This window comes from Streptomyces sp. NPDC002588, assembly GCF_040295925.1.
In the GTDB taxonomy this organism is placed as follows: domain Bacteria; phylum Actinomycetota; class Actinomycetes; order Streptomycetales; family Streptomycetaceae; genus Streptomyces.
Genome location: NZ_JBEOWF010000003.1, coordinates 57,672 through 171,711, shown reverse-complemented (window position 1 = coordinate 171,711; position 114,040 = coordinate 57,672). Strand labels below are relative to the sequence as shown.

General features: G+C 72.0%; 95 protein-coding genes and 1 pseudogene (2 of these 96 only partly in view). 42 read left to right on the top strand and 54 right to left on the bottom strand.

What is annotated here, in order from left to right:
• The 3 genes in view from ABT057_RS05350 to ABT057_RS05340 are tightly spaced (at most 52 nt apart) and all read right to left on the bottom strand, a layout consistent with a single transcriptional unit that may run on beyond the window.
• On the bottom strand, window positions 1-701 hold the 5' end (the start) of the coding sequence (locus tag ABT057_RS05350; RefSeq protein WP_352341112.1) for a PEP-utilizing enzyme. 1,036 nt of this gene lie to the left of the window's left edge; 701 of the gene's 1,737 nt are visible here — the first part of the coding sequence; the start codon lies at window positions 699-701; its stop codon lies off the left edge, out of view.
• Window positions 702-753: 52 nt separating this feature from the next.
• Window positions 754-1,578 carry an SDR family NAD(P)-dependent oxidoreductase gene (locus ABT057_RS05345; protein ID WP_352341111.1) on the bottom strand — a complete coding sequence of 275 codons (825 nt, stop codon included), beginning with the start codon at window positions 1,576-1,578 and terminating at the stop codon, window positions 754-756.
• A complete protein-coding gene (locus ABT057_RS05340; RefSeq protein WP_352341110.1) occupies window positions 1,575-2,873 on the bottom strand; it encodes an aromatic ring-hydroxylating oxygenase subunit alpha in 1,299 nt (432 codons plus the stop codon). Before ABT057_RS05340 ends, ABT057_RS05345 begins: the two co-directional genes overlap by 4 nt.
• 154 nt (window positions 2,874-3,027) lie before the next feature.
• Between ABT057_RS05340 and ABT057_RS05335 the strand changes: the two genes are divergently transcribed.
• The 4 genes from ABT057_RS05335 to ABT057_RS05320 all read left to right on the top strand — a co-directional run bounded on the left by ABT057_RS05335 (window position 3,028) and on the right by ABT057_RS05320 (window position 6,972).
• Window positions 3,028-3,483: a VOC family protein gene (locus ABT057_RS05335; RefSeq protein ID WP_352341109.1), complete on the top strand. Its 456-nt coding sequence runs from the start codon at window positions 3,028-3,030 to the stop codon at window positions 3,481-3,483.
• Between the two features lie 96 nt (window positions 3,484-3,579).
• Window positions 3,580-4,584, top strand: coding sequence for a thiamine pyrophosphate-dependent dehydrogenase E1 component subunit alpha (locus ABT057_RS05330; protein WP_352341108.1), 1,005 nt, complete (start codon window positions 3,580-3,582; stop codon window positions 4,582-4,584).
• Between the two features lie 4 nt (window positions 4,585-4,588).
• Entirely contained in the window at window positions 4,589-5,614 is a 1,026-nt protein-coding gene (locus ABT057_RS05325) for an alpha-ketoacid dehydrogenase subunit beta (RefSeq protein WP_352341107.1), read from the top strand.
• Between the two features lie 5 nt (window positions 5,615-5,619).
• Window positions 5,620-6,972 carry a dihydrolipoamide acetyltransferase family protein gene (locus tag ABT057_RS05320; RefSeq protein WP_352341106.1) on the top strand — a complete coding sequence of 451 codons (1,353 nt, stop codon included), beginning with the start codon at window positions 5,620-5,622 and terminating at the stop codon, window positions 6,970-6,972.
• A 5-nt stretch (window positions 6,973-6,977) separates the two neighbouring features.
• Here ABT057_RS05320 and ABT057_RS05315 read toward each other — a convergent pair whose 3' ends face one another.
• Window positions 6,978-7,583, bottom strand: coding sequence for a TetR/AcrR family transcriptional regulator (locus ABT057_RS05315; protein ID WP_352341105.1), 606 nt, complete (start codon window positions 7,581-7,583; stop codon window positions 6,978-6,980).
• A gap of 141 nt (window positions 7,584-7,724) precedes the next feature.
• Between ABT057_RS05315 and ABT057_RS05310 the strand changes: the two genes are divergently transcribed.
• Entirely contained in the window at window positions 7,725-8,372 is a 648-nt protein-coding gene (locus ABT057_RS05310; protein WP_352341104.1) for a TetR/AcrR family transcriptional regulator, read from the top strand.
• Window positions 8,373-8,378: 6 nt separating this feature from the next.
• Here the strand turns inward: ABT057_RS05310 and ABT057_RS05305 are convergent, their stop codons facing one another.
• The 7 genes from ABT057_RS05305 to ABT057_RS05275 all read right to left on the bottom strand — a co-directional run bounded on the left by ABT057_RS05305 (window position 8,379) and on the right by ABT057_RS05275 (window position 15,967).
• Window positions 8,379-9,083, bottom strand: coding sequence for an SDR family NAD(P)-dependent oxidoreductase (locus tag ABT057_RS05305; RefSeq protein ID WP_352341103.1), 705 nt, complete (start codon window positions 9,081-9,083; stop codon window positions 8,379-8,381).
• Between the two features lie 16 nt (window positions 9,084-9,099).
• Complete coding sequence (locus tag ABT057_RS05300) at window positions 9,100-10,254, bottom strand: thiolase family protein (protein ID WP_352341102.1); 1,155 nt, start codon at window positions 10,252-10,254, stop codon at window positions 9,100-9,102.
• Complete coding sequence (locus ABT057_RS05295; RefSeq protein ID WP_352341101.1) at window positions 10,251-10,685, bottom strand: Zn-ribbon domain-containing OB-fold protein; 435 nt, start codon at window positions 10,683-10,685, stop codon at window positions 10,251-10,253. The genes ABT057_RS05300 and ABT057_RS05295 overlap by 4 nt, the downstream gene beginning before the upstream one ends.
• 21 nt (window positions 10,686-10,706) lie before the next feature.
• A complete protein-coding gene (locus ABT057_RS05290) occupies window positions 10,707-11,825 on the bottom strand; it encodes an acyl-CoA dehydrogenase family protein (protein WP_352341100.1) in 1,119 nt (372 codons plus the stop codon).
• Window positions 11,825-14,407 (bottom strand): putative PEP-binding protein, encoded by a 2,583-nt coding sequence (locus tag ABT057_RS05285; RefSeq protein WP_352341099.1) that lies wholly within the window; start codon window positions 14,405-14,407, stop codon window positions 11,825-11,827. The genes ABT057_RS05290 and ABT057_RS05285 overlap by 1 nt, the downstream gene beginning before the upstream one ends.
• The gene (locus ABT057_RS05280; RefSeq protein ID WP_352341098.1) at window positions 14,404-15,036 is read right to left on the bottom strand and encodes a hypothetical protein; all 633 of its coding nucleotides are present in this window, start codon (window positions 15,034-15,036) and stop codon (window positions 14,404-14,406) included. The genes ABT057_RS05285 and ABT057_RS05280 overlap by 4 nt, the downstream gene beginning before the upstream one ends.
• Before the next feature lie 94 nt (window positions 15,037-15,130).
• Window positions 15,131-15,967, bottom strand: a complete 837-nt coding sequence (locus tag ABT057_RS05275) for an enoyl-CoA hydratase/isomerase family protein (protein WP_352341097.1) — start codon at window positions 15,965-15,967, stop codon at window positions 15,131-15,133.
• Window positions 15,968-16,084: 117 nt separating this feature from the next.
• Between ABT057_RS05275 and ABT057_RS05270 the strand changes: the two genes are divergently transcribed.
• On the top strand, window positions 16,085-17,302 hold the full coding sequence (locus tag ABT057_RS05270) for an acyl-CoA dehydrogenase family protein (protein ID WP_352341096.1): 1,218 nt from the start codon (window positions 16,085-16,087) through the stop codon (window positions 17,300-17,302).
• Here ABT057_RS05270 and ABT057_RS05265 read toward each other — a convergent pair.
• From ABT057_RS05265 to ABT057_RS05240, 6 genes are read right to left on the bottom strand one after another with little or no spacing between them, the layout of a single operon-like run.
• Window positions 17,266-18,315 carry an ABC transporter ATP-binding protein gene (locus tag ABT057_RS05265; protein WP_352341095.1) on the bottom strand — a complete coding sequence of 350 codons (1,050 nt, stop codon included), beginning with the start codon at window positions 18,313-18,315 and terminating at the stop codon, window positions 17,266-17,268. The genes ABT057_RS05270 and ABT057_RS05265 overlap by 37 nt on opposite strands.
• Window positions 18,312-19,355: an ABC transporter ATP-binding protein gene (locus tag ABT057_RS05260; protein ID WP_352341094.1), complete on the bottom strand. Its 1,044-nt coding sequence runs from the start codon at window positions 19,353-19,355 to the stop codon at window positions 18,312-18,314. The genes ABT057_RS05265 and ABT057_RS05260 overlap by 4 nt, the downstream gene beginning before the upstream one ends.
• The gene (locus ABT057_RS05255; protein ID WP_502973785.1) at window positions 19,348-20,325 is read right to left on the bottom strand and encodes an ABC transporter permease; all 978 of its coding nucleotides are present in this window, start codon (window positions 20,323-20,325) and stop codon (window positions 19,348-19,350) included. The genes ABT057_RS05260 and ABT057_RS05255 overlap by 8 nt, the downstream gene beginning before the upstream one ends.
• Window positions 20,322-21,344: an ABC transporter permease gene (locus ABT057_RS05250; protein WP_352341093.1), complete on the bottom strand. Its 1,023-nt coding sequence runs from the start codon at window positions 21,342-21,344 to the stop codon at window positions 20,322-20,324. Before ABT057_RS05250 ends, ABT057_RS05255 begins: the two co-directional genes overlap by 4 nt.
• Window positions 21,341-23,065: an ABC transporter substrate-binding protein gene (locus ABT057_RS05245; RefSeq protein ID WP_352341092.1), complete on the bottom strand. Its 1,725-nt coding sequence runs from the start codon at window positions 23,063-23,065 to the stop codon at window positions 21,341-21,343. The genes ABT057_RS05250 and ABT057_RS05245 overlap by 4 nt, the downstream gene beginning before the upstream one ends.
• Window positions 23,066-23,088: 23 nt before the next feature.
• Entirely contained in the window at window positions 23,089-23,985 is an 897-nt protein-coding gene (locus tag ABT057_RS05240; protein ID WP_352341091.1) for a proline iminopeptidase-family hydrolase, read from the bottom strand.
• A 241-nt stretch (window positions 23,986-24,226) separates the two neighbouring features.
• On the opposite strand from ABT057_RS05240, the gene ABT057_RS05235 reads away from it, so the two are divergent.
• On the top strand, window positions 24,227-24,994 hold the full coding sequence (locus ABT057_RS05235) for a FadR/GntR family transcriptional regulator (RefSeq protein ID WP_352341090.1): 768 nt from the start codon (window positions 24,227-24,229) through the stop codon (window positions 24,992-24,994).
• A gap of 155 nt (window positions 24,995-25,149) precedes the next feature.
• Here the strand turns inward: ABT057_RS05235 and ABT057_RS05230 are convergent, their stop codons facing one another.
• Window positions 25,150-27,483, bottom strand: a complete 2,334-nt coding sequence (locus ABT057_RS05230) for a M4 family metallopeptidase (protein WP_352341089.1) — start codon at window positions 27,481-27,483, stop codon at window positions 25,150-25,152.
• A 365-nt stretch (window positions 27,484-27,848) separates the two neighbouring features.
• Between ABT057_RS05230 and ABT057_RS05225 the strand changes: the two genes are divergently transcribed.
• Window positions 27,849-28,553, top strand: a complete 705-nt coding sequence (locus ABT057_RS05225) for a hypothetical protein (protein ID WP_352341088.1) — start codon at window positions 27,849-27,851, stop codon at window positions 28,551-28,553.
• 53 nt (window positions 28,554-28,606) lie between these two features.
• On the top strand, window positions 28,607-29,215 hold the full coding sequence (locus ABT057_RS05220) for a response regulator transcription factor (RefSeq protein ID WP_352341087.1): 609 nt from the start codon (window positions 28,607-28,609) through the stop codon (window positions 29,213-29,215).
• 197 nt (window positions 29,216-29,412) lie between these two features.
• Here the strand turns inward: ABT057_RS05220 and ABT057_RS05215 are convergent, their stop codons facing one another.
• The 5 genes and pseudogenes from ABT057_RS05215 to ABT057_RS05195 form a co-directional block, all read right to left on the bottom strand.
• A complete protein-coding gene (locus tag ABT057_RS05215) occupies window positions 29,413-29,547 on the bottom strand; it encodes a SapB/AmfS family lanthipeptide (RefSeq protein ID WP_352341086.1) in 135 nt (44 codons plus the stop codon).
• Window positions 29,544-32,216, bottom strand: a complete 2,673-nt coding sequence (gene lanKC, locus ABT057_RS05210; RefSeq protein ID WP_352341085.1) for a class III lanthionine synthetase LanKC — start codon at window positions 32,214-32,216, stop codon at window positions 29,544-29,546. The genes ABT057_RS05215 and lanKC overlap by 4 nt, the downstream gene beginning before the upstream one ends.
• A 148-nt stretch (window positions 32,217-32,364) precedes the next feature.
• On the bottom strand, window positions 32,365-34,851 hold the full coding sequence (locus tag ABT057_RS05205) for a SpoIIE family protein phosphatase (RefSeq protein ID WP_352341084.1): 2,487 nt from the start codon (window positions 34,849-34,851) through the stop codon (window positions 32,365-32,367).
• Between the two features lie 97 nt (window positions 34,852-34,948).
• The gene (locus ABT057_RS05200) at window positions 34,949-38,950 is read right to left on the bottom strand and encodes a hybrid sensor histidine kinase/response regulator (RefSeq protein ID WP_352341083.1); all 4,002 of its coding nucleotides are present in this window, start codon (window positions 38,948-38,950) and stop codon (window positions 34,949-34,951) included.
• A gap of 336 nt (window positions 38,951-39,286) precedes the next feature.
• Window positions 39,287-39,505 (bottom strand): annotated as a pseudogene (locus ABT057_RS05195) (amidohydrolase family protein); the annotation flags it as partial.
• 195 nt (window positions 39,506-39,700) lie between these two features.
• Here ABT057_RS05195 and ABT057_RS05190 point away from each other — a divergent pair.
• The 3 genes from ABT057_RS05190 to ABT057_RS05180 all read left to right on the top strand — a co-directional run bounded on the left by ABT057_RS05190 (window position 39,701) and on the right by ABT057_RS05180 (window position 43,956).
• Window positions 39,701-41,956 (top strand): MMPL family transporter, encoded by a 2,256-nt coding sequence (locus ABT057_RS05190; protein WP_352341082.1) that lies wholly within the window; start codon window positions 39,701-39,703, stop codon window positions 41,954-41,956.
• A 117-nt stretch (window positions 41,957-42,073) separates the two neighbouring features.
• On the top strand, window positions 42,074-43,279 hold the full coding sequence (locus ABT057_RS05185; protein ID WP_352341081.1) for a sensor histidine kinase: 1,206 nt from the start codon (window positions 42,074-42,076) through the stop codon (window positions 43,277-43,279).
• Complete coding sequence (locus tag ABT057_RS05180) at window positions 43,276-43,956, top strand: response regulator transcription factor (protein WP_352341080.1); 681 nt, start codon at window positions 43,276-43,278, stop codon at window positions 43,954-43,956. The genes ABT057_RS05185 and ABT057_RS05180 overlap by 4 nt, the downstream gene beginning before the upstream one ends.
• 158 nt (window positions 43,957-44,114) lie before the next feature.
• Here the strand turns inward: ABT057_RS05180 and ABT057_RS05175 are convergent, their stop codons facing one another.
• Both ABT057_RS05175 and ABT057_RS05170 read right to left on the bottom strand, forming a co-directional pair.
• On the bottom strand, window positions 44,115-44,807 hold the full coding sequence (locus tag ABT057_RS05175; protein ID WP_352341079.1) for an SMI1/KNR4 family protein: 693 nt from the start codon (window positions 44,805-44,807) through the stop codon (window positions 44,115-44,117).
• 75 nt (window positions 44,808-44,882) lie between these two features.
• On the bottom strand, window positions 44,883-46,484 hold the full coding sequence (locus ABT057_RS05170) for an IPT/TIG domain-containing protein (protein ID WP_352341078.1): 1,602 nt from the start codon (window positions 46,482-46,484) through the stop codon (window positions 44,883-44,885).
• A gap of 542 nt (window positions 46,485-47,026) precedes the next feature.
• Between ABT057_RS05170 and ABT057_RS05165 the strand changes: the two genes are divergently transcribed.
• The 3 genes from ABT057_RS05165 to ABT057_RS05155 all read left to right on the top strand — a co-directional run bounded on the left by ABT057_RS05165 (window position 47,027) and on the right by ABT057_RS05155 (window position 50,833).
• A complete protein-coding gene (locus ABT057_RS05165) occupies window positions 47,027-47,953 on the top strand; it encodes a LacI family DNA-binding transcriptional regulator (protein ID WP_352341077.1) in 927 nt (308 codons plus the stop codon).
• Window positions 47,954-48,472: 519 nt separating this feature from the next.
• Window positions 48,473-49,828 (top strand): aminomethyl transferase family protein, encoded by a 1,356-nt coding sequence (locus ABT057_RS05160; protein WP_352341076.1) that lies wholly within the window; start codon window positions 48,473-48,475, stop codon window positions 49,826-49,828.
• 147 nt (window positions 49,829-49,975) lie between these two features.
• Entirely contained in the window at window positions 49,976-50,833 is an 858-nt protein-coding gene (locus tag ABT057_RS05155) for a PaaX family transcriptional regulator (protein ID WP_352341226.1), read from the top strand.
• A 32-nt stretch (window positions 50,834-50,865) separates the two neighbouring features.
• Here ABT057_RS05155 and ABT057_RS05150 read toward each other — a convergent pair whose 3' ends face one another.
• Complete coding sequence (locus ABT057_RS05150; protein WP_352341075.1) at window positions 50,866-51,429, bottom strand: hypothetical protein; 564 nt, start codon at window positions 51,427-51,429, stop codon at window positions 50,866-50,868.
• A gap of 364 nt (window positions 51,430-51,793) precedes the next feature.
• Here ABT057_RS05150 and ABT057_RS05145 point away from each other — a divergent pair, with 364 nt between their 5' ends.
• Complete coding sequence (locus ABT057_RS05145; protein WP_352341074.1) at window positions 51,794-52,810, top strand: L,D-transpeptidase family protein; 1,017 nt, start codon at window positions 51,794-51,796, stop codon at window positions 52,808-52,810.
• Between the two features lie 73 nt (window positions 52,811-52,883).
• Here ABT057_RS05145 and ABT057_RS05140 read toward each other — a convergent pair whose 3' ends face one another.
• Genes ABT057_RS05140 through ABT057_RS05120 form a run of 5 tightly spaced genes read right to left on the bottom strand, consistent with a single transcriptional unit; the run spans window position 52,884 to window position 58,090 of the window.
• Entirely contained in the window at window positions 52,884-53,912 is a 1,029-nt protein-coding gene (locus tag ABT057_RS05140; RefSeq protein WP_352341073.1) for a Gfo/Idh/MocA family protein, read from the bottom strand.
• Window positions 53,909-54,928, bottom strand: coding sequence for a Gfo/Idh/MocA family protein (locus ABT057_RS05135; RefSeq protein ID WP_352341072.1), 1,020 nt, complete (start codon window positions 54,926-54,928; stop codon window positions 53,909-53,911). Before ABT057_RS05135 ends, ABT057_RS05140 begins: the two co-directional genes overlap by 4 nt.
• A gap of 26 nt (window positions 54,929-54,954) precedes the next feature.
• Entirely contained in the window at window positions 54,955-55,770 is an 816-nt protein-coding gene (locus ABT057_RS05130) for a carbohydrate ABC transporter permease (RefSeq protein ID WP_352341071.1), read from the bottom strand.
• Window positions 55,767-56,726, bottom strand: a complete 960-nt coding sequence (locus ABT057_RS05125; protein ID WP_352341070.1) for a carbohydrate ABC transporter permease — start codon at window positions 56,724-56,726, stop codon at window positions 55,767-55,769. Before ABT057_RS05125 ends, ABT057_RS05130 begins: the two co-directional genes overlap by 4 nt.
• The gene (locus ABT057_RS05120; RefSeq protein ID WP_352341069.1) at window positions 56,723-58,090 is read right to left on the bottom strand and encodes an ABC transporter substrate-binding protein; all 1,368 of its coding nucleotides are present in this window, start codon (window positions 58,088-58,090) and stop codon (window positions 56,723-56,725) included. The genes ABT057_RS05125 and ABT057_RS05120 overlap by 4 nt, the downstream gene beginning before the upstream one ends.
• Before the next feature lie 184 nt (window positions 58,091-58,274).
• On the opposite strand from ABT057_RS05120, the gene ABT057_RS05115 reads away from it, so the two are divergent.
• Entirely contained in the window at window positions 58,275-59,522 is a 1,248-nt protein-coding gene (locus ABT057_RS05115; RefSeq protein ID WP_352341068.1) for an ROK family transcriptional regulator, read from the top strand.
• A gap of 42 nt (window positions 59,523-59,564) precedes the next feature.
• Here ABT057_RS05115 and ABT057_RS05110 read toward each other — a convergent pair whose 3' ends face one another.
• The gene (locus ABT057_RS05110) at window positions 59,565-61,457 is read right to left on the bottom strand and encodes a glycoside hydrolase family 97 protein (RefSeq protein ID WP_352341067.1); all 1,893 of its coding nucleotides are present in this window, start codon (window positions 61,455-61,457) and stop codon (window positions 59,565-59,567) included.
• Window positions 61,458-61,510: 53 nt separating this feature from the next.
• Window positions 61,511-63,838, bottom strand: coding sequence for a glycosyl hydrolase family 95 catalytic domain-containing protein (locus ABT057_RS05105; protein WP_352341066.1), 2,328 nt, complete (start codon window positions 63,836-63,838; stop codon window positions 61,511-61,513).
• A 174-nt stretch (window positions 63,839-64,012) separates the two neighbouring features.
• On the opposite strand from ABT057_RS05105, the gene ABT057_RS05100 reads away from it, so the two are divergent.
• From ABT057_RS05100 to ABT057_RS05085, 4 genes are all read left to right on the top strand, one after another.
• The gene (locus ABT057_RS05100; RefSeq protein ID WP_352341065.1) at window positions 64,013-64,687 is read left to right on the top strand and encodes a polysaccharide lyase family 7 protein; all 675 of its coding nucleotides are present in this window, start codon (window positions 64,013-64,015) and stop codon (window positions 64,685-64,687) included.
• A gap of 82 nt (window positions 64,688-64,769) precedes the next feature.
• Entirely contained in the window at window positions 64,770-65,411 is a 642-nt protein-coding gene (locus ABT057_RS05095; RefSeq protein ID WP_502973791.1) for an HAD domain-containing protein, read from the top strand.
• Window positions 65,412-65,497: 86 nt separating this feature from the next.
• The gene (locus ABT057_RS05090) at window positions 65,498-66,676 is read left to right on the top strand and encodes a serine hydrolase domain-containing protein (RefSeq protein WP_352341064.1); all 1,179 of its coding nucleotides are present in this window, start codon (window positions 65,498-65,500) and stop codon (window positions 66,674-66,676) included.
• Window positions 66,677-66,890: 214 nt separating this feature from the next.
• Entirely contained in the window at window positions 66,891-67,403 is a 513-nt protein-coding gene (locus ABT057_RS05085) for an RICIN domain-containing protein (RefSeq protein ID WP_352341063.1), read from the top strand.
• A gap of 95 nt (window positions 67,404-67,498) precedes the next feature.
• On the opposite strand, the gene sigJ is transcribed toward ABT057_RS05085, so the two are convergent.
• A complete protein-coding gene (gene sigJ / locus ABT057_RS05080) occupies window positions 67,499-68,488 on the bottom strand; it encodes an RNA polymerase sigma factor SigJ (protein ID WP_352341062.1) in 990 nt (329 codons plus the stop codon).
• A gap of 150 nt (window positions 68,489-68,638) precedes the next feature.
• On the opposite strand from sigJ, the gene ABT057_RS05075 reads away from it, so the two are divergent.
• Window positions 68,639-69,157, top strand: a complete 519-nt coding sequence (locus ABT057_RS05075; RefSeq protein ID WP_352341061.1) for a carboxymuconolactone decarboxylase family protein — start codon at window positions 68,639-68,641, stop codon at window positions 69,155-69,157.
• Window positions 69,158-69,229: 72 nt separating this feature from the next.
• On the opposite strand, the gene ABT057_RS05070 is transcribed toward ABT057_RS05075, so the two are convergent.
• Window positions 69,230-71,056: a glycoside hydrolase family 35 protein gene (locus tag ABT057_RS05070; RefSeq protein WP_352341060.1), complete on the bottom strand. Its 1,827-nt coding sequence runs from the start codon at window positions 71,054-71,056 to the stop codon at window positions 69,230-69,232.
• Between the two features lie 96 nt (window positions 71,057-71,152).
• On the opposite strand from ABT057_RS05070, the gene ABT057_RS05065 reads away from it, so the two are divergent.
• The 8 genes from ABT057_RS05065 to ABT057_RS05030 all read left to right on the top strand — a co-directional run bounded on the left by ABT057_RS05065 (window position 71,153) and on the right by ABT057_RS05030 (window position 80,960).
• Window positions 71,153-72,172: a LacI family DNA-binding transcriptional regulator gene (locus tag ABT057_RS05065; RefSeq protein ID WP_352341059.1), complete on the top strand. Its 1,020-nt coding sequence runs from the start codon at window positions 71,153-71,155 to the stop codon at window positions 72,170-72,172.
• A gap of 451 nt (window positions 72,173-72,623) precedes the next feature.
• On the top strand, window positions 72,624-73,946 hold the full coding sequence (locus tag ABT057_RS05060) for a carbohydrate ABC transporter substrate-binding protein (RefSeq protein WP_352341058.1): 1,323 nt from the start codon (window positions 72,624-72,626) through the stop codon (window positions 73,944-73,946).
• 16 nt (window positions 73,947-73,962) lie between these two features.
• The gene (locus ABT057_RS05055) at window positions 73,963-74,931 is read left to right on the top strand and encodes a carbohydrate ABC transporter permease (protein ID WP_352341057.1); all 969 of its coding nucleotides are present in this window, start codon (window positions 73,963-73,965) and stop codon (window positions 74,929-74,931) included.
• Between the two features lie 20 nt (window positions 74,932-74,951).
• Entirely contained in the window at window positions 74,952-75,830 is an 879-nt protein-coding gene (locus ABT057_RS05050; RefSeq protein WP_352341056.1) for a carbohydrate ABC transporter permease, read from the top strand.
• Between the two features lie 111 nt (window positions 75,831-75,941).
• Window positions 75,942-76,121 (top strand): DUF6903 family protein, encoded by a 180-nt coding sequence (locus ABT057_RS05045; RefSeq protein ID WP_352341055.1) that lies wholly within the window; start codon window positions 75,942-75,944, stop codon window positions 76,119-76,121.
• 101 nt (window positions 76,122-76,222) lie between these two features.
• Window positions 76,223-77,545 carry an alpha-L-fucosidase gene (locus tag ABT057_RS05040; RefSeq protein ID WP_352341054.1) on the top strand — a complete coding sequence of 441 codons (1,323 nt, stop codon included), beginning with the start codon at window positions 76,223-76,225 and terminating at the stop codon, window positions 77,543-77,545.
• A complete protein-coding gene (locus ABT057_RS05035) occupies window positions 77,542-78,642 on the top strand; it encodes a peptidyl-prolyl cis-trans isomerase (RefSeq protein WP_352341053.1) in 1,101 nt (366 codons plus the stop codon). The genes ABT057_RS05040 and ABT057_RS05035 overlap by 4 nt, the downstream gene beginning before the upstream one ends.
• Window positions 78,639-80,960, top strand: a complete 2,322-nt coding sequence (locus tag ABT057_RS05030; RefSeq protein ID WP_352341052.1) for a discoidin domain-containing protein — start codon at window positions 78,639-78,641, stop codon at window positions 80,958-80,960. Before ABT057_RS05035 ends, ABT057_RS05030 begins: the two co-directional genes overlap by 4 nt.
• A gap of 50 nt (window positions 80,961-81,010) precedes the next feature.
• Here the strand turns inward: ABT057_RS05030 and ABT057_RS05025 are convergent, their stop codons facing one another.
• Entirely contained in the window at window positions 81,011-81,334 is a 324-nt protein-coding gene (locus tag ABT057_RS05025; protein WP_352341051.1) for an antibiotic biosynthesis monooxygenase family protein, read from the bottom strand.
• Between the two features lie 52 nt (window positions 81,335-81,386).
• On the opposite strand from ABT057_RS05025, the gene bla reads away from it, so the two are divergent.
• Together bla and ABT057_RS05015 are read left to right on the top strand one after the other, a co-directional pair.
• Window positions 81,387-82,280, top strand: a complete 894-nt coding sequence (gene bla, locus ABT057_RS05020) for a class A beta-lactamase (protein ID WP_352341050.1) — start codon at window positions 81,387-81,389, stop codon at window positions 82,278-82,280.
• Between the two features lie 106 nt (window positions 82,281-82,386).
• The gene (locus ABT057_RS05015) at window positions 82,387-83,388 is read left to right on the top strand and encodes a LacI family DNA-binding transcriptional regulator (protein WP_352341225.1); all 1,002 of its coding nucleotides are present in this window, start codon (window positions 82,387-82,389) and stop codon (window positions 83,386-83,388) included.
• A 125-nt stretch (window positions 83,389-83,513) separates the two neighbouring features.
• On the opposite strand, the gene ABT057_RS05010 is transcribed toward ABT057_RS05015, so the two are convergent.
• From ABT057_RS05010 to ABT057_RS04970, 9 genes are read right to left on the bottom strand one after another with little or no spacing between them, the layout of a single operon-like run.
• Window positions 83,514-84,167, bottom strand: a complete 654-nt coding sequence (locus ABT057_RS05010; protein ID WP_352341049.1) for a CoA transferase subunit B — start codon at window positions 84,165-84,167, stop codon at window positions 83,514-83,516.
• Window positions 84,164-84,919 carry a CoA transferase subunit A gene (locus ABT057_RS05005; protein ID WP_352341048.1) on the bottom strand — a complete coding sequence of 252 codons (756 nt, stop codon included), beginning with the start codon at window positions 84,917-84,919 and terminating at the stop codon, window positions 84,164-84,166. Before ABT057_RS05005 ends, ABT057_RS05010 begins: the two co-directional genes overlap by 4 nt.
• Window positions 84,920-84,952: 33 nt before the next feature.
• Window positions 84,953-85,678, bottom strand: coding sequence for an SDR family NAD(P)-dependent oxidoreductase (locus ABT057_RS05000; RefSeq protein ID WP_352341047.1), 726 nt, complete (start codon window positions 85,676-85,678; stop codon window positions 84,953-84,955).
• Window positions 85,675-86,604: a fumarylacetoacetate hydrolase family protein gene (locus tag ABT057_RS04995; RefSeq protein ID WP_352341046.1), complete on the bottom strand. Its 930-nt coding sequence runs from the start codon at window positions 86,602-86,604 to the stop codon at window positions 85,675-85,677. The genes ABT057_RS05000 and ABT057_RS04995 overlap by 4 nt, the downstream gene beginning before the upstream one ends.
• Before the next feature lie 10 nt (window positions 86,605-86,614).
• Window positions 86,615-87,547: a VOC family protein gene (locus ABT057_RS04990; protein ID WP_352341045.1), complete on the bottom strand. Its 933-nt coding sequence runs from the start codon at window positions 87,545-87,547 to the stop codon at window positions 86,615-86,617.
• 4 nt (window positions 87,548-87,551) lie between these two features.
• Window positions 87,552-88,550 carry an amidohydrolase family protein gene (locus ABT057_RS04985; RefSeq protein ID WP_352341044.1) on the bottom strand — a complete coding sequence of 333 codons (999 nt, stop codon included), beginning with the start codon at window positions 88,548-88,550 and terminating at the stop codon, window positions 87,552-87,554.
• Window positions 88,547-89,677, bottom strand: coding sequence for an FAD-dependent oxidoreductase (locus ABT057_RS04980; protein ID WP_352341043.1), 1,131 nt, complete (start codon window positions 89,675-89,677; stop codon window positions 88,547-88,549). Before ABT057_RS04980 ends, ABT057_RS04985 begins: the two co-directional genes overlap by 4 nt.
• 32 nt (window positions 89,678-89,709) lie before the next feature.
• Window positions 89,710-90,666 (bottom strand): cyclase family protein, encoded by a 957-nt coding sequence (locus tag ABT057_RS04975; RefSeq protein WP_352341042.1) that lies wholly within the window; start codon window positions 90,664-90,666, stop codon window positions 89,710-89,712.
• Window positions 90,663-91,655, bottom strand: a complete 993-nt coding sequence (locus ABT057_RS04970; RefSeq protein WP_352341041.1) for a fumarylacetoacetate hydrolase family protein — start codon at window positions 91,653-91,655, stop codon at window positions 90,663-90,665. Before ABT057_RS04970 ends, ABT057_RS04975 begins: the two co-directional genes overlap by 4 nt.
• A 132-nt stretch (window positions 91,656-91,787) precedes the next feature.
• On the opposite strand from ABT057_RS04970, the gene ABT057_RS04965 reads away from it, so the two are divergent.
• The 3 genes from ABT057_RS04965 (at window position 91,788) to ABT057_RS04955 (ending at window position 94,706) form a co-directional block, all read left to right on the top strand.
• A complete protein-coding gene (locus ABT057_RS04965; protein ID WP_352341040.1) occupies window positions 91,788-92,795 on the top strand; it encodes a LysR family transcriptional regulator in 1,008 nt (335 codons plus the stop codon).
• A gap of 157 nt (window positions 92,796-92,952) precedes the next feature.
• A complete protein-coding gene (locus ABT057_RS04960; protein WP_352341039.1) occupies window positions 92,953-94,164 on the top strand; it encodes an MFS transporter in 1,212 nt (403 codons plus the stop codon).
• 119 nt (window positions 94,165-94,283) lie between these two features.
• Entirely contained in the window at window positions 94,284-94,706 is a 423-nt protein-coding gene (locus ABT057_RS04955) for a DUF6069 family protein (protein WP_352341038.1), read from the top strand.
• 22 nt (window positions 94,707-94,728) lie between these two features.
• On the opposite strand, the gene ABT057_RS04950 is transcribed toward ABT057_RS04955, so the two are convergent.
• Window positions 94,729-95,670: a LysR family transcriptional regulator gene (locus ABT057_RS04950; protein WP_352341037.1), complete on the bottom strand. Its 942-nt coding sequence runs from the start codon at window positions 95,668-95,670 to the stop codon at window positions 94,729-94,731.
• 134 nt (window positions 95,671-95,804) lie between these two features.
• On the opposite strand from ABT057_RS04950, the gene ABT057_RS04945 reads away from it, so the two are divergent.
• On the top strand, window positions 95,805-97,004 hold the full coding sequence (locus ABT057_RS04945) for a CaiB/BaiF CoA transferase family protein (protein ID WP_352341036.1): 1,200 nt from the start codon (window positions 95,805-95,807) through the stop codon (window positions 97,002-97,004).
• A 63-nt stretch (window positions 97,005-97,067) separates the two neighbouring features.
• Window positions 97,068-98,234: an acyl-CoA dehydrogenase family protein gene (locus ABT057_RS04940; RefSeq protein ID WP_352341035.1), complete on the top strand. Its 1,167-nt coding sequence runs from the start codon at window positions 97,068-97,070 to the stop codon at window positions 98,232-98,234.
• 18 nt (window positions 98,235-98,252) lie between these two features.
• Here the strand turns inward: ABT057_RS04940 and ABT057_RS04935 are convergent, their stop codons facing one another.
• Both ABT057_RS04935 and ABT057_RS04930 read right to left on the bottom strand, forming a co-directional pair.
• On the bottom strand, window positions 98,253-98,822 hold the full coding sequence (locus tag ABT057_RS04935) for a hypothetical protein (protein WP_352341034.1): 570 nt from the start codon (window positions 98,820-98,822) through the stop codon (window positions 98,253-98,255).
• Window positions 98,823-98,869: 47 nt separating this feature from the next.
• Complete coding sequence (locus tag ABT057_RS04930) at window positions 98,870-99,511, bottom strand: DUF6629 family protein (RefSeq protein ID WP_352341224.1); 642 nt, start codon at window positions 99,509-99,511, stop codon at window positions 98,870-98,872.
• Window positions 99,512-99,714: 203 nt separating this feature from the next.
• Between ABT057_RS04930 and ABT057_RS04925 the strand changes: the two genes are divergently transcribed.
• Both ABT057_RS04925 and ABT057_RS04920 read left to right on the top strand, forming a co-directional pair.
• Window positions 99,715-101,001, top strand: coding sequence for a sensor histidine kinase (locus tag ABT057_RS04925; RefSeq protein WP_352341033.1), 1,287 nt, complete (start codon window positions 99,715-99,717; stop codon window positions 100,999-101,001).
• Window positions 100,953-101,603, top strand: coding sequence for a LuxR C-terminal-related transcriptional regulator (locus ABT057_RS04920; protein ID WP_352341032.1), 651 nt, complete (start codon window positions 100,953-100,955; stop codon window positions 101,601-101,603). Before ABT057_RS04925 ends, ABT057_RS04920 begins: the two co-directional genes overlap by 49 nt.
• A gap of 34 nt (window positions 101,604-101,637) precedes the next feature.
• On the opposite strand, the gene ABT057_RS04915 is transcribed toward ABT057_RS04920, so the two are convergent.
• Together ABT057_RS04915 and ABT057_RS04910 are read right to left on the bottom strand one after the other, a co-directional pair.
• Window positions 101,638-102,540, bottom strand: coding sequence for a squalene/phytoene synthase family protein (locus ABT057_RS04915; protein WP_352341031.1), 903 nt, complete (start codon window positions 102,538-102,540; stop codon window positions 101,638-101,640).
• Between the two features lie 83 nt (window positions 102,541-102,623).
• Window positions 102,624-103,610 (bottom strand): phosphotransferase family protein, encoded by a 987-nt coding sequence (locus ABT057_RS04910; protein ID WP_352341030.1) that lies wholly within the window; start codon window positions 103,608-103,610, stop codon window positions 102,624-102,626.
• A 267-nt stretch (window positions 103,611-103,877) separates the two neighbouring features.
• Here ABT057_RS04910 and ABT057_RS04905 point away from each other — a divergent pair, with 267 nt between their 5' ends.
• Complete coding sequence (locus ABT057_RS04905; RefSeq protein WP_352341029.1) at window positions 103,878-104,099, top strand: CbtB domain-containing protein; 222 nt, start codon at window positions 103,878-103,880, stop codon at window positions 104,097-104,099.
• A 19-nt stretch (window positions 104,100-104,118) separates the two neighbouring features.
• The gene (locus tag ABT057_RS04900) at window positions 104,119-104,877 is read left to right on the top strand and encodes a CbtA family protein (protein WP_352341028.1); all 759 of its coding nucleotides are present in this window, start codon (window positions 104,119-104,121) and stop codon (window positions 104,875-104,877) included.
• 71 nt (window positions 104,878-104,948) lie between these two features.
• On the opposite strand, the gene meaB is transcribed toward ABT057_RS04900, so the two are convergent.
• From meaB to ABT057_RS04885, 3 genes are read right to left on the bottom strand one after another with little or no spacing between them, the layout of a single operon-like run.
• Entirely contained in the window at window positions 104,949-105,980 is a 1,032-nt protein-coding gene (meaB, locus tag ABT057_RS04895) for a methylmalonyl Co-A mutase-associated GTPase MeaB (RefSeq protein ID WP_352341027.1), read from the bottom strand.
• Window positions 105,977-108,151 (bottom strand): methylmalonyl-CoA mutase, encoded by a 2,175-nt coding sequence (gene scpA / locus ABT057_RS04890; RefSeq protein ID WP_352341026.1) that lies wholly within the window; start codon window positions 108,149-108,151, stop codon window positions 105,977-105,979. The genes meaB and scpA overlap by 4 nt, the downstream gene beginning before the upstream one ends.
• Window positions 108,151-109,962 (bottom strand): methylmalonyl-CoA mutase family protein, encoded by a 1,812-nt coding sequence (locus ABT057_RS04885; protein WP_352341025.1) that lies wholly within the window; start codon window positions 109,960-109,962, stop codon window positions 108,151-108,153. Before ABT057_RS04885 ends, scpA begins: the two co-directional genes overlap by 1 nt.
• Window positions 109,963-110,220: 258 nt before the next feature.
• Here ABT057_RS04885 and ABT057_RS04880 point away from each other — a divergent pair, with 258 nt between their 5' ends.
• The gene (locus ABT057_RS04880) at window positions 110,221-111,174 is read left to right on the top strand and encodes a lysylphosphatidylglycerol synthase domain-containing protein (RefSeq protein ID WP_502973790.1); all 954 of its coding nucleotides are present in this window, start codon (window positions 110,221-110,223) and stop codon (window positions 111,172-111,174) included.
• Between the two features lie 7 nt (window positions 111,175-111,181).
• On the opposite strand, the gene ABT057_RS04875 is transcribed toward ABT057_RS04880, so the two are convergent.
• Window positions 111,182-114,040, bottom strand: partial view of an AfsR/SARP family transcriptional regulator gene (locus tag ABT057_RS04875; RefSeq protein ID WP_352341023.1) — the 3' portion only. Its footprint extends 300 nt past the window's final position; only the last 2,859 of its 3,159 coding nucleotides appear in the window; the start codon falls outside the window, past its right edge; its stop codon occupies window positions 111,182-111,184.

Below are 114,040 nucleotides of genomic sequence, written 5' to 3'. Positions count from 1 at the left end.
AGCGTCCACAGCCCGGTCGAGGGGGAGGCGGAGTCGACGTCGCCCAGACCGCCGATCAGGTCGAGCATGGCGCCGGGGCGGTCCACGCTCGCGCACAGCGGGCCGAGGATCGCCGGTCCCACGGAGGCGGGCAGCGACGACTCGACGTGCCGCTGGAAGGTCGTCTCCACCTCGTCCAGCAACGACCGTGCGTGTGCCACCAGTTCGGCGTCGGACATCCGGGCGAGATCGGGTCGTGAGCGGCGCAGGGCGCGCAGCCGTTCCCGGTCGGCGTCGGCCTCCGGGAAGCCGGCCTGGCCGAGCATCCGCTGCAGCGTCCCGCCCGCCTTGGCGGTCAGCTCCTCGTCCTGGTCGTCGGGGTGCGCCACGTACAACGGTGTGTCGGAGCGCTGACCGACGAAGGCCGCGTCGATCTGGTCCGCCGTCTGGCCCATGCGGATGCCGAACAGCCGCATGTGGGACAGATTCAGGTAGAAGTGGCCGCCGAACATGCCGACGAACGGCGGCCGGGGGCCGGCCACCTCCTCCTCGCGGTAGATGCCGAACCCGACGAAGCCCTTGCGCCAGCCCTTGAGGCCCCGTCCCCAGACCAGGGTCCAGCCCAGCGGGCTGGCGGGGTCCGGCAGGGTCTCGCCCGCGTTGGCCCGGGTGTAGTGCGGCAGCCGCTCACTGCGCTGCCAGTCCGTGATCCAGCTCTTCATGACCGAGGTCTCCCGCTTTCCGTACCCGTGCCTGCCCCTGGCCGTCCGCCGCCTACCACTGGGCTGTTCCGCCGTCGACGCTGATCAGCGCGCCGGTGATACCCGCCCCGGCATCGCTCGCCAGCAGCGAGGCGACGGCCGCGATCTGCTCCACCGTGGTGATCTTCTTGGTGGCGGCGTGCTCGGCGAAGCGGCCCAGCCAGTCCTCGTACGAGATCCCCTCGGCCTCCGCAGCGGCGGGACCCGCGGCCCGCATGAGGTCGGTGTCGACGGCGCCGGGGCAGATGGCGTTGCAGGTGATGCCCTGGGTGCCGTACTCGAAGGCGGTCGCCTTGGTCAGGCCGTGGATGGCGTGTTTGTTGGTGATGTAGTGGCTGATCGCGGGCTTGTTGGCCTGCTTGCCCTCCACCGACGAGATGTTGATGATGCGGCCCCAGCCGCCTTCCAGCATCTTCGGCAGCGCCCGGCGCGTGCCGTAGAAGTAGCCGTTGACGTTCAGGTTGAGCGCGTCGTGCCACGCCTCGTCGCTGAGCAGGTGGATCGGGGCGAAGCCGGAGCTGCCGCCCACGTTGTTGACCCAGATGTCGAGCCTGCCGAAGCGCTCGGCGGCGAAGTCGGCGAGGCCCTCGATGTCCTCCTGGCTGTTGGCGTCGCAGGGGTGGAAGACGGCCCGCTCCCCGGCGCCCATCTCCTCCAGGGCCTGCTTGCCCTTGATCTCGGAACGGCCGCTGACGACGACCGTGGCGCCGTCGGCCAGGAAGGCCTCGGCGATGGCGCGGCCGATGCTGCGCGTGCTGCCCGTGATCACCGCGACACGTCCGTCGAGGCTGCCCGTAGCCACCATGGTGTTCTCCCGCGAGTGTTGTTGGTTGCTCACCTGGCGGCTCTGGGGGCTGCTGTGGCGCCTCTGTCCAGGTGCTGGTGAATGGTGCGGTGGAAGTGCTGGAGTCCGGGCTCGTTGCGTCCGAAGACGAAATCGGTCCCGTCGAGGGCCTCGAGACCCTGCTGGACTCCGTAGGTGGTCGCGTAGTCCTCGTCGCGGACCACCTCGTGGAACCACTCGCCGAACCGGTCGGCGGTCCGGCGCTCCTCCTCCGTGACCGCCGGCTCACGCAGCAGGATGATCTGCTGGGTCACCGACTCGGTCGCCGTGCGGGGGAGCACCAGGGAGACCGCGATCTTCTGGCGCCAGCCGCCGGCGATCGCGAGGCCCGGGAAGAGCCAGTAGATGGGCCCGACGCAGTCCCCGGGGTCACGCCGGTCCGGCGGCAGTTCGACCGCCTGCGCGATGGGGCGCAGGGCCGGTGCGATGCGCTGGTGGGGGCCCCAGGTGTCGTGGGCCATCATGTTCGAGAGGTTCGTCTCGAACACCGTCTTGGGGTGCAGTGAGGCGAAGTGGTACGTCTCCAGATACCCGTCGAGGGTGACCTTCCAGTTGGGACTGGTCAGCTCGCTGGTGGCGTAGTGGTGGCACTCCGCCAGCCGGAGGCCTTCCAACAGCGGCTGCAGATCGCCCAGCCATGCGTCCAGGTCGGGCTCGGCCGCCGGGTCCAGCGAGACGAAGACGATCCCCGCGCGCTCCCCGGCCGGGAGCCCGACCAGGCTGCGGCCCTCGCGCGGCACCTCGCCGAAGGTCTTCTCGGCGTACACGCCCCGCAGCTCCCCGGCCAGGTCGTACGACCAGGAGTGGTACGGGCAGGTGATCCGCTTCGAGACCCCGCAGCCGGGTTCGAGGAGCTTGGCCCCCCGGTGCCGGCAGGCGTTGATCATCGCGTGCACGGCGCCCTGCCGGTCGCGGGTGATCAGCACGGGGATGCCCAGCACGTCGATCGCCTTGTAGGTGTTCGGCCCGGGCAGCTCGCAGGACATGGCGAGCGGCAGCGGGACGCTCCGGTGGACGGCGTCCGTCTCGCGCCGCCAGCGGTCGGCGTCGAGGTAGTTGGCCACGGGTTCCGTCCACTGGCCGTCCGCCTCGTGCGTCGTGTTGTCGCGGTAGTGCGTCATCACCCGCTCGACGAGTTCGGCGGCTTCCCGCCGCATCGTCAGGGACGCGGCGTCGGTGGACCGGTCCTGGCTGATCCATGAGGAGTATTCGGGAGCCGAGGGGGCCGGGGTCGGCGCCCCGCGAGCGGCGGCCGGCTCCCGAATCTCCGTCGAACTGGTCTGGACCACGATGTCCTCACAATCCTCCCGGCCGTGAGCCGGTGACGGCTTCGGAGTGCGACGGCCGGGTTGTGTCCGAAACGACAACAGGACTTAGTGTGGTCTGTCAATAGAAAGTGGCGAAGTTGCCGCTCGGTGTCCTGTGGGGGTGGGTGCGATGGTCATGACCCTGCCGTTCGAGGTGGGCGTGGTGGTGCGGGACCTGGGGCTGATGGAGCGCTTCTACCGCGACGTGATCGGCTGTCGCGCCGAGCGCCGCTCGCGCGTGCCCGAGTCCGTCGGGGGTCCCGCCGGGCTCGGCGGAGAGCTGGCGGTCGTGTGGCTGCGGGTGCCCTCCGGAGGATGCGTCAAGCTGATCCTTCCCCGGTCGGCGCCGGTGTCGGGGTACGTGGAGCCCCTGCCGGCCGGGCGTCCGGGACTGTCGTATCTCACCTTCCATCTCGACGACGTGGACCCGGTGGTGGCGGCCCTGCCGGCCGCGGGCGCCCGGCCCCTGTCGGACCCGGTCGTGGTCCGGGCGCGTGGCCGGCGGATCAGCTTCTGGGCGGATCCGGAGGGCAATGTCGTCGAGTTGGTGGACGCGCGGGGCGGCAACCCGGGTCCGGGGCATAGTAATTAGAGACGCTGTTCAGTAAGGTGCCCCAAGCTGGTTACTGTAGACCGGTACAAGTAAGTCCGATTGCTTGGCAACCTCCCTCGGGCGAAGGGGCGGACGATGGCTCAACGAGCATCGACGGCGTCGAAGAAATCCACGCAGGTCAGCGCGCAGGTCATCAGGGACCTGCATGAGCGCATGGTGCGCATCCGGCTGTTCGAGACCGAAGCGGGAAAGCTCATGGAGGCGGGCAAGCTGCCCGGCTTCCTGCACCTGTATGTCGGCCAGGAAGCGGTGGCCGCCGGCGTGATGGCGGCCCTGCGCGACGACGACCAGATCACCTCCACCCACCGCGGCCACGGGCACGCCGTGGCCAAGGGCGTCGGCTTCCGCGAGATGTACGCCGAGCTGTACGGCCGGGTCACCGGCGCGTGCCTCGGCCGCGGCGGGAGCATGCACATCAACGACCTCACCCGGGGCATGCTCGGCGCCAACGGCATCGTCGGGGCCGGCGTCCCGATCGCCGTGGGCGCCGCCTTCGCCGCCCGGTACAAGGGCGAGGACAGCGTCGCCGTGACCTTCTTCGGTGACGGCGCCACCAACATCGGCGCCTTCCACGAGGGCGCCAACATGGCCGCGATACTCGGCCTGCCCGTGGTCTTCGTCTGCGAGAACAACGGCTACGCGGAGTTCACCCCGCAGTCCGGGCACATGCTGCTCACCGATGTCGCCGACCGGGCCGCCGCCTACGGCATGCCCAGCGTCATCGTCGACGGCATGGACGCGGTCGCCGTCCACCGCGCCGCCACCGAGGCCGTCGAACGGGCCCGGGCCGGCGCGGGCCCGATGATGATCGAGGCCAAGACCTACCGCTTCTTCGACCACCAGGGCGTCAAGGGCCTGCGTCACCCCTACCGCTCGGACGAGGAGGTCGCCGAGTGGAAGACCCGCGACCCCATCGACCTGATCGAGGCCCGGGCGGTCGCCGACGGCACCGCGACCCGCGCGGACCTGGACGACGTGTGGCGGCGCACGCGCGAGGAGATCGCCGAGGCCATCGCGTACGCCGAGGCGAGCCCGCTGCCCGACCCCGCCGATCTGCTGCTCAACGTCTACTCGGGATGACGCCATGACCACCACCACCGAAACACCGGCCGCCACCCCGGTCGCGGCCACGCGCAAACTCACCTACGTCAAGGCCTTCAACGAGGGGCTCGCGCAGGCCATGCGCGAGGACGAGAACGTCTTCGTCGCCGGCGAGGACGTGGCCGGATACGGCGGCGTGTTCCGCATGTTCGACAACCTGCTCGACGAGTTCGGCCCGCGCCGCATGATCGACACCCCGATCTCCGAGGCCGCCCTGGTCGGCCTCGGCGTGGGAGCCGCCGCCCGGGGGCTGCGCCCCGTCGTCGACCTGATGTTCATGGACTTCATCGGCGTCTGCCTCGACCAGATCGTCAACCAGGCGGCGAAGATGAAGTACATGTTCGGCGGCGGGCTGTCCGTGCCGCTCACCATCACCACCGCCTCCGGAGCCGGCCTCGGGGCAGCGGCCCAGCACAGCCAGAGCCTGGAGGCCTGGCTGGCCCATGTGCCCGGCCTCAAGGTGGTGATGCCGTGCGACGCGTACACCGCCAAGGGCCTGACCGTCTCGGCCATCCGGGACGACAACCCGGTCGTCGTCATGCTCAACAAGGTCCTGCTCGGCGCCGCCGGCGAGGTGCCCGAGGAGATCTACGGCATCCCGCTGGGCCGGGCGCACACCGCGCGCCAGGGCTCCGACGTCACCGTGATCGCCCTCGGCCGCATGGTGGGGGAGGCCCTCGCGGCGGCCGACGAACTCGCCGCCGAAGGCGTGGAGATCGAGGTGATCGACCCCCGGACCGTGCAGCCGCTGGACACCGAGACGATGTTCGCCTCCGTCCGCCGCACCAACCGGGTGCTCGTGGTGCACGAGGCCGTCACCTTCGGCGGGCTCGGGGCGGAGATCGCCGCCCAGATCCAGGACGCCGCCTTCGACCACCTGGACGCGCCGGTCCTGCGCATCGGCGCCCCCTTCTCCCCGGTGCCCTTCTCTCCCGTCCTGGAGAAGGCGTACGTGCCCGATCGCGCCCGCATCGCCCAGGGCTGCCGGCGCCTCCTCGAAAGGTCGTGACCGACGTGGCGGTCGAGGTTCTGCTGCCGAAGATCGGCCTGACCATGCAGGAAGGCACGATCGACGAATGGCTGGTGCCCACCGGCGCGGCCGTCGCGGAGGGCGAGGCGCTGCTGCGGCTGGCCACCGACAAGGTCGACGTGGACGTCGAGGCGGAGGCCGGGGGGCTGTTCCACCCGGTGGTCCCGGCCGGGGTCACCCTGCCGGCCGGGGCTCTCATCGGCTGGCTGCTGGCCGAGGGCGAGCAGCCACCTGAGCAGGCGGTCGGGCCGACGCCCGCCGGACCCGGGACCGGTGCGGGTGCGGCTGTCGTGCCCGCTCTCGACGGCGCGGCGCCGTCCGCCCGCGGCACCGGTGGCCGGCTGCTGTCCTCGCCGAACGCCCGGCGGGTCGCCGCGGCCGCCGGCGTCGACCTGACCGGCGTACACGGCACGGGGCCGGGCGGCCGGATCGTCTCCGAGGACGTGGAGGAGTTCCTGGCCGCCCTCCCGGGCGACCTCGCCACGCCGGTCCCGGCCGGCGGCACCCCCGCCTCGCCGCTCGTCCGCAAGCTGGCGAGGGAACGGGGCATCGACCTCTCCGGGGTGAACGGCACAGGACCCGGCGGCCGGATCCGCAGGGCGGACCTGGAGGGAGCCGCTCCGGCACCCGAACCCGCCCCCGACCGGCCCGGTGAGGTCATCCCGCTCACCGGGATGCGCGGCACCATCGCCCGCAGGATGCACGCCAGCCTCCAGGAGATGGCCCAGCTGACGCACGGCTACGAGGTGCGGATGGACGCCGTGGTGTCCCTGCGGGACCGGCTCAAGGAGGAGTGGGCCGACGGCGACCTGCCGGTGCCCAGCCTCAACGACTTCCTGCTGAAGGCCGCCGCCCTGGCCCTGCGCGAGCACCCGCTGCTCAACGCGACGGTGCGGGAGGACGGCATCCATCTGCTCGACGCCGTCCACCTGGGCTTCGCGGTGGCCGTTCCCGGCGGTCTCATGGTCCCCGTGATCGAGGACGCGGTGGCGTTGCCGCTGCCTGAGATCGCCCGCCGCTCGAAGTCCCTGGCCCGGGCCGCGCGCGAGGGGCGGATCTCCCCCGTGCAGCTGGAAGGGGCCACCTTCACCGTCACCTCGCTCGGCGGGTACGGCGTCGACTTCTTCACCCCCGTGATCAACCCCGGGAATGTCGCGATCCTCGGGGTGGGCAGGCTCAGGGACGGCGTCGAGTGGGCGGACGACCGGCCGCTGCGGACGCGGGTGCTCACCCTGAGCCTCACCTTCGACCACCGCGCCGTCGACGGCGCACCCGCCGCCGAATATCTGCGCACGGTCGGTGAGCTGCTGAGCAAGCCCCTCCGCCTGCTGGTGTGACCGGCCTACCGGGCCGGGTCGGCGATCCGCTCCGCGAGATCGCCGACCTCGCGGACGAAGGAGCGGTGCCCCAGCGACCGGTAGACGTCGTCGCCCCTGACCTGCGAGATCGCCGCCGTCTCCAGCAGCGCCAGCATGCCCAGACCGATCACCGCCGCCTCGGCGTCGGAGACGGACGAGCGGGCCTTGCGGATCAGCCGCACCAGCTCGTCCAGCAACTCCGTACGGCTCTCCTGGCGCAGCGCCTCCGCGTCCTGGCTCATGCCGGCCGACGACACGAAGAACACGGTGGCGGCGGACCGGTGTTCGCCCATCCAGGCCAGCAGCGTGGTGACCGCCGCCCCGATGTCCGAGCCCGGTTCGTGGGCCTGCGTGATCGCCTGCAGCTGCTCGCGCAGCGCGCCGGCGAACGCCCGCATGGCCTCCGCCAGGACCTGGTCCTTGGAGGCGAAGTGGTAGTACACCGCTGCCGAGGTCATCTCCGCACGAGCGGCGATATCGGCCACCGTCACCTCGTCCGGCGGCTGCGTGGCGAACAACTCCGTGGCTGCCTCGATCACCCACTGCTTGCGCGAGGGGCGGTGGGCGGCGCGGGTTCCGGATGTCGTCATGCTGTCAAGTATGCCGGGACCTCGGTGCCCCGGAGGCCAGCGCGCAGCAGGAATTATGCGGACAGGCGATCGGAGTTACTGGATACAATGGTCAGTACGGAGGGCCCACGGACGCGGGTTCACGGCAGCGGGGCAGGGAGCATGATGGCCACCACGAAGAACGGCAAGCAGCCCGCCCACCGCCCCTCGCGGCGGCAGCACATCATCACCGCCGCCGTGCGGGTGTTCGGCCGCAGCGGGTTCGCGGAGACCAGCATCCAGGACATCGCGGACGAGGCACAGGTGGTCCCCACGGCCGTCTACTACCACTTCGACGGCAAGGAGGAACTGCTCGAACTCGCCATGCGCCGGGTCTTCGACCAGCTGAACGCCGTCGTGGAGGCGGCCAGGCCGGAGTCCGAGCCGGGTGACGCGGAGGGCCTGGTCCGCGTCATCGACGCCGTGTGGGAGTGGGTGGAGCGGAACCCGGACGAGGCGCGGCTCTACCAGGTCCAGGTGGCCTCCGCCAACGGCAGCGTCAAGGTGCTGCGGGACGAGTTCGAGCAGCGGCACATCCAGCGCGGCTACGACTATCTGCCCGAGGGGACCACGCGCAGCCCCCGCGCGGCGAAGGCCCGGCACGCGTCACAGGCCCTCGCGGTCCGCACCCTGATCAGTACGACCATGCTCGTCACGGCGTTGCGGGCGGAGGGAGGACCGCTGTCGCAACTGCCCTCCCGGTCCGTGCTGGAGGCGGTCAGGGAGCTGGCGCTGCGCATCGTGGCCGCCGAGCAGAAGCAGGCCACCTGAAGTCTTTCACCAGGGCAGTGGCCTGCGGTCGGCGAACAGCCCGCCCGTCGTCCCGTCGCCCTCGGGAAGCGTCGCCAGCCAGACCGGGGTGTCCGCACCCACCTCCGGACCGCGCGGAGCGGCCGGGCCGCCCATGCCGCTGCGGGTCCAGCCGGGGTCGGCGGCGTTGACCAGGACGCCCGTGCCGGCCAGCTCGGCCGCGAGCATCCGGGTCAGGACGTTGAGCGCCGTCTTGGAGATCCGGTAGGAGGGGTGCCGGCCGGAGTCCATCAGCGCCAGGGAACCGTACGAGCTGGTGACGTTCACGACCCGGCCGTAGCCCGCCTCCACCATGCCCGGGACGACGGCCTGCGCCATGCGCCAGGCGCCGGTGAGGTTCGTGTCCAGTGTCGCCCGCAGGACGTCCTCGTCGAGGCACGGAGGCCGCAGCTCCCGGTCCAGGGACACTCCCGCGTTGTTCACCAGGACGTCGATCCGGCCGGTCAGCTCCCGTGCCTCCAGGACCGCTTCGCCGACGCTCTTCGCGGAGGTCACGTCCAGGGCCAGCGGCAGCGCCGCCGGACCGACCGCCCGGCACGCCTCCTCGGCGGCCTCCCGTGCTCGCGCCGCGACCAGGACCCGCAGCCCCCGGTCCGCGAGCTGCCGGCACATCTCCAGGCCGATTCCGCGCGCCCCGCCCGTGACGAGCGCGGTTCTGTCGTCGTGTCGCATGGCGTGTCCGCCCCTTTCACACCGTGAGGACCGAGCAGGCGCTGATCCCGGGCGCCCCGTACACATGGGTGAAGCCCACCCGGGGAGCGCCCGGCACCTGCACACCGGGCGCCCGGCCCTGCAACTGCCGTACGACCTCGTGGAACTGACGCAGCCCGGAGGCGCCGACGGGCTCTCCGCCGGCCAGACAGCCGCCGTCGGTGTTGACCGGTATCCGGCCCGTGGGACCGGTGGCCCCGCCGGCCAGCAGCTCCTCCTGCTCGCCGTGGCCGCACAGCCCGGTCTCCGCCAGGTGGACCAGCTCCGAGCCGCTGTCGGTGTCCTGCAACTGGGCGACCCGCACGTCGGCGGGCCGAACCCCCGCCGTGCGGAAGGCCGCCGCCGCGGCGTCGACGCTGGGACTGCGGTGCGGTCCCGGCGGCAGCCAGGGCGAGAACACCTCGAACGAACCGAACCGCCGGGTCCGGAAGGCCAACGACGCCAGCCTGACCGGCCGTTCGCACAGGTCGAACGCCCGGTCGCCGAGCGCGAGCACCAGGGCGGCCGCGCCCTGGCCCGGCGAACAGAACATGTACTGGGTGAGCGGGGGACTGACCTCGGCGGAGTCGAGGATCTCCTGCTCCGTCAGCGGTTTGCGCCGCCAGGCCAGGGGATGGTGCGAGCCGTTGCGGAAGGCTCGCGCGGCCACCATCGCCAGCGCCCGCTGCGAGATCCCGTGCTCGTACAGGTACCGCTGGGTCTTCAGCGCGAAGAACTGGGTCGTGAGCATCATTCCGGTCTCGGCGTACCAGTCGCCCAGGCCGTACCGGGCCGCGGAGACATGGAACGCGCCCCGCTCGTGCTTGTCGAACCCCACAGCCAGTCCGAGGGAGGCCTCGCCCGCGCGCAGGGCGCTGGCCACCGCGAGCACGGTGGAGGCCCCGGTCGCGCAGCCGTTCTGCACGTTGACGAACGGCACTCCGGTCAGGCCCAGCCGGCCCACCAGGGTGTCGGGCTTGCCGGACACGTCGGACCCGCCGGCCGCGTAGCCGATGTCCGCCCAGCCGACCCCGGCGTCGGCCAGCGCCTCGCGCACCGCCCGCTCGGCCATGTCCATGCCGGTGACGCTCTCGTCGCGGCCGAAGGGATGCATGCCGCATCCGACCACGTACACGTCGTCGGGCCCGCTCATCGCTCCCCGTCCCGCTCCGGGCGGAACGCGAACGTCACCACCTCGGTTCCGTCCTCGTCCCGGTAGGCGGGCACCGTGGTGAGCCGGACGGGCAGACCGATCCGGATCTCCGCGCGCGGCACCACGAGGCGCGCCTCGACCAGCACCTCACCGAGGTCCACATAGCCCACGTGGTACGGCCGGTGGCCGCCGGCCGGCGGCCGGTACGGCGGCTTCGGCGGGAACGCCTGGAGCGTCCACGACCACACCCGCCCGCTCACCGGCAGCACCCGTGCGGACATCACCCCGTCCGGACACCTGGGGCACGAGTCCTGCCGGGGGAAGACGACCGTGCCGCACCCCGAACAGCGGGCGCCCAGGAGCCGCGGCCCGTCCCCGCCGTGGGGCTCCCCGTTCTCGAACAACGACTCGTCGATGAGCCTGGTGGTCATGTTCCGTCCCTCCTTTCCACGTCACCAGCCCAGCAGGTCGGCCAGCCGTTCCCGATGGTGTGCGGCGCCGCCCAGCAGCACCGCGTCGGACTGGGCACGCCGGAAGTACAGGTGTGCGTCGTGTTCCCAGGTGAAGCCCATCCCGCCGTGGAGCTGCACGGCCTCGGCGGCCACGGAGACGAACGCCTCCGAGGACCACGCCTGTGCCACCGCCGCCGCCTCGGCCAGCGCCCCGGGCGAGCCGTCCGCCCGGACCGCGCGCACCACGGCCGACCGCGCGCCCTCGACCTGGAGCAGCATGTCGGCGCAGGCGTGCTTGACCGCCTGGAAGCCGCCGATCGCCCGGCCGAACTGGCTACGGTCGCGCACATGGGCCACCGTCATGTCCAAGGCGGCCTGCGCTCCGCCCAGTTGCTCGGCGGCCAGCGCCACCAGGGCCACGTCCAGGGCGCGCGAGACGAGGTCCGCCCCCTCGCCGCCGGCGGTCAGCACCCGGGCCCGCGCGCCGGAGAACGTGACCACCGCCTGCCCCCGGCTCAGGTCCAGCGTGGGTACCCGGCGCACCGTGACCCCGGGCTCGCGCGGGCCGGCCAGGAAGAGGTCCACCCCGTCGGTCCCGGCCGCGGCCACCACCAGCGTCTCGGCGTCGGCACCGTCGAGCACGAACGGCGCGGTGCCGTGCAGCAGGGGGACACCGCCCTGCCAGGAGACGGCCACCGGCACGGCGTCGGGCCGCCAGGTCCCGTCGGGCGCGGCCACCGCCAGGGCGTGCACGGTGCCCGCGGCCAGCCCGGCCAGCGCCTTGTCGGCCGTACCGCAGCCGGCCAGCACCTGACCGGCCAGCACGGTGGAGGACAGCAGCGGGACCGGTGCCAGTGTCCTGCCCAGTTCCTCGCAGACCACGGCGATCTCGGCGAGACCGCCGATGCCTCCCGCCGGTTCGGGCAGCCCGAGGGCCGCCAGGCCGACCTGCCGTCCGAGGGTGTCCCACAACCCGGCGTCGATGCCCGGTGCCTCCTCGGAGAGACGGCGTACCGCGGCGGTGCCGCCGGCGTCGGCGCACACCGACCGCACGGTCTCGCGCAGGTCCTCCAGTTCGGCGTCCGACAGAGTCGTGCCGTCGGTCACGGTGGTCGTCATCATGCGCTCCCGGAGTTCTCACGCCGCTCGCGCAGGGCGCTGTGCGCGGCCGCCATCCGGGCCACCGGCACGCGGTGCGCGGAGCAGGAGACGTAGTCGAGACCGAGGTCGTCGCAGAACGCGATCGACTCGGGGTCCCCGCCGTGCTCACCGCACACGCCCAGCTTGATGGCGGGCCGTACGCCGCGCGCCCGCTCGGCCGCCAGGCGGACCAGGGCGCCCACCCCGTGCGGGTCGAGGCGGGCGAACGGGCTGGCGGTCAGGAACCCGCGCTCCTGGTACGAGGCGAGCACCTGGCGCTCGACGTCGTCCCGGGAGAACCCGTAGGTGAGCTGGGTGAGGTCGTTGGTGCCGAACGAGAAGAACTCGGCGTGCTCGGCCAGTTCGCCGGCCAGCAGCGCGGCCCGCGGGGTCTCGATCATCGTGCCGAGCCGGTACGGGACCTCCACCCCGGTGCGGGCGGCGACCGTGTCGGCCGCGCCGCGTACGTACGCGGCCGCGGTGGCCAGTTCCTCCGGCAGGCTGACGAGCGGGATCATCACCTCCAGCTCCGGCCGGACCCCGGTCGCGGCGACGTCGGCCCAGGCGGTGAAGAGGGCCTCGGCCTGCGCCGGGTAGAGCCTCTCGTGCAGCAGCGCGAGCCGTACCCCGCGCAGCCCGAGCATCGGGTTCGCCTCGCGCAGCGCGGCGGCCCGCTGTTCCTCGGCCGCGTCCAGGGCCTGCCCGGGGGCGGGCAGGAACTCGTGCAGCGGGGCGTCCAGCAGGCGCACGGTCACCGGGCGGTTCCCGACCGCGGCGAGCAACGCGCGGAAGTCCTCGTGCTGGGCGTGCTCCAGTCCCAGCAGCGCTTCGTCGCGGGCCGTCCGGTCGGCGGCCAGCAGCACCCGGCGGATCAGCGGCAGCCGCTCACCGAGGAACTGGTGTTCCGTACGGCACAGCCCGACACCCTCCGCGCCCAGGGCGAGGGCCGTGTCCACCTCGGCGGCGGTGTCGGCGTTGACCCGCACACCCAGCCGGCGTACGCCGTCCGCCCACTCCAGCAGGGTGGACAGTTCGGGCGGCGGTCCGGCCACGCTCACGCTCAGCGTCCCGGCGTAGACGGCGCCGGTACGGCCGTCCAGCGAGACCGGGTCGCCCTCACGCACCACCCGCTCGCCGAAACGGACCGTCCCGGCGGCGAGGTCGACCCGCAGCCCCTCGGCGCCGCACACCGCGGGCCTGCCGGCGCCCCGTGCCACCACGGCGGCGTGCGAGGCGATTCCGCCGCTGCCGGTGAGCACGGCGGCGGAGGCCAGCATCCCGGGGACGTCCGCCGGGGTCGTCTCGGCGGCCACGAGCACGACCCGCGTTCCGTCCGAGGCCAGTTCGAGGGCACGTTCGCTGGACAGCACGACCGCACCGGTCGCCGCCCCGGGCGACGCGGGCAGTCCTCTCACCAAGAGCTCCTCCCCGCCGGTCAGCCGCAGTTGGGGGTGCAGCAGTTCCTGCACCTGCGCGGGGCTGATCCGCCGTACGGCCTCCTCGCGGCCGAGTGCCCCGTCCCGGGCCAGGTCCGCGGCCAGACACACCGAGGCCCGAAGCGGCGGGCGGAGCTGCGCCGAGGCGGCGAGCAGGGAGATCTCGTCGTCGCGCACCTCGAAGTCGACCGACACCGGCGCGCGCAGATGGCGCTCCAGGGTGAGCAGGGAGTGCTCCAGCAGAGCGGTGCCGCCCGCGAGCCGGTCCAGCGGTTCACCGGTGTGCGGCGGCGGGGCGCTGCGGCGCACCCCCCGGAAGAAGGAGCCATGGAGGGAGAGGCGCCCGGTCTCGGGATCGCGGCTGACCGCCGTGCCGTGGCCCGAGTGGTCCGCCGGGCCGATGCGCAGGGCCTGCACATGCAGGGCGACGGCCAGCTCGGCGGGGAGCCGCTGGGCGCGGCGGGACCTTCGGGCACGCGGTGAGTCCCACCGGCCCAGGAGGGCACGCGCGGCCAGCGCGAGCTGCTGCGCCGGGTCGTCGGGGTAGGGCCGGGAGCCGTGCTCCGCCACCAGGGACAGCAGTACCTCCACCCGTGCCCGCGGTCCGGACGCGTCGAGGAGGGCGTCGTCGAGCAGTGCGCCGGGCACGTCGAGGGCGTACTCGGCGATCATGCGCATGGTGGCGGCCCACACCTCGTACAGCGCGTCCGCGCGCCCGATGACGGCACACAGGTCGTCGGCACGGGCGGGGGCGACGCCGAGACAGGGCAGGTCGGGCGGCAGTCCGGCGATCTCGCTCGGCGCGCTCGCCGACAGGCGCAGCAGCAGCGGCCGGGCCGCGTCGCCGATCCGGCGCCCCGAGAGCTGTTCGACCAGTTCCACCGCGGCTTCGGCGGTGTCGGGTCCGCACAGCGAGGAGGCGGCGCCGGCGGGCACGGTGAGCCCCGGCACGACCGGCAGGCCGAGGGCCACCAGCCGGTCCATCGCCGCGCCGTGCGCGCCCAGCTGAGCGGCGTCGAGACCCCGGCTCCGGCCCTGGCCGTAGGGCACCAGGTTCCGGCCGGGGGTACCGGAGGGCGCCCCGGCCGGGGCGAGCGGGTCCGCCGCGCGGTCGGTGACGCTCAACCCCGGCTCCTCGCGACCAGTTCCTCTTCACGGGCCTCGTCCTCGGCCCGGCTGATTCCCAGCACGAGCAGCAGCTCCTGGTGGAGCCGCATCCACACCGTGTGGTACGAGTCGCACAGCGGCGAGGCCAGCCACTCCGGCGCGCCGTCGTCGAAGCGGTCGAGGGCGTCCTCCAGGGCCGTCAGGTACTGTCCGCTGCCCGCGAGCACCCGGTCCAGCCGGCGCAGCACGGGCTGGATGGCCTCGTGCACGTCCTCAAGCGACTCACGCACCCCGGCGTCGTAGACGTCGTCCGAGTGGTCGTTGGCGGTGCCGTCGGGGCGGCACTGCCATGCGGTGCACACGTCGCGGATCTTCCGGTTGACCGGCAGGAACGCCTCGTACGCCGCGGTGATCCGCTCCTCCTGCTCGGAGCCGGCGGGCACCCGCAGGATCCGCGCGGCGGCGGCCTTGGCACGCTCGGTCGGCAGGACGACCGGCCCCTTCACCATCGCCAGCCCGGCGTCGGCCAGCTCACGGTGCTCGGACTCCGGCCTGCCGCGCCACATGCCACGCAGAACGAGGTCGACGACGGCTTCGGTGAGGGGCTCGTCGGACCCGTTCGGAAGGTCCACGGCAGCAGATTGCATCGCCACACCTTTTCCCCGGTTCTGTGGTGACCGGTTCCTCGGTTCTGTGTTGCCCGGAGGTTACGCCTCGGCGGGCTGGTTAGTGAAGAGGAACTCAAGAAACACTTTCGGGTTCCCTGGCCTCGGCCCGGCTGTCGCCCGCCTTCGGACGGCCCCGCGCGGCGAGGAAGGACGCCATGCGGTCCTGTGCCTCCCGGCCGTCCGCGAGGGCGACGATCGACCGCGCCTCCTCGGCGAGGTGGCGGCGCAGTTCGTCGGCGGCTCCCGCGCGCAGCAGGCTCTTCGCGGCGCGCAGCGCGCCGGTGGCGCCGGCGGCCAGATCGGCCGCGGTCCGGTGTGCCGTGTCGTCCAGGCCGTCGTCGTCCACGCACCGCGACACCAGGCCCCATTGTTCGGCGTCGTCGCCGGTCAGGACCCGGTTGGTCAGGATCAGGTCCGCCGCCCTCCGGGGGCCCGCCAGACGCGGCAGGAACCAGGACGCCCCGCAGTCCGGCGTGAGCCCGATCGCCGTGTACGCCAGCCGGAACCGCGCGGACCGGGCCGCCAGGACGATGTCTCCCACGAGGGCGAGACCGATCCCGCCGCCAGCGGCCGCCCCGCGCACGGCGGTCACCAGCGGCACCGGCAGGTCGTACAGGGCCAGTATCGCGGCGTGCGCGGCGCTCGCCACGGCGTGCACGTAGGCGCCCGTCTCCGCGCCGCGACCGGCGAAGGCGCGCAGGTCGCCGCCCACGCAGAAGCTGCCGCCCGCCGCCCGCAGCAGGACCGCGCCGCCCGGGTCCGCGGCCAGCTCGAAGGCCGCGTCCCGCAGTGCCTCGGCCGTCCTCAGGTCCAGGGCGTTGCCCCGCCCGGGATCGTCCAGTCTCAGTTCGACGACTCCGTCGGGCCGGCGGACGATCCGGACCGGCTCGGTGCTCGCGGTCGGGCTCATGGTGGTTCTCCTGTCGTCTTCCGCAGCCGGGTGCTTCCCGGCAAGATACTGAAGACGCTATACAGTTTCTAGGAGCGACGGGAGCCGATGCCCGTACGCCCGTCCGCGGGAGGTCCCGTGCCCATCCAGTTCGATGTCGACCCGACGGTCGCGCAACTCGCCACGTCGACTGCCGAGTTCGTGCGCGAGGTGGTCATTCCGGCCGAGCGCGAGTGCGGCGGGTCCGTGCACGACGCCCCCGAGGCGGTGCGGGAGACCCTGCAGAAGGCCGCGCGGGACGCGGGTGTGTTCGCTCCGCACGTCCCTGCCCGGTGGGGCGGGCACGGGCTCGACCTGCGCGGCCAGGCGGTGGTGTTCGAAGCGGCGGGCTACTCGCTGCTCGGACCGCTCGCGCTGAACTGCGCCGCCCCCGACGAGGGCAACATGCACCTGCTGGAGAAGATCGCCACGCAGGAGCAGCAGCAGAAGTACCTGCGGCCGCTCGCCGCGGGCGGGACGCGGTCCTGCTTCGCCATGACCGAACCGGCTCCGGGAGCGGGTGCCGATCCCCGCTCCCTGCGGACCACCGCCACCCGGGTTCCCGGCGGCTGGCGCATCGACGGGCACAAGTGGTTCATCACCGGGGCCGACGGAGCCGGCTTCGCCATCGTCATGGCCCGCACCTCCGGCAGCCCCGGCGACCCGGGTGGCGCCACCATGTTCCTGGTCGACGCCGGCACCCCCGGCATGCGCCTCGTCCGGACGATCGAGACCCTCGACGAGTCGCTGTTCGCCGGCCACAGCGAGATCGTCTTCGAGGAGTGCGTGGTGGGGGAGGAGCAGGTGCTCGGCGCCGTGGACCGCGGTTTCGAAGGCGCCCAGGTCCGGCTCGGTCCCGCACGGCTGACCCACTGCATGCGCTGGCTCGGAGCGGCCCGCCGGGCCCAGGACGTCGCGCTGGAGCGGGCGGGCAGCCGGATGGCGTTCGGGTCGGCGCTGGGAGACCTCGGCATGGTCCAGCAGATGCTGGCCGACTCCGAGATCGACATCGAGGCGAGCCGCGCCCTGATCCTGCGGACCGCCTGGGAACTCGACACCGGCTCCGCCGCCGCCGCGCAGCTCACCTCGGTGTCCAAGACCTTCGTGGCGGAGGCGGTGAACCGGGTGGTCGACCGTGCGGTGCAGATCTGCGGCGCCCTCGGCATCTCGGCCGCCGACGCACCCCTGGCCCGTCTGTACCGGGAGGTGCGGCCGTTCCGGATCTACGACGGCCCGTCGGAGACCCACCGTTTCGCCATAGCGCGCCGCGCGGTGCGGCCCTACCGAACGCCGGACGGCCCCCCGGTCAGCGGGTAGTGGCAGGCGGTCCGGCGCCCGGGGGCCGTCGCGACCAGCGGGGGGCGTTCCAGGGCGCAGCGTTCGCGCGCGTACGGGCAGCGGGTGTGGAACGTGCAGCCCGTCGGCTTGTCCGCCGGGCTGGGCACCTCGCCGGTGAGGACCACGCGTTCCCTGACCGCTGCCGGCGCGGTCCCGTCGTCGAGGTCCGGGACCGCGGAGAGCAGCGCCTCCGTGTAGGGGTGGGCGGGGGAGCCGTACAGGTCCTCCGTGTCGGCGAGTTCGACGATCTCGCCCAGGTACATCACGGCGATCCGGTCCGAGACGTGGCGGACCACACCGAGGTCGTGGGCGATGAAGACGTAGGTGAGCGCGAACTCCTCCTGGAGGTCGGCGAACAGGTTCAGCACCTGCGCCTGGATCGACACGTCCAGCGCGGACACCGGCTCGTCGGCGACGATCAGCTTCGGCGCGGTGGCCAGGGCGCGGGCGATACCGATGCGCTGGCGCTGGCCGCCGGAGAACTCGTGCGGATAGCGGTCCAGGTGCGCCGACGCCAGGCCCACCACGTCGAACAGTTCGGCCACCCGGCGCCGGACCGCGGCGGAGTCCCCGTGACGGTGGATGAGCAGCGGCTCCGCCACGATGTCGCCGGCCCGGCGGCGGGGATTGAGGGAGGCCTGCGGGTCCTGGAAGACCAGCTGCATCCCAGGACGGACGGGGCGCAGCCTGCGCGAGGACAGGGTGCTGATGTCCCGGCCGTCGAACTCGACCCGCCCGCCGCTGAGTTCGGTGAGCCGGACCAGACAGCGGCCGAGCGTGGACTTGCCGCAGCCCGACTCGCCCACGACGCCCAGCGTTTCCCCGGCGCGGACCTCCAGCGAGACGCCGTCCACCGCGCGCAGCACCCTGCGGCGCCGGGAGAACCCGTCCGGGCGCAGGACGTAGTGCTTGGTGACGTCCGTGGCGCGCAGCAGGACCTCGCCGTGCGGGCCCGCCGCCTCGTCCACCTCCGTGAGTCCCTGCGTGGTCACGGTGCCACCTCCGCTTCCGTCTCCGAGTCCATGGCCGCCGTCCGCGCCGTCTCCCGCAGCGCCGCCCGGTCGTCCGGCGGCAGCCGGCAGGCGTCGCGGTGTCCGGCGTCACCGGACCCCGCGGAGAGGACCTGCGGTTCCTCGCACCGCTCGTGCCGCAGCCGGCAACGCGGCGCGAACGCGCACCCTCGTGGCAGATCCCCCGGTGAGACGGGCACACCCGCGATGGTCGGCAGCCGCCGCAGCCGGGCGCCGCCCACCCGGGGAACCGAGTCGAGCAGCCCCCAGGTGTACGGATGCCGCGGTGCGTGGAACACCGCCCGGCGCGGTCCCTCCTCGGCGACCCGGCCGCCGTACATGACCAGCACCCGGTCGGCGATCTCGGAGACCACGCCCATGTCGTGCGTGATCAGCACCATGGCCGAGCCGCGTGCGTTGAGATCCCGCATCAGGTCGAGGATCTGCGCCTGCACGGTCACATCGAGGGCGGTGGTCGGCTCGTCGGCGATCAGCAGCGACGGAGAGCAGGAGAGGGCCATCGCGATGACCGCGCGCTGGCGCATGCCGCCGGAGAACTCGTGCGGATAGGCCTTGGCCCGGGAGGCGGCGTCGGGGATGCCGACGTCCGACAGCAGCCGGACGGCCCGGGCGTGCGCCTCCTTGCGCGAGACCACCTCGTGCGCCCGGATCTGCTCGGCGATCTGCCAGCCCACCGTGTGGACGGGGGTCAGCGCGGTCATCGGATCCTGGAAGACCATGGCGATCTCCCGGCCCCGCACGGCGCGCATCTCCCTGTCGGGCAGGGTGAGCAGGTCGCGGCCGCGGAAGCGGACCTCGCCCGAGACGGTGACGTTCGGGCTGGTCAGCAGCCGCAGCACGGCCAGCATGGAGACACTCTTGCCGGAGCCCGACTCCCCGACGACGCCCAGGACTTCGCCCGGGGCCACCGAGAGGGAGAGGCCGTCGACGGCGGTGACGGATCCGCCGCGGGTACGGAACGACACCCGCAGCTCCCGTACGTCCAACAGAGGCTCAGGCATGGCGGGCCCTCGGGTCGAGTCGTGCGTACAGGATGTCCACCAGGGCGTTGGCGAGGACCACGAAGAACGCGGCGTACAGGACGGTCCCCATGATCACGGGAAGGTCCAGGTTCTGCAGCGCGTCGAAGGTCAGCTTGCCGATGCCGGGGAGGCCGAAGACCACCTCCGTGAGCAGTGCGGCCCCGCCGACCAGAGCCCCGAAGTCCAGGCCGAACAGCGAGACGATCGGGATGAGCGAGCAGCGCAGGGCGTGCCGGATCAGGATGCGCCGCTCCGACAGGCCCTTGGCACGTGCGGTCCGCACATAGTCCTCGCCCAGCGCGGTCACCACCTCGCCGCGCAGCAGCCGTGCGTAGATCCCGGCGTACAGCAGGGCCAGGGTGAGCCAGGGGAACAGCAGGTGCAGCGCCCAGTCGCCCGGGTTCCGGCTCAGGGCGACGTATCCGGGCGGCGGCACCCAGGAGAACAGCGAGTCGTGCAGCTGCTTCTGGGTGAGGAGGTTGACGACCTCGCCGAGCCAGTACGCGGGCAGGGAGACCCCGACCACGCCGACCAGCATGATCAGCGGATCGGCGGCGCGGCCGCGCAGGGTCGCCGCGGCCGTGCCCATGAGGATGCCGGCCGTCATCCAGATCAGCGCCGCGCCGACGACGAGCGACAGCGTCACCGGGGTCGCCTGCACGATCTGCGGGATCACCCGGGCGCCGCGGTTGACGAAGGACTCCAGGTCGCGGTCGACGAGCAGGTGACGCATCATCAGCAGATAGCGGACGGGGAGCGGGCGGTCGAGTCCGAAGGAGTGGCGTACCTGGGCCAGTGTGGCCGGATCGGCGTTGCGGCCGGCGATACGGGCCGCCGGGTCGACGCCCGGGGTGGCGAAGAAGATCAGGAAGACCAGCACGCTGATCGCGAACATGACCAGCAGGGCCGAGGCGAAGCGCTTCACGGCGAAGGAGAGCACGGACGTCACACCCCTCCGCGCAGCCGGGCGCCCGGGTCGAGCGCGTCCCGCACCCCGTCGCCGAGGACGTTGAGCGCGGCGGTGGTCAGGGCGATCAGCAGGCCCGGCGCGATCGTCACGGCCGGCCGGGTGTAGAGCAGTCCCAGACCGTCCTCGATGATCGTGCCCCAGCTGGCGTCGGGCGGTTGCACGCCGACCGAGAGGAAGGACAGGGCGGACTCGGTGAGCATGGCCAGCGCGGTCATCAGCGGAACGAAGACGAGGGCCGTGGGCAGGACGTTCGGCAGCACCTCCCGGCGCAGGACGCGCAGGGTGGGCGCGCCGGAGCCGACGGCGGCCTGGATGAACTCCTTCTCGCGCACCACCAGGACCTGGCCGCGCAGCGGACGGGCGATGTACGGCACGTAGATCGCCGCGATGATGGCGACCGGCAGCCAGAGACTTCCCGCGTCCACGGTGAGCGGTCCCAGGCGCAGACCGTCGGTGAGCAGGACGACCGACAGACAGATGGCCAGCAGGTAGACGGGGAAGGCCCAGATGACGTCCAGGATCCGGGAGACGACCGCGTCCACCACCCCGCCCGTGTACCCGGCGACGATACCGACGGCCGTTCCGACGACGCAGGTGAGCAGCGCCGCGGTGACCCCGATGAACAGGCTCGTACGGCCGCCGTACAGCAGGCGTGCCATGACGTCGCGGCCCTGGTTGTCGGCGCCGAGGAAGTAGTGGGCCGGATCCCAGGTGGGCCCGATGGGGGTGACCCCGAGGCCCAGACCGGTACTGCTGGGGGTGAGCACGGGCACGGTCTTCCCGTCGACGACCGTGGTGCCGGAGACATGGGACTGGAACGGGTCGGTGTGGGCGATGTGGTCCGCGTACAGCGGCGCGCACAGGGCCGCCAGCACCACGAGGAGGAGGACGACGGCCGCGGCCAGGGCCGGCCTGTTGCGCAGCAGGTCGGCGGCGGCCGTGCGCCAGGGGCCCGGCGAGCGCCGGGCCTCGGACGACGGGAGCAGTACGGGGCTCACTTGACCCACAACTGCCCCACGAGCATGTAGAACTGCTTGCTGAACTGGTAGTTGCCGACGCGGGTCGACGTGAAGTCGATGATTTTCGGGTTGATCAGCGGGACCAGCGGGGACTGCCCCATGATGTCCTGGTCGATCGTGCCCCACTGCTGGTCGGCGCTCTTCTGGTCGGTCTGCGCGGTCTTGAGCGCGGTCTGCATCCTCGCGTCGACGCCCTTGTCGCAGAACCCGGAGATGTTGATGCTGGAGTCACTGCCCGGGTGGTAACTCGCGCAGGACAGCAGCACGTTGAGGAAGTCCGAGGCCGCCGGATAGTCCTGGTACCAGGACGTGAGGGCCAACTGCACCTTGTTCTTGGTGTTCTGGATGTAGGTGAACTGGATGTTGCCCGACAGCGGCTTGAGCTTCGCCTTGTAGCCGAGCTGGGTGAGCAGGCTCTGCAGGTACTGTCCGATCGACTTGTTGACGTCGTCGTCCTGGGTGACGATGCCGACCTCCTGCCCCGCCGTGCCGGACTGCTTCACCAGCTCCTTGGCCTTGGCCACGTCCGCCGCCGACCAGGTCTTGCCGCCGCCCTTGGTGTAGTCGCACGAGTCGACGTGCCCGGGGAAGCCGGGCGGCAGGATCGTGCACGCCGGAGAGGCGAGGTTCGTGCCGCCGTACAGCCGCACCACCGCCGCCCGGTCCACGGCCCAGTTGATCGCCTGACGCGCCAGCTTGTTGTCGAACGGCGCCATGTTGACGTTGAGGGTCGCGTACCAGAAGGCGGTAAGCGGGTTCACATGCGCCTGGGAGGCGTACTTGGTGCCGATCTCGTCCAGCCGGTCGGAGGGCGGCGGGTCGTACATCCAGTCCGCCTGGCCGTTCTCGACGGCGGTGACCTCCGACTCGACGGTCTGGCCGAAGGCGTAGTCGATCACGTCCGGGTAGCCCTGGGGCTGAGCCTGACGCGACCACTCCTTGAAGTGCGGGTTGCGCACCAGCTTCAGCGCCCGGTTCGGATCGTAGGAGGCGGCCATGTACGGGCCGGTCGTCGGCAGCGGTTTCGTGCCCGCGTCCTTCGCCGGCGAGCCCTTCGGTACGACGCTGGCGTGCGGGACGGCCAGCTTGTACGGGAACTCGGGGTCCGGGGCGGTGAGGTTGACGGTGACCGTGTTCGCCTTCGCGTCGCCCGTCACCCCTCCGTCGAGCGTGCAGGAGGCGGGCTTCTTCAGGCAGGCGTCCGCACCGACGATGCCGTTGTAGAAGGTGCCCGCGGTGGGGCTGGAGACCTTGAAGATGCGCTGGAAGGACGCCACCACGTCGTCGGTGGTCAGCGCCTTGCCGTTGGAGAAGGTGATGCCCTTGCGGAGGGTGAAGGTGTACGTCTTGCCGCCGTTGGTCACCTTGGGCATCGCCGCGGCGAGGTCCGGGACCACGGTGAACGACTGCTGGCCGCCGGCCTTCTTGAACGCGAGCAGCCCGTCGTACATGGACTGGTACAACTGCCAGTACTGGAGCGTGTAGTTGACCTGCGGGTCGAGACTGCCCGCGGCGGCGTGGGCGACGAGCTTCAGCGTGCCGCCCTTGTGCTGCGGCTGGAAGGCGGACGAGCCGGCGCCGGACGAGGACGCGGTCGGGCCGGAGGAGGAACCGTCGTCGGACGAGGAGCAGGCGGCGGCGGTCAGAGCGAGGGCGACGGTGGCGGCGGCGAGCGCGCTTCGTCTCGTGCTGCGGGACATCACGATGAACTCCCGTCGGGGGATCAGTCGGTGGAGTCGAGGAAGGCGCCCACGACCCGGAGGTAGAGCGCCTCCTCCTCGACGTGCGGCATGTGGCTGGAGTGCTCGAACATGTGCCAGCGCACGTCGGGAATGTGGTCGGTGTAGGGGCGGACGGTCTCGGGAGTCGCCTCGTCGTACCGCCCGGACACCAGCAGGGTCGGCGCCTCGATCAGATGCAGCCGGTCGATGACCGACCAGTCCTTCAGCGTGCCGACGACATGGAACTCGTTCGGACCGTTCATCGTGTGGTACACGGTCGGATCGGCCGCGATGTTGTCCCAAGTGGCCTGTACTTCGGGCGGGTTGGGGTTCATGCGGCACACATGGCGCTGGTTGAAGACCTGTTCGGCCGCCCGGTAGTCGGGGTGGTCGGTGGTCCCGGCCGTCTCGTGCGCGACCAGCGTGTGCTGGACCTCCGGTGGGAGGCCGGCCCGCAGTTCGGACGCCGCCGCCAGCCACAGCCCCATGGACGCGGGGGAGTTGGCGATGACCAGACCCCGCAGACCCGGCGGGCGGCGTACGGCGTGCTCGGCGGCCAGCATGCCGCCCCACGACTGGCCGAGGAGGTGGTAGGCGTCGGCGATGCCCAACGCCTTGAGCAGGTTGTCGAGTTCGTCGAGGAAGAGCTGGACGGTCCAGAAGTCGGCGCCCTTGTCGGGCAGATGGGTGGACAGCCCGGTGCCGAGCTGGTCGTAGTGCACCACGGGACGACCCTGCCGGGAGATGCCCGCGATGCTGAGGGTGTAGTCGTGACCGGCGCCGGGGCCGCCGTGCAGAACGACCAGGGGTGTCCTGCCCGGTTCGCCCGTGATCCGGTACCAGGTGGACCAGCCGTTGAAGTCGACGGTTCCGGTGTGGTTCGGTTCGGGGATCGCCACGGGGAAGCCTCCCAGACCGGCCGGAATTCGGCCGACCGCTGTCTGAAACGAGATGGGGTGACGGATGGATGAGATAGTGATCGGGTAAAAGGTCAGGGCACAAGACCTTTTAGCGGGGCCGGGACAAGACGTAACGGCGTGTTCACGTGACGCCCGCGGGGTTAACAGAAGCGGCATTCGACGGGGAGGACAGCTGACATCCGTACCTGAGACATCCGAGCCCGGGGACGAGTTCTCGCGGGTGCTCGACCGCGTCCTGCTCGGCGGCGCGCCCTCCCCGGAACTGCGCCCGGTGCGCGTGGCGTCCGCGGTGGACGAGGTCTCCGACCGGCTGCTCACGGCGATCGCCGTCGGAGACTTCCTGCCGGGGCAACGGCTGCCTGCCGAGCGCGAGTTGACGATACTGCTGAAGGTCAGCCGCCCCACCGTGCGCGAGGCGATCGGCCGCCTCCAGGCCGTCGGCGTCGTCGAGATCCGCCGTGGCCGCAACGGAGGGGCCTACGTCCGCGACAGCTGGACCGAGTCGTCGGCGGCCGCCGTCCGCCACACACTGCTGCCCCGCTGGACGGAGTTCGAGCAGCTCTTCGACCTGAGGGGGCTGGTGGAGGGCATGGTGGCGGCGACGGCGGCCAGGCGCCGGCGCCCGCACGACCTCGAGGCCATGCGTGAGGCCCTGGCCGCCTACCTTTCGGCGCGTACGCCGCGCGACGAACAGACCGCGGACAGCGCCTTCCACCATGCCGTCTGCGCCGCCACGGGCAATCCGCAGATCGTCACGCTCAGCCGCGACCTGCTGGCGCGGATCAGCCTCGGCTTCCCGGTCGAACCCTGGGGCAAGGGCGAGCGGACCCACTTCCACCAGGGCAGTGCGGACCACAAGGCCCTGTACGAGGCCATCGCGGCCGGTGAGCCCGAGCGAGCGGAGGAGATCGCCCGGGACCACTTCACGATCAGCGCCCAGATGATCCGGGACGTGCTGGAACGCGTCCGGGCCGTGGAGCCGCCCTGACGGTGTCCGCCGGCCACCGCGGCCGGCGCGTCAGACGGGTGCGCCGTGGTCGAGGAGGAGAGGGCCGGGGAGGCGCGTGTCGGGGTTCATGCACCCGGGGCGGGCGGGACGGCGCTGGGCGCCGGCACCGCCGCGCCCCGGGGCACGGCACGGGGTCAGAAGCCCAGGCTCCAGCGGTCGAGGTAGCCGGGGTCCACGATGAAGATGCCCGGGGTGTTGTCGATGACGCGCAGTTTCCACGTGCCTGCGGCCGGCGCCGCGGAGGCGTCGACGGTGAACGTGGTGTGCAGATCGGAGCCGGTGTCCCAGACGAAGTCCTTGACCGGGATCACGGTGCCGTTCTCGGCGACGAGTTCGATGATCTGGCCTCCGATGAAGTCGTGGATCAGGTCGACGGTCACCTTCAGGTCGGAAGGCGCGTTCCCGGTGCGGCCGGTGACGCGCAGCGGTGACTCGATGGTCTCCCAGTTGGGGATGTCGTAGCGGTCCGGGTTGACGAAGAAGTCGCCGCCGGAGTCCAGGACCGTCCAGGAGTAGGGCAGATCGAGCTTCTCCGCGGCGCCGTTGGTGATGGTGACGGTGACCGCGTACGTGCCGGCGCGGGTGGGTGTGCCGGTGATACGGCCGTCCGCCGGGTCGAGCCTCAGGCCGTCGGGCAGTCCGGTGGCCGCGTAGGCGAGCGCACCGGGCCGGGTGGACGTGGCGGTGATCCGCCGGCTGACCGGCTGGCCCACGGCGGCGTCACGCGCCGGGGGCGCGTCGGCGGCGATGTGGTTGACGTAGCGGGGGCCGACGTTGACCGCCGCCCAGGCGCCCGCGACCGCCTCGTAGGCGTCGCTGGTGGTGCCGAACAGGTCGGCGGCCGCCTGCAGCGTGGCGGTGCGGGCGCCGGCATAGTCGGTGGTGCTCGTCATGTAGCGGGTCAGCGCCCGGTACCAGACGTTGGTGGCGTTCGCCAGGCCCAGAGCCGCCACGGGCTTGCCGTCGTAGGTGGGACTGTCGTAGGCCACGCCGTCGAGGGTCCGGCTGCCGCTGCCCTCGGCCAGCAGGTAGAAGAAGTGGTTGGCCACGCCGGAGCTGAAGTGCGGGTCCAGCTCCTTGGTCTGCGCGGTCCAGTAGTCCTGTGACGTCCCCTTCACGGAGGCGTCCTTGGACGGCTGGTCCATGTAGCGCAGGGGCTTGCCGGTGCCGCGGACGTCCGCGAGCTCACCGATCAGGAAGTCGGGCGTGTCCTGGGCGTTGCCGGCGAAGAACTCCACCGCGGTGCCCATGATGTCGCTGGTGGCCTCGTTCAGCCCGCCGGATTCACCGGTGTAGATCAGCCCGGCGGTGGCGGAGGTGACGCCGTGGGTCATCTCGTGTGCGGCGATGTCCAGTTCGGTCAGCGGGTGCGCGCCGTCCAGGCCGTCGCCGTACGTCATGCAGAAGCACAGGTCGTCCCAGAACGCGTTGGCGAACCCGCTGCCGTAGTGCACGTTGGAGACGGCGCCGACGCCGTCGTCGGCTATGCCGTTGCGGCCGAAACGGTCGTGGTAGAAGTCCCAGGTCCGCTGGGCGCCGTAGGCGGCGTCGACGGCCGCCGTCTGGGCCGTGGCCGCGGTGCCGTCGCCCCACACGTCGTCGGTGTCCGTCACCAGGGTGCGGACGCCGCCGGTGACGTCGTAGGTGCGGTGGTTGCCGCGCTGCGGGTCGGCGAGCTGGTAGACGTCGCCGCTGCGCACCGACGCGAGCGGGACCGTACCGCTGTACTGGCTGTGGCCCTCGCCGGCCTCGATGTCGTCGTAGGAGGTGATCCGGGCGCCGGTGACGGCGTCGGTGACGACGTGCAGGCGGCTCGGTGTGCCGTCCTCACGTACACCGGTGACAACGTTGTTCCAGGCGAGCCTGGGGGAGCCGTCCGCCGCCCAGACGATCTGCTGCGGCGCCGCAGCCCGCTCGGCTGTGAGGGACGGCTGCCCGGCGGCGGCCTTCAGCGCCGCCTTCTTCGCCGCGGACGGTGTGACGGCGGCCCTGGTCGTGGGAACCGAGAGCACCAGGGGCGTGTCGCGGGTGACGCTCCGCCCGCCCGGTCTCTCGTGGACGACCAGGTCGGCGCCGATGACGGGGAGTCCGGCGTAGGTACGGGCGTAGCGGGTGTGCACGGTGCCGTCGGCGTCCTTCGTGACGTCCTTGGCGACCAGCCCCTCCTTGCCGCCCAGGCGGAGACCGCGCGCCGTGTCGTCGGCCGACTCGGCGGCCTGGTCGAGCAGTTCGCCGCGCTGGGAGCTGGTCAGGGTGACGCCTCGGGCCCCCGGCCTGGGTTCCGCGTCGATGTGCCGGGGTGTCGAAGGCCGGGAGCCGGTCTCCAGCGCCGAGGCGGGCTGGACCACCGGAGCGGCCAGCAAGAGCGCCGTCACACCGGCCGCGAGTGCGGTCGCCAGATACCTGGTTCGTGATCCGGTGGGACGGGACGAGGACGAACGGCGTTCGCCCATGGGCGAGTCGGTCATGTGGGCAGCTCCTCTCGCCGGCTGTCGGCGGACAGCGGCGGGACATGGGGAAACCGCGGGCTGTCGACCCTGCGGTGGAACATGGCGGGTGCCGCTCGAGCGCGGACTGATCGTTCCAGGGCGCCCGGGGGTTGTCAGCACTGCGGAGATCGATGTCCGAAATCCGGTCAACCGGCCGTACCGGTAGGGAGATCGGGAAGGGCCGCGCCACGTGTGCCGTTACGTCCCGGCAATACGGCGCTCACCTGCGAAGTTGGCCATATCCGACCGGGTTCGGGCCGGCCGCCCTGCACCGGGTGCCGGGCGGAATCCCGGTTGCCGAGGAGACCCGCCGCCCGCGATCCTGAGGTCGTGAGGTGCTCCGTATGCGGCTGAGGCTGCGCCAGTTCAGGCCCAGGACCGGGCCGCACGAACACCGTGTCGTCCAGCCCGCGCAGCCCCTTCGCCACACCTCGCTGCGCGCCCCCGAGCCCATCGGCCTGCTGCTCGGCGACCACGACGGGCTGAACCGGCTCGCGGGCCTGTTCTCCTTCGCCGCCTGCTCCCGGCACACGATCGTCCACATACCGCTGCGCGACGGCGTCCCGCCCGACGAGGGCACCGGCGAACCGGTCGATCTCGTCCTGGCCCACCACACGCTCGGCCTGCGCCCCGGCAAGTGGCCCGAGCTGCGCCGCAGGCTGGGACCCGGCACCTCGCTGACCGTGCGCACCGACGAGGCACGCACCGCCCGGGACGCCGCCGCCTGGCGGGAACGCCTGCACCGGGCCGACTTCCGGGACGAGTTGCGGCACGCCACCCACGCCCGGACGTTCTTCCTGATCGGCAGCCGGGGTGTCTTCGCCGAGACCGCCATGCAATTCGCCGAGGCGGCGGGCTGGGGTCCGCGCATGAAGGGCGTCGTCGAAGGCCGCTCGGCGCTGATGACGGCGCTCCCGGCGCTGGTCCAGGAGCCCGGCGGCGGTCACCCCTACGAGGTGCTGGTCTGCTTCAAGCCGTATCCGCCCTATGGCCACTTCCGACGGCCCGGGAGGCGCGACAGCGGGAACGGGGCACCCCTGACGGGATAGCCGAAGAGGAGGGCGGGTAACCGGAAGTGGCTCGTACGAGTCTGGGAGCCGCAGTGATCAAAGTTCTCATCGTGCACGACACCTGCCTGTTGCGGCAGGCGCTGGCCATCCTGTTACGCCGGGAGCACGACCTGGAGGTGAACGCGGCCTCGTGGGCCGACGCGGTGTCCGGGCTGGTCTCCTGGCAGCCGCGGGTGTGCGTGGCGGACGTGGACTCCACGGAACCGGCGGCGCACTTGTCCCAGCTGGCGCCGCTGGCCGAGCGCGCGGCGGAGCGGGACTGCGGGCTGCTCCTCCTGACGTCGCCCAGCAGACCGGGTCTGCTGCACCGCGTCTCGAGGGCGCGGGCGCTGGGATACGTCAGCAAGGGCGAGCCGTCCGAGGCGCTCCTGGGAGCCGTCAGACGGGTCGCGCGGGGTGAGCGGTTCGTGGACAACTCGCTCGGATGGGACTTCCTGCAGGCGGCCCGGGTACCGCTGACGGAGCGGGAGCTGAGCGTGCTGTCGCTGGCCTCGCAGGGGGCTTCCGTCGCGGAGATAGCGGGGGACCTGCACCTGACGCACGGCACCGTGCGCAACTACCTGTCGACCATCACGCGCAAGACCGGGGCCCGCAACCGCGTCGACGCCATCCGCATCTCCCAGGAGGCGGGCTGGGTCTGAGCACGCCGGGGATCCTCCGCGTCCACGCGCCGGCGCACCGACGTCCGCACCGCGAGCGCGGCGCACACCGACTTGTCCGCTCCGGAAGCGCCCCCCACGCCCGGCGACGTGGGCCTCCGGACGACGGCTGCCGTCCGGAGGCCCGCGTCACCGGCACTCGGCCGCCGCACGGGCGGGAGCGCGTCGGGGCGGAGCGGTCACAGACACAGGGTGGTGGACGACGTGCTCGCGGAGCACAGCAGCAGGCTCGCGCTGCTGACCGTCGAAGCCTCGTTCTCCTGCGACTCCGGCGTCTCGGGAGTCTCGAGCGTCTGCAGGTCGAGCAATATCATGGTGTGTCCTTTCGGCTCGTGGCGTGTGCGAGTGGGTCTTCCGTTTCGGTCGCCCGCTGAGGGGACCGGCTCTGGGGCCGCCGGAGCGGCGGGAGGAAGGGGAACGCGGCAGGACGCTCGTCGAGAGCGGCGCCGACCGCCAGCAGACAGCCCGCCGTTCCCGTGGCGAGATCCATCGACAGGCGCATCACCTGGTCGCCGGCGAAGGCCAGCTGCCCGCGGTGGGGCACGGCGTGCCAGGACAGCCGGGCGACCTGTTCGGCCGCCTGACGGGGTGCGGCCTCGGGAGTGGTGGTGCGGGCCAGGTGCAGCACCATGCCGGCACGTCCGCCGAAGAGTCCGGACTGGGCGTAGAAGCGCGACGTGGCGGCGGGAAGGACGGCGGTGCGGGCCTGGGCGAATTCCGGGTCGTCGTGGCGGGCGAGGAAGTCGTCGAGCACCATGGCGATGCCCACGCTGCCCTGGCCGAGGTACGGCATGGACCGCCGGCCCTCGTCCACGGCCAGCGCGCCCGAGCGGTCCTTCGCGCAGCGGGCCAGGTCGGCGCGGAGGCGGCGGGCGGCCAGCTCCAGCAGGTCGGGCGCTCCGGTGCGCTCGTGCAGCCGCAGGAAGCACAGCGCGAGGCCGCTGGAGCCGTACAGCAGCCCGGCCCTGCCGGGTCCGCGGCCCGCCCCGTTTCCGGCGGGGAGACGCTCGGCACGGTCCGCGAGCAGCTGGACCGCCTCGAGGGCGTGGTCGTGCAGGGCCGCCTCCCCCGTGGCACGGGACAGGTCGTCCAGCGCGAGCGCGACCCCGGCCAGCCCTCCGTACAGATCGGGCCCGAGGTGCTGCCACCTCTCGCCGAGCACCCTCCCGGTCAGTTCCAGCGCGGGTCCGGTGTGACCGAGGCGCGCCAGGACCCAGGCGGTGCCGAGCAGGCCGTCGAACAGTCCGAGGGGAGTCCCGGGTGCGGGCGCCCCGGTGTGGCGCAGCAGCCATTCCTCGCCTGCCTCGTGGCGCGGACAGCCGGTCTCGTCGAGGGCGTACAGGACGCCCGCCGCCCCGTACGCGAGGCTGGTGCCGCCACCGTCCCTGAACTGCTCGATGTCCCCGGGAAACAGGCGGTCGTCGCGTTCGGGCGTGGCGCTCGCGACGATCGCCCCGTACATCGAGTCCCGGCTGCGGGGCCAGTCGCCCGGATCGGCCGGCCGGCAGCGGCCGGCCTCTCGACGGCCGCCCGGGGGTGTACCGCCCCGGCGCGACCGCGGCGTCCCCGTGATCTCGCGTACGGCGTCGGTCAGGAAGGCGCGCGGCACGGGGAACTCCCCGGCGGCCGCGTCGGCGAGGTGGGCGGCCTTGCCGCGGTCGATGCCGAACAGCGTCGTCAGGGGGAGGAAGAGCGCTATGCGCAGGCACGCCAGCGCATAGCGGTCGATGGCGAAGCCGTGCCGGTCGGCCGGCGCGAGGAAACCGGGATGGGCGACGACCTGCGGGCGGTCCTCGGCGACGTGCGCGGCGGCCTCGAAGTCGATCAGCCGCACGGATTCCCCGTCGGGGCCGAGGAGGATGTTGAACAGGTGCAGGTCGTTGAAGACGACCCCGCGCTCGTGCACGACGGCGACGGCTTCCTCGACGGACCGGTGCACGCGCAGTGCCCAGGCGGTGTAGTCGGCGAGTACGCCGGGATCGGGGTCGGCGACGAGCAATGGATGGCGTCGGCCGAAATACGTGTTGAGGGTGTTCCCCTCCAAGTACTCCATCACCAGGAACCGGTGGTCCCCGAGCACGAACCAGTCCCGGACCTCAGGGGCCACGCCCGATCCGGAAAGGCGCCGCAGGACCGCGTGTTCGCGCTCCAGCCGGGTGACGGCGTCCGCGCCGTCCGCCGCCAGCCCGGCGTGCGGCCGAGCCTCCTTGAGCACGACCTTCTCACCGGTCCGCAGGTCGCGGCCGGCGTAGACGCCGCCCCCGTTGGAGAAGTGCAGGGCCTGCTCGATCCGGTAGGGCAGGTCGCCGGTGGTCGTGGCGTTGCGGGCGGCCAACTCCGGTTCGAGGAAGTCGGGCAGGTCCACCCACTCCGGCACGTGGAACGTCGGGTCCCTGCGGTCGGGCACCAGCCGGCCGCCGCCGTCCTCGACGGCCGGCACGAGCGACCCGTCGGCGCCCGGGCAGAACCGCTGGGCGAAGCCCCCGTACCTCACGTACAGGGGTCCTCGTCGCCAGCGCAGGTCCGTGAGGACGTACGGTCCGGGCTCACCGTCCAGTTGTTCCCCCAACTCCTCCAGGACGCTGCGGAGTTGCTTCTCGTCGCGGGGGTAGAGCGTGGCGAACTTCCCGCTGGTGCCCCGCCCGGCGTACTTCGAGTTCCTCAGGAAGAGGGGGTTCGGCCCGGGCACGAACTTGAACGGAATCAGGTGGGAGACGCAGTAGTCCCAGACGACGCCGGCCGTCTTCTCCGCGTTGTCCAGGCAGGCCGACACATGGATCTTCCAGCCCTGTGCGGGGGTGCCCCCGCCGTCCGGCGACAGGTGCAGCCAGTCACCGGACAGATGCCGGCGCCAGCCGTCCGGCGCGGGGCGCCCGGCCGGCTCGTAGTGCTGTGGCGCGGCGTCGCCGGCACCGAAGAGGCGGTCCGGTGTCTCGTAGAAGTGGGCGTCGGCGAGACAGAAGACCTCGTATCGCTTCTCCATGGGCACCTTCCGCTGGGTCCTCACCAGACTCCGGCGGGCGTGCGGCGGCGTACAGTCACGCCTGTCATCGGTCACCCATGACAAACGCAGCACCGGGGAGGAAGGGGGACGCGCTACGTCCCGGGGCGGAACCCCGCCCCCGCGTGCCTCACCCGACCCGGATGCCCACGATGCACGTGTCGTCGTCGGTGTCCGACTTGCTGTAGGTCAGCAGGCGGTCCAGGTGCTGGTCGAGTCTGCTGGGCGCCGAACGGGCGGTCGTCAGCAGATGGCTCAGGGACTCCTCCACGGACCGGTCACGGCGCTCGATCAGGCCGTCCGTGTACATCAACAGCGTGTCCCCGGCCGCCAATTGGACCTCGGTCTCCTCGTACGAGGCCTCCGGCACGGCGCCGAGCAGCATCCCCCGCACCAGAGGCAGGGGAGCCGCCTCGGTGTCCCGGACGAGCACCGGCGGCAGATGGCCCGCCCTGGCCCAGCGCAGCGTCCGCCGCTCCGGGTGGTACAGACCGCACACCGCCGTCGCGGTGACGGCACCCGTCAGATGGTGCGCCACGATGTTGAGCCACGACAGCAGCTGGCCCGGCCCGGCTCCGGTCACCGCGAGGCCGCGCAGCGCGTTGCGCAGGACGACCATGCTGGTGGCGGCCTCGATGCCGTGGCCCGCGACGTCTCCCACGCACAGCAGCACCAGCCCGGACGGCAGGACGACGGTGTCGTACCAGTCGCCGCCGACCAACTGCTCCGTCTCCGCCGGCCGGTAACGGACGGCCACCTGGAGGTCGGGCACCTGCAACGGTGCCTGTGTGGGGGGCATGATGGCGTGCTGCAACTGCAGGGTCAGCCGGTTGCGTTCGGTGGCCTGCTGCTCCGTGTGCGCCAACTGGTCGCGGGTGGCGGCGAGCGCCACCTCGGTCCAGTGCTGGGCCGAGATGTCCTGGCAGGCGCCGCGGACCAGGAGCAGCCGGCCGCCCGGGTCGAGCACCGGTTCGGCGACGATTCTGATGTGGCGGGTCACCCCGTCCGGCCGCTGCAGCCGGAAGGCCGACGCCGCCGGCCGCCGGTGGTGCAACAGGGTGCGCAGGAAGCGGCGGATCGGGACGCTGTCGTCCGGGTGCGCATGGGCCGGCAGTTCCTCCAGCGGCACCGGGGTGCTCGACCGCGGGCGCCCGTAGAGGTCGAACAGCTGACCGTTCCAGGTGATCTCACCGGTGAGCACGTTCTCCTCGAAGCCGCCGATGCGGCCGAGCCGCTGGGCGTGCTGGAGCAGGCTCGCCAGCCGCGCCGTCTCGTCCTCGATCCGCCAGATGAGGAGTACGGCGCTGCCGTGCCGGCTGATGCTGATGTCCGCGACCGCGGACAGGGCGACCTGGTCGACGAGGGCGGTGAGGTTCATCCGGCGGGTCCTGAAGGGCTCTCCGGTGGCGTACACGCGCTCGATGCGCTGGAAGAGTTCGCTGTCGCCGGCGGCCATCGGATAGGCCTCCAGGAGCAGCGCGCCGTTGACGACCGCCCGCGGCCGGCCGGCCGGGTCCAGGAAACGGCCGTTCACGTGCTGGATGTGGAAGTCCACCAAGTGCCCGGCGCCGTCCAGGTACGGCACCAGGACCAGAGCGGGATCGTGCAGCCCGTCGGCCAGATCCATCAGCTCGCCGGCGTCCGGCAGGAGGCGCGGCTCCCGGATCCCGTCCTGCGGCGACGTGTGCGTCTCCAACGTGTGCGCGCACAGCTCCGCCAGGGCCTCCATCTGACGGACGATCTGCGGGGGCTGCGGCGCCAGGGGAGCAGGCCAGGCGATCTCCAGCACACCGTGGATGCGCCCGCCGGTGCCGGCGGGCAGGGCGACCCTGCCGCCGTCCGGATGGTGATGCAGGCCGATGCTGGGCACCGCGGTCCGCCCGAGGGCGGTGATCCACTGCCCCTCGCGCTCGGTGAGACCGCGCCGTGCCACGGTCACCACGTCCGGCGGGACGTAGCGCCAGCGCGCGGCCTCGGCCGGGGAGAACCCGGCGCTCCCCGCCAGGGACAGCGAACCGTCGGCGCCCGCGGCCCAGATGGCCACGGCCACCGCGCCGAGGGGGCGCAGCGCCTGCTCCAGCAGGGCGTCGGCCACGGCCTGGGTGTCGTTCGCGGCCAGCACGCCGCTCTCGGCCGCGCGCAGGCGTACGGCCGCCGACTCGGCCTGCGCGTCGTCGGCGGTCCGGGTCGCGGCGAGGAACGCGTCCGTCACCTCGGACATCCGGTCCTTGGCGGCCTGGTTGATGACGTCGACCGCGAGTTCCAGCAGGGTGACCTGGGCCTGACCGGCCAACTCGGCGAGCTGTCGGGCGGCCTGGGACGGCCCGCACTGCAGCCGCTCGACCAGGATGCCCTTGGCGAGTTCGATCAGGGCACGGCCCTCGGCCTCCGCCTGGGCGGCCCGCACCTCGCGGCTGAGGCGCTCCACGACGGCCGCCAGCCTGCCGACCGGAGAGGCGGGCGAGTCGCCCACGAGATCCGGGGGCGGCCCCTCGGAAGGCACCGGCAGCCCGTCGGGAGTCGCCGACCGGAAGACGAACGGCGCCGGGGCGGCGGCGGATTCGAGCCGCGGCTCACCGCCCTGACCCGGTTCGCCCGGATGCTCGGACATGCTCACGGTGTGGATGCTCCTCGGCTGGAGCGCCCTGAGGCGCGGAACGGCGGGCGCTGCGGGGCGCCCGGCCCGCGGGTGTGCGGGACGGGCGCCGGTGTGCTCATGCCGGCAGCCAGCGCCGGACGCAGGCGATGAGATCGTGCGTGTCGACAGGCTTCGTGACGTAGTCGCTGGCGCCCGACGCGAGGCTCTTCTCCCGGTCGCCGGGCATCGCCTTCGCCGTGACGGCGATGATGGGCAGTTCGGCGTACTGCGGCATCCTGCGGATCTCGGCCGTGGCCGTGTAGCCGTCCATCTCCGGCATCATCACGTCCATCAGCACGAGCGCGACGTCGGAGCTGTTCACCAGCGTCTCGATGCCCTTGCGCCCGTTCTCGGCGTGCAGCACCCGGAAGCCGTGGAGCTCCAGGATCCCGCTGAGCGCGAAGAGGTTCCGCGCGTCGTCGTCGACGACCAGCACGGTACGGCCTGCCGGCGCGTCGTGGACGGGGGACGGCGCCGGTTGCTGCGGCTCGTCGGGCCGGACCAGGGACAACACATCCCCCGGTTCCTCCGCGGACAGGTGCAGGGCGATGCGTTCGCGCAGTTCGTCGAGGCTGGAAAGGACCTCCAGCGCCCCTCCCGCGGAGCGCGATCGCAGCGCCTCCTCCAGCATCACGTCCGTGCGGCGCGCGCTGTGCACCAGCACGGGAACACTCGCCAGCGCCGAATCCCCCTCCAGGGCCTGCAGGAACCGGGAGGTCTCGCCGTCCCGCATGCCGTGCTCCAGGACCACGCAGTGGCACGGATCGGCGGCGAGGGCGCCTGCCGCCTCCTGCGCGCCGACGGCGGTGATGACGTCGACCGCGGGCCGCCGCCCACCGTCGTCGTGACCGTGCGTCAGGTCGGCGACCACGCTCTCCGCGACGAGGGTCAGCAGACCGCGCGGCCGCTCCTCCACGACGAGCAGGCGCCGGGGCCGCGGTCCGGGCCCCGACCGGGGCAGCGGCAGCGGCACGGGGCGGGACGGCCCCTCGGGAAGGGGCTCGGCCGCGGTCCGCTCCGGAGCCCTGCCATGGCGGATCAGTTCCTCGAAGTCGGGACGGGCCACGGGCAGGAAGAGCGTGAACGTACTGCCCTGGCCCGGCGTGCTGTCCACGGTCACGGCGCCCCCGAGCAGTTGCGCGATCTCCCGCGTGATGGACAGACCGAGACCGGTTCCGCCGTACTTCCGGCTCGTCGTGCCGTCCGCCTGCTGGAAGGCACCGAAGATCGTCTCCAGGTGCTGTTCCGGGATGCCGATTCCGGTGTCCTTCACCCGGAAGGCCGCCACGGCGCCGCCCCGGATCACCCCCTCGGGCACCTCGTCGTCCACCGCGGGCTCGATGCTCAGCTCCACGCTGCCCTGCTCGGTGAACTTTACGGCGTTCGACAGGAGGTTGCGCAGCACCTGGCGCAGCCGGGAGTCGTCCGTGAGCAGGTCCGCGGGCGCGCCGGGAGCGGTCGTCACCGCGAAGTCCAGGCCGTTCTGCGTGGTCATGGGCCGGAACGTGGCCTCTACGTACTCGATGAGCTGACGCAGTGCCACCCGCTCGGGTGCGACGTCCATCTTCCCGGCCTCGACCTTCGACAGGTCGAGGATGTCGTTGATGAGCTGGAGCAGGTCCGAACCGGCGGAGTGGATGATCTGCGCGTACTCGACCTGCTTGGGCGTGAGGTTGCGGGACGGGTTCTGCGCCAGCAGCTGAGCCAGGATGAGCAGGCTGTTGAGCGGGGTGCGCAGCTCGTGGCTCATGTTCGCCAGGAACTCCGACTTGTACTTCGACGCCAGCGACAACTGCTGGGCGCGCGTCTCCAGTTCCTGCCGAGCCTGCTCGATCTGGAGGTTCTTCGCCTCGATGTCCCGGTTCTGCGCCACCAACAGCGAGGCCTTCTCCTCCAGTTGCGCGTTGGAGCGCTGAAGCTCCTCCTGCTGAACCTGCAACTCGGCCGACCGGGACTGGAGTTCACCCGTCAGACGCTGCGACTCGACCAGCAGTTCATCGGTTCGGGCGTTCGCCACGATCGTGTTGACGTTGACACCGATGGTCTCCATCAGCTGTGCCAGGAAGTCCTGATGGGTCTGGGTGAAGAGGGTGACCGACGCCAGCTCGATGACGCCGAGGACCTGCCCCTCGACCACGATCGGCAGCAGCACGAGCGCCGTCGGCGCCATGTGGCCGAGCCCCGAGGAGATGGTCACGTAGCCGGACGGCAGCTCGTCCACCAGAATGGTGCGCCGGCTGCGCGCCGCCTGGCCGACCAGGGTGCGGCCGAACGCGATGCGCGTGGGCCGGTCGCTGTCCTCGGGATAGCCGTAGGAGCCGACGAGCCTCAGTTCGGGCCCGGCGTCGCCGTCCTCGGCCAGGTAGAAGGCACCGTACTGCGCCGACACCAGGGGGACCAGCTCGTCCATGATCAGCTCGGCGACCACGGGCAGGTCGCGGTGGCCCTGCATCAGGCTGGAGATCCGGGCGAGGTTCGTCTTGAGCCAGTCCTGCTCCTGGTTGGCGCGGGTGGTCTCCCGCAGGGACTCCACCATGGAGTTGATGTTGTCCTTGAGCTCGGCGACCTCCCCGGACGCCTCCACGGTGATCGAACGCGTCAGGTCGCCCTCGGCGACGGCACTCGCCACCTCGGCGATCGCGCGGACCTGCCGGGTCAGGTTGCCCGCCAGCTCGTTCACGTTCTCCGTCAGGCGCTTCCAGGTGCCCGACACGCCCTCCACCTCGGCCTGCCCGCCGAGGCGTCCCTCGGTGCCGACCTCGCGGGCGACGCGGGTGACCTCGTCGGCGAAGGCGGAGAGCTGGTCGACCATCGTGTTGATCGTCGTCTTGAGCTCGAGGATCTCGCCGCGCGCGTCCACGTCGATCTTCTTCGACAGGTCGCCCTTGGCCACGGCGGTCGTCACCAGCGCGATGTTGCGGACCTGCCCCGTGAGGTTGTTGGCCATGGAGTTGACGTTGTCGGTGAGGTCCTTCCAGGTGCCCGCGACGTTCGGCACATGCGCCTGTCCGCCGAGGCGTCCCTCCGTGCCGACCTCGCGGGCGACGCGGGTGACCTCGTCGGCGAAGGCGGACAGCGTGTCGACCATCGTGTTGATGACCTCGGCCAGCGCCGCCACCTCGCCCTTGGCCTCGACCGTGATGCGCTGCGACAGGTCGCCGCGCGCCACGGCCGTGGCGACCTGGGCGATCGAGCGGACCTGGCCGGTCAGGTTGGACGCCATCACGTTGACGTTGTCCGTGAGGTCCTTCCAGGTGCCCGACACACCGCGCACCTGGGCCTGTCCGCCGAGGCGTCCCTCGGTGCCGACCTCGCGGGCGACGCGGGTGACCTCGTCGGCGAAGGCGGAGAGCTGGTCGACCATCGTGTTGATGGTGTTCTTCAACTCGAGGATCTCGCCGCGCGCGTCGACGGTGATCTTCTGGGAGAGATCGCCCTTGGCCACGGCGGTCGCCACCAGCGCGATGTTGCGGACCTGGCCGGTGAGGTTGCCCGCCATGAAGTTCACCGAGTCGGTGAGGTCGCGCCAGGTGCCCTTGACGCCCTTGACGTCCGCCTGTCCGCCGAGGCGTCCCTCGGTGCCGACCTCGCGGGCGACCCGGGTGACCTCGTCGGCGAAGGCGGAGAGCTGGTCGACCATCGTGTTGATGGTGCTCTTCAGTTCCAGGATCTCGCCCCGGGCGGGCACGTCGATCTTCTGGGAGAGATCGCCCTTGGCCACCGCCGTGGCCACCTGCGCGATGTCACGGACCTGGGTGGTCAGGTTGCCCGCCATGGCGTTGACCGAGTCCGTCAGATCGGCCCAGGTGCCCGACACCCCCGGCACCTCCGCCTGTCCGCCGAGCGTCCCCTCGGTGCCCACCTCACGGGCCACCCGGGTGACTTCCGACGTGAACACGGACAACTGGTCCACCATGCCGTTGAAGACCTTGGCGATGTCGCCCATGAGGCCGTCGGCGTCGTCCGGCAGGCGGGTGCCGAAGTCCCCGTCCCGTACGGCCGTCAGGCCTGCGAGAAGGCGCCGCAACTCCTGGTCGGCCGGCACAGCCTCAACGACCCCGGCGCTGTTGCTGGTCATGCGCACCCTCGTTCCGCTCCCCAGGAGTCCTCGCGAAGGGAGGACTCGGAACTCACCCCGGACCGTATCGGCGCCCGGGCTGCTGTGCATGCGTTTCCGCAGTTCACGGATCTGCCTGATGAGAAAATACGCCGCAGGCTAACCCACGTTCCGAGCACGGAACAAAGTGCGGGGTGAAGTTCGGCCCCAGGGGAATTCAACCGCAGCGGATCGTGCATACGCGTGCGCATCAGGGGTACTGGGAAAGCTTTTCGCCAGACGGATCGGGCCAGACGGATCCAGACGGATATCAGGGGATGTCGGGGAAGTCGGAGCCGAGCAGAATGCGGTCGCCCGAGGGCTGTCCCGTAATCCCCGGTGGATCACCACGGGAACGCCCCCCTCGGCCGGCAACCCCCAAGCCGGATCGAGGAGTTCGTCGGCCGGGTCGTACGCCCCCACCTGCACACGCGCCCTGAAGACGCGCGCGCCCGCCTCGACGGCCACCCGCACGTACGCCTCGACGAAGGCCCGTACGCCGAACTCCCTTAGCAGGGCCGTCCGTTCCGACTCCTGGGCGCAACAGCCGTGCGGCCCCGCGGGCGGGGTGTCGTACCGGAGCAGGAGCCGACCGCCGGACACGTACTGCGGTTTCAGTAGTCGCTCCTCCGGATGCGGGAGACCGCAGTGCCAGTAGTGGCATGACGACGCGGGGGCCTCCGCCGGGACAGCCTGGGTGAGCAAGCGACAGCAGATGTGGAGTTCCCCGACGTGGCTACTTTTCTGTATCGACTGGGCCGACTGGCCTTCCGGCGGCGCGGTTACGTCGCCTTGTTGTGGCTGGCCGTACTGACCGCCGTCGGACTGGGGGCCCTCCAGGCGCCGGGAGCCTCCGACGAGGAGTTCTCGATGCCGGGCATCGAGTCCCAGAAGGCGTACGACCTGATGCAGGAGCGCTTCCCGGGCGCTGCAGCCGACGGCGCCACCGCCCGCGTGGTCTTCGTCGCCCCCGACGGGCAGAAGGTCACCGCGGCCGCCCACAAGCAGGCGATCGAGGAGACCGTCGACGCCCTGGGCGACGGCTCGCAGGTGGCCGGCGTCGCGGATCCCTTCACGGCGAAGGCGGTCGGCGAGGACGGTACGACCGCCTACGCCACCGTCACGTACAAGGTGAAGTCCTCCGAGGTCACCGACGCCAGCCGTGCGGCGCTGGAGAAGGCCGCCGACCGGGCCCGGGAGGCCGGCCTGACCGTGGAGGCGGGTGGCTCCGCCATGGACAGCGGCGGCGGCCCCGGTGGCGTCGCCGAGATCATCGGCCTCTCGGTGGCGGCCCTCGTGCTGCTGGTCACCTTCGGCTCACTGGCCGCCGCCGGGCTGCCGCTGCTGACGGCGGTCCTCGGCGTCGGCGTGAGCATGTTCACGATCGCGGTGCTGGCAGACGCCCTCGGCCTGTCCACGAGCACCGGCACCCTGGCGATGATGCTGGGTCTGGCGGTCGGCATCGACTACGCGCTGTTCGTGGTCTCCCGTTACCGCGAGGAGCGCGCCAAGGGGCGTGCTCCGGAGGAGGCGGTGGGTCTCGCGGCCGGCACGGCCGGGTCCGCGGTCGTCTTCGCGGGTCTGACCGTGGTCATCGCGCTGGCCGGCCTGACGGTCGTCGGTATTCCGATGCTGACCAAGATGGGCCTGACCGCCGCCGGCGCGGTCGTCGTCGCCGTGGTCATCGCCCTGACCGTCGTGCCCGCGCTGGTCGGCTTCTGGCCGAACGCCGTGCTGTCGGGCGCCGTGCGCAGGCAGAGGCGGGGCGGCCGGGTGCTCCGGTTCGGCAAGCCGTCGGGGCGCGGTGAGCGTGACAATCGCGGAACCCGCTGGGCCCGCTTCGTGCTGCGCCGCCCGATCCCCGTCCTGCTGCTGGGTGTCGTGGGCCTCGGCGCCCTCGCGATCCCGATGACGCAGTTGGAACTCGGCATGCCGGGCGACGAGGCCAAGGCCGCCTCCACCACCGAGCGCCGCGCCTACGACGCCCTCGCGGACGGCTTCGGCCCCGGCTTCAACGGCCCCCTGACCATCGTGGTCGACGCCAAGGGTGCCGACGACGCCAGGACCGCGGTGAGCACGATCAACCGGAAGATCGCCGCCACTCAGGGCATCGTCTCGGTCACCACGCCCCGTTTCGACGAAGCCGGCGACACGGCGGTGTTCACCGCGACACCGTCCACCAGCCCGACCGACGAGAAGACCGGGAACCTCGTCAGGACCATCCGCGGTGAACGCCCCGGCACGGAGTCGGCGGCCGGAGCGTCCTTCGAGGTCACCGGCACCACGGCGCTGAACATCGACATCGCCGGGAAGGTCCAGGCGGCGCTGGTGCCGTATCTGGTCACGATCGTCGGTCTGGCCGTCGTCCTCCTGCTGGTGGTCTTCCGGTCGGTGCTCGTCCCGCTCAAGGCGGCGCTCGGCTTCCTGCTGTCGGTGCTCGCGGCACTGGGCGCGGTCGTCCTGGTCTTCCAGCAGGGCCACGGAGCGGGCCTGTTCGGGGTGGAGCAGACCGGGCCGGTCATGAGCCTGATGCCGATCTTCCTCGTGGGCATCGTCTTCGGCCTCGCCATGGACTACGAGGTCTTCCTCGTGTCGCGGATGCGGGAGGCGTACGTCCACGGTGAGTCCGCCGGGCAGGCGGTCGTCTCGGGGTTCCGGCACAGCGCCCGGGTCGTCGTGGCCGCCGCCCTGATCATGATCGCCGTGTTCGCCGGCTTCATCGGCGAGAGCGACTCCATGATCAAGATGATCGGTTTCGGCATGGCCGCCGCCGTGCTCCTCGACGCCTTCGTCGTCCGGATGGCGATCGTGCCCGCCGTCCTCGCCCTGCTGGGCGACCGGGCCTGGTGGCTGCCGAAGTGGCTGGACCGGCTGCTGCCCCGCGTCGACGTCGAGGGCGAGGCCCTCACCCGGCGCCGGGCCGACGCCGCGGCCCCCGGATCGGACCCGGACCCCGCCCCCGACGAGCCGGTCGAGGCGCGCCTCTGAGCGAGTGCCCCCGGCCGTCCCGGGGCCGCCCGTGGCGAACGCCACGGGCGGCCCCCACGGCGTTGTCGGCCGTCCCTCGTCCACCATGGGGCTCACGCCCATCCTCCGGAGAAACAGATGACCACCAGCCTGGAGCGCTACACAGGGCGCCGGCACACCGCCACGGACGTGATCCTGGCCCTCGGGCTGCTCGGCTGCGTGACCCTCGGCGCCTCCATCGCCATCCCCGGCATCAGCGGGCCGAGCGTGGAGTGGCCCGCCGAAGTCCTGGCGGCCATCGCCTGCCTCGTCCAGTTGAAGGCACGCACCCACCCGCGCACCGCCGTCGTCGTGGCCACGGTCTGCACGGTGATCACCGTGGCTCTCGGCTACCTGGTGACACCACTGCTGCTCGCGCCCCTGATGATCGCTCTCTACCGGCTGGCCGCCGGCACCGACCCCAGGACGACTCGCCTGTACGGTGCCGTGACCATGGCCGTGGTGGTCATCGCCGCCGTGTCCGACCGGCCCACGACCGAGATGCTCCTGCTGCGCAGCGTCGGCCCCGTGCTGTGGCTGATGCTGCCGCTGGTCGGTGGCGGCCGGGACCGCCTGCGCCGGGACTACACGGAATCCGTGCAGGCGCGCGCCGCGTACGCCGAGCGCACCCGGGAGGAGGAGGCCCGGCTGCGGGTCGCCGAGGAACGGATGCGGATCGCCCGCGACCTGCACGACGTCGTGGCCCACCACATGGCCGTCGCCAACGCGCAGGCCGGCACCGCCCGCCACCTCGCGCCCACCCACCCGGAACAGGCGCAGAAACTGCTCGACGAGCTGACCGCCACCACGTCCTCCGCGCTGCTCGAACTCCGGGCCACCGTCGGGGTGCTGCGCCAGAGCGGCGACCCGGACACCGACTCCCTGGAACCCGCCCCCGGCCTGGACCGCCTGCCCGAGCTGATCGCGACGTGCGAGACCGCCGGCGTCGACGTCACCGTCACCACCGAGGGAGAGCCGCGGTCCCTGTCACCGGGCGTGGACCTGACGGCGTACCGGATCATCCAGGAGGCCCTCACCAACGTCACGAAACACGGCGCGGGCCAAGGGGCCCGCGTCCGGCTGACGTACTCCGACTCCCGACTGCTCGTCTCGGTCACCAACGACGGGACCACCACCCCCTCGTGGGTCCCCGGCGGCGGCTACGGTCTGATGGGCATGCGTGAGCGTGCCCACTCCGTCGGTGGCGACCTGCACGCCGGCCCGCGCCCCGAGGGCGGCTTCGAAGTCGCCACCGCGCTGCCGCTGCACCCCCTCGCCCCGGAAGAAGACGAGGCAACCCGTTGAGCATCCGTGTCCTGCTCGCCGACGACCAGGCCCTGCTGCGGGGAACCTTCCGGCTGCTGATCGACTCCTGCGCCGACATGGAGGTGGTGGGGGAGGCCGCCAACGGCCAGGAGGCGGTGGACCTGGCCCGTACCCACCACCCCGACATCGTCCTGATGGACATCCGTATGCCCGGCACGGACGGTCTCGCCGCCACCGCCGCCATCTGCGAGGACCCCGGACTGGCCGGCACGCGGGTCCTCGTCCTCACCATGTTCGAGACCGACGAGTACGTCGCCAGGGCTCTGCGCGTCGGCGCCAGCGGCTTCCTCGGCAAGTACGTCACCACCGACGCCCTGCTGGCCGGCATCCGCACCGTCGCCGCGGGCGAGGCACTCCTCTCGCCCGGTGCCACCCGCGCCCTCATCACCCGCTTCCTCACCGCACCCGCCCCGGGCGCCCTCCTCGCGCCCCCGGAGCGCCTGAACGACCTCACGCCGCGGGAACGCGAGGTCACCGTCCTCGCCGCCCGGGGCCGGTCCAACGACCAGATCGCCGAGGAACTCGTCCTCAGCGTCCTGACCGTACGCACTCACATTCAGCGCGCCCTGACCAAGCTCGGCGCACGCGACCGCGCCCAACTCGTCGTCATCGCCTACCAGACAGGACTGGTGCGGCCCACCTCCCGGTGGTCCTGAAACGAAGGATCGTCGCAACGGAGCGAACGCCCAGGCGGGCAGTGCGAGGCCGGGCCTCCACCCGGGCGAAGAGAGGACGCCGGGTGGACACGTCGCCCCATCCGGCGAACCCCTGCGGGGGCGGCAACGGCGGAGCTCCACCGAGCCATTTCGCGTACTCAGCCCTCCAGCCAGTCTCCCGGCACCGAGTCCCGCAGTCGTCCCAGTGCCTCCTCCGTGCGGGCCCGGACATTCAGGCAGAAGCCGTCGAGTTCCCGGAGCAGGACATCCTCGCCGGCGAACCAGCGCATCTCGCGTCCCACGCTCGGAAGTTCCTGAAACAGCCGCTCCAGTGCGACGTCCTCGGCATCCACCTCGAGGAAGTCGGTGAACCCGGCCTCGAACAGCACCACCTCGGACATGACCATCTCGAGGCAGGCCACCGTCAGGCTCGGCTCCCAGGGCTCCCACCGCTCCTGCGCCTTCGCGGCGAGATCCGCACGAATCACGGTGCCGGGATCGTCATGCTCCAGTTCCTTCAGCAGGACGCCCCAGGACGCGGCACCCTGATTCTCCAACCGGTACACGAGCGCGCCGTCGGTCACATACAACTCGTCAGGCCTGAGCAGCCTGTCGTGATTGCTGGTGAGGTCGGTCCGCCGCCCGAGGAGCAGGTACGCCTCACGAAGCGCCGTCGGCAGGACCAGGCCGAGACGCCGCTCCGCCGTCTCCACCTCGACATCGCTCCAGCCGTCGCCCGGCTGGAGCGGCTGCTGCCAGTGGGCCGCGAAGTCGGCGACGAATCGCCAGGCCTCTGCACGGTCGTGCAACGCTTCGGACAGCCGGCTGTGCATGTCGAAGGTCTCATTCATGCCCGCACCCTACGGCGGGGCACGGACACCGCCGGTTCGAGGGGCGGACATCGAACAGCAAGCTCGCCCGGCAGGTCAGACGTCGGGTTCGGCGACGTAGGTGAAGGATCCGGTGGAGGTGCCTCCGGGGCTGCTCACGGTGACGTCGAAGGTGCCCTCCTGGCCACTGGGCGGGGAGGTGGCGGTCAGCGAGGTGTCGGAGACGACCGTGAAGGCCACGGGGGTGCCGTTGAAGGCGACCTGGTCGGTGTCGGCCAGACCGGTGCCGGTGAGGGTCACTTCGGTGCCCCCGGCCGTCGGTCCCGTGCCGGGGGTGACGCCGGTGACGACGGGCGGGGCGAGGTAGGTGAAAACAAGGCCGTCGGCACGCCCGCCGGGGGTGACCACCGTGACGGGGGCCGTACCGGGCGCCGGAGCACCGGGTCCGGCCGGAGTCCGGACGATGAGCTGCGTGTCGGAGACCTTCTGGATGACGGCCCGGGTCGATCCGAAGTGCACATCGATGGCTCCGGCCAGATTGCGGCCGGTGATGGTGATGCCCTGGTCGCTGCCGCCGGCGGGGCCCGCGGCGGGGCTCAGGCCGGTGAGGACGGGGGACGGCCGGTAGTAGAAGGTTCCGAGAGTGCCGGTTCCGCCGGGGGTGGTGACCGTGACGGGGACGGCACCGGATCCGGCGGGGGCCGTGACGGTCAGCGAGGTCGCGGTGTTGGCGGTGACGGCGGCCCGAGCGGTGCCGAAGAGCACGGCGCTCGCGTCGGCCAGGTGATGCCCGGTGAGGGTCACGGTGGTGCCGCCCGCCGTGGAGGCCTGGTCGGGGATCACGGTCGTCGCCATGACACCGACGGTTCCCGCGGCGTTGTTGGTCACATAGGCATGGGTCCCGTCGGGGGCGACCGCGATGCCGGTGGGTCCGTCTCCCACGCCGATGTTCTCGACGACGGTGTGGCCGGCCGTGTCGATGACACTCACCGTGTCCGGCTCGTAGTTCGCCACGTACGCATGCCTGCCGTCGGGGCTCACCGCCACGATGCGCGGCTGCGCGCTGACGCCGATGACGGCGCTGACCGTCTCGGTGGCGGTGTCGATCACACTGATCGTGGAGTCGCCCACGTTGGTGACGTAGACATGGGCCCCGTCGGGTGCGGCTGTCAGCAGGATGGGGTTGATGCCGACGGGGATCGAGGCGGTCACGGTGTCGGTGGCGGTGTCGATCACGCTCACCGTGTTCGACATGAGCGACGCGACGTAGACGCGTGTCCCGTCCGGGGTGATGGCGACGCCGATCGGCGCGCCCGGGACCGGGACGGTGTCGATGACGGTGTCGGTGGCGGTGTCGATCACGCTGACCGTGTCCGCGGGCTGCACGGACACATAGGCGCGAGCGCCGTCCGGTGAGAGGGCCACCACTGACGCTCCCGCGCCGACGGGAATGTCCGCGGTGACGGTGTTCGTGGCAGTGTCGATCACGCTGACGGCACCGTCGGTGTTGAGGACCACATAGGCCCGGGTTCCGTCCGGACCGACCGCCGTGAAGGTCGGGCCGGCACCGGTGGGGATGGTGTGGGTGACGGTGCTGGTGGCGGTATCGATCACACTCACGGTGTTCGAGGCCCGGTTGGCCACGTACGCGCGGGTCCCGTCGGGGGTGAGAGCAATGCCCTGGGGCTCGGCTCCCACGGGGATGGTGGCTCCTGAGACGAACGTGGCGACACTGGACCTGGGACCGCGCGCTCGCACGAGCTGCGGGGACGGCGACGTCAAGGTGACCATGACACTCCTTGGGACAGGCGGGGAACTCTCCCCGCGCACACGGAATGTCTGCTCCACCGCATGGGCCGACAGCGGGCAGGCGACCGGCAATTAGGGCCGGAGAATTGAACACACTTGTCGATGAAATACCCTTCGGGGACGGATTTAACATTCGACAGAAAAACTATGATGGAATGACGATCCTGTTTTTCGGGGATTGTCTCCGAGGGACTGGATGTCGCGGGAATTCTCCCCGCGCGCGTCGAACGCGGCCCGAACACCTTGAGCGACCGGACAGCGCCCGGTGACCCGGCGGGCAACGTTCGCCCCGTCGCGCGCACCGACGACTTGAACGATCCGGTCGCGTAGGCTGGCCCTCAGCGCTTAATCGTTCTAGAGGTCGGACACCACTTTTGGGTGACGCCCCTCGCGGGCAGGGGTGTCTTCCGAGTGAGAGGGAGTGTGCCGGCATGGGCCGTTCGGGCCGGGTGACGTTGAGCGACGTGGCCAAGGCGTCCGGTGTGTCGCGGGCGACGGTGAGCTTCGTGCTGAACGACGACCCTCGGCAGACGATCTCGGCGGCCACCCGGGAGCGGGTCATGGAGGCGGCCCACGACCTGGGGTACGTCCCGCACGGCATCGCCCGCGCCCTGCGCGAGGGCTCCTCGCGCATCGTCGTGCTCAACGTCGACTGGGGCATGGAGGGCAACTTCTCCCGCAGCTATGTACGGGGTCTGGACGAGGAACTGGCCGAGCACGACCACATCCTCCTGGTCCGGCACGGCCACTCGATCCCGGAGGCCACCCAGAAGGTGCTGGACACCATCGCGCCCCGGGCCGTGCTGCGGCTCGGCGAGGTCTACATGCGGGGACACGAGCCGATCGAGGAGGACTGGGAGAACGGGTTCGCGGCCAACGCCGCGCTGCAGATCGGCCACCTCGCCGAGCGGGGGCACACACGGATCGCGATGGCCCTGCCCGACCACGAGTTCCCGCTGACCGAGGCCCGGCTCGGTTTCGCCCGGGAGGCGGCCCGGCGGCTGGGTCTGCCGCCCCTGGCGCATTTCGTCGTGCCGCGTCCCCGGGAGGCCGGCGCGGCCGCCGTCGAGACGTTCCTCGCGGCCCACGCGGACGTGACCGCCCTGGCCGCCTTCGACGACGACATCGCCCTGCGCAGTCTGACGGCCCTGCGGGACCTCGGGCGCCGGGTGCCCGAGGACGTGGCCGTGATCGGCTTCGACGAGACGGAGTACGGCTCCCTGTCCACGCCCGCGCTCACGACCGTCCACATCGACGCCGAGATCCTCGGCCGGATCGCCGCCCGCAACGCCCTGGGCATCGACAGCGGGGGGCTCGCGCCCGTGCCCGGCCGGATCGTGGTCCGCGCGTCCGTCTGACTCCGCACGCGGGCCGGGGCGACCCGGCCCCCGGGCCTCCTGGGCCCGCTCGTCCGCGCGTGCCTCTAGGGCGTGTTTCGAAAGTCCCGCCTGCCTGGCGGCGTCTGGCACGCGCGCTCGCCGCGTTGTCGGGCGCGCCCCGATACAATCCAGTATCGGGGCGACCCTCCGCCTTGCGATCGCACGCACCAGACGCCGCCAGGCCTGCCCTTCGGGCAGACGACGCTACTTTCGAAACACGCCCTAGTCCGCACCCGCCCTGCGCCCGCGCGGCAAACGATCTTCGCCGAGCCCGTCGCCGTCGCTCTCGACCTCTGCTACGGTCCCACTTAACCGATCTAGTTGCCTCTTCGTGACCGGACGAACGAGGATACATCTGAACGATTCGGGCGGCTTCGACTTCTTCGCCCCTTGCCCTGCACCCCACCGACGCGTGGTGCGTGCCGCGGCGTTCCACGGCCGGACCGGACCGGGTCGCCGGAGAAGCCGAAGCGCCCGGGCAGGAGGACCGCCGTGGACATGGCCGAGGCTCAGCGCAGCACCTACGAATCGGTTCTGCGGCTGAGGGACGCCCCCTTCGTCGCCGAGCGGCCGGCATACTTCAGCCCGGCCGCGGCAGCCCAGGACGAGAGCAATCCCCAGGGCGCCTACGCCCCGTTCGCCCAGATCCTGCTGCCTCTCGAGTACACCGGCTGGATCGAGGAGTGCGCCGCGCACGTCACCTCGTGCTACCTCGGCGACTGGTCCAGCCTGCACAAGGTCGTCGTCCGGGGGCGGCAGGCCCTGGACTTCCTCGCCTGGCTGGGCATCAGGGACCTGTCCCGCTTCGAACACGGGCAGATCAAGCACCACGTCCAGCTCGACCAGAACGGCCTGGTGGCCTCCGAAGGGATCCTGTGCCGCCTGGACGAGGAGGAGTTCCTGTACACGGCAGGCAGCGGGGACTGGCTGATCTGGCAGCTGAGCCAGGGGAGTTGGGACGCGGAGGTGGAGGACGTCAGCCCCGACCGGTTCATCTTCGGCGTCCAGGGACCTGCGGCCCTGGACACGCTGGAGAAGCTGACCGGGGACAGCCTGCGCGACATCGCCTTCAGTCGCAGCAGGATGTCGCGGATCGACGGCGTCCCGGTGCGGGTCCTGCGGACGGGCATCTCGGGCGAACTCGGCTACGAACTGCACGGCCCCACCGGGCACGCCAACGCGATCTGGTCGGCCGCCGTCGAGAGCGGCCGCCCCTTCGGGCTCCGCCAACTGGGCCTGCGGTCGCAGCCGGTGCAGCACATCGAGGCGGGAATCGCCACGAACGGCCTCGACTACCTTCCCGCCTCCATCCTGACCCCGGGCGCACCGAGGCAGTTCAGGAGGGGCACTCCCGGAGGGAGCTTCGTACCGGAGAACGGCGTCACGGACTACTTCCGCAAGCCTGCCGAACTGGGCTGGGGTTTCCGCAAAGGTGTTCCCGACCGTGACTTCCTGGGCCGTGACGCGCTGGCCGCCGACGCCGCCGAGGGGGAGCCGCGGCGGACGCTCATGGGCCTGCGCTGGAACGCCGAGGACGTGTCCGGCATCCTCACCGCGCACCTCGGCGGGGGCGAACTGCCCGACCCGATGGAGGTCCCGCGCGGCCGTGGCCCGGTCTTCGACCAGGTCCTCGCCGGCGGACGGCGGGTGGGTGTGTCCACCGGCCGGACCGTCAGCGTGAACCTGCGGGCCACCCTCTCCCTCTGCGTGATCGACGAGAACCACGCCACTCCCGGGAACGAAGTCGTGGTGCTGTGGGGGCGGCCGGGGACCGCGCAGCGTGAGGTCCGGGCGACAGTGGCCGCGTTGCCCTTCAAGCCGGACCGGCGGCGGATCGACGTGTCGGCGCTGTGAGACGGTCGTCGCCTCGGCGACACACCTGCGCACCGTGCCGCTCGCACCGGTACTGGTACCGGTGCCGAACCCGAACCGCCCGCCGCGCCCACGGCGGGCGGCCGTACCCTTTCCGACGTGACGCTCTCCCAGGTGAACCCCTCCGACGTGGACGAAGAGCTCTCCGGTGCCGCCGGCCCGGACTCCGCGTCAGGCCCGCAACTGCGCCCCCAGTCGCTGCTGCTGGCCTTCTTCGGCGACCACGTCCTGGAGAAGGGCCCGCTGTGTGTGTACTCGGGCAGCATCATCGACGTCCTCGGACGCGTGGGAGTCGGTGAGCAGGCCGTCCGCTCGACCCTGACCCGCATGGTGAACCGCGGCCTGCTGCAACGGCAACGGCAGGGGCGGCGCATGTACTTCGGTCTCACCCCGCACGCGACGCAGATCCTGCAGAACGGCCGCACACGCGTCTGGCACACCAGCGCGGTCGACGACGACTGGGACGGATCCTGGACCCTGCTCGGCTTCTCGCTTCCCGAAGCCTGGCAACGGCAGCGCCACGACCTGCGCTCCCGGCTCACCTGGACCGGTTTCGGCCCCCTCTACAGCGGCCTGTGGATCGCCCCGGGCGACGTCGACATCTCCGGGATCGTCGCCGAACTCGGCATCGCCGCCCACGTCAAGATCTTCCACGCGCGCGCCGACGTCGCCACCGACATCGATGTGATGATCCGTGACACCTGGGACCTGGCGACGATCGCCGCCCGCTACACGGCCTTCGGGGAACGCTGGGCCGCTCACCTCGGCGATCCGGCCGGCGACCCGCTGGCCATCCACCTTCGCCTGGTCGCGGAGTGGCTGGGCACCATCCGCACGGACCCCCGGCTCCCCGCCAGGCATCTGCCGCCCGACTGGCCCGCCCGGGCGGCCGAGGACACCTTCGGGCGCATCGCGGAACAGACGGGTGGACCCGCCCGCCGGGTGGCCGCCGAACTGTTGGAGACAACACCTCTGGAACCGTCCTGAGGGCGCTCGAACCCTCCTCGCGGCGGTCGGGATCAGCGTCGCCCGGAGAGCCCTTCCGGAATCGGGTCGAGCCGCAGCCGCAAGATGGTGCTGTCCGTTCCGGGGTTCGCCCGGCATCCCGCCGCGGAGGGTGCCGAGGAGGGAGATGAGGAAGGGGAGGGGGAATCGGAGGAGGTGGCCGGGGGCCAGGGCTGCGGTGACCGGGCCGAGCTGTATCCGTTCTCCTTCGTCCACACGGCGGTGAGTCCGGAGGCGAGGAAGGCGGTGAGTACGGCGGCCATGATCCACTGCCATCTCGTCCGCGCGGGGAGCGGCCCCGCCGCAGGCACGGCGGCCTCCGCGCGGGTCGCCGCGCCCGTCTCGGGCAGGACCGGTGCCGGTGCCGACGCGCAGTCGGGGCGGGCGCTTGCCTCCTGGTGGAGCCCCAGCGCCGCGGTGAGCTCCTGTGGCGAGCGCCCCAGTATCTCGTGCATCGCGCGGATCACATCGGGCCGGGCGAGAGTCGGCCGGACCCGGTGCAGATAGCGCGAGAGCATCTCCTGACTGATCTTCACACCCCGCCCGGTGATCCGTCGGGCCAGCGCCTCCTGGGTCATCCTCCCCGGCGCTTCCTTCCACCAGCTCCTCAGTAACTGGGCGAGTTCGCGTCGCGGTCTGTTCTCACACTCGTCGCGCAGAGCACCCATTGATGCATTCCCCCTGGAACCCCGTGCATCACCCCTGCTCGGCAGCGTGCATAGGGAGTCGTGTGTGCATGAATCAGCCGAACCGGCACGGGTGTTGAGCCCGCCGGAGACGTAGGGACACGGTTGTGGCGCCCCCCACCAGATGATGCGGCCTCCTTCCGTCGTACGGCTTCTCGATTTCCCGAAGGAGACGGGACTGTGCCCCCGCACGCACCGTCTCGTGACGACCGCGCATCCGCTCCCGCACGCGATTCCGACAGGAAAGGAACCGACCATGTACGACGAGACGAAGAAGCAGCACCGGCGTCACCTCGCCTCCGCGGCCCTCCTCGCGGCCGCCCTCGTCGGTGGCGCCCTGGCCGCCGCTCCGGCCGGGGCTGCCACGCCCCGGTCCGCTGAGGCGGCCTCCGTCGCCGCCCAGGCCGCTTCCTGGCCGACCGTCAGGTCCGGCCAGCGGGGCGTGGACGTGACCACGGTCCAGCTGCTGCTGACGGCACGGGGTTACTCCACGGGGGCCGACGGCGTCTTCGGCCCGGACACCGTCTCCAAGGTCAAGGCGTTCCAGCGGGCCAAGGGGCTGGCCGCGGACGGCGTCGTCGGTCCCAACACCTGGGCCAAGCTGATCGTCACGGTCAGGACGGGCTCCCGGGGCAACGCCGTCAAGGCCGCCCAGCGCCAGCTCACCGACAACGGCTACGCGCTGACCGCCGACGGCGTCTTCGGCTCGGGTACCGCCGCGAAGGTCAAGGCGTTCCAGCGGGCCAAGGGACTGACGGTGGACGGGGTCGTCGGTACCAACACCTGGGCCAAGCTGGTGAGCGGTGGCGGCAGCGGCGGCGGCACCGTCACGCTGAAGTTCGACAAGAACCCGTCCGACCAGACGAATTCGAAGCTGTACGTGCTCCGGGGCAGCACCGTGGTCGCCAGCTACCGCGCCGGCTCCGGCACGCGCGAGGACGAGTGCGTCAGGAACAAGGGCTGGCTGCCCAACGGCTCCTACAGCATCGGCATGCACTCCAAGACGTACAACGGCAGTCTGATCAAGGGCTATGTGATCCGGCTCGCCGACAAGAAGTGCACCAACGGCACCTCGCGCACCGAACTGTTCATCCACAGCGAGATGACGCGCACCGGCGGCCAGGGCAGCATCGAGCGCGAGAGGTGGACCGACCGCAACCCGGTCGACTTCTACTCCAACGGCTGCATCAAACTGCGGCCCAACGACATCAAGGCCCTGTTCAAGGTGCTCGACCAGGTCGGCTGGCCGAAGACGCTGAAGGTCGTCAGCTGATCCGCCGCGCACCGCGCGGATGACCGGCGGCCGGGACGCTCGTGTCCCGGCCGTCCGGCTGCCCGCCGCCGCATCAGTCCGGCACGTCCTCGGCGGTCAGCGCCGCGGGCTGCCCGCGGCGCAGCGACTCGTAGGCGGCCAGCACGATCCGCAGGCTGCGCAGTCCGGCCTCGCCGTCCGGGCGCGGGCGGCGGCCCGTGCGGCAGGCGTCCAGGAACTCGTCCAGCAGCGCCGCGTCCAGGTCGTCGCCGCCCGGCTCCCAGCGGCTCTGACGGGCCGTCTCGTCGAAGCCGCCGAGCAGCCGGGGGAAGGCGTCGAACTCCACGATGCCGTGCTCGGCGACGCAGGTGAGGGTCAGGCCGCCCCATGTGGGGTGGTGCGCGGGCTGGCTCCAGCTGCAGTCGACGGCGGCCGTGACACCGCTCGGGTAGCGGACGGTGACCAGCCCCGCCGTCTCCACGTCGAGGCCGAGTTCGGCGTCGAGGACGGTGTTGGCCTGCGCGTACACCTCCGCCGCCTGCTCGCCGCCGAGCAGGACGTCCATCAGGTCCGCGATGTGCACGGTGTGGTCCATCACCGCGCCGCCGCCCGCCAGTTCCCGGTCGCCGAACCAGGGCTGCGAACGGGCCGGATTCCAGCCGTTGTTGGTGCCGTGCACAGCGATCAGCCGCCCGAGGCGGGCGTCCGCCAGGGCGTCGCGCAGCGCGGTGAACGCCGGGGCGAACCGCACCGGGTACGCCGTCATGAGGCTCACCCCGGCCCGGGCGCAGGCGGCGACGACGGCCCGCGCGTCGGCCTCCGTCGTGGCGAGCGGCTTCTCGCACAGCACATGCGCCCCCGCGGCCGCGGCCCGCTCCACCAGTTCCCGGTGCCGGGAGTTCTCGCTCGTGATCACGGCCGCGTCGAGCGGGGCCGCGAACACCTCGTCGAGCGTCGCGGCGTACGGCACTCCGAGCCGCCCGGCCAGGGCGGGCCCGCGGTCGGGAGCGCCCGGCGGGGCGTCCGGGTCGGCGGTGACGAGCTCGACGTCGGCGTGGTCGCGCAGCAGGGCGATGTACGTGGCCGCGTGGACATGGGCGAAGGACAGGACGGCGACTCTCACGCTACGGTCTCCTCGGTTCCTTCGAAGGACTCCTCGATCGGGACGGCACGGCCGGTCCTGGCGGACTCGGCCGCCGCCTCGGCGATACGGACGGCCGCCACCCCGTCGGCCGCCCCGACCCGGGGTTCGGGTCCCCGGCCGGTGTACGCGGCGGCGAACTCCCTGATCTGCGTGGTGTACGGCGACTCGCCGAAGTCGCCGGCGGGGATGCCGGCGGCCGGTCCGCCGCCTCCGCCGAGGATCCGCAGCCCGGGCGCGGCCAGCGAGTCGTGGCTGACGGTTCCGCCGGTGCCGGCGAGGTGGAACGTCGTACGGAACGGGGTGTCCTCGGGTGCCCACACGCCCACGATCTGTGAGATCGTCCCGCTCGCGTGGGTGAGGACGGCTGTGCCGGCCGCGACGGCCCCCATCGGCGCGGGGGCCGTCACGTGTCCCGCCGTGTGCGCGTGCACCCGGACGACTTCGCCGAACAGCCAGCGTGCGATGTCGTAGTCGTGGATCATCTGGTCGACCAGGATCCCGCCCGACCGCGCAGGGTCGGCGAACCAGGGACTCCAGGTCGGGTAGCGCCCGGTGCGGGTGAACCGGGCCACTGCCACCCGGCCGAGCGCGCCGCCCGCGACCAGGCCGCGCAGCCGGGCGTACGCCGGGAAGAAACGGACCACGTGGCCCGGATAGAGCCGTACGCCCGCCGCTGCCGCGGCCCGGGCGACGTGCGCGGCGTCGGCGGCGGTCAGCGCGAGGGGTTTCTCGCACAGCACATGCGCTCCTGCGGCGACGGCGGCCAGACAGATCTCCCGGTGGGTGTCGGTCGGCGTGCACACGTCGACCACGGTCGCGCCCGCGACCGCCTCCTCCCGCGACGCGACTGCGGTGGCCCCGAACTCCCTTGCCAGAAGGGGCGCTTGGCCATCCGGGGCGTATACGCGGACCCGGGCGCCGAGCGCGGTCCAGGCGGGCAGATGGGTACGGGCGATCCCGCCCGCGCCGATCAGCGCCACCTCGAGTTCTGCCATCGGTGTGCCTCCTGAGGCGAAGTCGGTCAGCCCTTGAGGGCGCCGCTGAGGACGCCGTTGATGAAGTGCCGCTGGAAGAAGAGGTAGACGGCGACGACCGGGGCGATCACGATGAGCGTCGCCGCCGCGAGCAGCGGGACGTCGACGTCGTACTGGCCGGTGAAGAAGCCGAGCCCGGCCGGGGCGGTGCGGCGGGAGGGGTCCTGGATCAGGATCAGCGGAAGCAGGAACTGGTTCCAGCTCCACACGAAGTACAGGACACCCAGGGTGGTCACGGCCGGACGGGAGTTGGGCAGCAGCACCCGCCAGAGCACCGACCACGACGACGCCCCGTCCAGCCGGGCCGCCTCGATCAGGGTGCGGGGCATGGTCAGGAAGTGCGCCCGCATCCAGAACACGCCGAACGGCATGAAGGCCGCGATCTCCGCCAGCGCCAGACCCGGCACGGTGTCGGTCAGTCCGAGCGCCCGCAGGTCGTAGTAGAGCGGGATGACGGTGACCTCCGTCGGGATGGCGAGCCCGAGCAGCAGATAGCCGTAGAACGCGCCGCCGCCGGGGACGTCCATCGTGGCCAGCGCGTAGCCGGCGAGCGTCGCGCACACCACGGCGGCCGGGACGACGGCCAGCGCGATCACCGTGCTGGAGCGCAGCAGCGGCCCGAAGCCGGCCGCGGACCAGGCGTGGACGAAGTTCTCCAGATGGATGCCGTCCGTGGGCAGCGCCAGGCCGGTCAGCGGTGTCCCGGCGGGCTGCACCGAGGCCAGCAGCAGCGACAGGAACGGTACGAGGACGGCGGCGCAGAACACCACGAGCACCGCCGGCGCGGCGACACGGGTCGTCACGGGGCCTCCCGGGCAAGCCGGTTGACCACCAGCACGGCGGCCGAGATCACCAGGGTCAGGACCACCGCCAGCGCGCTCGCCAGGCCCACCTGACCGCCGCCGAACGCCAGCCGGTAGATGAGGACGCCGGGCACGACCGTGCTGTTGCCCGGGCCGCCGCCGGTGGTGATGTAGATCAGGTCGAAGCTGGACAGCGCGGCGATGACGGTGATGGACAGGGCGACCGCGATCTCCGGCCGCAGCAGCGGCACCGTGACCGACCAGAACTCCCTTACCGGGCCCGCTCCGTCCATCCGCGCGGCCTCGTAGATCTCCCGGTCGATGCGCTGCGTCCCCGACAGGAACAGCACCATGCACAGTCCCGCGACGACCCAGGTGCCGATCAGCCCGACCGCGGGCAGCGCCCAGGTGAAACTGCCGAGCCAGGAGTCCGCGAGCGAGCCCAGCCCCACCGCGCGCAGCAGCTGGTTGAGGGTGCCGTCGTCCGCGTACACCCAGCGCCAGATCACCGCGACCGCGACCAGCGGGATCACCTGTGGCAGGAACAGCAGGGTGCGGACGGCCGTGGTGCCGCGCCGGCCCGGCCGGCGGGCGACGATCGCGGCCGCCACCAGACCCAGGCAGATCGGCAGCCCGGAGAAGAACACGATCAGCGCTCCCGCGTGCCAGGCAGCCGCGCGCAGCTGTGGATCGGTGAGCACCCGGCGGTAGTTGGCGGCGCCGACGAAGGACGGCAGGGTCACCCCGTCCCAGTCGAACAGCGACAGGTACGCGGTGTGCAGCGCGGGAGCGACGGCGAACAGCGTGTAGGGCAGGACGGCGGGGAGGAGGTACAGCAGCGCGACACCGCGCCGCCGCCGACGCACGGCCCGCGCGCGGCCGGGTGCCCCGCTCGGGCGGACCTCGGCCGCGCCGGCCGGGGCCGGGCCGGCGCGGCGGTGGGTGGTCGCGGTCATGTGTGGTACTGGTCGAAGTCGGCCTGCAGGGCGGCGAGGAACTTCTCCACGGAGACCTTTCCGCCCGCCAGCAGCTGGAGTTGGGTGGTGAGGGTGTCGGGCATGGTCGGGGTGGAGGCGTTCTGGATGAACGGCTCGAGGCCGTCGTCCTTGACGATGGTCTGCCAGCCGGTGGCGACATCGCCGAGCAGACCGGTCTGGGCGGGCATCGCGGAGGCGTCCGGGGCCATGAAGCCGCCCTTCGCGGTGACGGCGGCGGCCTCGCTCGTGGCGCAGAAGTCGAGGAAGGCGGCGGCCGCCGCGGCGTTCCTGGTCTTGCTGGACACGCAGTAGTAGACGCCGGCGCCCGTGGTGCGCAGGGCGCCTCCCGCGGTGACCGGAGGCATCGGGAACAGGCCCGCGTTCGCGCCCTGGCCCTTGGCGACCGCGGCCGCCGCCCAGTTGCCGCTGATGCGGAACACTCCCTCGCCCTTGGCGAAGGCCGCCGTGGCGTCGTTGTCGCTGACACCGTTGACCTTGGGGGTCACATACCCCATGTCCACCCAGTGCTTGAGGGTGGTCGCGGCCGTGACGGCCTCCGGCCCGGTGATCTTCGCGCCCTTGTGCCCGAACGCCCACGCCTGCCGGTCGGCGGGCTTGAGGTAGGCCGAAAGGAGCACGTTGAAGGGGTGGTTGAGGCCGCCGTCGAGGTTGCCCGCGACGAGCGCGGTCTCCCCGGCGGCCTTGGCCAGGGAGAACAGCTTCTCCAACTCGCCGACGGTGGCGGGCGGAACACCGATCCCGAGCTTCTTCACCTTGCTCTTGTTGTAGTAGACGCCTTCGTACGACAGCCCGCCCGGCACTCCGTAGAGCGCCCCGGTGCCGGTCGTCCTGCCGTCCGCGGAGAAGGTGATCTGGTCGAGTCCGGGGAAGGTGTCCGGCCAGCCGTAGGCGGTGGAGTAGCGGCCCATGTCCAGCAGGAGTCCGCCCTTGACCAGGTTCTGCATGCCGGAGACGAACTGGGCGATGTCCGGCGCGGACTGGGCGGACATCGTGGTGTTGACGCTCTTGAGGTAGTCGTCCCAGCCGGTGTACCGGCGCTTGAAAGAGATGTTGGGGTACTTGGCGTGGAAGGCCGCGAGCAGGCCCGGTGTCATGGTCGTGTCGTCGGCGTCGGCGACGACGAGGGTGATCTTCCCGGTGGGCACGGTGGTGGACACCGGACCGGAGGCGCTGGGCTGCGCCGACGATTTGGCGCCCGGCGTCAGGCTGCTGCCGCACGCGGTCAGCAGTGGGGAGCCCACGGCGAGCGCGGCGGCGGCCGAGGTGAGGAGCGTACGTCTGGACAGGTGGCCGGAGGCGGGGGCGGGAGAGGTGGGGCGCATGGCGTTCTCCAGGGGCGGTGGAGACGGGTGCAGGGATCGCCGGGTGGGGCCGGGCCGGTGGCGTGGGCAGGGCAGGGCGAAGGGGGAGGCATCCACGCTTTTTAATAACGCAGTTGCGTTATATAATCAGCAAGGCGGCTGAGCCCGTCAAGAGAGGGCGAAAAGAGAAGGCGAGGAGGACGCTTTGGCAGTCCCGGACACAGCGCACACGGCGACCGAGCCGGAGCCGGCCGTCTGGCCGCTCAGCGGCGCGGAGCAGCCGGGCGCCCCGGCCGTCGTGGGCGTGGCGGACCTGCGGGTCACCAACGCGGCGGCCGTCCTCGCGGTCGTCCGCTCGGCCGACCCGCATCCCCGGCTGTCCGAGCTCGTCACCGCGACCAGCCTTTCCCGCCCCACCGTCGAGGCGATCGCCGAGGAACTGGTCGACAGCGGACTCGTCGAGGTCGTCCCCGCCGTGCCCACCCGGGGCCGCCGCTCACCCGGCCGGCCCGCGCGCAGCTTCAGCTTCCGCCCGCACGCGGGACACGTCGTCGGCGTGGACGTCCGCCCCCGCTCGGTCACGGCCCGCCTGGCCGACCTGGACGGCACCCCGGTCGCCGTGCGCCGCACAGCGGTACGCGCGGACGTGAGCGGCGCGGCGCGCGCCGAGGCCGTCACCAGGGCCGCGCTGGGTGCGATGGCCGACGCCGGCGTGGATCCGGCCCGGGTCTGGGCGGCGACCATCGGCACGCCCGGTCTGGTCGACCGCCTCAACACCCGCGTGCGGCAGGCCGACAACCTGGGCTCCTGGGCCCGCACGGACGTCGTCGGGATCGTACGGGAGGCCCTGGGCTGTCCGGTCGCGGTGGAGAACGACGCGAACCTGGCCTGTCTCGGGGAGCGGTGGCGCGGCGCGGGCGCGGACGGCACCAGCGACGACATGGTCTTCGTCCTGCTCGGCGAACGCCTCGGCGCCGGTGTCATCACCGGGGGCCGGCTGCTGCGCGGACATCACGGAGCGGCCGGCGAGATCGGCTTCATCCGGTTCCCGCAGGCCGTGGGCGCCCCCGCGGAGCGGCCGCCCGGCCTGGAGCCGCTGTCCGCCGCGGTCGTCTCGGGCGTCGCGGCGGGCGAGCGGGACGCGGTCGCCGAGGTCGAGGCGTACGGCCGGCGGCTCGCGGAGGGGATCGCGCCGGTGCTGCTCGCCCTGAACCCGGCGCAGGTCGTGCTCGGCACCGGCCAGTTCCCCTCGGGCGCGAGCGCCCCCGCCGCCGCGACTCTGCTCGCCGCGGCACGCGAACACGCGGAGGGCCTGCTGGTCGACCCTCCGCACTGGGAACTCTCCGCCCTCGCCGACGACGCGGTCCTGACGGGGGCGGTGCACTTCGCGCTGTCGTCCGTGGAAGTGGTGCTGCGCACCCGGCCGACGAGCCTCGCCTCACAGAAAACATGACGGAGCGTGGTGCCGCCCGACGGACGGCACCACGCACGGGTGTCAGCGGTAGCAGGTGGTGACGCCCGGCCGCCAGGGACAGGCGAGCGCGGCGAAGCCGCCGTTGGCCACGACATCGACACTCAGCGTGTCGCCGCCGCGCAGCACCTGCCGGTCCTGCACCAGGCCGTCGGCGCCGTCCCGGATCGTCTCGACGAGCCACTTCCCCGCCCCGAGCGACAGCGGCACCTCGGCCGTACGGGCCGCGCCGGCGTACACCCCGCCCAGGAACCAGCGGGCACCGCTGCGCCGGGCGAGCACCGCCTCCTGGCCGGGCTGTCCGGCGAGCAGCCGGGTGTCGTCCCAGGCCGCGGGGACCTGGTCGAAGTAGGCCCGGGCGAGCGGCCGTGCGTCGTACGACTCCGGGGTGCCGGCGAACATCTGCAGTCCCGACTCGTAGGCGACGGTGAGCCCCACCTCGGCCGCGTCGGAGTTGGGACGCAGGCCGACCCGCTGGAAGGCGCCCGGGGTGAAGTCCATGGCACCGATGACGTTGCGGGTGAACGGCAGCGTGGTGAGGTGGGCGGCGGTGTTGGTCCGCTTCTCCTCGCCGCCGACGCCCTCCAGGCTCATGACCTGCGGCCAGGTGCGCTGGATGCCCTTGGGGATGGTGGAGCCGTGGAAGTCGACCATGAGGTGGTGGGCGGCGGTCTCCGGGAGGATGGTGTCGTACCACTGGAGCATGGACTGCGCCTCGGAGTTCATGAAGTCGATCTTGACGCCCTTGATGCCCCACCGCTCCAGGGTGGGCAGCCACTGGGCGCGTTCCTCGGGTGTGTCGAGGTCGCGCTGATGGATCCAGACGATGATCCCGACGCCCTTGGCGCGCGCGTACTGGACGAGTTCCGGCATCCAGCTGTTGGTCTGCCAGTCGGGATCGGTGACGTCCCACTCGTCCTTCTTGAAGTACCAGCCCGAGTCGACGGCCTCGTAGGGCCAGCCCCGTTCGGCGGCGTAGTCGACGTACGCCTTCTGCGCCGCCAGGCTCTGACCGGCCGCGCGCCCGCCCGCGAGCCAGGTCCACAGCACGGTGCCGGGCCGGATCCAGGAGGAGTCGGCGACCTTGGACGCGGGGGCGAGGTCGTCGGTGAAGGTGGACCGGGTGACGGTGGCGAGGTCGCCGGTGACCATGGCCCGCCAGGGGGTGGCGAGACGGCCGTCGGTGTGGACCCGCTCGTCGGCGAGCTGGATGCGGTAGCTGCCGCTGCCCTGGGTGTGGTCGAGCCGGGCGCCGGAGTAGGCGCCGGTCAGGTCGGACTCGGCGAGCAGGGTGTAGCCGCCGGGGGTGGCGAAGAGCGCCTGGTCGGAGTAGGCGGCAGTGGGAGCGGTCGCGGCGGTGTACTGGGCGAACTGGCCTTCGTTGTCGACCCGGTAGGTGCTGAGCCAGGCGCTCGCGTCCGCCGGCAGGTTGAAGGCGGAGGCCTCGCCGAGTACGTCGCCGGACCCGGCGGGCAGGACGTAACGGTAGGCGACGCCGTCGGCGGAGGCGCGCACCACGAGGTCCAGCCGGGCGCCCGCGGCGGTGGCGAACGACAGCCGGGTCTCCCTCATGTGGACCGTGCGGTCCAGGCGCTTTCCGGACTTCGCCCGGTAACGCTCGTCCACCGTACGGTCCTTGCGGTGCACGAAGCGCAACCCCTGGGACAGGTCGGCCTGGTCGGTGACGATGCCGACGGGCGACGGCTCGATGACCGTACGGCCGTCGCGGGTCACCGCGAGGTTCAGCGTGCCGGTGGTGTCGTCCAGGGATATCCGTGCCCGGGGTGCGTGGGCCGCCGCCGAGACGGCCCATTCCCGCTGGTGCTGTTGTTCGGCCCCCGCGGGTACGGTCGTGAGAAGTGTGGCCACCAGCCCGGCGCAGAGCGAGGCGACCGCGGTCCTGATCGGAACCGCCATGGGAACCCTCCTTGTCGTGGGATCCGGAGTCGTGGCATCCGGACGGATGGTCGTTACGGCAGTCCCCAGGCCGCGCCCGGTTCGCCGACGGCGACGGGCGCGACGACGAGGTCGGGCCGGGCACCCGAGTGGACGAGCACCTCACGGCCCCGGGGCAGGTCGACGGCGAGCGTGCCGTCGCCCAGGTCGTGGGTACGGGCGGGCGTGCCGTCGTCCAGCAGTACGGTGAGCCGGCCGCTGAGGCCGTGCCGGAGCCTGAGCGGTTCGCCCGCCAGGCTCCTGATCCGGATGAACCGCGTCACCCCCTCCTTGCGGACGGCGCTGACCAGGAAGGCGCCCTGGGCGCGGAAGTCGTGCAGGGTGACGTCCGCCCACTCGGACGGGACCGCAGGGAAGACCCGGATCACGCCGCCCCAGCTCTGGCAGAACATGTCGTACAGCGACTGCGAGGCGGACAGCGGCGTCTCGATGACCGGACCGGCCTCGGTGTAGTGGGTGTTGGCCTGGCAGGGGTAGCGGGTGGTGGGGTCGAAGAACTTCCGCAGGTAGCCGATCGCGGTGTCGCCGTCGCCGGTCATCGCGTAGATGGAGGCGGCGCCGGTGTAGCTGTAGCCGCGGTGGGCGCCGGTCAGCGCGTGCCAGTGGGCGACGGACTTCGCGATCAGGTCGCGGTTCTCCGGCTGGTCCCAGTTGACCAGGTACAGCGGGTACACCATCAGCATGTGCGAGTAGTGCCGGTGGGACTGCGCGTACGGGGTGTCGGCGCCGATCATGAAACCGTTGTCGTCGACCGGGTACGGCGTGAGCCGGGCCAGCACCTCGCGCCAGTGGGGGGCCGACTCGTCGTCCACGCCCAGCAGTTCGGCGGACTCGAGGAGGGTCTGGCAGCCCCAGCGGATGAGCGCGAGGTCGTAGTTGGTGTCCTGCGGCGGCACGACCGGGTACTCGGGCGACAGCGTGCTCGGCAGGTGCAGTTTCCCGTCGCTGCCGGGGGTGAGGAAGTGCAGGTAGTAGTTGATCGCCCGGCGCAGCACCGGGTAGACCGTGTCGCGCAGCAGGGACCGGTCCATGGAGTGCCGGTAGGACAGCCACACGTTGTGCAGGGCCCAGGTGAGGTCGCCGGTCTCCGCGCCGGTGCCCGGGCGGCCCACCTCCCGGTTGGCGAACATGTCCGAGCTGCGGCCGATACCGGAGCTGTCCGCGCGGTAGGCGGCGGGCACGTTGGCGATCAGCTGTTCCTGGCTCTGCCGCAGGGTGGTGGCGAGCGCGTCGAGCTCCGGGTGGTTGGAGCCGTGGATGAGCCAGTACTCCAGCTGGATGTTGAGGTTCCACCACACCGCGGGCCACGGCGTCGGCTCCAGCCACGGACCGGAGGTGGCCATCACGGGGCCGTCGGCGCGGCTGGCGGAGGCGACCTTGTAGAGCTGGATCCAGTGGAAGCTCTGCAGCCGCTGGTCGGGGAACGACACGAAGCTCTTCGGGTAGAACGCGTGCCACCAGCGGGTGTGGCGCCGTCTGAGGGCGGCGTACGACCCGGCGCGCCGGAGGTGGCGCAGCGAGTCGGCCTCTGCGGCGGTGTCCGAGGGCGAGCTGTGTCCGACGCTCAGCAGCAGTTCGGCGCCGGTGCGGCGGTACGCGGTCGCGGTCTGCCCGCCGCCGGTGAGGGGCTGGAGCACCTGCTCGGTGCCGTCGGCGCCGGTCTTGGTGGTCCAGGGCGGGTTGGCGGTGTAGCCGGCGGGCGGCGCCTCGCTGATCTTGCGGGGGCTGATGGCCTCCTCGGGGTGGAACGTCCAGACGACCTGCTCACCGCCGTCGGCCGTGGCGCGGACCGCCAGGACCTCGTCGTGGATGAGCGCGGCGAGGGTGAGGGTGCCGGCGGTGGTGGTCACGGTGCCGGTCAACTCGGCGTTCCACAGACTCAGCCGCCAGTCCACTGCGGTGATGGTGCCGACCGGTTCGAGCGTGAGGTGCCCGACCGGCAGTCTGCAGGTGCCCCAGCCGCTGCCGAACTCGGGCCGGTGGTCCTGGACCCGGCCGTGCTGCACGGTGAAGCGGATCTGGTTGGCGCCCGGCTCCTGGTAGACCATGCTGCCGAGCAGCCCGTCGCCGAGGAACGGCCCCTCGTACCAGCGGGTGGGCAGCCTGCTCCACAGGAGGTCCTGCCCGCGCAGGAACCTGTCCCAGGCGCGGTCCGTGGTCATGGTGTCGCGCAGTTTCCAGGGGCGTCCGCCGCCTGACGTCGTCGGAGCGGCGGGCGCGGTCGTCCCGGCGGGTGAGGCGGCGGCCTCGACGGGCAGGGCGGCGGCGGCCGCTCCGCCCAGAGCGGTGCCCAGTACGGCTCTGCGGGGCATGGGTGAGCGCTTCCCCGACTGCGAGGTCATCTCGTCCTCCAGACCTAACGGGCCATCAATACATCGGGTGTATCCGGGACCGTAGGCATCGTTCGTATACCTGTCAATGGTTCAGGTCCTTGACTCCTCCGATGTATTGGGGTTGCCTGCTGGTATGTACCTGGCATGTTCCTGACTCCCTCCCGTAACGGAAAGGAACACCCGATGAACCGGAGAACCGTGTTACGCGCCGGGGCCGGTCTGCTGGCGGGCGGCGCCGTGGCGTCGCTGCCGACGCCGGCCCTGTCGGCCCCGGCCGCCGACCCGACCGACGGCTGGACGCAGACCTCGTTCACATACAGCTGGCAGAAGCCCTGGAACCTCGACCTCGCCGACCGGCACAGCTACAGCGGCGGCGTCCACCGCATGTGGGTGTACGACACCGACGAGCCGTTCGAGGAGGGCAGCTCCACCGACCCGCGGACCGAGATGCGGTGGAAGGTCGACTACACGACCGGCAACCGCATGTGGGACGCCGACGTCTACCTGCCGTCCGGCACCGACGGCGCGTCCTTCGTCCAGATCCTGCGCAGTGTGCACCCCTCGGGCACCCCGGCCACCGACATCATGCTCAACGTGTACGACACCGGCGGCGGCACCGTACGGCGCTACGACGGCACGGTGCTCAAGACCGACGCGTTCGACACCTGGTTCAACGTGAAGATCGCCCACCAGGCGACCAGCGGGACCGGCACCGTCAAGGTCTACTTCGACGACTCCCTCGTCCTGACGGTCGCCGACCGGGGCCCCGCGACCCGCTACTTCAAGAACGGCGTCTACAACCACGGCTCCGGCCGCGCCGAGGCGCGTTTCCGCAACATCGCCTACTGGACCCGCTGACCCCCCGCGTAACTCGCTGGGTCCGCGCGCCCCCGGCCGGTACCGTGCGAGGCAGGACCGAGGGGGTGGGCCGGTGCGGCCGATACTGTTCGTGGATGTGGACGGACCTCTGAACCCGTACGCCGCCAAGCCGCACCGGCGGCCCGCGGGCTACGGGACCCACCGGCTGCTGACGCCGCGCTGGGAGGCCGCCGAACGGCGTCGGCTGACCCTCCGGGGAATGCCGGACAAACCGGTGCGGCCGCTGAGGGTGTGGCTCAACCCGGACCACGGGCCGGCGCTGGCCGCGCTCCCCTTCGACCTGGTCTGGGCCACCACGTGGGAGGAAGAGGCCAACACCTACATCGCGCCGGTGCTGGGACTGCCCCCGTTGCCCTTCGTCCCGTGGCGGGTGCCGCGGCCGGAGCCCGGGGGCGGTGTGTTCTGGAAGACGCCGGAGGTCGTCGCCCGGGCGAAGGGGCGCGCGTTCGCCTGGGTCGACGACGAGATCACCGACGCGGACCGAACCTGGGCGCAGACACACCACGACGGCCCCGCCCTGCTGCACCGCGTCGACCCCCGACGCGGCCTCGCCGACGACGATTTCACGACACTGACGGAATGGGCGTCCACCCTGGACCGACCCGGAACAGACGAAGCCGGCGGTGAGCCGCCGCGACGGGCCAGGACCGCCCGCGCCGAGGACCGTCCCACCGCACCCGGCAGGCCGACGCCGGACCGGTGACGGCCGGCGCTCGGGGGATATCCCCCGTTCCGGTGCTGGGGTGCGCCGGATCGTGCCCCTTCGAGGGGCGAAACTAGCGTTCAGGCATGACTTCGACTCTGCGAAAGCACCTCGCCATGGCACTCGGGGTCGCCACGCTGCTCGCCGCCGGGGCGGGCACCGCCGTTGCCCAGCCCGCCGGTTCCCGCCCCGCGACGCAGTTGCGCCAGGACACCGAGGCGATCCACGCCCTCGGGGTCAGCGGTGTGCAGGCCCGCGTGACGGCGCCCGACGGTCGGCAGTCGGTGGCCACCAGCGGCACCGCCGACCTGGACACCGGCCGCCCGGTCCCTTCCGACGGCTACTTCCGCATGGCCAGCACGGCCAAGACCCTGGTCGCCACCGTCGTCCTCCAACTGGAGGCCGAGGGAAGGCTGTCCGTGGACGACACGGTCGACCAGTGGCTGCCGGGAGTGGTGAGGGGCAACGGCAACGACGGCAGCCGTATCACCGTCCGCCAACTGCTCCGGCACACCAGCGGCATCCACGACGACCTGCCCGGATACACCACGCCTGCGGAGTACCACCAGCAGCGCCACGACGTCTACGGCCCCGAGCAGCTGGTTGCCCGCGCCATGGCCCACCCGCCGGACTTCCCGCCCGGCGAGGGCTGGGCTTACTCCAACTCGGGCTACGTACTGCTCGGCATGATCATCCAGCGGGCGACCGGTCACCCTGCCCACCAGGAGATCGAAGACCGCGTCCTGCGCCCGCTCGGCCTCGACCGGACCCGGTGGACCGGCACCTCCGCCGCTCTGCCCCGGCCGCACGCCCAGGCCTACCAACTCTTCGGCCCCGGCTCCCTGGTGGACGTCACCGATCAAATCCCGGTCGACCACGAGACCGCGTTCGCCACGACCACGCGGGATGAGAACCGCCTGTTCCGCGCGCTGCTCGCGGGCCGCCTGCTCCCGCCGCGGCAGCTCGCCGAGATGAAGCGGACCGTCCCCGTGAGCGCGGACGTCCAGCAGTGGTGGCCCGGCGGCCGCTACGGGCTCGGCCTGGCCGAACGCCCCCTGACCTGCGGAGGAACCTACTGGAGTCACGAGGGCGGGGACGGTGGCTACATCACCCTCAACGGTGTCACCGACGACGGACGGCGAAGCGCCGTGGTCTCCATGTCCGAGGCACGCGGCGACACCCCGGAGCACATCCTGGCCCAGGAGAACGCGGCCAGCGCCCTGATCGACCACGCACTGTGCGCCGGGAGCCCCGGCACCCCGTGACCGGAGCCGGCGTCGCGGCGGCACGGCTGGATGGCCCCGGTGACTCTGCTCGCGGCTTTCGGGGAAAGCCTCAGCCACGGCTTATTGGTGCGATAGCGCCATGTTCCGCTCAACGGAACAGCAATCGACACTCGTCTCCCGGCCCGTCAGCCTGCCTGACATGGACAGAAACAGAAAACGAAACGAATCCCGCACGGAAGAACGGAGTACAGCCATGCCCTTACGGCGCAGGCTGGTGGCACTCGTCAGCGCGGTATTCGCGGTGCTGGCCATCGGCTGGGCCGCCGGAGCGCCCGCGCAGGCCGTGGGCTTCGCCCCGATCAACGTCTGGAACGGGAACCACTGTCTCGACAACGCCACCGAGAACGCCTCGAAGCTCCAGATGTGGAACTGCACCGGCGGTCCCGAGCAGAGGTGGCTCTCAGTGGACAACAGCCAGACCAGCCTGTTCACCTTCACCAACCAGAACACAGGACGGTGCATCACCGCGCCCTCCTCGGGGACGGGCACGGTCACGATGGCGGTCTGCGACGCGGCCGCGACCAACCAGCAGTGGCGCGTCTTCTTCGCGGACAACCCCCTCGGGCCGCCCTCCGGCTGGTATGACGTCTGGCAGAACGCGTCCAGCGGGTTCTGCCTGTACACGACCACGGTGGCGAACGGCAACCTCATCCGGACGGCACCCTGCACCGCCGCGAGCCTGAACCAACGTTGGCACCTGCAGTAACCACCACAGCCCCAACGGCCGGCTCCCTCCTGACGGGAGCCGGCTTCGGCCGCTTCAAGGCAGGCGGATCCTGGCGATGACCTGCCGCTGATCGCCTACGACCGATGAGCCACATCGGAACCACTCGTCCAGAGGCTGGTGCTGGTGCTGTGGCCCCCCGTCCACCGCCGGAGCTTCTCGGGGTTGCGTACGGCCCAGATGTGCGTGATCCGGTCGTCTGCGATGCCGAACGCGTACACGGTCACGATGACGCCGTCCCGCTGGGCGACCAGGCCGGGCCGTCCGTTGACGGTTCGCTCCAGGATCCTCAAGCCGGCCAGCCTGCCGACGAGATCGACGAGGCCGCGCGCCAGCTGCTCGGCGTCCTCGACCGGGCGGCGCACGGTGGTGGCGAGGCCGCCGCCGTCGCCGGTGGCCGTGACATCCGGATCGAGGAGACCGATGAGGGCGTCGATGTCCTTGGCTTCCCAGGCCTGTTTGAAGTTCCTGACGATGACGGCCTGTTGGGCGTTCGGAGGCGCGGGTGTCCGCGAGACGCGGATGCGCCGGCGGGCCGATGAGGCCAGCTTGCGGCAGGCCGCCGGTGTGCGGCCGACGATGTCGGCGACTTCGGCGAAGGGGTAGCGGAAGACGTCGTGGAGGATGAAGGCGACGCGTTCGGCCGGGGTCATCGATTCGAGTACGACGAGGAAGGCCATGTCGATCGACTCGTCGAGGGTGACGCGGTCCGCCGGGTCGACGGTGGTTCCGCCGGCCTGCGTGCCCGACCACTCCACGGGTGCGGGCAGCGGCTCGGGAATCCAGGCGCCGACGTAGTTCTCCCGCCGGGCTCGTGCCGAGCCGAGCACGTTGAGGCAGATACGGCCGGCGACCTTGGTCAGCCAGGCACCGGGGGATTCGACGGCTTGCCGCTGCTGCGGGGACAGGGTGTACCAGCGGGCGTAGGTCTCCTGCACGGCATCCTCGGCTTCGGCGAGGGAGCCGAGGAGCCGGTAGGCGAGGTGGGTCAGCTGACGCCGCTCGCTCATGATCGCGTCGAGGTTCGGGTCGGGTCGGCCGTGTCCCGGCTCGGATGGGGTGGTCATGGTGTCCCGGCTCCCTCGGTCGCGTCCGTCCTCACCGGTCCGACAGGACAGCGCCTGCGAATGTGAGGCCGGCGTCCGCCTCACATTCCGAGCGTCTGTGCTGTCGGACCGGTGAGACACCATGCAGTACACAGGAAGGAAGACCTCGCCATGTCCACGCAAGCGACGACCGGCACGACGACGGAACAGGACGGCGTCCAGTCGCGTCTGCCCGACCTCACCCGGCTCTTCCCCGAGCTGGCGAAACTCTCCGGAGCGGTGCGTAACGCCGTCCGGAACGGGCCGGTTCCGCAGACCACCATCAGCCTGATGCTGCTGCGCGCCGCGCAGATCGTCGGCAGCACCTACCACGCCGTCTCGTCGACCGACAACCTCCGCAAGGCCGGGGAGACCGAGCAGCGCATCACCGCCGTGGCGACATGGCAGGACGCCCCCTGCTTCAACGATGCCGAACGGGTCGCGCTGGAGCTCGTGGAGGCGGTTCTCACGCCCAACCCGTTCGGGGAGCGCGTCTCCGACGAGCTGTTCGCCAGGGCGTCCGTCCTCTACGACGACGAGGCGATCTGGACGCTCACCATGGCGATCGGCCACTTCTGCCTGTTCGTCCCGGTCGCTCTCATCGGCAAGCCGATCCCCGGTAGGCCCATCGGGAAGAACTACAGCAGGTGACGCCGAGGAGCAGGCTGCGCTTCTCGGTGACCGACGGGGAGCGCACCGTCCAGAAGAAGGCCGGCCCGCGGGTCAGTCGAATTCCTCGACGTACTCCTGCGGCGGCCCCAGCTCGGGGTGCTCCCGCAACTCCAGTGTCCCGCCGAGCCGTTCCAGTTCGAGGACCGTCACGGTGTTGTCGCCCGCGCGCAGCAGGGGCGCCGGGCAGTACAGGGTGACCTGCGGCCCGATGTCCCGGTACCGGCCGAGCAGGAACCCGTTGACCCAGAGGAGGCCGCGGCTCGATCCCGGCAGGGCGAGGAAGGTGTCCGCGGGCGTTCCGACGTGGAACCTCGCGACACCGAACCCGGCCCGGGTGTTCGCCGGACCGGCGGAGACCGCCTCGGCCAGCTCCCCGGAGGACCACTCCTGCAGCGCCACCGGAGAGCTGTCCCAGCCCTGCACGATGCGCCGGTCGACGAGGACGGGACCGAGCAGCCCCTTGTGCCCGCCGATGCCCGGCCCGTAGTTCACCCGCCCGAGGTTCTCCACCAGGATCTCCAGCCGCACCACGTCGCCGGTTCCCTGGACGCGGAGCTCCGGGGCGTCGGGGTCGGCGACACCGAGCAGGGTGCCGTCGGCGAACACCACGGCCCGGTCGCGCACGTCGGTGAGGGTGAGCCGGTGCTCGCCCGCCGGGATGCGCGGGCGCGCGGTGTGCAGGACCATGCCGGCGTCGAGACCGAGCTGCTCGAAGGAGGCGGGGCGCGGGGCGGTCACGGTCGGGGCCGGTACCGCGCGCAGGCCGGGGAGCAGGTCGGCGTGGTGCACCAAGGGGACCTGCGCCGGGGGGAGGGTCGGCAGCCGTACGGGGGAGCGGAGCGGGCCGTGCGCGCCGAGGGCCTCGCGGACGGCGAAGAACTTGGCGGTGAGGCTGCCGTCCTCGGCGACCGGCGCGTCGGAGTCGTAGCTCGTGACGACCGGGTGCAGCCGGCCCCCGTCCTCGTTTGCGCCCGCCCAGAGGCCGAAGTTGGTGCCGCCGTGCGCCATGTAGACGCTCACGCTGCCGCCGTCGGCGAGGATGCCGCGCAGGGTGCCGACCGCGCTGTCCACCCCCCGTACGTGGTGCCGCTTGCCCCAGTGGTCGAACCAGCCGTTCCAGAACTCGGCCACCAGGAAGGGTTCCTCCGGGCGCCGCTCGGCCAGGAGCCTGCGGGCCGCCTCGGGCTTGGAGCCCAGAGTGACGGCGGTGAGGGTGCCGGGCAGGGTGCCGCCGTCGAGCATGAGTTCGGTGGGGCCGTCGGCCGTGAACAGCAGTTCCCGGATGCCCCGCGCGGTCAGCGCCTCGCGGTTCCAGCGCAGGTAGGCCCGGTCGTCGCCGAAGCTGCCGAACTCGTTCTCCACCTGCACCGCCACGACCGGCCCGCCCTCCGCGGTCTGCAGTGCCGCCAGGCGCGGGACCAGTTCGTCGAACCAGCGGCCGACGGGGGAGGTGAACGCCGGATCCGAGCTGCGCAGCGCGACGTCCCGGCCGGTGAGCCAGCTCGGCAGGCCGCCGCCCGACCACTCCGCGCAGATGTACGGGCCGGGCCGGACGATGACGTCGAGTCCCTCCTCGCCCACCGTGCGGATGAACCGCTCGATGTCCCGCCAGCCGTCGAAGCGCGGCGGCTCGTCCGCGCGGGGCTGGTGGAAGTTCCACGCCACGTAGGTGTCGACCGTGTTGAGGCCGAGGTCGGCGAGCCGGCGGATCCGGTCCCGCCAGAGCTCGGGGTGGACCCGGAAGTAGTGCAGTGCTCCGGACAGGATCCGATGGCGGACGCCGTGCCGGTACAGCCGGCCCCCGTGCCAGGAGAGCGCGCCGACGGCGTCGGTCGGGGTGTGGGCCGGGGAGATGTGGGTCGTGCTCCGCTCAGTCACCGGCTGAGCGTATGTTATCGATGCCACGTGTAACAAGACGGATAGGATCAGCTACCGGACGACATCGCGGGCAGGCCGCGGGAGAGGGAGCGCGCCATGACCGAGGGCACCGCGAGAACGAGGCAGCCGAGCATGGCCGACGTGGCCCGCACCGCCGGGGTGTCGGCGCAGACCGTGTCACGCGCGCTCCGCGGCTCGCCGAACGTCAACCCCGAGACCAGGCGGCGTGTCCTCGCCGCCGTGGAACAGACCGGCTACCGGTTCAACAGCGCCGCCCGGGCCCTGTCCTCCGGCCGCAGCCACACCATCGGCCTGGTGCTGCTGGCCTCCGGCGGGTACTACTCGCGCTCGGCGGTGACCGCCGGCGTGGAGGCCGCCGCCGGCGAGGCCGGGTACGCGGTGAACATCGCGACCATCGCCGCGCTCGACACCGGCATGATGGAAGGGGCCCTGGCCAAACTCGCCGACCAGGGCGTCGACGGCTTCGTCATCGCCGTACCGCTGATCTCCGTGACGCGGAAGATGGAGGACATCACCCGCGACATCCCGACCGTCACCCTCGACGGCTCGCGGACTGCGGGCGCCCGGGTGCTCGGGATCGACCAGCGGGAGGCCGGCCGGGTCGCCACCCGGCACCTGCTCGACCTGGGGCACCGGCAGGTCTGGCACATCTCCGGCCCCGACGAGTGGATCGAGGCCCGCAGGCGGCGCCAGGGGTGGCAGGAGTGCCTGGCCGCGGCCGGCATCGAGGCGCCGCCGCCGCTGGAGGGCGACTGGTCGCCCGACTCGGGATACCGGCAGGGACAGATCATCGCGATGATCCCGGAGGTCACCGCGGTCTTCGTGGCCAGCGACGAGATGGCGTTCGGGGTGATCCGCGCACTGCGCGAGCGCGGCCGCTCGGTGCCCGAGGACGTGTCCATCGTCAGCGTCGACGACATCGCTCTGGCCGCCTACTGCCACCCGGCGCTGACGACCGTACGGCAGGACTTCTACCGCTACGGCGCGGCGGCCGTCGCGCTGCTGCTGCACGGCGACGAGGCCGGCACCGACGCGGCCGCGGCCACCGCTTCCCTGTCGGTCCGCGCCTCCACGGCCCCGCCCCGCCCCGCCTGACCCCGGGCACCCGCCCACGGAAAGCAGCGCCGCCGATCCCGGAGCCGGAGCGGTCCCGTGTGCCGGAGGCCCCTGTCGATCCCGGAGCCGGAGTGGTCCCGTGTGCCGGAGGCCCCTGTCGATCCGGGAGCCGGAGTGGTCCCGTGTGCCGGAGGCCCCTGTCGATCCCGGAGCCGGAGCGGTCACGTGCGCTGGAAGTCCCTGCCGGCCCCGGAGCCCGAGCGGTCCCTGCGCGTCGGAGGCCCCTGCTGCCCCGGGCGTCCCGGTGGTCCCGTGTGCCGGAGGCCCCTGCCGGCCCCGGGCGTCCCGGTGGTCCCGTCCGTCGAAAAGGCTCTCCTCGGCCCCTTGCGTCCGTCTGGGATCGGTGCCACCGTAAGGCCTCATGTTATCGGTGCCACCGTAACAGTCTGGGTGGCGACCGGACGTGTTCTGCCCTTGGGAGGGACCCCACATGAGGAGATCGTTCGCCCTCGCGGGCGCCGCGGTCACGGTGTTCGGACTGCTCGCCGGCTGTTCGTCCGGCGGCGGGAGCGGCTCGGACTCCGGTACGACCCTCAAGGTCGCCGCTCTCGAAGGCGGCTACGGCCGGGACATGTACGCCCAGGTCATCAAGGCCTACGAGGCCTCGCACCCCGGTGTCGACGTCCAGCTGCAGATCTCGAAGAGCATCGAGGACGAGATCACCCCGAACATGAAGGCGGGGCGCTACCCCGACGTCGTGGTCCTCGGCCAGGGCCGCAAGGCCGCCCTCACCGAGACCCTCGTCAAGGACAAGGCCCTCGAGGACCTCACCCCGGTGCTGAAGGAGAAGGTCCCCGGCGAGACGAAGACCGTGGGGGACAAGCTCACCAAGGGCATCGTCGGCAACCTCAACACCAACCCCTACGGCAACGGCAAGACGTACCTGATGCCGATGTACTACGCCCCGACCGGCCTCTTCTACAACAAGGGCCTGTTCGAGGCGAAGGGCTGGAAGGTCCCGGCCACCTGGGACGAGATGTTCGCGCTCGGGGACAAGGCCAAGAAGCAGGGCATCCCCCTGTTCACCTACCCGACCGCCGGCTACCTCGACTCGTACTTCTTCGCACTCCTCGCGGACATCGGCGGGGAGCAGTTCTACACCGACGTCATGACGTACAAGAAGGACGTCTGGAAGACCGCGAACGCCCGCAAGGCCCTCGACCTCACCACCCGCCTGCTGAGCTACGCCGCGCCGACCACCGTCGGGTACGCCAACGAGCAGGACTTCACCAAGAACCAGCAGCTGATCCTCGACGACAAGGCGCTGTTCATGCCGAACGGCACCTGGATCGTCGGCGAGATGGCGGACGCCCCGCGCGCGAAGGGCTTCCAGTGGGCCCTGACGCCGCTGCCGACGGTCACCGCGGGCAGCAAGCGCTACATCACCACGTCCGTCGAGTCGGTGTGGGTCCCGAGCGCCGCCCAGCACAAGGACGCGGCCAAGGAGTTCATCGCCTACCTGTACTCCGACGAGGCCGCGAAGATCTTCGCGAAGTCGAACGCGATCCAGCCGGTCGAGGGCATCGCGAGCAGCCTGACGGGCGAGAACGCCGCGTTCTACAAGGTGTACGAGGACCCGTCGGTCGCCGCGCTCGTCGGCGGTTTCGCCTCCACCGCGCCGGTGGAGGGCGTCGACATCAAGGCCACCCTCTTCGACACCGCCAACAGCATCATCAGCGGCGACACCACCGAGGACAAGTGGCAGTCGGCGCTGAACGACGCCAGCGAGAAGCTGCGCGAGGCGGGCGACTGAGGTGAGGACCGCCGCGGTGACACCCCCGTCCACCCCGCCCCCGGGCCCGACGAGACGCGCGCCGAAACGGGAGCCCTCCACCCCGGGTTCCCGCCCGGCCCGCAGACGAGGCAACACCGGCTTCGTCCTCGCCTGTCTGCTCCCCGCGCTGGTGCTCTTCGCGGTCTTCATGGTCGTCCCGACCGTGAACGTGTTCCGGATGTCGCTCTACACCTGGAGCGGGTTCTCCCCGGACATGCGGTTCGTGGGGCTCGACAACTTCCGCCGTCTCCTCGACGACGACCAGTTCGTACGCGCCTTCCAGAACACGGTCGCGCTGCTCGTCGTGGTGACCGTCGTGACGATGGGCACGGGCCTGTTCCTCGCCGCGATCATGACCCGGCAGCGGCTGCGCGGCCGGGGCCTCTACCGCTTCGTCCTCTACATTCCGAACGTGCTGTCGGTGGTCGTCATCGCGGCGATCTTCTCCGCGGTCTACGACCAGAAGAACGGTCTGCTCAACGGCACCCTCCGGCTGCTGTCCCTCGACAGCTGGCAGCAGATCTGGCTCGGCGACCAGAAGATCGTGCTCTACTCCGTGGCCATCGCGATGGTCTGGCAGTCGCTCGGCTACTACATGGTCCTCTACATGGCGGGCATGGCGAGCATCCCGGAGGAGCTCTACGAGGCGAGCGCACTCGACGGGGCGTCCGCCGTCCGCCAGTTCTTCGCCCTCACCCTGCCGCTCATCTGGCAGACCCTGCGCACCACACTGACCTTCTTCATCATGAGCTCCGTCAACCTCAGCTTCGTCCTCGTCCGCGCGATGACCGGCGGCGGACCCGACGGCTCCTCCGACGTCCTGCTCAACTACATGTACAAGCAGGCGTACACGAACTCCTCGTACGGCTACGGCATGGCCATCGGCGTCGTCGTCTTCGCGTTCTCGTTCCTCGTGTCGCTCCTGGTGAGCCGGGCGACGCGGCGCGAACCCCTCCAGTTCTGACAGTTCCGAGGACGGACACCATGGCAACCACCGACTCGTCCCGCCCGCGCGCCGCCCGGCTGCTCACCCACACCGTCGTCGCCGCCCTGGCCCTCGCCATCGCCGTGCCGGTCGCCTGGGTGCTGCTCGCCTCGCTCAAGCGGAAGAGCGAGTTCTTCGGCAGCCCCTGGACCCTGCCGAAGGGCCTGCACTTCCAGAACTACACCGACGCGTTCGTCACCGCGCACATGGGCCGGTACTTCCTGACGTCGGTACTCGTCACCGCACTCGGGCTGGTCTTCGTCATGGCGGTCTCCGTGCCCGCGGCCTACGTCGTCGCCCGCTACGAGTTCCGCGGCCGCCGCCTCGTGGAGATCGCCCTCCTGGGCGGCCTGTTCGTCAACGTCAACTACATCGTCGTACCGATCTTCCTCATGCTCGTCGACTGGGACCGCGCGCTCGTCGACGTCTTCCCCGACGGCTTCTTCATCGACAACCCCGCGATCCTGTCGCTGGTCTACGCGGCGACCTCGATCCCGTTCACCATCTACCTGCTCACCGCGTACTTCCGGTCCATACCCGTCGAGTACGAGGAGGCCGCGGCCCTGGACGGCGCGTCCCGCCTCCGGGTCATGACCAGGATCATGGTCCCGATGGCGCGCCCGGCGATCACCACCGCCATCCTGTTCAACTTCCTCGCCTACTGGAACGACTTCATCATCTCCCTCACCCTGCTCCCCGGCGAGGGCAAGACCCTCCAGGTCGGCCTGCTCAACCTGTTCACCGCGCAGAAGGCCGCGGCCGACTACGGCCGGCTCTACGCCGGCATGGTCATCGTCATCGTGCCCGTCCTCCTCGTCTACGCGGTCATCCAGCGCCGGCTCATCGAGGGCATCGCCGCCGGCGGAGTGAAGGGCTGACCCGCAGAACCGCGACCCCGCAGAACCGCGACCCCGCAGAACCGAGACCCCGCAGAACCGAGACCCCGCAGAACCCGCGACCCCGCGAAACCACGCGGAAGGAAGACCGACATGAAGGACTCGACGCGTACGGCGCTGCTGGTCACCGTTCGTACGCTCGGCACGGCGGCCTGTATCGCGCTCGTCGTCACCGCGCGCACGACCGTAGGCTGGGGCCATCTCCTGCTCATGCTCGCCGCGTTGGCCGGACTGCTCGCCCTGCTCGCCGCCTACAACCGGCGGCTGCGGTGACGGCGGCCGCGGCAACCGGACGCGAACTCGCCGCCGTCCGGCCGAGCGGGCGCCAACTCGCCTGGCAGTCAATGGAGTTCTACGGGTTCATTCACTTCGGCATGAACACCATGACCGACCGCGAGTGGGGCGAGGGACACGACGACCCGGCCCTGTTCGACCCGTCCGGACTCGACGCCGACCAGTGGGTCGCGGCACTCAAGAGCGCCGGAATGACCGGCGTGATCCTCACCTGCAAGCACCACGACGGCTTCTGCCTGTGGCCGAGCGACGCCACCGCCTACACGGTCGCCGCCTCGCCGTGGCGGGGCGGCGAGGGCGACGTGGTCGCGGAGGTCGCCGACGCGGCCCGGCGGCACGGACTGCGGTTCGGGATCTATCTCTCCCCCTGGGACCGGACCGAGTCGTCGTACGGCTCCGGCACCGCCTACGACGACTTCTACGTCGCCCAGCTCACCGAACTCCTCACCCGCTACGGGCCGGTGTTCACGGTGTGGCTGGACGGCGCGAACGGCGAGGGCCCGAACGGCAGACGCCAGGTCTACGACTGGGACCGGTACTACGCGGTCGTACGAGAGCTGCAGCCGGACGCGGTCATCAGCGTCTGCGGACCGGACGTCCGCTGGTGCGGCAACGAGGCCGGCGACACCCGCCCCGACGAGTGGAGCGTCGTCCCGCGCGCCCTCCAGGACGCCGAGCGGACCGCCGACCGTTCCCAGCACGCGGACGACGGCCGCTTCGCCCGGCGGGTGCGCAGCGACGACCGCGACCTCGGCAGCCGCGCCGCGCTGGCCGGGCACGAGGACGACCTGGTCTGGTATCCGGCCGAGGTCAACACCTCCATCCGGCTGGGGTGGTTCCACCACCCGGCCGAGGACGCCGCGGTCCGCTCGGCGGACGAGCTGTTCACCATCTACCTGCGCGCGGTCGGCGGCAACTCCTGCTTCCTGCTGAACGTCCCGCCGGACCGGTACGGACGGGTGCGGGACATCGACGTGGCGGTTCTCGGGCAACTGGGGCGGCGCATCGAGGACTTCAGGGCGCGGCGGATCGAGGCGACGGCGGTGGTGTCGTCCGGCACGGCGGGCGATGTCGCCACCGCGTGGCCGGGCAGGGGCCGTACACCGTGGCGGCCGGACGACGCGGACGAACTGCCATGCGTGACGCTCGTGTTCGCCGGACCCCGCCGGGTCGAGGCGGTGGCCCTGGGGGAGGACATCGCCCAGGGACAGCGCATCGAGCACGTCGTCGTGCGGGGCCGCCGGGGCGGTTGGTGGACGACGCTCGCCGAGGCGAACGCGGTGGGCCACCAGCGCATCCTGACCTTCCCGCCGACCGAGCTCGACGCCGTACGGGTCGAGGTGCCGCAGCGGCGGGACACGCCCGTCGTGGCCCGGGTGGCCGTGATCGGGGAGGCGTCGTGAAGAGCACGATCGCCAGGCCGCGCGCCGCCCGCAGACCGGCCCCCGCCCCGTCCCGCAGGCTCTCCCGCCGGGCCCTCGCCCTGATCACCGGCGTGTGCGTCACCCTCGCCGTCCTCGTGGCCGGCGGACTCGCCCTGACCGGCCCCCACCACACCGCCGACGAGGTCGCCTCCCTCGACGGCCACCCCGTGACCCGCGACGAACTCCTCTTCCACATGCGCCGGTTGGCGCCGACCGTGCAGAACGAACTGCGCACCGAGTACCACCTGCAAGGCGTGCCCGCCTGGAACGCGAAGGTCGGCGACAGGACCGCGCTCCAGCGGCTCGAGACCCGCGCGCTGGCCGAGATCCGCCGGGACAAGACCACCCTCGTCGTGGCGAAGGAGCAGGGGCTCGTCGACTCCGTCGATCACGCGGACTTCGTCGCCGACCTCGGCACCGAGAACCAGGACCGTGCAGAGGCCCTCGCCGCCGGCCGGACCGTCTACGGCGTCCAGCGGTTCTCGCTGGAGGAGTACTACACGCACCGGCTCACCGAGATCACCACGAGCCTGGAGAAACGGCTCGGCACGGGCGGCGCCGACGCGCCGCTGCGGGTCACCGACGCCCAGGTCAGGAAGGCGTTCGACGCCGACCGGGACGACTGGAGCGCCGGCGCGACGACGTACAGGTACACGCAGCTCGTCCTGCCGGCGCCCGCCGACGCCGGCGGTCTTCAGCGCAGGGTGACCGCCGCCGGGAGCCTCGCGGCCGTCGCCGCCGGGGAACCGGGCGCCAGGCTGACCACCGGCACCTACGGCGGCAGCGCCGCCACCGGCCTGAGCGCCCACGACCAGGACCTCGTGACGGTGCTCGGAAAACTCGCACCGGGCCGGATCTCCGCCCCCGTCAAGGGCACCGGCCAGGTCACCTACTACCAGCTCGACAGCAAGGACGTCGACGAGGACAAGGCGTTCGCCGACTACGCCCAGCGGATCCGGCAGTCGCTCGTCGAGAAGAAGTTCGACCAGTTGATCCAGCGCCGGGTGGACCACAGCGACCTCGATGTCGACACCTCGGCGGTGGACGCCATCAACGCAGAGGATGTGCAGCAATGAGACCCGTCGACACCGGACCACCCCGCATACGGACGCTGTACGCGGGCTTCGTCGCCCTGCTCGCCGCGCTGCTCGTCGGCGCGCTCGTGCCCGTGGCGCACGCCGCCACGGCCCCGCACCACACCCCCGCCCGCCCCGCAGTGAAGGCGTCCTGGCCCGGCAACCTGCCCAACACCACCGGCGGCAGGGACTACTACATCGACGCCACGCTCGGCCGTGACACCGCGGCCGGCACCTCCCCGGCGACCGCCTGGCGCACCCTGGCGAAGGCGACCGCGACGACGTTCGCGCCCGGCGACCGCATCCTGCTCAAGGCCGGCGAGCAGTGGCAGGACCAGCAGCTGTGGCCGAAGGGCTCGGGCAGCTCCGGCAAGCCGATCACCATCTCGGCGTACGGCGACCCGAACGCGGGCCGGCCGTACATCGCGACCAACGGCCATGTGCCCAGCCCGTTCAACGCCGACGGCACCAAGAACCCCGCCACCGTCGGTCTCACCGGCGCCATCGTGCTGCGCAACCAGCAGTACTGGGACATCGACAACGTCGAACTGTCCAACGACGACGACTTCGCGACCAACATCACCTCGGGGACGTACGTCCGCGACGGCATCATGGTCTCGATCAACGCCGACCTCCTGCCGAGCGGCGCGGACAGCATCATGGACCACTTCCGCATCTCGGATGTCTTCGTCCACAACCTGGACGGCCCGAGCTACTGGCAGAAGATCCACTACGGCGCGGTCGACTTCCAGGTCTTCGGCAGCAAGAACTACAAGAGCTACGGCACCGGCGGCTACCACTTCAAGGACGTCCGGATCGAGAACAACACCTTCGAGAACGTCGAACTGCACGCCGTCCAGTTCGCGTTCAACTGGTTCGCCGCCGACAGCGCGGACAGCGGCCAGTACGACGAGAGCGGCAAGTGGCACGAGGGCTGGGAACAGCTGTGGGTACGCACCCGCGACCTGTACAGCCGGGACGTCTACATCGGCCACAACTACGCCGAGAGCATCGGCCAGGGCGCGATCCAGCTCGCCGACACCAAGAACATGACGGTCGAGTACAACGAGGTGAACGGCTTCCTCAAGCGCTACGACGCCGTGTCCTGCGCGCTCTACCTGTGGGCGGGCGCCGACTCGGTCATGCAGTACAACGAGGTCTACGACGGCCCGAACAACGAGTACGACGGCACCCCCTGGGACCTCGAGTACACCAACTTCAACGTCACCTACCAGTTCAACTACTCGCACGACAACGCGGCGGGCTGGATGGCCTACATGGGCAACAGCTCGAACTCGGTGGCCCGCTACAACCTGAGCGTCGACGACAACGGCGTCCTCGTGAAGAACATGCTGTCGACGAACTACTCGCCGACGTACTTCACGAACAACACCTTCGTCTACGACGGCGCGGACCTCGACTACGTCCACGACGAGACGTTCCTGAGCCGTGTCTACTTCCTGAACAACGTCTTCTACAACACCTCGACGACCACCGCGACTCCCTGGTACCGCCGTACCGGCGCCCTACGCCAGGCGGTGTTCTCGAACAACGACTACTACGAGGCCGGCGGCACCCATTCCGTCCAGGAACCGGCCGACCCGAGGGGAACCCGGGCCGATCCCCGGTTCGTCGGCGACCCCGCCGACCACGTCACGGGCGCGGGCGTGGACCGGATCCGGGACGCCGCGGCCCATTTCGCCCTGCGCGACGACTCACCGCTGATCGACGCCGGCCGCTACAACCCGCACCTGGGCACCGAGGACTTCCTCGGCACGCACCTCTACTACGGCGACGCGCCGGACATCGGCATCGCCGAGAGCACCGTCGGCCCGAAGGTCGCCAACCCCGTCGACGACGACCCCGTCGAGGAGGAGGCGGACAACCGCGTCGACCTGGCGCTCGGCAAACCGGTCACGGCGAGTTCCACCCACCCCGGTGCGAACGGGACGCTCACCGCCGACAAGCTGACCGACGGCAGCCTGACCACCCGCTGGGCCGCGGCCGACGACGCGGCCTACCCGATCACGCTCGACATCGACCTCGGCGCCGACACCACCTTCGACGAGGTCTACCTGGACGAGTACACGGACTCGGGCACCAATCCCCGGGTGCAGACCTTCGAACTGCAGCGCTGGGACGCCGGGACCGGACGGTGGGTGACCTTCGCGAGCCGTGACACGGGCATCGGGCACGACCTCACCGTCTCCGGCTTCGGCAGCGTCACCACCTCCCGGCTGCGGGTGGCGCTCACCGGCAAGATCGCGACGGAGCAGTACACGCCGACGATGACCGAGATCGCCGTCTACGACGTGTGACGGCCACGGGCGGGTGGACACCACGGTGCCCACCCGCCCACCGCGACGAACTACTCGCCCTTCGGCGCCGCCTGCTGGACCACCTCGAAGGACCAGAGCGTGGACGCCGAGGCCGCGGGCCTGGCCCGCTCGCCCTCCGCGCCGCCCCGGTGCGCCGACTTCATCGGGCCCTCCATCCACGCCTGGAACGCCGCCTCGTCACGCCACCGCGTGTAGACGAGGTAGGTGTCGGTGCCCTCGACCGGGCGGAGCAGCTCGAACCACTCGAACCCGTCGGAGTTCTCCACGGCGTGCGCCCGCGCGGCGAACCTCTGTTCGAGGGTCTCCCGCTGCTCCGCCGGGACGGTCAGTACGTTGATCTTGACTACGCTCATGCCCCTATCCTGCCTGCTGTCCGGGAAGATCTTCAGCAGGGAGACGGATCACATGAACAGGCGCAGAGCTGTTTCGCTCCTCACCTTCGGCGCCGCCGCCGCGCTCGGCTCACCGGGCCCGGCCCGCGCCTCGGCCCCCGGTCCGGTGGACCTCTCCGGAGCGCTGGCCGCCCTGGAGCAGGAGTACGCGGCACGACTCGGGGTCTTCGCCCACGACACGGCCACGGGACGGACGGTCACGTACCGGGCCGACGAGCGGTTCCCCCTCTGCTCGGTGTTCAAGACGCTCGCGGCCGCGGCGGTCTTACGGGACCTCGACCACGACGGCGAGTACCTCGCCCGGCGGATCCACTACACCCGGGAGTTCGTCACCGCCGCCGGGTACACACCGGTCACGGGCACGGACGAGAACATCGCGAGCGGCCTGACCGTCGAGGAGCTGTGCGCCGCCGCCGTCTCCGAGAGCGACAACGGCGCGGGGAACCTTCTGCTGCGCGAGCTGGGCGGGCCGACCGCGATCAGCCGGTTCTGCCGCTCGCTCGGGGACCCCACGACCCGGCTCGACCGGTGGGAACCCGACCTGAACTCGGCCGAACCGTGGCGGGAGACGGACGTCACCAGCCCTCGCGCGATCGGGCGGACCTACGCACGGCTCGTGCTCGGCCGGGCCCTGCCGGACGAGGACCGGGAACGGCTGACCGGGTGGCTGATCGCCAACACCACCGACGTCCAGCGGTTCCGCGCCGGGCTGCCCACCGACTGGACGCTCGCCGACAAGACCGGGGGCGGCTCCTACGGCGTCGCCAACGACGTGGGCATCGTCTGGCCGCCCACCCGCCCGCCGCTGATCCTGTCCGTCCTGTCCACCAAGCACGTCCCCGAAGGCCCCACGGACAACCCCTTGGTCGCAAGAACCGCCACGCTGCTGGCGGCCGCCCTCACCTGACGCGGGCCCGGCACCACAGCTACTGGCGCGCTCCAGCCCGAGTAGGATGATCCCTGTCGGAGGGCGGGTGGAACGGGTGGAAGCGTCGGGCAGACAGCGGCCCACGATGGCGGACGTCGCCGCGAGAGCGGGCGTCTCCCGGGCGCTCGTCTCGATCGTGTTCCGCAATCAGCCGGGGGCCAGCGAGAAGACGCGGCAGCGGGTCCTGCGCGTCGCCGACGAGATCGGCTACCGCCCCGACAGCGCGGCCCGGCTGCTGGCCCGAGGCCGCAGCCGCACGCTCGGCGTGATGTTCGCCGTGCAGCAGACCTTCCACACCAACCTCATCGAGGGCATCTACCCCGAGGCCGAGCGCCTCGGCTACGAGGTCCTGCTGTCCGGTGTCACCCCCGGCCGCAGCGAGGAGAAAGCGGTCGAGGCCCTGCTCAGCCACCGCTGCGAGGCCCTTCTGCTGCTCGGTTCCTTCGCCGAGCCGGCCTTCCTGGAGGAACTGGGACGCCGTACCGTCGCCGTGTCCGTCAGCCGCCGGGTCGCGCACGCCCACGTCGACTTCGTGCACTCCGCCGAGGCCAAGGGCGTGCGGCAGGCGATGGAGCATCTCCTCGAACTGGGGCACCGCCGGATCGTGCATCTCGACGGCGGCCGCGGCCCCGGCTCGGCCGAGCGGCGACGCGCCTACCGGGCGGCGATGCGCCGCCACGGGCTGGAGGCCGAGGCCCGTGTCGTGCCGGGCGACCACACCGAACAGTCGGGCATCGAGACCGGCCGCCTGCTCCTCGCGGAGCGCGACCAGGGCCGGCCGCTGCCGACGGCGGTGCTCGCGGGCAACGACCGCAGCGCCACGGGCCTGTTGATGTCGCTGATCCGGGCCGGGGTCGAGGTGCCGCGTGACCTGTCCGTCGTCGGATACGACGACAGTCACCTCTCCCACCTGATCCCGGTCGGCCTGACCACCGTCCGCCAGGACGCCGCGCTCATGGCGGAGTACGCGGTGCGGTACGCGGTGGAGCGGCTCGAGAACCCCGGACTCCAGCCGCGGGAAGCGGTGCTGGAGCCGAAGCTGGTGGTCCGGGGCACCAGCGGGCCGGTGCCCGGGGACGCGCCCTGACGACGAGGGACCCGACCGCGGTGCGGGACGGCTTCGCGCCCCTCGTGCGGGCCACGGCCTTCGGCGGCGCGCCGGCCCTGGTCGCCGTGCACAACCTGCTCGCCGGCGAGGCGGTAGTGTCGGTCTCATGTCGTCGGCCGCCTCCGCAGCGGCGCCGCCGTCCGCTCGGCGATCTCCTCGTAGGACACCCCCGGCGCCGTCTCCACCAGCGTGAGGCCCTCGGGTGTGACGTCGAGGACGCCGAGGTCGGTGATGATCCGGTGGACGCAGCGCTCGCCGGTGAGCGGGAGGCCGCACTCCTCGACGATCTTCGCGGAGCCGTCCTTCGCGGTGTGTTCCATGAGCACGATCACCCGGCGTGCCCCGTGCACGAGGTCCATGGCGCCGCCCATGCCTTTGACGGTCCTGCCGGGGATCATCCAGTTGGCCAGGTCGCCGCGGGCGGAGACCTGCATGGCGCCGAGGACGGCGGTGTCGATGTGGCCGCCGCGGATCATGCCGAAGGACAGGGCCGAGTCGAAGAAGGCGGCGCCGGGCAGGACGGTGACGGTCTCCTTGCCGGCGTTGATGAGATCGGCGTCGACCTGGTCCTCGGTGGGGTAGGGGCCGGTGCCGAGGATGCCGTTCTCGGAGTGCAGGACGACGTGCACGTCGGGCGGGAGGTGGGCGGGGACGAGGGTGGGCAGGCCGATGCCGAGGTTGGCGTAGGAGCCGTCGGTGAGTTCGGCGGCGGCGCGGGCGGCCATCCCGTCGCGGGTCCAGCCCCTGGGCGTACTCATGCGCGTACGGTCCTTCTCTCTATCTGCTTGTCGGCTGACTGAGCGGGCGTCAGCTCCACCACGCGCTGGACGAAGATGCCCGGCAGGTGAATCTCTTCGGGGTGCAGCCGGCCGGGTTCGACGAGCTCTTCCACCTCGGCGACGGTGATGCGCGCGGCCATCGCCGCGAGGGGGTTGAAGTTGGCGGCGGCCCTGCGGAAGACCAGGTTTCCGTGGCGGTCGCCGCGCCAGGCCCGCACCAGGGCGTAGTCGGTGGTGATGGCGTGTTCCAGGACGTGCGGACGGCCGTGGAAGTCGCGGGTCTCCTTTGGCGGGGAGGCGAGGGCCACGGAGCCGTCACAGGCGTACCGCCAGGGCAGTCCGCCCTGGGCCACCTGCGTGCCCACACCTGCCGGGGTGTAGAAGGCCGGGATGCCCGCGCCCCCCGCCCGCAGCCGTTCGGCGAGGGTGCCCTGCGGGACGAGCTCGACCTCCAGTTCGCCGGAGAGGTACTGGCGGGCGAACTCCTTGTTCTCCCCGACGTAACTGCCCGTGACGCGGGCGATGCGCCCGGCGGCCAGCAGCACACCGAGGCCCCGGCCGTCCACGCCGCAGTTGTTCGAGACGACCGACAGGCCCGTCGCCCCCTGGGCGTGCAGCGCCCGGATCAGGAACTCCGGCACTCCGCTGAGGCCGAAGCCGCCGACGGCCAGCGACGCACCGTCGGGAATGTCGGCAACCGCGCCGGCCGGGCTGTGACCTGCTTTGTCCATACGCGCTCTGTTCATGGTGAGGTTGACGGCCTTTCAGCGAACCGCTTCGGAGAGCGACTTGGCGCCGCCGTGTGAGGTGAGTCCTCCGTCGACGGGGATCTCGGCGCCGGTGATGAACGACGCCTCGTCGGAGAGCAGGAAGACGACGAGCGCGGCGACCTCGGCCGGGGTGCCGGTACGGCCGAGCGGGGTCTGCCGGAGGTTGGCCTCCCGGAACCCGGGCGCGGCGGACGCCGTCATCTCGGTCTCGATGAAACCCGGGTGGACGGTGTTCACCCGGATACCGCGCGGCCCGAGCTCCATGGCCGCCGTCCGGGACAGCCCGCGCAGCGCCCACTTGCTGGACGTGTAGGCGACCGGGTAGTGGCCGGTGAGCGCGGCCGTCGAGCCGACGTTGACGATCGACGAGCCCGGCGGCATCAGCGGCGTGAGGTGCTGCACGGCGAGCAACGGGCCGGTGACGTTGACCGCGTGGACGCTTGCGAAGTCCTCGGGCCGGACCTCGCCGAGCCGGGCGCGCCAGGTGATGCCCGCGTTGTTGACCAGACCGTCGACCCGCCCGTACGACTCCCCCAGTTCGGCGGCGAGTTCGGCCCAGTCGTCCTCGTCGGTGACGTCGAGCCGGCGGCAGTCTCCCTGCGGCCGCACGTCGGTGGCGACGACCCGGGCGCCCTCCCGGGCCAGGGCCTCCGCCTCGGCGGCGCCCTGGCCGCGGGCCGCGCCGGTGACGACCACGACCTTCCCGTCGAGCCGCTTCACGGCCGCTCCCGGGGGCGGCGGCGGGCGAACGGCAGCGGCACCGGACCGGTGCCCGCGACCACGGTGTTGGAGACCGTGCCCAGCCCCTCGACGGTGAGGGTGACGGTGTCGCCGGGCTTCAGGGGCGGCGGGTCCTGCCGCCCGCGCACCCCCCACAGCTCGGCCAGACAGCCGCCGTTGCCACAGGTGCCCGAGCCGAGGACGTCACCGGGACGGACGACCGTGCCGCGCGAGGCATAGGCGGCCATCTCCTCGAAGGTCCAGCTCATGTTGGACAGCAGGTCCTTGCCGACGACCTCGCCGTTCACCGCCGCGGTCAGCGCCAGCCGCAGGAAGCCGTCGGCGTCCCGGTGGTGCTCCAGCTCGTCGGCGGTGACCAGGTAGGGGCCGAGCGTGGCGGTCGTGTCCTTGCCCTTGCAGGGGCCGAGGTTGACCCGCATCTCACGGGACTGCAGGTCGCGTGCGGACCAGTCGTTGAGGATCGTGTAGCCGACGATGTGGTCGCGGGCCTGCTCCGGGGTGAGATCGCGGCCCTCACGCCCGATGACGGCGGCGACCTCGAGTTCGAAGTCGAGCACCTTCGAGCCGGGCGGCACGGGCACGTCGTCGTACGGGCCGATCACCGCGTAGGGGTTGGTGAAGTAGAAGGTCGGCGCGTCGTACCAGGCCTCAGGCACCCCGCCGGAGCCGTCGATCGAGCGCCGTACGCCCTCGACGTGCTCCTCGAACGTGACGAAGTCCCGGAGCGTCGCCGGCTCCAGGGGTGCCAGGAGCCGGACCTCGGCGAGCGGGACCGCCGGGCCCACGGGGCGCACCCCGAGGGCCGCGTCCAGCGGCGAGGTGCCGTCCGGCAGGCGGCGTACGACGGTGTCCTCGACGACACCGCACCATCGGCGGCCTTCGTGGAGGCAGGTGGCTATGCGCATGGGTGCCGCCTCACACCGGCGGGGCGACGAACACGCCGCGGTCGACGTCGTTGAACGACTCCTTGGCGACCAGCTCGTTCATCGGGTTCGCCGTGCCCCACTGGTCGGCGATCTCGGGCTGGGAGAAGTCGTAGACGTGCGGGTGCCAGGTGTCCTCGTCCAGCAGCTCCAGCTCCGTCGTGTACTCGACCGTGTTGCCCTGCGGGTCCAGGAAGTAGGTGAACGTGTTGTCGCCCGCCGTGTGCCGGCCCGGTCCCCAGAGCTTGCGGGCCCCCGAGCGGATCACCCGGCCGGAGCCGCGCAGGTACTCGTCGAGGCCGCGCAGTTCGAAGGAGACGTGGTGCAGCGAGGTGTGCGGCCCCTTGGCGATGGCCATGGAGTGGTGCTGGTTGCTGATCCGCATGAAGTGCATCGCCTCGCCCATCCGGGGATGCATGAGCGTGTCCGAGAGCCGGAAGCCGAGGTGGCGCTCGTACCACTCCCGAGTGACGTTCAGATCAGGGGAGTTGAGGACGACGTGCGACAGCTTGACCGGGATCGACTCCTTCTCCTCGATCCTGCGGTGCTGCCGTACCTCGACGTCCGCCGAGACCTCGAGGGTGCGGCCGTCGACGTCGAAGAAGCGGAATCCGTAACCGCCGCCCGGCGTCTCGACCTTGCCGGGCCGGGAGATCAACCGCACTCCGTCCGCGAGGAGTCGCTCGGCCAGTGTGTCCACGTCCGCCGGGCTCGCGGCACCGTAGGAGACGAGGTCGAGGCGCTTGTCGTCGGCCTTGCGCAGCCTTACCACATACTGCTCGGGCGAGCCCTCGGCGGCCAGGAAGGAGATTCCGGAGTCCTCGGCGACCTTGGTGAGGCCCCAGACGCCGGCGTAGAAGTCGAGTTGCCTGTCGTAGTCGGGCACGGCGAGGTCGACGTGCCGCAGATGGGTGAGCAGACGCATCAGGTCAGTCCTTACAGAGGAGGGCGGCCGCGTTGCCGCCCCGGACGGCGTGGAAGTCGGAGTCGGTGAGCCGGGCTGCCCGCAGCGCGCCGAGCGGGTCCTCGGTGCCCATGTCGAAGGGGAAGTCCGAACCGAGCAGCACCCGGTCGGCTCCGACGACGCGGATCAACTCCCGCAGCACGGACGGGTCGTGGACCAGCGAGTCGAAGTACAGCCGCCGCAGATAGCTGCTCGGCGGGTGGGCGCAGCCGGCGCCCGCGTCGGAGCGGGCCGACCAGGCGTGGTCGGAGCGGCCGATGTGGGTGGGGAGGTAGCCTCCGCCGTGCGCGGCGATCAGTCTCAGCTCCGGGTGGCGGTCCAGGACGCCGGAGAAGATGAGGTGGGACAGCGCCACGGCGTTCTCGGTGGGCTGGCCGACCACGTTGGACAGGTACCACCGGTCGAGCCGCTCGTCGAGCGTGCAGCCGAAGGGGTGCAGGAACAGCAGCGCACCGGTCTCGGCCGCCCGCGCCCAGAAGGGCTCGTACGCCGGGTCCGACAGTTCGCGGCCCGGCGCGTGGGAGGAGATCTCGACACCCGACAGGCCCATGCCCACGGCGTGTTCGAGTGCGCGCACGGCCAACTTCGGGTGCTGCAAGGGGGCGAGGCCCAAGCCGAGCAGTCGGCCGGGTGCCTGGGCGCAGTGCGCGGCCGTCGCCTCGTTGGCCAGCAGACAGAGCTGCTCGGCCGTCTCCTCGTCCGCCCAGTAGTGGTAGTGCGAGGGCGACGGGCTGACCAGCTGGACATCCACGCCCTGTGCGTCCATCGCGGCCAGCCGCACGCCGACGTCGGTCAGCCGCGGGACGCGCTCGCGGACCATGGGGCCGCTCACCGTGAGGGCGGCGGGACCGTTGCGGCGGGCGTCCAGGGCGCGGGCCTCGGCCAGACCGGGCCGGCCGGCCACCAGGGCCTCGACCTCGGGGAGCAGGACGTGCGCGTGTACGTCGATCGTGGGTGCCGTCACGGTCGGGCCTTGAGAAGGTCCATGGTGCGGGCGATCAGGCCTGGCGCGTCGGCGTCGCGCACGCCGTCCAGCTGCCACTGGCCGAGCTGCACGGACGCCTCGACGACGGTCCGCACCCGGGGGATGCGGCGCTCGTAGTACGTCTGGAAGAGGTCGTCGTCCCACTCCCGGCCGCCGGTCAGCAGTTCCGCCAGCACCGAGGCGTCCTCCAGGGACATCGCCGCGCCCTGCGCCAGGGTGGGCGGGCAGCAGTGGGCGGCGTCGCCGACCAGGACGACCCGGCCGCGGTGCCAGGACCCCTCGACCAACAAGCGGTCGAACCAGGTGTAGTTGACCTTCGCCGGATCGGTGAGGTGCCGGGTGATCTCCGGCCAGGCGCCGCCGTAGGCCCGCGCGAGCCGGCGCATCTCGTCCGCGTACGACTCAGCGGGGATCGAGGCACGGTCGCGGCAGGCCTCCACGACATACGCGTAGATCGTGCTCTCGCTGGTCGGGCAGTAGCCGGCGATGTACGCGGGGCCGCCGTAGGCCAGGTCGGTGCGGGTGACGCCGGCGGGGCGCGGGGCCGGGGCGCGCCAGATCGCCATGCCGGTGGGCTCGGGCTTGTCGGTGATGCCGATCGCCGCGCGGGTGGCCGAGTTCAGACCGTCCGCGGCGACCACCAGGTCGTAGCGGCCGCTCGTACCGTCACTGAAGCGCACCGAGACACCCTCGGCGTCCTGATCGAGCCGCTCCGCGGTGGTTCCGAGCCGGACCGTGGCTCCCGAGGCACGGACCGCGTCGATCAGGATCTGCTGGAGCAGGGGACGCTGCAGTCCCAGGGTGCTGGGCAGGTCGCCGCCGCCGGTGGCGATGTCCTCGGCCACATGCAGGACGGTGCCGTCCGGGGCGGTGAGTCCCAGGGTGCCGAACGCGTACCCGGAGGCCGCGACCCGCTCCCACACGCCGAGTTCGCGCAGCACGCGCAGGGCGTTGCCCTGGAGGGTGATGCCGGAGCCGGAAGTGGCGTTCCAGTCGGGCCTGGCCTCGATCAGGTCCACGGCGGCGCCGGCGCGGCGCAGAAGGATCGCCACGGCGTTGCCGGAGGCGCCGCCGCCGACGACGAGCACGCTACGAGGTCTGGTCATGGGGAAGTCCTTTGCTGCGACCGGTGCGCCGGTCACTTGACGGCGATCGGGTTGACCGGAGATCCGACGGCCCCGGTGATGGGCAGGGGTGCGGCGGTGAGCCAGAACTCGTACACGCCGTCGGCCGCGCAGTCCGCGGCGAGCGGGTCCAGGTCCCACATCTCGCCGATGAGCAGGCCGATGTGCGGGATGGCGACCTGGTGGAGCGGCTGGAAGGCGTGCTCGAACTCGTTCGGCCGCACCTCGAAGCCCCAGGTGTCGGTGGCGATCGCGGCGATCTCGGTGCGGTGCAGCCAGCCGGCCGTGGTGAAGGAGAGTCCGGGCGAGTCCCCGCCCGCGTAGTCCCCCCAGCCCTCACGGCGGGCGCGGGCCAGCCGTCCGGTGCGCACGGCGACGATGTCCCCACGGCCGACGCGCACCCCGTGCGCCTCCGCAGTCGCGCTCAGATGGTCCTCGGTGATCGCGAACCCGTCGGGCAACTCGCCGTCCCGGCCGATGACCCGGCCCACGTCGAGCAGGACGCCGCGCCCCGCGACGTACGGCGCCATGTGCTCGATGCCGGTGACCAGGTCGCCGTCGGAGGTGACGACCTGCTCGGCCCGCCGTCCGTTCCAGGCGTTGCCGTGGTCGAAGATGTGCCCGAGCCCGTCCCACTGGGTGGAGCACTGCAGCGGCATCGCGATCACGTCGTCGGCGCCCCCGATGCCGTGCGGGAAGCCCTGGTTGCCGAGGGCCGCGTCGGTGCCGGTGTCCAGCATGGTGTGCACCGGGTTGGTGCGCCGCCGCCACCCCTTCTGCGGGCCGTTCATGTCGAAGCTCTGCGAGAGGGAGAAGCTCACGCCCCGCCGGACCAGGGCCGCGCCCTCGCGCCGCTTGGCCGCGTCGAGGAAGTTCAGGGTGCCGAGACGGTCGTCCTCGCCCCAACGGCCCCAGTTGGAGCAGGTCTTGGCGGCCGCGGCGATCGCGCCCGCGGGATCGTGCCGGTTCACGACCGCTCCGCCACACAGTGGGTGCGCTGGGCACCGAGACCGGTGATCGTGCCGTCCATCACGTCGCCGTCCCGCAGCAGCCGTCCCCAGTGCATGCCGTTGCCTGCCGGGCTGCCGGTCAACACCAGGTCCCCGGGCAGGAGTTGCGCGGACCGGGAGATGTGCGACACCAGCCGGGCGACGCCGAAGAGCATGTCCTTCGTGGACTCGTCCTGCATGGTCTCGCCGTTCAGCTTCAGGGTGACCCGCAGGTCACCAGGGTCGGCGAGCGACTCCGCGGGCACGATCCACGGGCCGAGCGGAGTGAAGCCGGGCGCGTTCTTGCTGCGCAGCCAGTCGGTGCCGATGGCCTTCATGTCGCGGCGGAAGACGGTGGCGCGGTCGGTGAGGTCGTTGGCGATCGTGTACCCGGCGACGTGGTCGAGGGCTTCCTCGACGGAGACCCGGTGGGCGGGCCGGGAGATCACGGCCGCGAGTTCCAGCTCCCAGTCCGGCTGCCGTGCCCAGGAGGGGAGTACGACGTCGTCGTACGGGCCGGTGATCGCGCTCGGCAGTCCGATGAACACGTACGGCAGGTCCTCGGCCGCCCGGCGGTCCATGACCGCGGCGATCTCCGCGCGCGCCTCCTCCACCGTGCGCGGGTCGTCGGGGGAGCGGTGCGCCACCTCCAGGTCGATCACGTGCTGCCGGTAGTTGGCGCCGGACTGGAAGATCTGCCGGGGTTCGACCGGGGCGTGCACACGCAGTCCGTCGAGCGGATGCCAGGCGGCGTCCGGGGCGTCCGCCGACTCACGCAGACGGGGAAGCAGCTCGTCCCAGCGCTCCAGGACGCCGCGGACGGTCAGGGCGGGCTCGCCCAGCTCGGTGCGCAGGTCCAGCACCCGGCCCGCACGGACCACGAGCGCGGGGAAGGGCTCCTGGCCGGGGGCGGAGAGGGTGCCGAGGGCGAACGGCCCGGCGAAGGGCTCGGAAGGGACTGCGGGTTTCACGGGCGTGTCCTCCTGATTGCGGTGGGACCAATCTGGCCCCCATCTCGTAATCTGGGAAATAGATTCCGTGGATCAGGATCATCCACGCCGTTTATGCCGACCCAGGCCGGCCTTGTGCACCCGGAGCGCGCCATGAACCTCGCCAGCCTCGACCTCAACCTCGTCGTCGCGCTGCGCGCCCTGCTGGAGGAGCGCAACGTCACCCGGGCGGGCCGCCGGATCGGCCTCAGCCAGCCCGCGACGAGCGCCGCCCTGGCCCGGCTGCGCCGCCACTTCGACGACGAGCTGCTCGCCAGGGTCGGCGGCCACTACGAGCTGACCGCCCTCGGCCAGGTCCTGCTCGACCGTACGTCCACCGCCTGCGACCTGCTGGAGCGCCTCTTCACCAGCCGGGCCGACTTCGATCCGGCGCTCGAGGAACGCGAGTTCACGATCGTGTCCTCCGACTACGCGGTGACCGTCTTCGGTGCCGCACTGGCCCGCACCGTCCACGAGGAGGCGCCCGGCATCCGCCTGCGCTTCACCCAGACCCCACCGGGCATCGTCGAACAGGCGGGCACCCTGCTGAGCACGACCGACGGCGTGCTGATGCCGCACGGGATCATCAGCGGCTTCCCCGCCACCGAGCTCTACCAGGACCGGTGGGTCTTCCTCGTCGCCGACGACAACCCCGACGTGGGCGACCACATCACCCTGGACGACCTGGCACGGCTGCCCTGGGTGACGTACCAGCGCACCTACGACGCCCCGGCCGTCCGCCAGCTCGGCATGCTGGGCATCGAACCGAGGGTCGAGGTCTCCGCCGACAGCTTCACGGTGCTGCCCTTCCTGGTCGCCGGAACCCGCCGGATCGCGCTGGTCCAGGAACTCCTGGCGCGCAGGCTGCACGGCATCGCCCCCGTACGGATCATGAAGGCGCCGTACGAGGCCGTACCGCTCCAGGAGGCCCTGTGGTGGCATCCGGTGCACACGCACGACGCGGCGCACAGCTGGCTGCGCGAGACGGCGGCACGGGTCGGGGCCTCGGTGAACAGCGGGGCCGGCCGGCAGGACGTCGAGGGAGCCGGGCGGCAGGTCGTTCAGCAGGACATCCACGGGGCGGATGAGGGTGATCCGGCAGTTCGATCGCCCGGGGACTAGGCGCGGGAGCCGGGCTCGCCCATAGTCGGGGCAGTTCCTGACGCCCGCCGCCCCTGTGCGGGTGCAGTCCCCTCGGGTGCACCGGAGCTCCCCGGCGTGGCACGGCCACGGCCGCGGTGCGGCTCGGCACCCCCTGCCACCGCTCGTGGAGCCCCGTATGCCCGGATCCGTCTCCCTGCCCGTGCCCGCCGACACGGTCGCCGCCCCCACCACGGCCGGCCCGCTGCGCGCCGCGCTCCTCATGGCCGGCAGCTGTCTGCCCGTCCTCGGCGCCGTGCTGATCGCCCCCGTCCTGCCGAAGATGCAGGACCACTTCGCCGCCGTGCCCGGCGCGAAGACCCTCGTCCCCGTGGTGCTGACCGTCCCGGCCCTCGCGCTCGCCCTGCTCGCCCCGTTCGCCGGAGTCGTCGTGGACCGGCTCGGCCGCAAACGTCTGCTGGTCGTCGCGACCCTGCTGTACGCGGTGTTCGGCACCGCCCCGCTCTGGCTGGACCCGCTCGGCGCGATCGTGGCCAGCCGGGTCCTGGTCGGCATCTGCGAGGCGGCCATCATGACCTGTTGCACCACCCTCATCGGCGACTACTACACGGGCCGGGTCCGCGACCGCTACCTCGCGCTGCAGACCATGTGCGCCTCCGCCTCCGCGACGGCGTTCTTCGTCGTCGGTGGCGCGGCGGGTTCCGCGGGCTGGCGCGCGCCCTTCTGGATCTACGCCGTCGGCCTGCTGCTCGCCCCCGCCATGGCCGCCGCGCTCCCCAGGCCCGCCGCGGCCGACCCCGTGACGGACGAACACGCGGGCGGGCGGCGGCCGTTCCCGGTGCGGCGACTGGCGGGCATCTGCGCGCTGACCGTGTTCGGCGCCATGGTGTTCTACACCGTGCCGGTCGAGACCTCCTACCTGCTCGACGACCTGGGCGTGACGGCCACCTCGGTGATCGGCCTGGCGACCGCTCTGGCGAGCGCGGCGACGGTGGCCGGTTCGATCGCCTTCACCAGGCTGCCCGGCGGTCCCGCGGGCCGCCTGCCGGCCGTCTTCGCCCTGTGTGCGGCCGGGTTCGTGGTGATGGGCGTGGCCGGCGACCCCGTGCTGCTCGTCGTCGGGGCCGTCCTCAACTGCCTCGGTACGGGCGTTCTGTTGCCGTCACTGCTCACCCTCGCGATGTCGCGGCTGGACTTCGCGGACCGCGGGCGCGGCACCGGACTGTGGACGGCGGCGTTCTTCGCGGGCGAGTTCGTCTGCCCGCTCGTCCTGATCGGCCTGGAGTCCGCGGTCGGCAGCCTCGCCAAGGCCGTCGGGCTGCTGGGGCTCGCCTCGGGAGTGGTGGCGGCGGGGCTGCTGCTCGGACGCCGTCGAGGCGGAGTCGCTTGAAATTTCAAACATGCTCCTCCAGTATGTGTTTGAGTTTTCAAGCGCCCGCGACGCCCGACCTGCGCGGGTCTCCCACCCGGCTGCGACGACCCTTCGCAGCCCCTCTCCGTGGAGTCACCATGTCCGCTGTTTCCGAGAAGACATCCGTACGTCCCGGCCCGCTCGTCGTGGTGGGCGGTGTGCTCGGCGCCATCGCGCTGTCCTCCCTGGCCGACGCCCTGATCGCCGTCCTGGCCCGGGCCGCGGGCGCTCCCGACGACTTCCGGCCCCTGGAGCCGGGGTCGTACATCTTCCTGACCGTGCTGGGCGTGGTGGCGGGAGCGGCCGGATGGGCCGTGGTCCGCAAGGTCTCCGCGGATCCCGAGAGGCTCATCCGGTGGCTCGCCCCGGTCCTGGTGGCCGTCTCCTTCGTCCCCGACTTCCTTCTCCTCGGGGACGGCGGGGTGAAGGGCGTGGCCGCGCTGCTCGCGATGCACGTCGTCGTCGCGGTGATCGCGGTGGCCGCGTACCGCAGGGTCATGCCGCTGGGTGCGACACGGTAGCGGTCCGGTCCCACGGTGTGCGTCAGCGGCCCTCCGCGCTCGACAGCCGGGCGGAGGGCCACTCGCCGCGCGTCACCGCCGAGTCGATCCGCCGGACCAGCTCGCGGCCGACGACCTCCACGGCCGGCGGGGTGCGCCCGGCCCGCTGGGTGCAGACGACGACCGAGCGCCACACGTCGGGCTCACTGAGCGGAGCGGCGCTCAGGACGCCCCGCGCCACGTCCTCGGCGATGCCGACCCCGGGCAGGATCGTCCAGCCCTGCCCCGCCAGCACGAGCCGCTTCTGCACCCGCATCGAGTTGGTCTGCACGACGACGTCCATGTCGGCCCCCGACCGCACCGCCGCCGCGTCGATCAGCCGGCGCAGCCCATGCCCCGACGCGGGCAGCACGAGCGGACGCGCGGCCGCCTCGGCGAACCCCACAGGCCGCTCGGCGCGCAGCCCGGCCCCGGCCGGGGCGACGGCCCACAGGCGCTCGCGCAGCAGCGGGCGGGCGTTGAGCGAGGGCGTGCTGTCCAGGTCGTAGAGCAGGGTCAGGTCCAGGTCCCCGTCGTCGAGCCACTGCTGCAGATGCCCCGAGTAGGCGGTGAGCAGCCGTAGTTCGATGCCCGGGTGGTCGCGCGAGAGCGCGGTCACGAGCGGCTCGGCGAGCAGGTCGGTGGTGCTCTCCAGCAGACCGAGGGTGACGATGCCGGTCACCTCGCCGGGTGCCGGCTGCACCTCGGCGCGGGCCCGCTCCAGCTCGTTCAGGGCCCGCCGGGCCCGCTCCACCATGATCGCCCCGGCCTGCGTCGGCCGCATGCCCTGCCCGGTCCGCTCGAAGAGGTCGACGCCGAGCTCCTGCTCCAGCGTGCGGATCTGCCGGGTGACCGCGGGCTGCACCAGGTGCAGCAGCTCCGCGGCGCGGGTGACGCTGCCGGCCTCGGCGACCGTGACGATCGCCCTGAGCTGCCTGATGTCCAACCGCCCCGGCCTCCCGCCCCCATCCGCGGCACGCATGGCGGTATCACTCATCGCTATTTCACTCACACAGGCATGAGCATCCATGATGGTAGCCCTTGGTACGGGATCCGGACCCGCGTCCCTGGAGGCCACCCATGCCCGAGCGACCCGCACCACTCCCGCTGGCCGGTGTCACGGTCGTCAGCGTCGAGCAGGCCGTGGCGGCCCCCTTCGCCACCCGCCAGCTGGCCGACCTCGGCGCGAGGGTGATCAAGGTGGAGCGGCCGGGCGGCGGCGACTTCGCCCGCCGCTACGACACCACCGTGCACGGCGAGTCCAGCTACTTCGTGTGGCTCAACCGCTCCAAGGAGTCCGTCACGCTCGACCTGAAGGCCGCCGAGGGCCGCCGGATACTGGAGCGCCTGCTCACCGGGGCTGACGTCTTCGTGCAGAACCTCGCCCCCGGCGCGGCCGCCCGGCTGGACCTGGACGCCGAGGCCCTCGCCGAGCGGTTCCCGTCCCTCATCCCGTGCTCCGTCACCGGTTGGGGCAGCACCGGCCCCTGGGCCGGCCGCAAGGCGTACGACCTGCTGGTGCAGTGCCAGACCGGTCTGGTCTCGCTGACCGGCGACGAGCACGGCACCGCCCGTGTGGGGGTGTCGATCGCCGACATCGCGGCCGGCATGTACGCCTACTCGGGCATCCTCACCGCCCTGTTCACCCGGGCCACCACCGGTGCCGTACGGGCGGTGGAGGTGTCGCTGTTCGAGGCGCTCGCGGAGTGGATGAGCCAGCCCGCCTACTACACCCGGTTCGGCGGCACCCAGCCCCCGCGCCTCGGCACCCGGCACGCCACCATCGCGCCGTACGGGGCGTATCCGGCCGCCGACGGCAAGGACGTGCTGCTCTCGGTCCAGAACGAGCGCGAGTGGGCCGCCCTGTGCGAGCGGTTCCTCGGGCGCCCGGAGCTCGTCTCGGACCCCCGCTTCGCCACCGGCCCCGCCCGGGTCGCCCACCGCGCGGAGCTGGACACGATCGTCGCCGGGCGGTTCGCGGAACTCGACAGCGACGCGGCCTTGCTGCTGCTGGACGCGGCGGGGGTCGCGGGCGCCGGGGTGAACGACGTCGAGGACTTCCTCGCCCACCCGGTGCTCGCCGCCCGCGACCGCTGGCGGGACGTGCGGATCCCGGGGCAGACCGTGGTGCCCGCGCTGCTGCCCCCGGCGGACCTCGCCGGGGTCGCCGCCCGCATGGACGCCGTTCCCGCCGTCGGCCGGCACACGGCGGACGTCCTCGCCGAACTCGGCTACGACGCCGCCGGCATCGACGCCCTCAGGGCGGAACACGTCATCTGAACCGGCCCGACGCCGCCCCGGGAGAACCACCGGCGAAGGCCCCAGCAGAACGGACGCCACCGTATGAGCACTCTCGACATCCTGTCCGAGGACGAGCGGTTCGCCGTCCGCACCGTGCGCGACTTCGTGGACCGTGAAGTACGGCCTGTCGTAAGGGAGTTGGAGCACACCGACAGCTACCCCGAGGCCCTGATCGAGCGGATGAAACAGCTCGGCGTCTTCGGCCTCGCCGTCCCCGAGGAGTACGGCGGCACCCCGGTCTCCACCCCCTGCTACGTCCTGATCACGGAGGAGCTGGCCCGGGGCTGGATGAGTCTGGCGGGCGCGATGGGCGGCCACACCGTGGTCGCCAAGCTGCTGCTGCACTTCGGCACCGAGGAACAGAAACGCCGCTGGCTGCCCGCCCTGGCCACCGGCGAGATCCGCGCGACCATGGCCCTGACCGAGCCCGGCGGCGGCTCCGACCTCCAGGCCATGCGTACCGTCGCCCGCAGGGACGCCGAGGGATACGTCGTCGACGGCGCGAAGACCTGGATCACCAACTCCCGCCGGTCCGGCCTGATCGCCCTGCTCTGCAAGACCGACCCCACCGCCACCCCCGCGCACCGGGGCATGTCCGTCCTGCTCGTCGGACACGGCCCCGGACTGACGGTCTCCCGGGACCTGCCCAAGCTCGGCTACAAGGGCGTCGAGAGCTGCGAACTGTCCTTCGACGGCTACCGGGCACCGGCCGACGCCGTACTCGGCGGCGTCGAGGGCGAGGGCTTCGCGCAGATGATGAAAGGTCTGGAGACGGGGCGCCTCCAGGTCGCGGCGCGAGCGCTCGGCGTCGGCCGGGCGGCGTTCGAGGACTCCCTCGCCTACGCTCAGGAACGCAGGTCCTTCGGCAAGCCGATCTGGCAGCACCAGTCCATCGGCAACCACCTCGCCGACATGGCGACCTCACTCACCGCGGCCCGGCAGCTCACCCTGTACGCGGCACGGGAGGCGGACGCCGGACGGCGGGTGGACATGGAGGCGGGCATGGCCAAGCTCTTCGCCTCCGAGACCGCCATGCAGATCGCCCTGAACGCCGTCCGCATCCACGGCGGTTACGGCTACTCCACCGAGTTCGACGTCGAACGCTACTTCCGCGACGCCCCGTTGATGATCGTCGGTGAGGGCACCAACGAGATCCAGCGGGTCGTCATCGCGGGCCAACTGGTCGAGCGCGGCGGCCTCGACACCTGAACCGGCGCCGCACGGCGCCTACTTGCCCCTGCCTCCACTGCCGCTGTGCGCCCGTGCCTCGTGCCGCCCGGCCGCCTCGTCGGCGGTGAAGACCGCTTCGGCGCGTTCGCCGCGCAGGTGGTCCAGGGTCCGGATCTGCCGCTCTGCGCGCCGCAGCAGCTCCTCGACGCGCGGGCCGTCCACCCGCGGGTCGTCGTCCGCCAGCGCCTGGAGAGTGTGCCATGCGCACGCCTTGCCCTCGACGCCCAGCCGCATGCCCTCCAGTTCGAGGACGTCACTGAGCGGTGAGCGGGACACGAGACGCCCGTTCAGCTTGAGCCGGGCGGCCTTCTCCGCGAGCCGGCCCAGCACCATACGGCTCCGCACCACGGGCACGTCCAGATCCGTCATGATCTCCCGCAGGCTGTCCCGGTCCTCCACGACATCCCGGGCCAGCGCGGCCAGCGGCGGCCCGAGGGGCGTGCCGCGGTGGGCCCGGGCCGAGCGGCGGATGAGGTCGGCACCCGCGCCTGCGCCCGTCAGATGGTCGTTGAGATAGACGCCCAGGAGCCGCGGGGCGGTGCGTGCGGTGGACGGCCGGCTGTTCATGGCGATACCTCCCGGCTCTGACCTCGGTACCTGGCCGCGTAACCCGTTCAGGGCCGTCGAAACTCCCGGGACGGGAGGAGTGCGGGAGGACGCCGCACCCAGGCGAGGAGGACCACCGAGCACACGGCCGCGAGCGCGCACCAGGTCGAGACGAACTCCAGCTGCCACAGCAGCCGGCAGACCAGCGCCCCCACGGCCACCAGGATCCCCAGCGTCACCAGCCTTCGGTCGCCGGACAGCAGCAGGGACCCCACGGTGGCCAGCAGGTAGCCCGCCACGACGAGGGTGGGACGGGGAACGTCGAAGGAGTAGCCCACGGTGTGGCCGCGGATCTCCGCCGTCGCCGGACCCCGGGCGAGCGCGTACGCGAGCGTCGCGGCCGTCGCCGCGCCGACCGCGAGCGGAAGGACGAGCCGGCGCCGGGCGGACGGCGGGGCGGCACACCACACTCCCGCGGGGACCCACACCGCCAGCAGGGGCAGCGCGATCACCGCCCAGACGAGCGTGGCCGGGCCACGGCCCCCGCCGGAGTCCCAGACCACCGACTCGACGAGCTGATGCGCCCCGAGCAGCAGGGGCAGCGCGGCGAGCGGCAGATCCCGCCGGTCCCGTACCCGCGACACGCAGGCCGCTCCGACGGCCGCGATGCCCGCCCCCGCCACGAGGTCGGCCGTAGCACTCCAACACATCACGCCACCCAGGATCGACCGCCGTGTGCCTCCGCCATTCTCGCGGATCGCCCCCGGCGGGTCGCGGCGGCGGGCAGCCGGACGCGGCACGGGGTGGTGCCAGGTACACCATGTCCCGGTGCCCCGCCCCAGTGACCTCCCGGCGGGCCGGTCGGCAGACTGGGGCCGGATCCGAGGGACGGATCCGCGAAGGGGGATGCGGAATGCGCTTTCGGAACGCGGCGGTGGCCGCCGCGCGGGGTCTGTGGCTGGCGGTGTTCTCGATCGCCGGGTCCATCCTGCTGTTCACGCTGACCCTGGTGTCCTGCGTGCTCACGGTGATCGGCATCGGCCTGTTCACCACACCCTGGGTGCTCGAGGGCGTCCGCCGGTTCGCGAACGTACGGCGCAGGCTCGCCGCCGAGTGGTACGGGGTGCGCATACCGCCCCTGTACCGCCCCCTGCCCGCGGACCTGGGCACCGGTCTCGGCGGCCGGATCGAGAAACTCAGCCGCCTGTGGAAGGACCCGGCCACCTGGCGGGACCTGTACTGGCTGCCCGTCGACATGACGGCGGGCTTCCTCCTGGCGCTCCTGCCGTCCTGCCTCTTCCTCTTCCCCGTCGAGGGGTACGCCCTGCCCCTCGGACTGTGGCGCGTCTACGTCGACCTCGACGGCACCTACTGGTACGGATTCATCCCCGTCTCCGACCAGCTCACGGCCTTCGCCGCCGCGTTGCCGGCCACAGTCGTCCTCGTCCTCGCCCTGTCGTTCAACGACCGTCTCCTCAGCCTCCACTTCCTGTTGACCAAGTCACTCCTCGCCCCTTCCGGGGCCGCCCTCCAGCAGCGCGTCGAACAGCTCACCAGGACGCGGTACGACGCCGTGGACGCCTCCGCCGCCGAACTGCGCCGCATCGAGCGCGACCTGCACGACGGGGCGCAGGCACGTCTCGTCGCCATGGGGATGAGCCTCGGCACCATCGAGGCGCTCATCGAGAAGGAACCAGCCAAGGCCAAGGAACTGCTGGCGAAGGCCCGTTCTGACTCCGCCGGAGCGCTCGCCGAACTGCGCGACCTGGTGCGCGGCATCCACCCGCCGGTGCTCGCCGAGCGCGGACTCGCGGACGCGGTCCGGGCCCTCGCCCTGCGCAGCCCGGTGCCGGTCGAGACGGACATCGACCTGCCGGGGCGGCTCCCCGCGGCCATCGAGTCGGCCGTGTACTTCGCGGTCAGCGAGATCCTGACCAACGCCGCCAAGCACGCGCGGGCGGAGCGGATCTGGCTGGACATGGACCACCACGACGGCGGGCTGCGGGTCACGGTCACCGACAACGGCCGGGGCGGCGCGGACCCGTCGGGCTCCGGACTCAGGGGCGTGGAGCGCCGCTTGGGTACATTCGACGGCGTCCTCGCCGTCAGCAGCCCGGTCGGCGGCCCCACCATGGTGACGATGGAGATTCCGTGCGCGTTGTCCTCGCCGAAGACCTCTTCCTCCTACGGGACGGACTGATCCGGCTGCTCGAGGCGTTCGACTTCGAGATCGTCGCGGCGGTGGACAACGCTCCCGACCTCACCAGGGCCCTCGCCGAGGAGGACCTGGACATCGCGATCGTCGACGTCCGCCTCCCGCCCTCGTTCACCGACGAGGGACTGCAGTGCGCCCTGGCCGCCCGCCGCAGACGCCCCGGACTGCCCGTGCTGGTGCTGTCCCAGCACGTGGAACAGCTGTACGCCCGGGAGCTGTTGGCGGACGGCAGCGGCGGTGTCGGCTACCTCCTGAAGGACTCGGTCTTCGACGCCGAGCACTTCGTCGAGTCGGTGCGCCGGGTGGCGGCCGGCGGCACCGCGATGGACCCGCAGGTCATCTCCCAGCTCCTGAGCCGGAGTTCGGCGATGGACCAGCCGGTCAACAAGCTGTCGCCGCGCGAGCGGGAGGTGCTGGAACTCATGGCGCAGGGCCGCTCCAACGTGGCCATCGCGGCTCAACTCGTCGTCACGGAACGGGCGATCGCCAAGCACACGGCGAACATCTTCACCAAGCTGGGCCTCGCGCAGTCGGACGACGACAACCGCCGCGTTCTCGCCGTCCTCGCCTACCTCGAACACCACTGACCACCCGGCCGGGGGAGTAAAGGGGGCCGCGGTGTCAGGTGCGAGCGGCTCGCCGGGCACCGAGCAGGACGCGCAGCGCGCCCCGCAGCGGCGGCTTCGCCGAGCCCCGCAGCAGCCCGGCCCCGCGCGCGAGCGCCGCGTCGGCGGTCAGCAGCTCGATCTCGATCACCGCCCCGATCAGCGGCCAGTGGGGGGCGGTGGTGAGCGCGGGCAGCGCCCGGGCGGCCTCGAGATCGGCGCGGGCCGCCCCGACCTGGTCGGCCACGAGGGCCCGCACCCCGGGCAGCGCGCGGCGCGCGGCGAGGTCCCCGGCCGTCACCGAGAAACGTTCGAGCGTGTGGGCCGGAATACCCGGCCGTCCCTCCCGCAGGTCCTCGGCGAGGTCGTTGACGAAGTCCAGCCGCTGGCTGCCGACGATGAACGTCCGGCAGGCCGCGCGGAACGACCCGTCATCGGTCCCCGGCCCCAGCAGGGTGGCCACCAGCAGGAAGGCGGGCAGCGCGTAGGCGTCCACGTACGCCTGGTAGTCGGCCTCGGTGGCGAAGCCGGCGAAGTCCAGCTCGGCGGTCGCGGTGTACAGATACCGCTCCACCACCTCCCGGAGGCCTGGATGGACGGAGACCGTGTGCAGCACCGTGCGGATCAGCGGGTCGTCGCTCGCCCCTGTCTCCAGGGCCTCGCGCACCCGCCGTTCGAACGACGCCCACGCGGCGGCCCGCGGTGGCCGCGGGCCCGTGTCCAGGAGGTTGTCCCCGTGGTGCATCAGGGCCGTCGCCGCGACCACGTGGGGCAGCAGCGGGCGCGACAGCAGCACCCGCGCCGCGAGGTACGAGGTCGGGCGGTACCGTGCCACCAGCCGCCGCTGGGCGTCGTAGTCCCGCCGCAGCCGCGGCTCCCGAATGCCCGCCGCGTCCAGGTTCTGCTTCCACGTGCTCATGATCCGCATCGTAGGCGCGGCGCCTCGGACCCGAGGACCGTGCCCCCGAGGACCGTGACCCCGAAGCCTGTCGCCCCGGAGGCTCAGCCCAGGGCGCGCAGTTCGGCGACGCGCTCGTGCAGGAAGCCGCGGCCGAAGGCGATGCGGTCCGCGCCGAACCCGCGGGGTCCGCACTCCGCGACGAGTATCAGGCCCAGGTAGAGGCCGTAGAGGGCCACCCGGTGGCGGAAGGCGCCGGTGAAGTCGAGGCGGCCGCCGGCCGCCCGGTAGCCGGCCACGAGGTCGCTGTCCGGCCCGATGTCCCCGCCGAACGCCAGGGAGACCAGCTCGGCGGCCGGATCGCCCCAGAACGCCCGCTCGTGGTCGATGATCCCGGTGATCCGGGCGCCCGTCTCGCCGTCGGCCCGCACGAACATGTTGCCCGGCCACAGGTCGAAGTGGACCAGACGCGGCCGGGTCACCTCGTCGAGAGCGGGGGCACCCTCGGCGACCAGGGAACGCAGGGCGGCGGGAGGCAGACCGAGGTCGGCGTCCCAGCGCTCCGCGTCGTCCAGGAGCGCGTCCACCATGGCGGTGAAAGCGGTCCGCCAGTCCGGAGCGGACAGCGCGGACTCGGGCGCCGGGTAGCCGAACCGGCCGTCCTCGGGGGCCACGGTGTGCAGCCGGGCGGCGATCGAGCCCAGTTCGCGGCGCAGCCGGCCCTGGGCGGCGGGGGAGATGCCGTCGGCCTGGTCCCAGGGGGTGCCCTCCAGCACCGACACGGCGAGGAGCCCGTCGCCCGCGTGCAGCAGCTCGGGGCCCGGCACCCCTTCGCCGCCCAGCGCCGCGAGCCGCCGGTAGACCATCGCCTCCGTCGCCATGATGCCGCGCTCGTACCGCAGCACCGGGGCGTCGGCAGGCGGCGCGAGTTTCACCACGGCCGCGCGGCCGTCCTCGAACCGCACCCGGTAGGCGGTGTTGAACCAGCCGTCGGTCAGTTCCGCCTCGAGCCGGCAGCCGATGCCCGCGGATCCGCGCATCAGGGCGTCCAACTCACCGGCGGACAGGCGACGTTTGGTCAGGCTCTCCATGAAGCAACTCGCTTTCGGCGGGCGGGAGGGAGACGGAACACCTACGTGACCAGTATCTCGGCAGGTGGCGCGGTATTGGCCATGCACGCGACACGCGGTACCGTCACTCTGATATCGACGACGGAATCACGGAAGCCGGTGAGAGGCCGGCACGGTCGCGCCACTGTGTGCCACCGTCCCGCAACGGACGGGGGCGAGTCAGACCCGGGACCGTCGTCCTGTGCACCACCGAGATGGGACGCGAACTCCCAGAGGAGGCCCTGCCCAATGGCGCAGCATGTCGCCCAGCCGACCGCCACCACCCCCGTCGTACCCGCCAAGCTGCCGCTGAGGGCCATCGCCCCCTGGGCGGTCTTCTTCGGCGTCCTGATGCTGGTCCTGCTGTACTTCGTCGGCGCCGAACAGGGCGCCACCTCCGTCGTCTCCGGCGAGGGCGTCCACGAGTGGGTGCACGACGCACGTCACCTGCTCGGCTTCCCCTGCCACTGACGAGGGGCACCGCGCACCCATGAACTCCGCAACCGTACGGAACCTCCTCGTGCGGGGCATGCTCGCCGGCCTGAGCGCCGGCGTGCTCGCCCTGTTCGCCGCCTACTTCCTGGGCGAGCCGAACGTCGACAGCGCCATCGGCTTCGAGGAGGCGCACGCCCCCGCCCACGAGCACGAGGTCGAACTCGTCTCCCGTTCCCTGCAGTCCACCGCCGGCCTCGCCACCGGTGTGCTGGTCTACGGGGTGGCGTTCGGCGGCATCGCCGCCCTCGCCTACTGCTTCGCGCTCGGCCGGGTCGGCCGCTTCACCCCGCGGGCCACCGCCCTGCTGCTGTCGGGTGCCGCGCTGCTCGCGGTGTACGTCGTACCGTTCCTGAAGTATCCGGCGAACCCGCCCGCGGTCGGTGACCACGACACCATCGCCAAGCGGACCACCCTGTACTTCCTGATGATGCTGCTCGGTGTGCTCCTCGCGGTCGCCGCGGTGATCGCCGGCAAGCGGCTCGCGCCCAGACTGGGCAACTGGTACGCCACCGTCGTCGCCGTCCTCGGCTTCGTCGCCGTGACCGGGCTGGCGTACGCGTTCCTGCCCGCCGTCAACGAGGTCCCGGCGGATTTCCCGGCGACCGTGCTGTGGCGGTTCCGTCTCTCCGCCCTGGCCGTCCAGGTCACCCTGTGGGGAGGCTTCGGCCTGGTCTTCGGCGAGCTGGCCGAGCGGCTGCTGAACCCGAAGCCCGCCACCGTGTCCGCGGGTTCGGCGGTGCCCGCGCCGCGCTGACCCGACGCCCGACATCACGAGAGGGCCCCCGGAACCGCCCGGGGGCCCTCTCGTCGTCGCAGGCAGAGAACTCAGCCGGTCCCCGCCCCGGACTCCGTCTCCGTCGTCTCGGACTCCGTCTCCCTCTCGGACGTCCCGAACGCCTTCAGGATCCGCTCGGCCGCCAGGGTCGCCGTCAGCTCGCCGTCCCTGACCCGCTGTTCCAGGGCCGGGGCGAGGGCCCGTACGGCCGGGTCGGCGTGCAGCCGGCCCAGCAGTTCGTCGCGGACCATGGTCCACGTCCAGCCGACCTGCTGCTCGCGCCGCTTGGCGGCCAGCCGCCCGGTCGAGTCCAGCAGCGCACGATGCTGTTCGAGACGCTCCCAGACGGTGTCCAGGCCGGTCGACTCCCGTGCGCTGCAACTCAGCACCGGCGGCGCCCACATCACGTCGTGGCCGTGCATCAGCCGCAGTGCGCCGGCCAGTTCGCGGGCCGCGGCTCGCGCGTCCCGCTCGTGCGGACCGTCCGCCTTGTTGACGGCGATGACGTCCGCCAGCTCCAGGACACCCTTCTTGATGCCCTGCAACTGGTCGCCGGTGCGGGCCAGGGTGAGCAGCAGGAAGGAGTCCACCATGTCCGCCACGGCCGTTTCCGACTGGCCGACGCCGACCGTCTCGACCAGGATCACGTCGTAGCCGGCCGCCTCCATCACCACGATCGACTCACGGGTCGCCTTGGCGACACCGCCGAGGGTGCCCGCGGTGGGGGAGGGGCGCACGAACGCCGCCGGATCGACGGCGAGGCGTTCCATCCGCGTCTTGTCGCCCAGGATCGAGCCGCCCGTACGGCTGGACGACGGATCGACGGCAAGCACCGCCACCCGGTGCCCGAGCGAGGTCAGCAGCGTGCCGAACGCGTCGATGAAGGTGGATTTGCCCACCCCGGGCACCCCGCTGACCCCGATCCGCCGCGCCCGCCCGCTGTGCGGCAGCAGCGCGGTCAGCAACTCCTGGGCCGATGCCCGGTGCTGGGGGCGGGTGGACTCGACGAGCGTGATCGCGCGGGCGATCACCGCCCGCTTCCCGTCGAGCACGCCCTTCACATATGCGTCGACATCGATCACAGCTCGTGCCCGAGGTCGGCGGCCAGCCGCTCGACCAGGTCGTACGCCGCGTCCGGAATCACCGTCCCCGGCGGGAAGACGGCCGCCGCGCCCATCTCCAGCAGGGTCGGCACGTCCTGCGGCGGGATCACCCCGCCGACCGTGATCATGATGTCCGCGCGCCCCTCCTCGGCGAGCTGCTCGCGCAGCGCCGGCACCAGCGTGAGGTGCCCGGCGGCCAGCGAGGACACCCCCACGATGTGCACGTCGGCCTCGACGGCCTGCCGGGCCACCTCGGCCGGGGTCTGGAACAGCGGGCCGACGTCCACGTCGAAGCCCAGGTCGGCGAAGGCGGTGGCGATCACCTTCTGGCCGCGGTCGTGGCCGTCCTGGCCCATCTTGGCGACCAGGATGCGCGGCCGCCGGCCCTCGGCCTCGGCGAAGGCGTCCACCAGGGCGCGGGTGCGGTCCACGTTCGGGGACTCTCCTGCTTCGTTCCGGTACACGCCGGAGATCGTACGGATCTGACTCGCGTGCCGCCCGTACACCTTCTCCAGGGCGTCGGAGATCTCCCCGACGGTGGCCTTCGCGCGGGCGGCGTGCACCGCCAGCTCCAGCAGGTTGCCCTCGCCGCCGGCGGCCCGGGTCAGCGCGTCCAGCGCGTCCTGGCACGCCCGCTCGTCCCGCTCCGCGCGCAGCCGCCGCAGCTTCTCGATCTGCTGGGTCCGCACCGAGGAGTTGTCGACCTTGAGGACGTCGATCGCCTCGTCGGTCTCCACCCGGTACTTGTTGACGCCGATCACCGGCTGACGCCCGGAGTCGATCCGGGCCTGGGTGCGGGCCGCGGCCTCCTCGATGCGCAGCTTGGGGATGCCGGCGTCGATGGCCCTGGCCATGCCGCCCGCCTGCTCGACCTCCTGGATGTGCTGCCAGGCCCGCCGGGCGAGGTCGTACGTCAGCTTCTCCACGTAGGCGCTGCCGCCCCACGGGTCGATGACCCGGGTGGTGCCGGACTCCTGCTGGATCAGCAGCTGGGTGTTGCGGGCGATGCGCGCGGAGAAGTCGGTGGGCAGCGCGAGCGCCTCGTCGAGGGCGTTGGTGTGCAGCGACTGGGTGTGGCCCTGGGTCGCCGCCATCGCCTCGACGCAGGTGCGCGTCACGTTGTTGAACACGTCCTGCGCGGTCAGCGACCAGCCCGAGGTCTGCGAATGGGTGCGCAGGGACAGCGACTTGGTGTTCTGCGGGTCGAACTGCTTCACCAGCTTCGCCCAGAGCAGCCGCGCCGCCCGCAGCTTGGCGATCTCCATGAAGAAGTTCATGCCGATCGCCCAGAAGAACGACAGCCGCGGCGCGAACGCGTCCACGTCCAGGCCCGCTTCACGGCCCGCCCGGATGTACTCCACCCCGTCCGCGAGCGTGTACGCGAGCTCCAGGTCGGCCGTCGCCCCGGCTTCCTGGATGTGATAGCCGGAGATGGAGATCGAGTTGTAGCGGGGCATCCGCTGCGAGGTGAAGGCGAAGATGTCGGAGATGATCCGCATCGACGGCTTCGGCGGATAGATGTAGGTGTTGCGGACCATGAACTCCTTGAGGATGTCGTTCTGGATGGTCCCGGCCAGCTTCTCGGGCGCAACGCCCTGCTCCTCGGCGGCGACGATGTACAGCGCGAGCACCGGCAGCACGGCGCCGTTCATCGTCATCGACACGGACATCCGGTCCAGCGGGATCCCGTCGAACAGCTGCCGCATGTCGTAGATCGAGTCGATCGCCACGCCCGCCATGCCGACGTCACCGGTCACCCGCGGGTGGTCGCTGTCGTAGCCGCGGTGCGTGGGCAGGTCGAAGGCGACCGACAGGCCCTTCTGGCCGGCCGCCAGATTGCGCCGGTAGAACGCGTTGGACTCCTCGGCCGTGGAGAAACCCGCGTACTGGCGGATCGTCCAGGGCTGGTTGACGTACATCGTCGGGTACGGGCCGCGCAGGTACGGGGCGACGCCCGGGTAGGTCTCCAGGAAGTCCAGGCCCTCCAGGTCCTGCCCGGTGTAGAGCGGCTTGACCGGGATGCCCTCCGGGGTCTCCCACAGCAGGTCGTCCCCGCCCGCCGCCTTCTTCACGGCCGTACGCCACTCGTCGGCGCCGCCGTCGGCGGCCGGGGCCCCCAGCTCGATCCCGGAGAAGTCGGGGATTCCCATCAGGACACAACTCCCATGCGGTCGAGGGTGGCGGACAGCACCGCGACGGCGTCACAGCCCGCGAAGACGTAGCCGTCGACGCCCGGGTACTGCCCAGGACGTCCGGCGAGGAACACGTGCGAGGCACCGGCCGCCGCCAGCCGCGCCGCCTCCGCCTCGGCCCGCTCCTCGTACAGCGCGTCACTGGAGCACAGACAGACCTCCGTGACCCCGCTCTCCTCGAAGGTGCCCTCGGTGACGGGCTCGATGCCGCCGGCCTGGAAGAGGTTGGCGGCGAAGGTCAGCCGCGCGGTGTGCGCGGCGGCCGGGCCGAGTGCGGCCAGGAAGATCCGCGGCCGGGAGCCGGTGGCGGCGAGGTGCGCGTCGGAGCGTGCGCGCAGCGCCTCGTACGCCTCGTCGCGGCGCACCCTCGGCAGACCGCCGGTGCGCGGGGCGGGCGCGGCCTCGCGCACGACCGGTTTCTCGGCGAGGTGGGGGAACTCGCTGACGCCGGTGATCGGTTCGCGCCGCTTGGCGAGCCTGGCGCTGCGCGCTTCCCACGTGGCGGCCAGATCCCGGCCGAGGCGTCCCGAGCGCAGGACGGCCGCCTGCCCGCCGCCGCGCTCGATCTCCTGGAAGAACTCCCAGCCCGCACGGGCGAGTTCGTCGGTGAGCCGCTCCACGTACCAGGAACCGCCCGCCGGGTCGATCACCCGGGCCAGGTGCGACTCCTCGATGAGGATCGTGGAGGTGTTGCGGGCGATGCGGCGGGCGAACGCGTCCGGCAGCCCTAGCGCGTCGTCGAAGGGCAGCACGGTGACCGAGTCGGCCCCGCCCGCCCCGGCCGCCAGCGTGGCGATGGTGGTGCGCAGCATGTTCACCCACGGGTCGCGGCGCGACATCATCACCGGAGAGGTGACGACGTGCTGGACCTGCGCCCCGGCGCCCGGCGCCCCGCAGACCTCGGCCACCCGCGCCCACAGCCGGCGCGCGGCCCGCAGCTTGGCGATCGTCAGGAACTGGTCGGCGGTCGCCGCGTACCGGAACTCCAGCTGCCCACAGGCCTGTTCGACGCTCAGCCCGGCCTCGGCCAGCTGCCGCAGATACGCGACGCCGGTCGCCAGCGAGGCGCCGAGTTCCTGCGCGGCCGAGCCGCCGGCCTCGTGGTACGGCAGCGCGTCCACGGTCAGCGCGCGCAGCCCCGGGTACTCCGCGGCGCACAGCCGGGCGAGCCCGGCCACCGGCGCGAAGTCGAACGTCTCCCCGGTGCGGGCCTCGTGACCGAGCGGATCCGCGCCCAGGTTGCCGCGCGCCGCGTCCTTCGCGACGCCGCGCTCCTCGTACAGCCGCAGCAACTCCCTCGCCGCGGACTCCACTTCACTTCCCGCGTCGAGGACGACGGGCGCCAGGTCCAGGTAGACACCGTCCAGGACGCTCCCGAGGGAGGCCACCGGGACACCCTCCTCGCCGACGACCAGCCAGAGCGAGGTGACGCCGTTCTCCAGGTCCGCGAGCACCGCGGCGCCGTCGGCCGCCGCGTGCCGCTGTCGTACGTCCCACCCCCCGACGGTGTTCCCCTCGGGCCGGCTGCCGCGCACGAAGGGCGCGAACCCGGGGAAACCAGGGTGGGGCGCGGACTCGCGCGCGGTGTAGAGAGGCCGGGTGCGCAACCCGTCCTCCAGCGCGGTGGACAGGGCTTCCTCGGCCTGAGCTCCCTCGACGTCCTTGCCCGACTTGCGCAGCACGCCCGCAACGAGGCGGTGCCACTGCTCGTGGGTTGCGTCAGGGAACTCGCCGGCCAGCTCAAGCCCGTCGTCAGGCAGGACCGTCATGCTCGGATGCTAGGACAGAGAACTCGAGGAGCAGCAGAGGACAGGCCTGTGACCTTGCCCTCCCCCTGGTTGTGACCTCGTTCACCGGCTGTCGGCATGTCCCGTTACCGGCGGCTTGGCACCGGTTGCGGGGTACAGGTTCGCATGGTCGCCGGCGTACCGCGCGTTACGCCGTTCGGCTCCGCCCCGCGGGCTGGTCCCGCTCGTGCCTGACACCTTGAGGTGGTGAGCAACGACAGCCCGCAGGCCACCGCGGCCATGAGCGTCCTCGGTGGCCCGCCGTCCCGTGGCCGCGGTCGCCACTGGCAGCTCGCGGTCACCGCGGCCGTGGTGACGGCGGCCGGCTGGGCGCTCGCCACACACCGGCACACGGTGGACGCCGGGGTCGACCGGCTCGCCGTCGCCGACCGCGCCTGGCTGCTGGCGGCCGGCGCCGCCGCCCTGGCGACCTGGGTGTGCGCGGCCCTCGCCCAGCAGGGGGCGGTCGCCGAGCGGCTGCCCGCCGGGCGGCTGGTGGCGGCCCAGTTCGGGGCCTGTGCCGCCAACCACCTGCTGCCCGCCGGGGTCGGTGCGAGCGCGGTCAACCTGCGGTTCCTCACCCGCTGCGGGGTGTCCACCGCACGGTCGGCGACCGCGCTCGCCGTCAAGGCCGCCGTCGGCGGGCTGGTCCGCTGCGCACTGGCCGCGGTGCTGCTCCTGGCCTCGCCCCGGGCCCCGCGGCTGACCCCGGACCTCCCACGCGCCTCCCTCGTGATCCCGGTCGCCGGCTGCCTCGCCCTGGCCGCCGCGGCCGGGGCGCTGAGCCGGCCGGTGCGCCACCGTACGGGGCGCGCGGCCCGGCAGGCCCTGGCCGACGTCCGGGCGGTGCACGGCAGCCGGGCCAGGGCGTGCGCCCTGTGGGGAGGCTCCCTCGGCTTCGCCCTGGTGCACGCCGCCGTGCTGGTCGCGGTGGTGCGGTCGCTGGAGGTGACCGTGCCCGCCGGCCAGGTGGTGATGGCGTACCTCCTCGCCAGCGGCGCGGCCGTGCTGCTGCCCACCCCCGGCGGCCTGGGCTCCCTGGACGCGACCCTGCTGCTGACGCTCACCGCGGCCGGGGCACCCGCGGCGGCGGCCCTGTCGGCGGTCTTCGGCTACCGCCTGCTGACGGCCTGGCTGCCCCTGCTGCCGGGCCTGCTGGTGCTGGCACTACTGGCCCGCCGCTCGCTCCTGTGACCGCCGATCAGCCCTGCCCCGGCTCCACCCCCGGCGCCTCCGGCTCTTCCGGCCGCTCGGGCCTCTGCCGTTCTTCTGCCGCGACCGTACGGAGGGTTTCGGCGACCTCGTCCGCACGGGGCGAGCCGAGCGCCGTGTAGAGCGTCAGCGCCTCGCGCAGATGGTGTGCGGCGCGGCCCGGTTCGCCGCGCGTCCGGCTGACGGCGGCCGATCCGAGGTGGGCGCGGGCCTGCTCCTCCTGATCCCCGATCCCTCCCGCCACCTGTAACGCCGCGGTGTGCGCGTCCAGCGCCCCGGTGTGCCGTCCACCGCCGAGCAGGGCCTCGCCCAGGCCGTTGAGGGCACCGGCCTCGCCGTAGGGCTCGCCCGTCGCCCGGAACAGCTCCAGCGCCTCACGCTGCCGCTCGGTCGCCTCGTCGTACCGGCCGAGACCGCTCAGCGCGTCGCCGAGATTGGTCAGCGCGTGCGCCTCCCCGCCGGTGTGCCCGAGGCGCCGGAACAGCGCGAGCGCCCGCTCGAAGTGGCCCGCCGCGGCCGCGTGGTCGTCGAGCCGAGCCAGCAGGATGCCGAGGTTGCCCAGGGCGCTGGCCTCCCCGAACGAGTGGTTCACCGACCGGTACTGCCGAAGGGCCCGTTCGTAGCACTCGACCGACTCCTCGAACTCCTCGAGCAGCTCGTGCACGATGCCGAGGTTGTTCAGCACGTCCGCCTCACCGTGCACGTCCCCCGCCGTGCGGAACAGGACGACGGCCCGCTCGTGCTGCTCGGCGGCCTCCCGGTACCGGCCGCGCAGTTCGTGCAGCACCCCGACGTTGGTGAGATGGCGCGCCTCGCCCGCCGGGTAGCCGGTGCGGCGGCACAGCGCGAGCGCGCTCTCGTGGTGCCGCAGGGCGCTGTCGTAGTCCCCGAGCCGCCGGTGGACGGCCCCGAGGCAGGCGAGGACGTCGGCCTCGCCCCGCGTGTCACCCACCGAACGGGCCGCGCGGAGCGCGTACGTGTGGACGGTCAGGGCGTCCGTGTAGTGCCCGGCCCGCTCGTAGTGGCGGTGCAGTGTGGTGGCGAGACGCACGGTGTGCCCGGACGGTCCGGGCTCCTCGGTCCGGGAACACAGTGCCACCAGCGTGGGCTGGGCGGCGGCCAGCCAGGCGCGCGCCTCCTCGGCGGTCCGCAGCGGCGGCAGACCGCCGGCGGGCCGGTCGACGGCCGGCCGCAGATGCCGTTCGGCGGGATACAGCACGTCCATCGCCGCCGAGGCCGTCGCCAGACAGTGGTCGAGCAGCCGGGTGACGGCGGCGTCCCGGTCGGCCGCAGTGTCGCATCGGCCGGCGAGCTCCGCCGCGTACACCCGCAGCAGGTCGTGCATGCCGTACCGGCCGGTGCCGGTGCGGTCCAGCAGATGCGCGCGGGCCAGCACGTCGAGCGCCCGCCGTACGCCGTCGACCGGCTCCCCGGACAGCGCGGCGGCCGAGTGGACGTCGGCGTCCGGGCCCGGGTGCAGGCCGAGCAGCCGGAAGAGCCGGGCGGGCAGTTCCGCGAGGCGTTCGTACGACCAGGAGAAGACGGCGCGTACGGCGGCCCGCGGGTCGTCCCCGGAGTCCAGGAGGTCCAGACGCCGCCGCCGGTCCCGCAGCTCGGCCACGAGATCGGCGAGGGGCTCCGCCGGGCGGGACAGCACCAGCTCGGCCGCCACCCGCAGCGCCAGCGGCAGCCGCCCGCACTGTTCGGCCAGCGCCACCGCGACCGGTCGCTCGGCGTCGACGCGCGCTCCGATGAGCGCGCGCAGCAGCGCCAGGGCGTCGGTGGGGGAGAGCGCGTCGAGGACCACGCGGTGCGCCCCGTGCACCGAGACCAGCGACGCCAGCGAATCCCTGCTGGTGACCAGGACCCGGCAGCTGGAGCTCCCCGGCAGCAGCGGCCTGACCTGCGCGATCGATGCCGCGTTGTCCAGTACGACGAGGAGCCGCCGTCCGTCGAGGGCCGTACGGTAGCGGGCAGCGCGGTCCTCGAGCCGCAGCGGGATCTCCGGCCGGGGAACCCCGAGCGCCGTGAGGAACCCGGTGAGTGCCTGCGCCGCGGAGACCGGCTCGCGCGGGTCGTAGCCCCTGAGGTCGACGTAGAGCTGCCCGTCGGGGAAGGCGTCCCGTGACTGATGGGCCCAGCGGACCGCCAGCGCCGTCTTGCCGACGCCGGCGGTACCCGAGACGGCGGACACCACCACCGCCGACGCCCCGTCGTCGTTCCCCTCGCCCGGGACCAGATGCCGTGTCAGTTCTGCCAGTTGGTCCGCCCGCCCGGTGAAAGGTCTTATGTCCATGGGTAGTTGGGCCGGAGGAGGGAAATCGGGCGAGGCGGACGCGCCGGTCGCGGCGCGCGGGGCGGGCTTTGGTGACGGTGGTGTCCCGGTCGGCGGCGAGGACGTCAACTCCTCGTACACGGCCTGTAGTTCAAGCCCCGGGGTGACGCCCAGCTCGTCGGCCAGGTGTTGCCGGATCTCGGCGTGGACCCGCAGCGCCTCCGCGGCCCTGTCGGTGGCGGCGAGCGCCCGGATCAGTACCGTGGCCAGCGGCTCGGACAGGGGATGCTCGGCCGTCAGCGGCCGCAACAGCCCCGGCACCTCCTCCGGCCTTCCCAGTCGCAGACAGCACCGGGCCCACACCAGCGCCGTCTCGAGGCACTCCTGGCTCCACTGGGTCCGCGTCCGCTCGGCCCACGCCCCCGGCAGCCCGGGCAGGGGAGTGCCGCGCCACAGCCGCAGCGCCTCCCCGAGGACGACGGCCCGCTGCGCGTCCGACACCAGCGGCCCGCGTCCCCGCTCCACGAGGGTACGGAAGGACGGCAGGTCGATGGCGCCGTCGTCCGCCTCCAG

What these genes read in the sequence shown, in the direction of transcription:
- ABT057_RS05335 (WP_352341109.1), top strand. Translation starts at nt 3,028, where the DNA reads ATGACCCTGCCGTTCGAGGTGGGCGTGGTGGTGCGGGACCTGGGGCTG.
- ABT057_RS05330 (WP_352341108.1), top strand. Translation starts at nt 3,580, where the DNA reads ATGGCTCAACGAGCATCGACGGCGTCGAAGAAATCCACGCAGGTCAGC.
- ABT057_RS05325 (WP_352341107.1), top strand. Translation starts at nt 4,589, where the DNA reads ATGACCACCACCACCGAAACACCGGCCGCCACCCCGGTCGCGGCCACG.
- ABT057_RS05315 (WP_352341105.1), bottom strand. Translation starts at nt 7,583, where the DNA reads ATGACGACATCCGGAACCCGCGCCGCCCACCGCCCCTCGCGCAAGCAG.
- ABT057_RS05310 (WP_352341104.1), top strand. Translation starts at nt 7,725, where the DNA reads ATGATGGCCACCACGAAGAACGGCAAGCAGCCCGCCCACCGCCCCTCG.
- ABT057_RS05305 (WP_352341103.1), bottom strand. Translation starts at nt 9,083, where the DNA reads ATGCGACACGACGACAGAACCGCGCTCGTCACGGGCGGGGCGCGCGGA.
- ABT057_RS05300 (WP_352341102.1), bottom strand. Translation starts at nt 10,254, where the DNA reads ATGAGCGGGCCCGACGACGTGTACGTGGTCGGATGCGGCATGCATCCC.
- ABT057_RS05295 (WP_352341101.1), bottom strand. Translation starts at nt 10,685, where the DNA reads ATGACCACCAGGCTCATCGACGAGTCGTTGTTCGAGAACGGGGAGCCC.
- ABT057_RS05290 (WP_352341100.1), bottom strand. Translation starts at nt 11,825, where the DNA reads ATGACGACCACCGTGACCGACGGCACGACTCTGTCGGACGCCGAACTG.
- ABT057_RS05280 (WP_352341098.1), bottom strand. Translation starts at nt 15,036, where the DNA reads ATGCAATCTGCTGCCGTGGACCTTCCGAACGGGTCCGACGAGCCCCTC.
- ABT057_RS05275 (WP_352341097.1), bottom strand. Translation starts at nt 15,967, where the DNA reads ATGAGCCCGACCGCGAGCACCGAGCCGGTCCGGATCGTCCGCCGGCCC.
- ABT057_RS05260 (WP_352341094.1), bottom strand. Translation starts at nt 19,355, where the DNA reads ATGCCTGAGCCTCTGTTGGACGTACGGGAGCTGCGGGTGTCGTTCCGT.
- ABT057_RS05245 (WP_352341092.1), bottom strand. Translation starts at nt 23,065, where the DNA reads ATGTCCCGCAGCACGAGACGAAGCGCGCTCGCCGCCGCCACCGTCGCC.
- ABT057_RS05230 (WP_352341089.1), bottom strand. Translation starts at nt 27,483, where the DNA reads ATGACCGACTCGCCCATGGGCGAACGCCGTTCGTCCTCGTCCCGTCCC.
- ABT057_RS05225 (WP_352341088.1), top strand. Translation starts at nt 27,849, where the DNA reads ATGCGGCTGAGGCTGCGCCAGTTCAGGCCCAGGACCGGGCCGCACGAA.
- ABT057_RS05215 (WP_352341086.1), bottom strand. Translation starts at nt 29,547, where the DNA reads ATGATATTGCTCGACCTGCAGACGCTCGAGACTCCCGAGACGCCGGAG.
- lanKC (WP_352341085.1), bottom strand. Translation starts at nt 32,216, where the DNA reads ATGGAGAAGCGATACGAGGTCTTCTGTCTCGCCGACGCCCACTTCTAC.
- ABT057_RS05200 (WP_352341083.1), bottom strand. Translation starts at nt 38,950, where the DNA reads ATGACCAGCAACAGCGCCGGGGTCGTTGAGGCTGTGCCGGCCGACCAG.
- ABT057_RS05185 (WP_352341081.1), top strand. Translation starts at nt 42,074, where the DNA reads ATGACCACCAGCCTGGAGCGCTACACAGGGCGCCGGCACACCGCCACG.
- ABT057_RS05175 (WP_352341079.1), bottom strand. Translation starts at nt 44,807, where the DNA reads ATGAATGAGACCTTCGACATGCACAGCCGGCTGTCCGAAGCGTTGCAC.
- ABT057_RS05165 (WP_352341077.1), top strand. Translation starts at nt 47,027, where the DNA reads ATGGGCCGTTCGGGCCGGGTGACGTTGAGCGACGTGGCCAAGGCGTCC.
- ABT057_RS05160 (WP_352341076.1), top strand. Translation starts at nt 48,473, where the DNA reads ATGGCCGAGGCTCAGCGCAGCACCTACGAATCGGTTCTGCGGCTGAGG.
- ABT057_RS05150 (WP_352341075.1), bottom strand. Translation starts at nt 51,429, where the DNA reads ATGACCCAGGAGGCGCTGGCCCGACGGATCACCGGGCGGGGTGTGAAG.
- ABT057_RS05145 (WP_352341074.1), top strand. Translation starts at nt 51,794, where the DNA reads ATGTACGACGAGACGAAGAAGCAGCACCGGCGTCACCTCGCCTCCGCG.
- ABT057_RS05135 (WP_352341072.1), bottom strand. Translation starts at nt 54,928, where the DNA reads ATGGCAGAACTCGAGGTGGCGCTGATCGGCGCGGGCGGGATCGCCCGT.
- ABT057_RS05125 (WP_352341070.1), bottom strand. Translation starts at nt 56,726, where the DNA reads ATGACCGCGACCACCCACCGCCGCGCCGGCCCGGCCCCGGCCGGCGCG.
- ABT057_RS05120 (WP_352341069.1), bottom strand. Translation starts at nt 58,090, where the DNA reads ATGCGCCCCACCTCTCCCGCCCCCGCCTCCGGCCACCTGTCCAGACGT.
- ABT057_RS05110 (WP_352341067.1), bottom strand. Translation starts at nt 61,457, where the DNA reads ATGGCGGTTCCGATCAGGACCGCGGTCGCCTCGCTCTGCGCCGGGCTG.
- ABT057_RS05105 (WP_352341066.1), bottom strand. Translation starts at nt 63,838, where the DNA reads ATGACCTCGCAGTCGGGGAAGCGCTCACCCATGCCCCGCAGAGCCGTA.
- ABT057_RS05100 (WP_352341065.1), top strand. Translation starts at nt 64,013, where the DNA reads ATGAACCGGAGAACCGTGTTACGCGCCGGGGCCGGTCTGCTGGCGGGC.
- ABT057_RS05090 (WP_352341064.1), top strand. Translation starts at nt 65,498, where the DNA reads ATGACTTCGACTCTGCGAAAGCACCTCGCCATGGCACTCGGGGTCGCC.
- ABT057_RS05085 (WP_352341063.1), top strand. Translation starts at nt 66,891, where the DNA reads ATGCCCTTACGGCGCAGGCTGGTGGCACTCGTCAGCGCGGTATTCGCG.
- sigJ (WP_352341062.1), bottom strand. Translation starts at nt 68,488, where the DNA reads ATGACCACCCCATCCGAGCCGGGACACGGCCGACCCGACCCGAACCTC.
- ABT057_RS05075 (WP_352341061.1), top strand. Translation starts at nt 68,639, where the DNA reads ATGTCCACGCAAGCGACGACCGGCACGACGACGGAACAGGACGGCGTC.
- ABT057_RS05065 (WP_352341059.1), top strand. Translation starts at nt 71,153, where the DNA reads ATGACCGAGGGCACCGCGAGAACGAGGCAGCCGAGCATGGCCGACGTG.
- ABT057_RS05060 (WP_352341058.1), top strand. Translation starts at nt 72,624, where the DNA reads ATGAGGAGATCGTTCGCCCTCGCGGGCGCCGCGGTCACGGTGTTCGGA.
- ABT057_RS05050 (WP_352341056.1), top strand. Translation starts at nt 74,952, where the DNA reads ATGGCAACCACCGACTCGTCCCGCCCGCGCGCCGCCCGGCTGCTCACC.
- ABT057_RS05045 (WP_352341055.1), top strand. Translation starts at nt 75,942, where the DNA reads ATGAAGGACTCGACGCGTACGGCGCTGCTGGTCACCGTTCGTACGCTC.
- ABT057_RS05040 (WP_352341054.1), top strand. Translation starts at nt 76,223, where the DNA reads ATGAACACCATGACCGACCGCGAGTGGGGCGAGGGACACGACGACCCG.
- ABT057_RS05030 (WP_352341052.1), top strand. Translation starts at nt 78,639, where the DNA reads ATGAGACCCGTCGACACCGGACCACCCCGCATACGGACGCTGTACGCG.
- ABT057_RS05025 (WP_352341051.1), bottom strand. Translation starts at nt 81,334, where the DNA reads ATGAGCGTAGTCAAGATCAACGTACTGACCGTCCCGGCGGAGCAGCGG.
- bla (WP_352341050.1), top strand. Translation starts at nt 81,387, where the DNA reads ATGAACAGGCGCAGAGCTGTTTCGCTCCTCACCTTCGGCGCCGCCGCC.
- ABT057_RS05015 (WP_352341225.1), top strand. Translation starts at nt 82,387, where the DNA reads ATGGCGGACGTCGCCGCGAGAGCGGGCGTCTCCCGGGCGCTCGTCTCG.
- ABT057_RS05010 (WP_352341049.1), bottom strand. Translation starts at nt 84,167, where the DNA reads ATGAGTACGCCCAGGGGCTGGACCCGCGACGGGATGGCCGCCCGCGCC.
- ABT057_RS05005 (WP_352341048.1), bottom strand. Translation starts at nt 84,919, where the DNA reads ATGGACAAAGCAGGTCACAGCCCGGCCGGCGCGGTTGCCGACATTCCC.
- ABT057_RS04995 (WP_352341046.1), bottom strand. Translation starts at nt 86,604, where the DNA reads ATGCGCATAGCCACCTGCCTCCACGAAGGCCGCCGATGGTGCGGTGTC.
- ABT057_RS04990 (WP_352341045.1), bottom strand. Translation starts at nt 87,547, where the DNA reads ATGCGTCTGCTCACCCATCTGCGGCACGTCGACCTCGCCGTGCCCGAC.
- ABT057_RS04980 (WP_352341043.1), bottom strand. Translation starts at nt 89,677, where the DNA reads ATGACCAGACCTCGTAGCGTGCTCGTCGTCGGCGGCGGCGCCTCCGGC.
- ABT057_RS04965 (WP_352341040.1), top strand. Translation starts at nt 91,788, where the DNA reads ATGAACCTCGCCAGCCTCGACCTCAACCTCGTCGTCGCGCTGCGCGCC.
- ABT057_RS04960 (WP_352341039.1), top strand. Translation starts at nt 92,953, where the DNA reads ATGCCCGGATCCGTCTCCCTGCCCGTGCCCGCCGACACGGTCGCCGCC.
- ABT057_RS04955 (WP_352341038.1), top strand. Translation starts at nt 94,284, where the DNA reads ATGTCCGCTGTTTCCGAGAAGACATCCGTACGTCCCGGCCCGCTCGTC.
- ABT057_RS04945 (WP_352341036.1), top strand. Translation starts at nt 95,805, where the DNA reads ATGCCCGAGCGACCCGCACCACTCCCGCTGGCCGGTGTCACGGTCGTC.
- ABT057_RS04940 (WP_352341035.1), top strand. Translation starts at nt 97,068, where the DNA reads ATGAGCACTCTCGACATCCTGTCCGAGGACGAGCGGTTCGCCGTCCGC.
- ABT057_RS04935 (WP_352341034.1), bottom strand. Translation starts at nt 98,822, where the DNA reads ATGAACAGCCGGCCGTCCACCGCACGCACCGCCCCGCGGCTCCTGGGC.
- ABT057_RS04930 (WP_352341224.1), bottom strand. Translation starts at nt 99,511, where the DNA reads ATGTGTTGGAGTGCTACGGCCGACCTCGTGGCGGGGGCGGGCATCGCG.
- ABT057_RS04925 (WP_352341033.1), top strand. Translation starts at nt 99,715, where the DNA reads ATGCGCTTTCGGAACGCGGCGGTGGCCGCCGCGCGGGGTCTGTGGCTG.
- ABT057_RS04915 (WP_352341031.1), bottom strand. Translation starts at nt 102,540, where the DNA reads ATGAGCACGTGGAAGCAGAACCTGGACGCGGCGGGCATTCGGGAGCCG.
- ABT057_RS04910 (WP_352341030.1), bottom strand. Translation starts at nt 103,610, where the DNA reads ATGGAGAGCCTGACCAAACGTCGCCTGTCCGCCGGTGAGTTGGACGCC.
- ABT057_RS04905 (WP_352341029.1), top strand. Translation starts at nt 103,878, where the DNA reads ATGGCGCAGCATGTCGCCCAGCCGACCGCCACCACCCCCGTCGTACCC.
- ABT057_RS04900 (WP_352341028.1), top strand. Translation starts at nt 104,119, where the DNA reads ATGAACTCCGCAACCGTACGGAACCTCCTCGTGCGGGGCATGCTCGCC.
- scpA (WP_352341026.1), bottom strand. Translation starts at nt 108,151, where the DNA reads ATGGGAATCCCCGACTTCTCCGGGATCGAGCTGGGGGCCCCGGCCGCC.
- ABT057_RS04885 (WP_352341025.1), bottom strand. Translation starts at nt 109,962, where the DNA reads ATGACGGTCCTGCCTGACGACGGGCTTGAGCTGGCCGGCGAGTTCCCT.
- ABT057_RS04880 (WP_502973790.1), top strand. Translation starts at nt 110,221, where the DNA reads ATGAGCGTCCTCGGTGGCCCGCCGTCCCGTGGCCGCGGTCGCCACTGG.